General features: G+C 72.3%; 107 protein-coding genes and 1 pseudogene (2 of these 108 running past the window's edge). 61 read left to right on the top strand and 47 right to left on the bottom strand.

From position 1 onward, the window contains the following. Both IFY26_RS08105 and IFY26_RS08100 read right to left on the bottom strand, forming a co-directional pair. Positions 1-322, bottom strand: partial view of a fumarylacetoacetate hydrolase family protein gene (locus tag IFY26_RS08105; protein ID WP_232548486.1) — the 5' portion only. Its footprint begins 437 nt before the window's first position; the window shows 322 of its 759 coding nt (coding positions 1-322); its start codon is at positions 320-322; its stop codon lies beyond the left edge, outside the window. Positions 323-362: 40 nt separating this feature from the next. Further along, positions 363-1,460, bottom strand: coding sequence for an MFS transporter (locus IFY26_RS08100; RefSeq protein WP_232548485.1), 1,098 nt, complete (start codon positions 1,458-1,460; stop codon positions 363-365). Between the two features lie 171 nt (positions 1,461-1,631). Here IFY26_RS08100 and IFY26_RS08095 point away from each other — a divergent pair, with 171 nt between their 5' ends. After that, the gene (locus tag IFY26_RS08095; RefSeq protein WP_232548484.1) at positions 1,632-2,558 is read left to right on the top strand and encodes an NAD(P)-dependent oxidoreductase; all 927 of its coding nucleotides are present in this window, start codon (positions 1,632-1,634) and stop codon (positions 2,556-2,558) included. A gap of 63 nt (positions 2,559-2,621) precedes the next feature. Here the strand turns inward: IFY26_RS08095 and IFY26_RS08090 are convergent, their stop codons facing one another. Further along, complete coding sequence (locus tag IFY26_RS08090; RefSeq protein ID WP_232548483.1) at positions 2,622-3,302, bottom strand: GNAT family N-acetyltransferase; 681 nt, start codon at positions 3,300-3,302, stop codon at positions 2,622-2,624. Positions 3,303-3,569: 267 nt separating this feature from the next. Between IFY26_RS08090 and IFY26_RS08085 the strand changes: the two genes are divergently transcribed. Beyond that, the gene (locus IFY26_RS08085; protein ID WP_232548482.1) at positions 3,570-3,983 is read left to right on the top strand and encodes an OsmC family protein; all 414 of its coding nucleotides are present in this window, start codon (positions 3,570-3,572) and stop codon (positions 3,981-3,983) included. Between the two features lie 31 nt (positions 3,984-4,014). Here the strand turns inward: IFY26_RS08085 and IFY26_RS08080 are convergent, their stop codons facing one another. The 5 genes from IFY26_RS08080 to dapA are packed head-to-tail and all read right to left on the bottom strand — an operon-like array spanning position 4,015 to position 8,424. Beyond that, positions 4,015-5,166, bottom strand: coding sequence for an Mrp/NBP35 family ATP-binding protein (locus IFY26_RS08080; protein ID WP_232548481.1), 1,152 nt, complete (start codon positions 5,164-5,166; stop codon positions 4,015-4,017). A 51-nt stretch (positions 5,167-5,217) separates the two neighbouring features. Beyond that, positions 5,218-5,760, bottom strand: a complete 543-nt coding sequence (locus IFY26_RS08075; RefSeq protein ID WP_232548480.1) for a DUF1003 domain-containing protein — start codon at positions 5,758-5,760, stop codon at positions 5,218-5,220. After that, positions 5,744-7,009, bottom strand: a complete 1,266-nt coding sequence (locus IFY26_RS08070) for a magnesium transporter MgtE N-terminal domain-containing protein (RefSeq protein WP_332836166.1) — start codon at positions 7,007-7,009, stop codon at positions 5,744-5,746. The genes IFY26_RS08075 and IFY26_RS08070 overlap by 17 nt, the downstream gene beginning before the upstream one ends. A 17-nt stretch (positions 7,010-7,026) precedes the next feature. Continuing rightward, complete coding sequence (locus IFY26_RS08065; protein ID WP_232548479.1) at positions 7,027-7,527, bottom strand: sec-independent translocase; 501 nt, start codon at positions 7,525-7,527, stop codon at positions 7,027-7,029. 18 nt (positions 7,528-7,545) lie between these two features. After that, a complete protein-coding gene (dapA, locus tag IFY26_RS08060) occupies positions 7,546-8,424 on the bottom strand; it encodes a 4-hydroxy-tetrahydrodipicolinate synthase (protein WP_232548478.1) in 879 nt (292 codons plus the stop codon). 38 nt (positions 8,425-8,462) lie between these two features. Here dapA and IFY26_RS08055 point away from each other — a divergent pair, with 38 nt between their 5' ends. From IFY26_RS08055 to IFY26_RS08045, 3 genes are all read left to right on the top strand, one after another. Then, entirely contained in the window at positions 8,463-9,119 is a 657-nt protein-coding gene (locus IFY26_RS08055) for an O-methyltransferase (protein WP_232548477.1), read from the top strand. A gap of 180 nt (positions 9,120-9,299) precedes the next feature. Next, complete coding sequence (locus IFY26_RS08050) at positions 9,300-9,872, top strand: type IV toxin-antitoxin system AbiEi family antitoxin domain-containing protein (RefSeq protein WP_232548476.1); 573 nt, start codon at positions 9,300-9,302, stop codon at positions 9,870-9,872. Next, positions 9,869-10,768: a nucleotidyl transferase AbiEii/AbiGii toxin family protein gene (locus tag IFY26_RS08045; RefSeq protein WP_232548475.1), complete on the top strand. Its 900-nt coding sequence runs from the start codon at positions 9,869-9,871 to the stop codon at positions 10,766-10,768. The genes IFY26_RS08050 and IFY26_RS08045 overlap by 4 nt, the downstream gene beginning before the upstream one ends. A 315-nt stretch (positions 10,769-11,083) precedes the next feature. Here the strand turns inward: IFY26_RS08045 and glgC are convergent, their stop codons facing one another. Next, positions 11,084-12,307 carry a glucose-1-phosphate adenylyltransferase gene (glgC, locus tag IFY26_RS08040; protein ID WP_232548474.1) on the bottom strand — a complete coding sequence of 408 codons (1,224 nt, stop codon included), beginning with the start codon at positions 12,305-12,307 and terminating at the stop codon, positions 11,084-11,086. Between the two features lie 115 nt (positions 12,308-12,422). Here glgC and glgA point away from each other — a divergent pair, with 115 nt between their 5' ends. After that, positions 12,423-13,619 carry a glycogen synthase gene (glgA, locus tag IFY26_RS08035; protein WP_232548473.1) on the top strand — a complete coding sequence of 399 codons (1,197 nt, stop codon included), beginning with the start codon at positions 12,423-12,425 and terminating at the stop codon, positions 13,617-13,619. Between the two features lie 114 nt (positions 13,620-13,733). On the opposite strand, the gene IFY26_RS08030 is transcribed toward glgA, so the two are convergent. The 4 genes from IFY26_RS08030 to dapE are packed head-to-tail and all read right to left on the bottom strand — an operon-like array spanning position 13,734 to position 16,123. After that, positions 13,734-13,901 carry a DUF3117 domain-containing protein gene (locus tag IFY26_RS08030; RefSeq protein WP_232548472.1) on the bottom strand — a complete coding sequence of 56 codons (168 nt, stop codon included), beginning with the start codon at positions 13,899-13,901 and terminating at the stop codon, positions 13,734-13,736. Next, positions 13,889-14,263, bottom strand: coding sequence for a DivIVA domain-containing protein (locus IFY26_RS08025; RefSeq protein ID WP_232548471.1), 375 nt, complete (start codon positions 14,261-14,263; stop codon positions 13,889-13,891). The genes IFY26_RS08030 and IFY26_RS08025 overlap by 13 nt, the downstream gene beginning before the upstream one ends. Continuing rightward, positions 14,263-15,045 carry an LOG family protein gene (locus tag IFY26_RS08020; protein ID WP_232548470.1) on the bottom strand — a complete coding sequence of 261 codons (783 nt, stop codon included), beginning with the start codon at positions 15,043-15,045 and terminating at the stop codon, positions 14,263-14,265. Before IFY26_RS08020 ends, IFY26_RS08025 begins: the two co-directional genes overlap by 1 nt. A 22-nt stretch (positions 15,046-15,067) precedes the next feature. Further along, complete coding sequence (gene dapE, locus IFY26_RS08015; RefSeq protein ID WP_232548469.1) at positions 15,068-16,123, bottom strand: succinyl-diaminopimelate desuccinylase; 1,056 nt, start codon at positions 16,121-16,123, stop codon at positions 15,068-15,070. 106 nt (positions 16,124-16,229) lie between these two features. Between dapE and IFY26_RS08010 the strand changes: the two genes are divergently transcribed. The 5 genes from IFY26_RS08010 to tal all read left to right on the top strand — a co-directional run bounded on the left by IFY26_RS08010 (position 16,230) and on the right by tal (position 22,940). Then, complete coding sequence (locus IFY26_RS08010; protein ID WP_232548468.1) at positions 16,230-17,444, top strand: hypothetical protein; 1,215 nt, start codon at positions 16,230-16,232, stop codon at positions 17,442-17,444. A 22-nt stretch (positions 17,445-17,466) separates the two neighbouring features. Beyond that, positions 17,467-18,405: a 2,3,4,5-tetrahydropyridine-2,6-dicarboxylate N-succinyltransferase gene (gene dapD, locus IFY26_RS08005; protein ID WP_232548467.1), complete on the top strand. Its 939-nt coding sequence runs from the start codon at positions 17,467-17,469 to the stop codon at positions 18,403-18,405. Positions 18,406-18,410: 5 nt separating this feature from the next. Next, on the top strand, positions 18,411-19,283 hold the full coding sequence (locus tag IFY26_RS08000) for a hypothetical protein (protein WP_232548466.1): 873 nt from the start codon (positions 18,411-18,413) through the stop codon (positions 19,281-19,283). 171 nt (positions 19,284-19,454) lie between these two features. Continuing rightward, a complete protein-coding gene (tkt, locus tag IFY26_RS07995) occupies positions 19,455-21,728 on the top strand; it encodes a transketolase (protein WP_232548640.1) in 2,274 nt (757 codons plus the stop codon). Between the two features lie 18 nt (positions 21,729-21,746). Next, positions 21,747-22,940, top strand: a complete 1,194-nt coding sequence (tal, locus tag IFY26_RS07990; protein WP_232548465.1) for a transaldolase — start codon at positions 21,747-21,749, stop codon at positions 22,938-22,940. A gap of 42 nt (positions 22,941-22,982) precedes the next feature. Here the strand turns inward: tal and IFY26_RS07985 are convergent, their stop codons facing one another. The 3 genes from IFY26_RS07985 to fdxA form a co-directional block, all read right to left on the bottom strand. Continuing rightward, the gene (locus tag IFY26_RS07985; RefSeq protein WP_232548464.1) at positions 22,983-23,345 is read right to left on the bottom strand and encodes a hypothetical protein; all 363 of its coding nucleotides are present in this window, start codon (positions 23,343-23,345) and stop codon (positions 22,983-22,985) included. Between the two features lie 300 nt (positions 23,346-23,645). Further along, positions 23,646-24,746: a succinyldiaminopimelate transaminase gene (gene dapC / locus IFY26_RS07980; RefSeq protein WP_416046568.1), complete on the bottom strand. Its 1,101-nt coding sequence runs from the start codon at positions 24,744-24,746 to the stop codon at positions 23,646-23,648. A 14-nt stretch (positions 24,747-24,760) separates the two neighbouring features. Next, positions 24,761-25,081 (bottom strand): ferredoxin, encoded by a 321-nt coding sequence (gene fdxA, locus IFY26_RS07975; protein ID WP_232548462.1) that lies wholly within the window; start codon positions 25,079-25,081, stop codon positions 24,761-24,763. Positions 25,082-25,225: 144 nt separating this feature from the next. On the opposite strand from fdxA, the gene IFY26_RS07970 reads away from it, so the two are divergent. Beyond that, a complete protein-coding gene (locus IFY26_RS07970) occupies positions 25,226-25,738 on the top strand; it encodes a hypothetical protein (RefSeq protein WP_232548461.1) in 513 nt (170 codons plus the stop codon). A 709-nt stretch (positions 25,739-26,447) separates the two neighbouring features. On the opposite strand, the gene IFY26_RS07965 is transcribed toward IFY26_RS07970, so the two are convergent. Further along, the gene (locus IFY26_RS07965; RefSeq protein WP_232548460.1) at positions 26,448-28,208 is read right to left on the bottom strand and encodes a VanW family protein; all 1,761 of its coding nucleotides are present in this window, start codon (positions 28,206-28,208) and stop codon (positions 26,448-26,450) included. 178 nt (positions 28,209-28,386) lie between these two features. Here IFY26_RS07965 and IFY26_RS07960 point away from each other — a divergent pair, with 178 nt between their 5' ends. Further along, positions 28,387-29,367 carry an NAD-dependent epimerase/dehydratase family protein gene (locus IFY26_RS07960; protein WP_232548459.1) on the top strand — a complete coding sequence of 327 codons (981 nt, stop codon included), beginning with the start codon at positions 28,387-28,389 and terminating at the stop codon, positions 29,365-29,367. Between the two features lie 105 nt (positions 29,368-29,472). Here IFY26_RS07960 and tkt (IFY26_RS07955) read toward each other — a convergent pair whose 3' ends face one another. From tkt (IFY26_RS07955) to IFY26_RS07940, 4 genes are all read right to left on the bottom strand, one after another. Continuing rightward, positions 29,473-31,545, bottom strand: coding sequence for a transketolase (tkt, locus tag IFY26_RS07955; protein WP_232548458.1), 2,073 nt, complete (start codon positions 31,543-31,545; stop codon positions 29,473-29,475). Positions 31,546-31,644: 99 nt separating this feature from the next. Further along, the gene (locus tag IFY26_RS07950; protein ID WP_232548457.1) at positions 31,645-32,973 is read right to left on the bottom strand and encodes an MFS transporter; all 1,329 of its coding nucleotides are present in this window, start codon (positions 32,971-32,973) and stop codon (positions 31,645-31,647) included. 113 nt (positions 32,974-33,086) lie between these two features. Further along, positions 33,087-35,735, bottom strand: a complete 2,649-nt coding sequence (pulA, locus tag IFY26_RS07945) for a pullulanase-type alpha-1,6-glucosidase (protein WP_232548456.1) — start codon at positions 35,733-35,735, stop codon at positions 33,087-33,089. A gap of 74 nt (positions 35,736-35,809) precedes the next feature. Next, complete coding sequence (locus IFY26_RS07940) at positions 35,810-37,597, bottom strand: ABC transporter ATP-binding protein (RefSeq protein WP_232548455.1); 1,788 nt, start codon at positions 37,595-37,597, stop codon at positions 35,810-35,812. Positions 37,598-37,744: 147 nt separating this feature from the next. Between IFY26_RS07940 and IFY26_RS07935 the strand changes: the two genes are divergently transcribed. The 8 genes from IFY26_RS07935 (at position 37,745) to IFY26_RS07900 (ending at position 48,024) form a co-directional block, all read left to right on the top strand. After that, positions 37,745-38,767, top strand: coding sequence for a metal ABC transporter substrate-binding protein (locus IFY26_RS07935; protein ID WP_232548454.1), 1,023 nt, complete (start codon positions 37,745-37,747; stop codon positions 38,765-38,767). 11 nt (positions 38,768-38,778) lie between these two features. Next, on the top strand, positions 38,779-39,639 hold the full coding sequence (locus IFY26_RS07930; protein ID WP_232548453.1) for a metal ABC transporter permease: 861 nt from the start codon (positions 38,779-38,781) through the stop codon (positions 39,637-39,639). Beyond that, on the top strand, positions 39,636-40,442 hold the full coding sequence (locus IFY26_RS07925; protein ID WP_232548452.1) for a metal ABC transporter ATP-binding protein: 807 nt from the start codon (positions 39,636-39,638) through the stop codon (positions 40,440-40,442). The genes IFY26_RS07930 and IFY26_RS07925 overlap by 4 nt, the downstream gene beginning before the upstream one ends. Positions 40,443-40,703: 261 nt before the next feature. Then, complete coding sequence (locus tag IFY26_RS07920) at positions 40,704-41,888, top strand: sensor histidine kinase (RefSeq protein WP_232548451.1); 1,185 nt, start codon at positions 40,704-40,706, stop codon at positions 41,886-41,888. Beyond that, positions 41,885-42,565, top strand: coding sequence for a response regulator (locus IFY26_RS07915; protein WP_232548450.1), 681 nt, complete (start codon positions 41,885-41,887; stop codon positions 42,563-42,565). The genes IFY26_RS07920 and IFY26_RS07915 overlap by 4 nt, the downstream gene beginning before the upstream one ends. Positions 42,566-42,619: 54 nt before the next feature. After that, a complete protein-coding gene (locus IFY26_RS07910) occupies positions 42,620-43,507 on the top strand; it encodes a ribonuclease HI family protein (RefSeq protein WP_232548449.1) in 888 nt (295 codons plus the stop codon). 184 nt (positions 43,508-43,691) lie between these two features. Next, on the top strand, positions 43,692-44,963 hold the full coding sequence (locus IFY26_RS07905; protein WP_232548448.1) for a citrate synthase: 1,272 nt from the start codon (positions 43,692-43,694) through the stop codon (positions 44,961-44,963). 850 nt (positions 44,964-45,813) lie between these two features. Then, a complete protein-coding gene (locus IFY26_RS07900; protein ID WP_232548447.1) occupies positions 45,814-48,024 on the top strand; it encodes an NADP-dependent isocitrate dehydrogenase in 2,211 nt (736 codons plus the stop codon). 144 nt (positions 48,025-48,168) lie between these two features. Here the strand turns inward: IFY26_RS07900 and IFY26_RS07895 are convergent, their stop codons facing one another. Together IFY26_RS07895 and IFY26_RS07890 are read right to left on the bottom strand one after the other, a co-directional pair. Further along, a complete protein-coding gene (locus IFY26_RS07895; RefSeq protein ID WP_232548446.1) occupies positions 48,169-49,167 on the bottom strand; it encodes a hypothetical protein in 999 nt (332 codons plus the stop codon). Between the two features lie 208 nt (positions 49,168-49,375). Further along, entirely contained in the window at positions 49,376-50,557 is a 1,182-nt protein-coding gene (locus IFY26_RS07890) for a M20 metallopeptidase family protein (protein WP_232548445.1), read from the bottom strand. A 197-nt stretch (positions 50,558-50,754) separates the two neighbouring features. Here IFY26_RS07890 and IFY26_RS07885 point away from each other — a divergent pair, with 197 nt between their 5' ends. The 19 genes from IFY26_RS07885 to IFY26_RS18155 all read left to right on the top strand — a co-directional run bounded on the left by IFY26_RS07885 (position 50,755) and on the right by IFY26_RS18155 (position 70,481). Further along, entirely contained in the window at positions 50,755-51,822 is a 1,068-nt protein-coding gene (locus IFY26_RS07885) for an ABC transporter permease (RefSeq protein ID WP_232548444.1), read from the top strand. Beyond that, on the top strand, positions 51,819-52,811 hold the full coding sequence (locus IFY26_RS07880; RefSeq protein WP_232548443.1) for an ABC transporter permease: 993 nt from the start codon (positions 51,819-51,821) through the stop codon (positions 52,809-52,811). Before IFY26_RS07885 ends, IFY26_RS07880 begins: the two co-directional genes overlap by 4 nt. A gap of 50 nt (positions 52,812-52,861) precedes the next feature. Continuing rightward, the gene (locus IFY26_RS07875) at positions 52,862-54,565 is read left to right on the top strand and encodes an ABC transporter substrate-binding protein (protein ID WP_232548442.1); all 1,704 of its coding nucleotides are present in this window, start codon (positions 52,862-52,864) and stop codon (positions 54,563-54,565) included. A gap of 11 nt (positions 54,566-54,576) precedes the next feature. After that, positions 54,577-56,376 (top strand): dipeptide ABC transporter ATP-binding protein, encoded by a 1,800-nt coding sequence (locus IFY26_RS07870; RefSeq protein WP_232548441.1) that lies wholly within the window; start codon positions 54,577-54,579, stop codon positions 56,374-56,376. Between the two features lie 12 nt (positions 56,377-56,388). Then, positions 56,389-57,072 carry a trimeric intracellular cation channel family protein gene (locus IFY26_RS18160; RefSeq protein WP_232548440.1) on the top strand — a complete coding sequence of 228 codons (684 nt, stop codon included), beginning with the start codon at positions 56,389-56,391 and terminating at the stop codon, positions 57,070-57,072. Beyond that, positions 57,069-57,530 (top strand): hypothetical protein, encoded by a 462-nt coding sequence (locus IFY26_RS07860; protein WP_232548439.1) that lies wholly within the window; start codon positions 57,069-57,071, stop codon positions 57,528-57,530. The genes IFY26_RS18160 and IFY26_RS07860 overlap by 4 nt, the downstream gene beginning before the upstream one ends. 223 nt (positions 57,531-57,753) lie before the next feature. Beyond that, complete coding sequence (locus IFY26_RS07855; protein WP_332836173.1) at positions 57,754-58,656, top strand: patatin-like phospholipase family protein; 903 nt, start codon at positions 57,754-57,756, stop codon at positions 58,654-58,656. Between the two features lie 84 nt (positions 58,657-58,740). Continuing rightward, positions 58,741-60,141 (top strand): class II fumarate hydratase, encoded by a 1,401-nt coding sequence (gene fumC, locus IFY26_RS07850; protein ID WP_232548438.1) that lies wholly within the window; start codon positions 58,741-58,743, stop codon positions 60,139-60,141. A 16-nt stretch (positions 60,142-60,157) separates the two neighbouring features. After that, positions 60,158-61,594 carry an alanine/glycine:cation symporter family protein gene (locus IFY26_RS07845; RefSeq protein ID WP_232548437.1) on the top strand — a complete coding sequence of 479 codons (1,437 nt, stop codon included), beginning with the start codon at positions 60,158-60,160 and terminating at the stop codon, positions 61,592-61,594. Between the two features lie 35 nt (positions 61,595-61,629). Then, positions 61,630-62,799, top strand: a complete 1,170-nt coding sequence (locus tag IFY26_RS07840; RefSeq protein ID WP_232548436.1) for an amidohydrolase — start codon at positions 61,630-61,632, stop codon at positions 62,797-62,799. A gap of 77 nt (positions 62,800-62,876) precedes the next feature. After that, positions 62,877-63,896: an S-layer homology domain-containing protein gene (locus IFY26_RS07835; protein WP_232548435.1), complete on the top strand. Its 1,020-nt coding sequence runs from the start codon at positions 62,877-62,879 to the stop codon at positions 63,894-63,896. Positions 63,897-63,931: 35 nt separating this feature from the next. Then, a complete protein-coding gene (locus IFY26_RS07830) occupies positions 63,932-65,125 on the top strand; it encodes an S-layer homology domain-containing protein (protein WP_232548434.1) in 1,194 nt (397 codons plus the stop codon). A 45-nt stretch (positions 65,126-65,170) separates the two neighbouring features. Then, positions 65,171-65,992, top strand: a complete 822-nt coding sequence (locus IFY26_RS07825) for an ABC transporter ATP-binding protein (protein ID WP_232548433.1) — start codon at positions 65,171-65,173, stop codon at positions 65,990-65,992. Continuing rightward, positions 65,989-66,666, top strand: a complete 678-nt coding sequence (locus tag IFY26_RS07820) for an ABC transporter permease (protein WP_232548432.1) — start codon at positions 65,989-65,991, stop codon at positions 66,664-66,666. Before IFY26_RS07825 ends, IFY26_RS07820 begins: the two co-directional genes overlap by 4 nt. Further along, complete coding sequence (locus IFY26_RS07815; RefSeq protein ID WP_232548431.1) at positions 66,663-67,331, top strand: ABC transporter permease; 669 nt, start codon at positions 66,663-66,665, stop codon at positions 67,329-67,331. Before IFY26_RS07820 ends, IFY26_RS07815 begins: the two co-directional genes overlap by 4 nt. A gap of 22 nt (positions 67,332-67,353) precedes the next feature. Beyond that, positions 67,354-68,283 (top strand): ABC transporter substrate-binding protein, encoded by a 930-nt coding sequence (locus IFY26_RS07810; protein WP_232548430.1) that lies wholly within the window; start codon positions 67,354-67,356, stop codon positions 68,281-68,283. Next, the gene (locus IFY26_RS07805) at positions 68,280-68,633 is read left to right on the top strand and encodes a winged helix-turn-helix transcriptional regulator (protein WP_232548429.1); all 354 of its coding nucleotides are present in this window, start codon (positions 68,280-68,282) and stop codon (positions 68,631-68,633) included. Before IFY26_RS07810 ends, IFY26_RS07805 begins: the two co-directional genes overlap by 4 nt. Beyond that, positions 68,630-69,481, top strand: a complete 852-nt coding sequence (locus tag IFY26_RS07800) for an SDR family oxidoreductase (protein ID WP_232548428.1) — start codon at positions 68,630-68,632, stop codon at positions 69,479-69,481. The genes IFY26_RS07805 and IFY26_RS07800 overlap by 4 nt, the downstream gene beginning before the upstream one ends. 40 nt (positions 69,482-69,521) lie before the next feature. Continuing rightward, positions 69,522-70,481: an NADPH:quinone reductase gene (locus IFY26_RS18155; protein ID WP_232548427.1), complete on the top strand. Its 960-nt coding sequence runs from the start codon at positions 69,522-69,524 to the stop codon at positions 70,479-70,481. A gap of 111 nt (positions 70,482-70,592) precedes the next feature. On the opposite strand, the gene IFY26_RS07790 is transcribed toward IFY26_RS18155, so the two are convergent. After that, positions 70,593-71,858, bottom strand: a complete 1,266-nt coding sequence (locus tag IFY26_RS07790; RefSeq protein ID WP_232548426.1) for a cytochrome P450 — start codon at positions 71,856-71,858, stop codon at positions 70,593-70,595. A gap of 78 nt (positions 71,859-71,936) precedes the next feature. Continuing rightward, entirely contained in the window at positions 71,937-72,932 is a 996-nt protein-coding gene (locus tag IFY26_RS07785; protein ID WP_232548425.1) for a class I SAM-dependent methyltransferase, read from the bottom strand. 96 nt (positions 72,933-73,028) lie between these two features. Here IFY26_RS07785 and IFY26_RS07780 point away from each other — a divergent pair, with 96 nt between their 5' ends. Together IFY26_RS07780 and IFY26_RS07775 are read left to right on the top strand one after the other, a co-directional pair. After that, on the top strand, positions 73,029-73,247 hold the full coding sequence (locus tag IFY26_RS07780; protein ID WP_232548424.1) for a hypothetical protein: 219 nt from the start codon (positions 73,029-73,031) through the stop codon (positions 73,245-73,247). 123 nt (positions 73,248-73,370) lie between these two features. Further along, the gene (locus tag IFY26_RS07775) at positions 73,371-73,793 is read left to right on the top strand and encodes a GNAT family N-acetyltransferase (protein ID WP_232548423.1); all 423 of its coding nucleotides are present in this window, start codon (positions 73,371-73,373) and stop codon (positions 73,791-73,793) included. A 70-nt stretch (positions 73,794-73,863) separates the two neighbouring features. Here IFY26_RS07775 and IFY26_RS07770 read toward each other — a convergent pair whose 3' ends face one another. The 4 genes from IFY26_RS07770 to IFY26_RS17795 form a co-directional block, all read right to left on the bottom strand. Next, the gene (locus IFY26_RS07770; RefSeq protein WP_232548422.1) at positions 73,864-75,264 is read right to left on the bottom strand and encodes an FtsX-like permease family protein; all 1,401 of its coding nucleotides are present in this window, start codon (positions 75,262-75,264) and stop codon (positions 73,864-73,866) included. A 20-nt stretch (positions 75,265-75,284) separates the two neighbouring features. Continuing rightward, on the bottom strand, positions 75,285-76,361 hold the full coding sequence (locus IFY26_RS07765; protein ID WP_232548421.1) for an ABC transporter permease family protein: 1,077 nt from the start codon (positions 76,359-76,361) through the stop codon (positions 75,285-75,287). Positions 76,362-76,364: 3 nt separating this feature from the next. Beyond that, positions 76,365-76,694, bottom strand: a complete 330-nt coding sequence (locus tag IFY26_RS07760) for a hypothetical protein (protein WP_232548420.1) — start codon at positions 76,692-76,694, stop codon at positions 76,365-76,367. A gap of 344 nt (positions 76,695-77,038) precedes the next feature. Then, positions 77,039-77,164, bottom strand: a complete 126-nt coding sequence (locus tag IFY26_RS17795) for a hypothetical protein (RefSeq protein WP_269779241.1) — start codon at positions 77,162-77,164, stop codon at positions 77,039-77,041. Between the two features lie 393 nt (positions 77,165-77,557). Between IFY26_RS17795 and IFY26_RS07755 the strand changes: the two genes are divergently transcribed. Then, positions 77,558-78,103, top strand: a complete 546-nt coding sequence (locus IFY26_RS07755) for a GNAT family N-acetyltransferase (RefSeq protein ID WP_232548419.1) — start codon at positions 77,558-77,560, stop codon at positions 78,101-78,103. 4 nt (positions 78,104-78,107) lie between these two features. Here the strand turns inward: IFY26_RS07755 and IFY26_RS07750 are convergent, their stop codons facing one another. The 6 genes from IFY26_RS07750 to ychF form a co-directional block, all read right to left on the bottom strand. Then, positions 78,108-78,620, bottom strand: a complete 513-nt coding sequence (locus IFY26_RS07750; protein WP_232548418.1) for a P-loop nucleotide/nucleoside kinase family protein — start codon at positions 78,618-78,620, stop codon at positions 78,108-78,110. Then, complete coding sequence (locus IFY26_RS07745; protein ID WP_232548417.1) at positions 78,617-78,928, bottom strand: HigA family addiction module antitoxin; 312 nt, start codon at positions 78,926-78,928, stop codon at positions 78,617-78,619. The genes IFY26_RS07750 and IFY26_RS07745 overlap by 4 nt, the downstream gene beginning before the upstream one ends. Positions 78,929-79,047: 119 nt before the next feature. Next, on the bottom strand, positions 79,048-79,836 hold the full coding sequence (locus IFY26_RS07740) for an SDR family oxidoreductase (protein WP_232548416.1): 789 nt from the start codon (positions 79,834-79,836) through the stop codon (positions 79,048-79,050). A gap of 14 nt (positions 79,837-79,850) precedes the next feature. After that, complete coding sequence (locus IFY26_RS07735; protein WP_416046561.1) at positions 79,851-80,150, bottom strand: HigA family addiction module antitoxin; 300 nt, start codon at positions 80,148-80,150, stop codon at positions 79,851-79,853. Positions 80,151-80,158: 8 nt separating this feature from the next. After that, positions 80,159-80,440, bottom strand: coding sequence for a type II toxin-antitoxin system RelE/ParE family toxin (locus IFY26_RS07730; RefSeq protein WP_232548415.1), 282 nt, complete (start codon positions 80,438-80,440; stop codon positions 80,159-80,161). 40 nt (positions 80,441-80,480) lie between these two features. Continuing rightward, positions 80,481-81,554 (bottom strand): redox-regulated ATPase YchF, encoded by a 1,074-nt coding sequence (gene ychF, locus IFY26_RS07725; protein WP_232548414.1) that lies wholly within the window; start codon positions 81,552-81,554, stop codon positions 80,481-80,483. A gap of 142 nt (positions 81,555-81,696) precedes the next feature. On the opposite strand from ychF, the gene IFY26_RS07720 reads away from it, so the two are divergent. After that, positions 81,697-82,077 carry a DUF6394 family protein gene (locus tag IFY26_RS07720; protein WP_232548413.1) on the top strand — a complete coding sequence of 127 codons (381 nt, stop codon included), beginning with the start codon at positions 81,697-81,699 and terminating at the stop codon, positions 82,075-82,077. Positions 82,078-82,080: 3 nt separating this feature from the next. Next, the gene (locus tag IFY26_RS07715) at positions 82,081-83,829 is read left to right on the top strand and encodes an NAD-binding protein (protein ID WP_232548412.1); all 1,749 of its coding nucleotides are present in this window, start codon (positions 82,081-82,083) and stop codon (positions 83,827-83,829) included. A 16-nt stretch (positions 83,830-83,845) separates the two neighbouring features. On the opposite strand, the gene zupT is transcribed toward IFY26_RS07715, so the two are convergent. Both zupT and IFY26_RS07705 read right to left on the bottom strand, forming a co-directional pair. Beyond that, the gene (gene zupT / locus IFY26_RS07710; RefSeq protein WP_232548411.1) at positions 83,846-84,646 is read right to left on the bottom strand and encodes a zinc transporter ZupT; all 801 of its coding nucleotides are present in this window, start codon (positions 84,644-84,646) and stop codon (positions 83,846-83,848) included. Positions 84,647-84,679: 33 nt separating this feature from the next. Then, positions 84,680-85,945, bottom strand: coding sequence for a M18 family aminopeptidase (locus tag IFY26_RS07705; RefSeq protein WP_232548410.1), 1,266 nt, complete (start codon positions 85,943-85,945; stop codon positions 84,680-84,682). A 33-nt stretch (positions 85,946-85,978) separates the two neighbouring features. On the opposite strand from IFY26_RS07705, the gene IFY26_RS07700 reads away from it, so the two are divergent. From IFY26_RS07700 to IFY26_RS07670, 7 genes are all read left to right on the top strand, one after another. Continuing rightward, the gene (locus IFY26_RS07700) at positions 85,979-86,401 is read left to right on the top strand and encodes a GNAT family acetyltransferase (RefSeq protein ID WP_232548409.1); all 423 of its coding nucleotides are present in this window, start codon (positions 85,979-85,981) and stop codon (positions 86,399-86,401) included. A gap of 83 nt (positions 86,402-86,484) precedes the next feature. Next, the gene (locus tag IFY26_RS07695) at positions 86,485-88,089 is read left to right on the top strand and encodes a DNA recombination protein RmuC (protein ID WP_232548408.1); all 1,605 of its coding nucleotides are present in this window, start codon (positions 86,485-86,487) and stop codon (positions 88,087-88,089) included. Positions 88,090-88,198: 109 nt separating this feature from the next. After that, positions 88,199-89,479, top strand: coding sequence for a threonine ammonia-lyase IlvA (gene ilvA, locus IFY26_RS07690; RefSeq protein WP_232548407.1), 1,281 nt, complete (start codon positions 88,199-88,201; stop codon positions 89,477-89,479). 76 nt (positions 89,480-89,555) lie between these two features. Then, complete coding sequence (locus IFY26_RS07685; protein ID WP_232548406.1) at positions 89,556-90,173, top strand: hypothetical protein; 618 nt, start codon at positions 89,556-89,558, stop codon at positions 90,171-90,173. A 9-nt stretch (positions 90,174-90,182) separates the two neighbouring features. After that, positions 90,183-90,782 (top strand): hypothetical protein, encoded by a 600-nt coding sequence (locus tag IFY26_RS07680; RefSeq protein WP_232548405.1) that lies wholly within the window; start codon positions 90,183-90,185, stop codon positions 90,780-90,782. A gap of 73 nt (positions 90,783-90,855) precedes the next feature. Further along, complete coding sequence (locus IFY26_RS18150) at positions 90,856-92,421, top strand: OmpA family protein (RefSeq protein WP_232548404.1); 1,566 nt, start codon at positions 90,856-90,858, stop codon at positions 92,419-92,421. 152 nt (positions 92,422-92,573) lie between these two features. Next, positions 92,574-95,336 (top strand): alpha-L-rhamnosidase, encoded by a 2,763-nt coding sequence (locus tag IFY26_RS07670; protein WP_232548403.1) that lies wholly within the window; start codon positions 92,574-92,576, stop codon positions 95,334-95,336. Positions 95,337-95,615: 279 nt separating this feature from the next. On the opposite strand, the gene hemQ is transcribed toward IFY26_RS07670, so the two are convergent. The 3 genes from hemQ to IFY26_RS07655 are packed head-to-tail and all read right to left on the bottom strand — an operon-like array spanning position 95,616 to position 98,820. Continuing rightward, positions 95,616-96,386, bottom strand: coding sequence for a hydrogen peroxide-dependent heme synthase (gene hemQ / locus IFY26_RS07665; RefSeq protein WP_232548402.1), 771 nt, complete (start codon positions 96,384-96,386; stop codon positions 95,616-95,618). Further along, the gene (locus tag IFY26_RS07660) at positions 96,383-97,438 is read right to left on the bottom strand and encodes a ferrochelatase (RefSeq protein ID WP_232548401.1); all 1,056 of its coding nucleotides are present in this window, start codon (positions 97,436-97,438) and stop codon (positions 96,383-96,385) included. The genes hemQ and IFY26_RS07660 overlap by 4 nt, the downstream gene beginning before the upstream one ends. Next, on the bottom strand, positions 97,438-98,820 hold the full coding sequence (locus IFY26_RS07655; protein ID WP_232548400.1) for a glutamyl-tRNA reductase: 1,383 nt from the start codon (positions 98,818-98,820) through the stop codon (positions 97,438-97,440). Before IFY26_RS07655 ends, IFY26_RS07660 begins: the two co-directional genes overlap by 1 nt. Positions 98,821-98,908: 88 nt before the next feature. Here IFY26_RS07655 and hemE point away from each other — a divergent pair, with 88 nt between their 5' ends. From hemE to hemL, 7 genes and pseudogenes are all read left to right on the top strand, one after another. After that, entirely contained in the window at positions 98,909-99,955 is a 1,047-nt protein-coding gene (gene hemE / locus IFY26_RS07650; RefSeq protein ID WP_232548399.1) for a uroporphyrinogen decarboxylase, read from the top strand. Beyond that, complete coding sequence (locus IFY26_RS07645) at positions 99,952-101,481, top strand: protoporphyrinogen/coproporphyrinogen oxidase (RefSeq protein ID WP_232548398.1); 1,530 nt, start codon at positions 99,952-99,954, stop codon at positions 101,479-101,481. Before hemE ends, IFY26_RS07645 begins: the two co-directional genes overlap by 4 nt. Further along, positions 101,481-102,404, top strand: a pseudogene (hemC, locus tag IFY26_RS07640) (hydroxymethylbilane synthase); the annotation flags it as partial. The gene IFY26_RS07645 and the pseudogene hemC, both read left to right, overlap by 1 nt. A 48-nt stretch (positions 102,405-102,452) precedes the next feature. Next, on the top strand, positions 102,453-103,157 hold the full coding sequence (locus IFY26_RS07635) for a uroporphyrinogen-III synthase (RefSeq protein WP_232548637.1): 705 nt from the start codon (positions 102,453-102,455) through the stop codon (positions 103,155-103,157). After that, positions 103,154-104,170, top strand: coding sequence for a porphobilinogen synthase (hemB, locus tag IFY26_RS07630; protein WP_232548397.1), 1,017 nt, complete (start codon positions 103,154-103,156; stop codon positions 104,168-104,170). Before IFY26_RS07635 ends, hemB begins: the two co-directional genes overlap by 4 nt. 36 nt (positions 104,171-104,206) lie before the next feature. Continuing rightward, the gene (gene putP, locus IFY26_RS07625; protein WP_232548396.1) at positions 104,207-105,679 is read left to right on the top strand and encodes a sodium/proline symporter PutP; all 1,473 of its coding nucleotides are present in this window, start codon (positions 104,207-104,209) and stop codon (positions 105,677-105,679) included. A 78-nt stretch (positions 105,680-105,757) separates the two neighbouring features. Then, positions 105,758-107,086 (top strand): glutamate-1-semialdehyde 2,1-aminomutase, encoded by a 1,329-nt coding sequence (gene hemL / locus IFY26_RS07620; protein ID WP_232548395.1) that lies wholly within the window; start codon positions 105,758-105,760, stop codon positions 107,084-107,086. Positions 107,087-107,094: 8 nt separating this feature from the next. Here the strand turns inward: hemL and IFY26_RS07615 are convergent, their stop codons facing one another. The 6 genes from IFY26_RS07615 to IFY26_RS07590 form a co-directional block, all read right to left on the bottom strand. Further along, positions 107,095-107,697, bottom strand: a complete 603-nt coding sequence (locus tag IFY26_RS07615; protein WP_232548394.1) for a hypothetical protein — start codon at positions 107,695-107,697, stop codon at positions 107,095-107,097. After that, positions 107,694-109,013: a DUF58 domain-containing protein gene (locus IFY26_RS07610; protein WP_232548393.1), complete on the bottom strand. Its 1,320-nt coding sequence runs from the start codon at positions 109,011-109,013 to the stop codon at positions 107,694-107,696. The genes IFY26_RS07615 and IFY26_RS07610 overlap by 4 nt, the downstream gene beginning before the upstream one ends. Continuing rightward, on the bottom strand, positions 109,010-109,969 hold the full coding sequence (locus IFY26_RS07605) for an AAA family ATPase (protein ID WP_232548636.1): 960 nt from the start codon (positions 109,967-109,969) through the stop codon (positions 109,010-109,012). Before IFY26_RS07605 ends, IFY26_RS07610 begins: the two co-directional genes overlap by 4 nt. Positions 109,970-110,076: 107 nt before the next feature. Continuing rightward, the gene (locus IFY26_RS07600) at positions 110,077-110,583 is read right to left on the bottom strand and encodes a hypothetical protein (protein WP_232548392.1); all 507 of its coding nucleotides are present in this window, start codon (positions 110,581-110,583) and stop codon (positions 110,077-110,079) included. Further along, on the bottom strand, positions 110,580-111,314 hold the full coding sequence (locus IFY26_RS07595) for a DUF4129 domain-containing protein (RefSeq protein WP_232548391.1): 735 nt from the start codon (positions 111,312-111,314) through the stop codon (positions 110,580-110,582). Before IFY26_RS07595 ends, IFY26_RS07600 begins: the two co-directional genes overlap by 4 nt. 143 nt (positions 111,315-111,457) lie before the next feature. Then, on the bottom strand, positions 111,458-111,625 hold the full coding sequence (locus IFY26_RS07590; protein WP_232548390.1) for a hypothetical protein: 168 nt from the start codon (positions 111,623-111,625) through the stop codon (positions 111,458-111,460). 114 nt (positions 111,626-111,739) lie between these two features. Between IFY26_RS07590 and IFY26_RS07585 the strand changes: the two genes are divergently transcribed. Further along, on the top strand, positions 111,740-113,365 hold the full coding sequence (locus IFY26_RS07585; RefSeq protein WP_232548389.1) for an FAD-dependent oxidoreductase: 1,626 nt from the start codon (positions 111,740-111,742) through the stop codon (positions 113,363-113,365). 31 nt (positions 113,366-113,396) lie between these two features. Here IFY26_RS07585 and IFY26_RS07580 read toward each other — a convergent pair whose 3' ends face one another. Then, a complete protein-coding gene (locus tag IFY26_RS07580; RefSeq protein WP_463366320.1) occupies positions 113,397-113,657 on the bottom strand; it encodes a metal-sensitive transcriptional regulator in 261 nt (86 codons plus the stop codon). Between the two features lie 201 nt (positions 113,658-113,858). On the opposite strand from IFY26_RS07580, the gene IFY26_RS07575 reads away from it, so the two are divergent. Further along, on the top strand, positions 113,859-114,873 hold the 5' portion of the coding sequence (locus IFY26_RS07575; protein ID WP_232548388.1) for a hypothetical protein. The gene runs 986 nt beyond the window's last position; only the first 1,015 of its 2,001 coding nucleotides appear in the window; the start codon lies at positions 113,859-113,861; its stop codon lies off the right edge, out of view.

The raw sequence follows: 114,873 nt of genomic DNA, 5'->3' as shown, positions 1-114,873 counted from the left end.
GCGCCAGCTCGCACTCCCCCACCACCGCGCCGCGACGCGGGTCGAGCATGACGGGATCCTGGGCGCCGACGACGGTGCGGGCCGACTTGAGGAAGGCCTGCGGGGGCAGGGCGCGGTCGTCCGGGCCCGAGTTGTGCAGCATGCCGAGCACCACCCGCGGCTCGACGGGAGCGAGCAGGGGCGTCTGGTCAACCGGCCAGCTCGGGGCACCGGGGGCCGGGGCGGCGTCCGGGGCGAAGGGATCCGCGAGCGCGACCCACTCCCCACCGCGCGCCGCGACGGACCGCGGCCCCGCCACGGTGGCGATGCGGGCGATCCTCACGAGCCCGCCTCCGCACCGTGCGTCGACCCACCCGCGGCGGTCATCGCTGCAGCTCCAGGCCGGCGAAGCGGTCCTCGCCGTGGTGGGCGTCCTCGATCTTGGTGACGTCGCGGTGCACGGTCTCGGGGGTGAGGAAGGTGCAGGCGAACGTGATCGCGCTCAGCACGGCGACGTAGAGCCCGACGGGCCACCAGGCGTTGTTGGTGATGCTCAGCAGCCAGGCGCCGACGAACGGGCCGAGCCCGCCGGCGATGGACGCCGCGGCCACGGCGATCGGGCCATAGGAGCGCTCGACGCCCATGAGCACCATGAACGAGATCGCGAGGTTGCTGTAGATGTAGGAGCCACCGTTCTCGGCCATGCGCAGGCCGATGCCGAGGGCCACGTTGCGGCCCGACGAGCGGAACAGCTCGCGCATCGGGTGGTCGGCCACCTGCTCGCTCTTCTCGAGCTCGATGTAGGCCGGCGTCTCGCGCAGGCGGGAGCGGATGTAGACCGCGACGATGATGAGCAGGAACGAGACGAGGAACGGCACGCGCCACAGCCAGCCGAGGAGCAACTCCTCCGGCGCGAGGGTGATGAGCCAGAACACCACGGACGCCAGCAGGGTGCCCAGCATGATGCCCACGAACGGCAGCGCGGAGAAGAAGCCCCGGCGCTTGCGCGGCGAGTACTCGGCCATCAACACGGTCGCGCCCGCCTGCTCGGCGCCGGCGCCGAGGCCCTGGGCGAGGCGCAGCACGATCAGCAGCACGGGTGCCACCCAGCCGGCGTCGCCGAGCTGCGCCGCGGTCGGCAGCGCGCCGATCAGGGTGGACGCCCCGCCCATCAGCGCGATCGTCACCATGAGCACCCACTTGCGCCCGATCTTGTCGCCGAGCACGCCGAAGAACAGTCCACCCAGCGGCCGGGCGAGGAAGCCGACGGCCAAGGTGGCGTAGGACGCGATCAGGCCGGCGTTGGTGCCCAACGCCGGAAAGAAGAGCTGGCCGAAGATGAGGGCGGCCGCCAGGCCGTAGAGGGCGAAGTCGTAGTACTCCAGCGCCGATCCGATCGAGGACGCGAGCGTCGCGCGGCGCAGGTTGTCGGCGTATTCCCGGTCGGACATGCCTCCCGGCCGGGCGGTGGTCTCGCTCATGTGAACTCCTGTGTCCGGCGGACGCGTCCGTGCGCCCGTCATCTGCGATGGTAGACACGTTTGTGAACGCTGGTCAATAGGTTGAACGGTGTGGTCGCGGCAACCCGTCGGCCGGTGCCGTTCGCGCTAGGGTCGAGCCACCCCCGCGCCCGCCCGACGAAGGAGAGCACCATGGCCGCCACAGGATTCATCGGACTCGGCGTGATGGGGCGCCCCATGGCCCGCCACGTGATGGCGTCCGGACGCCCCGTCGTGCTGCACACCCGAACGCGCTCGAGGGTCGCCGACCTGGAGACGGCCGGAGCCGGCTGGGCGGATACCCCGGCCGAGCTCGCCCGGCGCTGCTCGGTGATCGTGTTCGTGCCGCCCACGATCGCCGACATCCGGGCGGTGACGTTCGGCGCCGACGGCGTGCTGGCCGGTGCCCTCTCCCCGGCGCCCGGGGGTGACGCCCCCGCGGACGCCGCGGGCCCACCGCTGCTGCTCGTCGTGAGCTCCACGTGCGGTGCAGCGGAGGTGAGAACGTTCGGCGAAGAGGTCCGGGCCGCGTCGCGAGGGCGCGTCACCGTGGTCGATGCCCCGGTGAGCGGCGGAGCCGAGGGCGCGGAGGCGGGGACGCTGTCGGTGATGGTGGGTGGCGCGGACGCCGACGCCGCCCGGGCCGTCGAGGTGCTGGGCGCGACCGGTCGCGCCGTCCACCTGGGACCGCTCGGCGCCGGCCAGGTCGCCAAGGCCTGCAACCAGCTCATCGTGGCCGCGACCGTCGTCGCCAACGCCGAGGCGGCGGTGGTCGCCGAGCGGGCGGGGCTCGACGTGGCCGCCCTGTTCGACCTGCTGGGCGGGGGGTACGCCGGCAGCCGGGTCATGGAGGTCAAGGCCCGCCGGTTCGCCGAGCACGACCACTCCCCCTCCGGGGCGGCGAAGTTCATGGTGAAGGATCTCCGTGCCTTCGCCGAGGTCGCCGCCGACACCGGCACGACCACCACGCTCACCGAACCGTTGCGGGACGCCTTCGGCGGGCTCACCGACGCGGGTCTGGGCGATGCCGACACCGCCGTGGTGCAGCACTGGATCGAGCTCGCCTCCGACCGCGCCTGACCCTGGCTCGCCTGACCCCGACCGCCCGACCGCCCCACCCGCGACGCGGGCCCCGCGGGCCGCTCAGGCCAGGGGCACCAGCAGGTTCGACCCGTACCGCTCCAGCCCGAGCGACACCGCGAGCGCCGTGGCCGCGGCGCTGCTACGCGCGACGCGCATCACCGCGAACCCCGATTGGTCCACCCCGTCGGCCAACGCGGCGGACGCCACCCGCGCGCCCAGACCGTGGCCGCGGTGCCCGGGCAGCACGAGGACGCCCACATCGGCCCGCCAGCCCCACAGGGGTGCGAGCGTGGCGGCGGCGACGAGCTGCCCGTCGGCCTCGACGCCGAAGCCGAGAGCTGCGGGGCGGTCGAACCCGGCCTCAGCCCACTCCTCCGGGCGGACGCCCTCGCGCAGGCCGGCCAGTCGGTCGGGGCTGACCGGCGCCGCGTCCGCCGTGAGCGTGGTGGTGTGGTCGGCCCAGAAGTGATCAGCGGGCCCCCGCACGGGGGCGGACGCCAGCGGCGTCCAGAAGGCGGCGTCACCGAGCTCGGCGGGGCGGTGGCCGCGCACGTGGGCGGCGACGGCGTCCACGTGGGCGAGCGGGATGTCGACCCATGCCTGCCCGCCTAGCACCACCACCAGCGCCGCGTCGTCGTGACGCCCGCTCACGGTGAGCGTGATCGGGGTCAACCCCGGCACCGGCGCCCCGAGCCGCATCGCCCAGTGGCCGGCGATCCTGCTGCGGGTCGCGTCCAACACAGGGAGCACCCTAGAGGGTTCGCGCGCGTCGCGTCCCAACGCTCAACCCCGGCTCCACCTGGCGCACCCCGACGTCACCTGGCGCACCCCGGCGTCACTTGGCGCACCCTGGTGTCACGTGGCGCAGTGGAGCTCACGTGGAGGGCCTTGCAGGGGCCGCCAGGTGAGCTCCACTGCGCCACGTGGGCTGAGGGTGCGCCACGTGGGCTGAGAGTGCGCCACGTGGCGGGGCCGGGGAGACCGGGGGCGTCACGGCATCATGGGGTCATGGAGCCGAAGCCACCGACCACCGTCCACCTGAGCCGCCGCGGCCCGTCGTCCTACGAGGCGACCAACGCCCGCGGCGTCCGCCTGCCGATCGGCGGGGAGGACGGGTTCTCCCCGGTCGAGCTGCTGCTGGCCGCCGTCGCGGGGTGCTCGGCGGTGGATGTCGATGTGATGACCTCGCGGCGCGCCGAGCCGGAGTCCTTCGCGGTGACCGCGTCGGGCCGCAAGGTGCGCGAGGGCGGCAACCACCTCGAGGACGTCGAGGTGGTCTTCCGCCTCCGCTTCCCCGAGGGCGACGCCGGCGACCAGGCCCGGGCGCGGATCGCGCCGGCGGTCCGGGCGTCCGCGGAGCGCGACTGCACCGTCTCCCGGACGGTCGAGCTGCCCACGCCCGTCACGTTCACGATCGACTGACGCCCCCGGCGGGGCCGTCGAGGACGCCGCGTCAGCTCACGTGCAGGCTCAGCTTGCGGCCGGCCAAGCCGCGGCGCCGGGACGCCAGGTGCTCGGCGAGGTCGTCGAGGGCACGGGCGGCGGGGCGGTCGGCGTCCGTGGCCACCAGCGGCACCCCGGCGTCGCCGGACGCGCTCACCGCGGCGTCGATCGGCACCTGGGCGAGCAGCTTGATCGGGTAACCCAGGCGCAGGCTGAGCGCCTCGGCGACGCGCTCGCCGCCGCCGGAGCCGAACAGGTCAACGCGGTGGGACTCCCCACAGTGGGGGCACTCGGCGGCCAGGTAGGCCATGTTCTCCACGACGCCGATCACCTTCTGGTCGACCATCGACGCCATCGTGCCGGCCCGCTCGGCCACCTCGGCGGCGGCCTGCTGCGGCGTGGTGACCACCAGCACCTCCGCGTTCGGCAGCTTGGCCCCGAGCGACATCGCCACGTCGCCGGTGCCTGGCGGGAGGTCCACCAGCAGGTAGTCGAGGTCGCCCCAGTACACGTCGGCGAGGAACTGCTGCAGCGCCCGGTCGAGAATCGGCCCGCGCCAGGCGATCACCTGGTCACGGCTCTGCTTCAGCATGCCGATGCTGATGACCTTCAGGCCCTCCACCGGCACGGGCAGGATCATGTCGTCGATGCCGGTCACCTCGGCGTCCGCGATGCCCAGCATGGGCGGGATCGAGTGGCCGTAGATGTCGGCGTCCAGCACGCCGACCGACTTCCCGCGCGCCTCCAGCGCCTTGGCGAGGTTGACCGTCACGGACGACTTGCCCACGCCCCCCTTGCCGGACGCGACGAGGATCACCTGGGTCAGGTTGTCGTCCGCCGCGAACGGGATGATGCGTTCCCGGACGCCGCCGCGCAGCTTGGTCTTCAGCTCGGCGCGCTGCTCGTCCGACATCACGCCGAACTCGAGGTCCAGCCCGGTGAGACCCTCGACGCCCTGCAGCGCCGCGTGCACATCGTGCTCGATGGTGCCCTTCATGGGGCAGCCCGAGATCGTCAGCAACACCTTCACCGACGCGAGACCGGCCTCGTCCACCTCGACCTTCTCGACCATGTCGAGCTCGGTGATCGGCTTGTGGATCTCGGGGTCGTTGACGTGGGAGAGAACCTCCCAGACGGCATCGGTCAGGCTGGCGGCAGACATGCGCTCCACTCTACCGAGCCCACACCGGACGCCCGACCGCGCGGCCCGTGGTCAGCGGCGCCGCTCGGCCCGCTCCTCGGTGTCGCCGTCGCCCCGCTCGAGCTCCTCGAGCAGGTCGCGCAGCTCGGAGCGCAGGAAGTCCCGCGTCGGCATCTCGTTGATCCGCATGCGGAGCGCGGCGATTTCGCGGGCGAGGAAGTCCATGTCGGCCCGGCCCTGGGCGGCAACCTGCCGGTCGTGCTCGATGGTGACCCGGTCGCGTCCCTCCTGCCGGTTCTGGGCCAGCAGGATCAGCGGTGCCGCGTAGGACGCCTGCAGCGACAGCATGAGCGTCAGGAAGATGTAGGGAAAGGGATCCCCGAAGACGCCGGGCGCGATGTTGTTGATGACGATCCACGCGATGATGAACACCGTCATCCAGAAGAGGAAGTTTGCGGTGCCCATGAACCGGGCGAAGCTCTCGGCGAAGGCGCCGAAGGCGTCCTCGGGCAGCCGCACCCGGGGCAGCCACGTGGTGCGGCGTCCGGGGGTGTTGAGCCGTTCGGGCGTCGTCGGTCGATCGGGGAGGCTGGGTCGCTCAGACGAGGGGGCCACCGGTCACTCCTTCCGCGAGCTGGATCCCCCGCCAGTCGTCCGGGAGGATGTGGTCGAGCACGTCGTCGACCGTGACCGCGCCGAGGAGCCGATTGTCCTCGTCCACAACCGGCGCGCACACGAGGTCGTAGGTCGCGAAGTAGCGGCTGACCAGGGCGACGTCGGCGTCCGGGCGCAGGGGCGCGATGCCCGAGTCGACCAGGGACGCGGCCAGCAGCGACGGCGGTTCCCGCAACAGCTTCTGGATGTGGACGGCGCCCACGTAGCGCCCCGTCGGCGTGTCGAGCGGCGGGCGGCAGATGAACGCGAGGGCCGCCAGGGCCGGCGTGATCTCCTCGTTGCGGAGCAGCGCCAGGCAGTCCGCCACGGTGGCGTCGGGGCCGACCACCACCGGCTCGGGCGTCATCAGACCACCGGCGGTCGCGGGTGAGTAGTTCAGCAGGGCACGGACGTCCTCGGCCTCCTCGGGCTCCATGCGCTCCAAGATGGTCTCGGCCAGGTCGGGTGCCAGCTCGGCGATGAGATCGGCGGCGTCGTCCGGATCCATCTCCTCCAGGATGTCGGCGGCCCGCTCGGTGTCGAGCGTCCGGATCACCTCCACCTGCTCGGCCTCCGGCAACTCCTCCAGCGCGCCCGCGAGCATCTCGTCGTCCAGGGCCTCCACGACCTCGGCCCGCCGCGCGGGGCTCATCTCGTGCAGCTCGCGCGCCACGTCGGCCGGCTTCATCTCGGCCAGCTCGGCCAGCACCTGGTCTGTCCCCCGGGCGGTCTCGACGAAGAAGTCGGGCACCTCGTTCCAGTCCACGACCACGACGTGGCCGCGCGAGAACGGCGACCGGCTCGTGTTCTCCCGCAGCGCCACCTCCGTGACCTCCCACGCGCGCGTCCGCGTCCGCTCGATCGCGACATCGAAGATGGACGCCGCCGGCGCGCCGGGGCGGGTGACCGACTTGTCGAACAGGTCGGTGAACACCAGCGCCTCGGCGTCGCGCCGCTGGAACGCGACGGTGTTCACCACGCCCGAGATGATGATCTGCTGCGCGTCCACGGTGTGCACCCGCTCGATGGGCAGGAACACCCGGCGCAGGCGCAGCAGCTCGACGACCATGCCCTTCACCCGCGGCGGGCGGGCGTTCGTCCGGTTCTGGACGACGATGTCTCGGACCTTGCCCACCTGGTCGCCACTGGCGTCCAGCACGGGCAGGCCCTTGATGCGCGACACGAAGATCGACGTCGGGGATCCACTCACGCCCCGAAGGGTATCGCTCAGGTCGCCTCGGGATCGAAGGCGACCGCGCGGGGGGACGCGATGGCCGGGTCGCCGCCGCCGTGGTCGTCCGGGTCGTCGAGCACGGCCGCCGTCGCGCCCCCACCGGTGGACGCCCCCGCCGAGGCCGTGCCCGCCTTGGCCGCACTGGCCGAGCGGCCCGATTTCCGGGACGACCCGGTGGCCTCGTTCGCGGTGTCCTTGAGGAGCGTGCCGGCCTCCAGGGCGTCCTCGCGGATGGCCCGCAGATCCTCGATCTCATCCCCCGACAACAGGTGCCGCTGCACGAAGGTGCGCGGGTTCAGGTCGGTGATGTCGATGTGGTCCCACTCCGGCCCGAGTTCCTTGCGGATCTGCCCCCGGGCGTCGTTGCCGACCGCCCGCAGGTAGGCGATGATCCGGGCCGCCTTGCGCGCGAGGTCCGGCAGTTTCTCGGGGCCAAACACGATGATCGCCAGCATGACGAGCAGCGCGATCTCGCCGATGTTGAAATCAAACATGCGCCGTGGCCCCCGCGCTCAGAGCCCGGCGGACTCGAGCAGCTGGATGAACGTCCTCGCCTGCTGGGGGGTCGCCGGCTTCAGCGGACGCCGCAGCACCGCCTGCTGGAACCCCCGCGCCCCGAGCGCGGCCTTGACGAGCATGCAGCCCTGGGTCGCAAACACCCCGGTGTAGACGGGCAGCAGGCGCCGGTACAGCTCGAGGGCCTCCTCGCCGGCCCCGTCGGCCAGCAGATCCATCCACTCCTTGGTGAGTGCGCCGGTGAAATGGGTCGAGGTGCCCACCACGCCCGTGGCCCCGATGCTGAGCAGGGGCAGCGTCAGCGCGTCGTCGCCCGCGTAGTAGGCGAGGTCGGTCGCCGCCATGACGCGCGCGGAGCTGACGAGGTCACCCTTCGCGTCCTTCACCGCGACGATGCGCGGGTGGCGCGCCAGGTCGACCAGCGTGTTCTCGGTGATCGGGATTCCGGTCCGGCCCGGAATGTCGTAGAGCATCACCGGCAGCTCGGTGGCGTCGGCGACGATCATGAAGTGCTCCAGCACGGCGTCCACCGGCGGCTTGCTGTAGTAGGGGGTGACGACGAGGACGCCGTCCGCCTCGGCCTCGGCGGCGTCCCGGCAGCGCGCGACGGTGGCCGCGGTCTCGTTCGTGCCGACGCCGGCGATGATCGTGGCGCGGTCCCCCACCTCTGCCTTGACGGCCTTCAGCAGCGCCAGCTTCTCGGCGTCGCCGGTCGTCGGGGACTCCCCCGTCGTCCCGTTGATCACCAGGCCGTCGTTGTGCTGCTCGTCCACCAGGTACGCCGCCAGCCGCCGCGCCTCGTCCAGATCGAGCGATCCGTCGGGCGCGAAGGGCGTGACCATTGCGGTCACGAGCCGTCCGAAGGGTTGGGCCATGGCGCCAGTCTAGGGGCAACGTGTCCTAGGCTGTGACCGTGAACGCTGCCGCCAACACCACCTCCGCGACCGGCCAGGTCGCCTCCCTCGTCTACGCGGACGCCTTCGGCGCCGAGCCCGAGCACACCGCTGCGGCGCGGGACGCCGCCCGCTCGCTCGGCATCGCCGCCGCCACCCCCGGCACCGCCGCCCTCCTGGCACTGCTGGCCCGCATGGTCGGTGCCCGCGCCGCCGTCGAGATCGGCACCGGCGCCGGGGTGTCGGGGCTGGCGCTGCTGGCCGGCATGGAGCCGGACGGCATCCTCACCAGCATCGACCTCGAGCCCGAGCACCAGGCCGCCGCCCGCAAGGCGATCGCGAGCGCGGGCGTCCCCAACCGCCGGGCGCGCCTCATCGCCGGGGCAGGCCTGGCCGTGCTGCCCAAGTTGAGCGACGGCGCCTACGACTTCGTCTTCGTCGACGGCGACCCGCTGGAATACGTCGAGTACGTCGAGCAAGCGGCCCGCCTGTTGCGCAGCGGTGGCCTGCTGGTCGTCAACCACGCACTCGCCGGCGGCACCGTCGCCGACTCCGGCAACGAGGACGATGAGACCGTGATCATCCGCGAGGCCTTGGCCGCCACGCAGACCATGGAGGAGTTCACTCCCGTGCTGCTGCCCGTGGGTGACGGGCTTCTGGTGGCCCTGCGCACCTGAGCCGCAGTCGAAGCGGGAGAGCTGAGCCTGAACCAGTCGAAAGCAGCTTGGCCCGCGGCGTTCGAAGCAGCTGATCGATCGACTCTATCTTGGACGAGCCACGCCTCGCCCAACAGAAACCATCATAGATACGCTTGACCTGTAGCGGATTTCGCTGGACGAAAGGTTGGTGATGGACCCATGGCGCTGCCTGATCTGCTCAGCTACGACGACCTGGCGGGCCTGGGCCTCACTCGGTACCGCCTTGATCGACTTGTCGAGGCCGACGAATTCGAGCGCATTTCCCCTGGCCTGTTCCTTCGGTCGGGACTCGCAGACGACACGACCTCGGCGTGGATTGCGATCGCTGCGAGGAAGCCCGATGCGACGTTGTGCCTTCTCACGGCACTTTCACTGCACCAGCTGACCGATGAAATTCCCACCCGTAGCGACCTTGCCATCCCGCGCGGCACACAGCCTGTCACCGTGCGTCACGCACCCGTCGCCTGGCACCGCTTCGATGCCAGCACGTTCAGCATTGGTCGCGGAGAGCACGAGCTTCCAGGCGGTCAATCCATCGGTCTGTACCGCGCCGAGCGCACGCTGATCGACTTGTTCCGGCTACGACACACCTGGGGTAGCGACCTCGCCCTCGGTGCGCTCAAGCAGTGGCTGCGCGGGCGCGGCAACAGCCCCCATGTCCTGCTGACGATGGCCGAGGACTTTCCGCAGGCACGCCCAGCGATCCAGCATGCCTTAGAGGTTCTGCTGTGAGCCCGCAGCCGCGTCACGGCACGCCAGACGGCGACGCCACCATCGCCATTCGTACTCTCGCTCGGCAAACGCGTGCGGACGTGCAAGAGTTGCTGACGCTGTACGCACTTGAAGGCCTGCTGGCGCGGATCGCGCGCTCCCCGCACCGCGAGGACTTCGTCTTGAAGGGCGGCATGCTGCTCGCCGCGTTCGCCGCGCGCCGCCCCACGAAAGAATTTGATCTACAAGCAACCAGACTGACCGGTGACCCAGAGGAGGTCGCCCAGAGGGTCCGCGCCATCGCTGCGCTGGACACCGCCGACGGGCTTGTCTTCGATCCCAAGAGCCTCGACGCGACGACGATCCGTGACGAGGACGAGTATGCCGGGGTTCGAGTGAGGCTGGCGGCGACTCTCGGAACCGCGCGGCTGACGATCGGGATCGACGTGAACTTCGGAGACCCGATCTGGCCGGCGCCGCGCCTCATCGATCTTCAGCGCGTTGTGCCTCTTGACCTACCACCCGTGACGTTGTTGGGGTACCCGCTGACGATGGTGCTGGCCGAGAAGATCGTCACTGCTCTCGATCGCGGCGTGGCCAACACCCGCTGGCGAGACTTTGCTGATGTCTACACCCTTGCGCGACTGCATCCAGTCGACGCACCCGAACTTCGCGCATCGATCGAAATGGTGTCCGAGTATCGCATGGTCGCACTTGCACCACTGTTGCCGGCGCTCGCGCCGATGAGCGAACGAGCGCAGCAGAAGTACCGGGCGTGGCGCACACGGTCCCACCGGGACGGAGACCTACCCGCAATGTTTGCCGATGTTCTCTCCGCGGTCGCGCACTTCGCAGATCCGGTGTTAGGCGCCCCCGCAATGGGGCGATGGAATCCGCTCCTCCAGATCTGGCAGTGAGCGGCCAAACCTTGGATCAACCACCAGGCGGACCATCCACCCGCCTGCCTTGCCGACATCAGGGCCACTGTCCCAAGTGCGGAGGGTCCTCGCATCGATGCCGACCCCCGTATGCCCGTGCCGGGCGCTACGAGCGTGGAGGTGTTGGCGTGTCACTGACTGGGCGTGCGCAGCCCCAGTATGAAACCGGCCACGGCTAGGCACAGACCCTTTGCTGAAGTCCTCGGACTCTCCTCAAGATCACGCACCTTCACGCTCCTAAAGCAAGCCGTCTCCAAGGTGGGACGGCCTGCTTCGGGCGAATCCTCAGCCGCCTCAGATCGTGGCGCGTCCGTTCTTCGGCACGGTCACGATGCCGTTGTCGGAGATGTGGAAGCCCCGGGCGAGATCGTGCTCGCGGTTGACGCCGACCTCGGCGCCGTCCTCCACGATGACGTTCTTGTCGAGGATCGCGCGGCGGACGACGGCGTTGCGGCCGATGCGCGCCCCCGAGAAGATGATCGACTCCTCCACCTTGGCCCACTTGTCCACGTGCACGTTCGGCGAGAGCACCGACCGGTCCACGTCGCCGCCGGAGATGATCGAGCCCGCGGAGACGATCGAATCCTCCGCCGTGCCGCGCAGCGTGAACTTCGCTCCGGGAGCCTGGGGCTGCTGGGTGAAGATGGGCCAGTCGCGGTTGTAGAGGTTGAAGTCGGGGTCGACGCTCACCAGGTCCATGTGGGCCGCGTGGTAGGCGTCGATGGTGCCGACGTCGCGCCAGTAGTTGCGGTCGCGCTCCGTGGAGCCCGGCACGTTGTTGTGGGTGAAGTCGTAGACCTGCGCCTGGCCCTTGTTCACGAAGAACGGCACGATGTTGCCGCCCATGTCGTGCTTGCTCGAGGCGTCGTCCGCGTCGGCCTGCAGGCACTCCACGAACGCCTTGCGCGTGAAGATGTAGTTGCCCATCGACGCGTACGACTCCTCGGGGCTGTCGGGCAGCCCCGGCGGGTCGGCCGGCTTCTCGAGGAACTGCGCGATCTTGTTGGACGCCTCGGCGTCGATGATGCCGAAGGCGGACGCCTCGTGCCGTGGCACCCGGATGCCGGCCACGGTGCACTCCAGCCCGGAATCGATGTGGGCGTCGAGCATCTTCGCGACGTCCATCCGGTAGATGTTGTCGGCACCGAAGACGACCACGTAATCGGGGTCCTCGTCGTTGATGAGATTCATCGACTGGAAGATCGCGTCGGCAGACCCCATGAACCACTGCTTGCCGGTGCGCTGCTGCGCGGGCACGGAGGTGACGAAGCTGCCGAGCAGGGTCGACATCCGCCACGTCTGCGCGATGTGTCGGTCCAGCGAGTGCGACTTGTACTGGGTGAGGACGGCGATCTTCGTCAGTGAGGAGTTCGCCAGGTTGGAGAGGACGAAGTCGATGAGGCGGTAGGTGCCCCCGAAGGGCACCCCCGGCTTGGCCCGGTCAGCAGTGAGGGGCATCAGACGCTTGCCCTCGCCACCGGCCAGGACAATCGACAGGACGTTCGGTCGATTGGGCATGGCACCAAACTAGTTGCTGGACGCCCGCGGCGCACCCCTATTCGACGAACGTCTCCACCTGTGGAGGGTCGCGAGTTTCGGACGCGGCGCCACGCCGGGTGTGCGACGATCAGGCATGCGCGTATCCATCCTGACCCGCGAGTACCCCCCGCACATCTACGGGGGCGCCGGCGTCCACGTCGGTCAGCTCGTCCCCCAGCTGGCGAAGTTCACCGATTCCGTCGACGTCCAGTGCATGGGCGAGCCGCGCGAGGGCGCGACGGCTCACTCCGAGGCCTACCCCGAAGGGGCCAACGCGGCCCTGCGCACCGTGGCCGCCGACGTGTCGATGGCCGCTGCGATTCCCGAGGTCGATGTCGTCCACGCCCACACCTGGTACGCCCAGTTCGCCGGAATCCTGGCCAGCGAGTTCCAGGACATCCCGCTCGTCGTCACCGCCCACTCCCTCGAGCCCGACCGGCCATGGAAGGTCGAGCAGCTCGGCGGCGGGTACCGCGTCAGCTCGTGGGTCGAGAAGACCGCCTATGAGAACGCGGACGCCGTCATCGCCGTCTCGGCGGCCATGATCAAGAACATCCAGGACGCCTACCCCTTCGTGGAGACCGAGCGGATCCACGTCGTCAAGAACGGGATCGACCCCGAGGAGTTCAAGCCCGACCCCGACGACGCCGTGCTGGCCGAGCTCGGCGTCCCCCGCGACGGGCCGCTCGTCGTGTTCGTCGGACGCATCACGCGCCAGAAGGGGTTGGTGCACCTCGTGCGTGCAGCCCAGGAGTTCGACGAGAACGTCACCCTGCTGCTGCTGGCGGGCGCCCCGGACACCCCGGAGATCGCCGCCGAGTTCCAGGAGGCGTTCGGGGAGCTGAACCAGCGGCGTCCGGGCCGGGTCTTCTGGGTGCAGGAGATGCTGCCGCGCGAGAAGGTCCGCCAGGTGCTGACCGCTGCCGACCTGTTCGCCTGCCCGTCGGTCTACGAGCCGCTCGGCATCGTCAACCTCGAGGCCATGGCGTGCGAGACCGCCGTGGTGGCCTCGGCGGTCGGCGGCATCCCCGAGGTCGTGGTCGACGGCGAGACCGGCCTGCTGGTGCCCTACGACCCGGCCAGGGCGGGCGATGCGGAGTTCGTCGCGGGCTTCGAGTCCGACTTCGCCGCGCGCATCAACGAGCTCGCTCGCGACCCCGACCGGGCCCACGCGATGGGCAAGGCCGGTCGCCAGCGCTGCATCGACGAATTCTCATGGGAGAAGATCGCCCAGGAGACCGTCGAGGTCTACCGCGCTGCCGCCGAGCACCGCAAAGCCCGCCGGGGCTGAGCGCACCGCCCGCGAGAACGGCCCCCGGAGCGCGCTCCGGGGGCCGTTCGTCGTGATGCGGGTTGGGGTGTCGGTGTGGGATGTCGGTGTGGGGGTGCCGAGGGAGGGAGGGCGTCAGCCCACGACCGCCTTGAGCGCCTCGAGCAGCTCGGCCGCCTCGGTCGCATTCATCTCGATCACCAGCCTGCCGCCACCGTCGGCCGGGATGCGCATCGCGATCACGCGGGACTCCTTCGCGACCTCGATCGGACCCTCACCCGTGCGGGGCTTCATTGCTGCCATGGTTCTCCCTCTCCTGATTGCTGCGAGAACTCGTCTGCCGCCATTATCGCAGACCCGTCCGCCTGGGGGGTGACCTCGACGGGTGCGCCCCCGGCGTCGACGGGGCGGAAATACGACTCCGTCGTGGCCGAGAGCTGCCGCTCCAGCCGCGCCAGCAGCTCATCCACCTGGGCCATCGAGTAGCCCCGGACGTCGACCCGAAACTGCACGGCCCGCAGCTCCTCGGCCCCCAGCGGGCCGTCCGGCAGGTCAAGCACGGGGGCGTCGTGCTCGGGGCCGGGCAACGCGCCGAGGCCACCGGACGCCACCACGGCCCCCGCCCCCAGCACGACGACGGCCAAGACCCAGAGAATCCACTCCATCAGGCGTCGCCGTCCGGCTCCTCGGTGAGCCGGTGCGCCAGGGCGGCCTGCTCGCGCCGGTGCGCGGCGATGATGGCGACGGCCTCGTCGACGTCGTCGGTGAGGTGGAGCATGTCGCGATCGGGGGCGCTGATGTACCCGTCGTCGCGCAGCGAGTTCTCCACCCAGCTGAGCAGGCCCGACCAGTGGTCACGGCCGAACAGCACGAGCGGGAAGGAGGTCACCTTCTGCGTCTGCACCAAGGTGAGGGCCTCGAACAGCTCGTCGAGCGTGCCGTAACCGCCCGGCATGACCACGAAACCCTGCGCGTACTTCAGGAACATCACCTTGCGCACGAAGAAATAGCGGAAGTTGATGCCGAGGGTCACGTACTTGTTCAGCTTGTCCTCGAACGGCAGCTCGATGCCGAGCCCCACCGAGACGCCGCCGGCCTCGGCGGCCCCCTTGTTCGCGGCCTCCATCAGGCCGGGGCCGCCGCCGGTGATGGTCGCGAAACCCGCCTCGGCGAGCGCCTGACCCAGCCGGACGCCCTCGGCGTACAGCGGGTGGCTGCGCGGCGTCCGCGCCGAGCCGAACACGCTGACGGCCGGCCCCAGCTCGGCGAGCGTGCCGAACCCCTCGACGAACTCGGCCTGGATGCGCATGACCCGCCACGGGTCGGCGTGCACCCAGTCGGTGTCCCCGCGCCCCTGGAGGAGCCGCTGGTCGGTCGTGGTCTGCTGAACTTGGTCGGCACGCCGGAGGACCGGCCCCTGCCGCGTCCCCTTCCGCTTCTTCGTCACGGACGCCAGCCTAACGGCCCGCTCAGCGAAGCCAGCGGAGCAGGGCGTCCTGGCAGGTGTGGAGGTCGGCGACGGGGCAGAACTCGTCGTCGGCGTGCGCCTTGCCCGGGTCGGCCGGGCCGTAGTTGACGGCGGGGATGCCGAGGGCGGCGAAGCGCGCCACGTCCGTCCAGCCGTACTTGGCGCGCGGCTCGCCGCCGACCGCGGCCACGAAGTCCCGGGCCGCGGGTAGGTCGAGCCCCGGTCGGGCCGCGGCGGCGGCGTCCGTGACCACCAGGTCGTACCCGGCGAAGACCTCGCGGCAGTGGGCCTCGGCCTCGGCGATGCTCCGGTCGGGCGCGAACCGGAAGTTCACGGTGACGGTGCAGCGGTCGGGGATCACGTTGCCGGCGATGCCGCCGGCGATCGAGACGGCGTTGAGGCCTTCGCGGTACTCCAAGCCGTCGACGACGACGCGGCGGGGCTCGTAGGCGGCCAGGGTGGCGAGGACGCCGGCGGCGTCGTGGATGGCGTTGTGCCCCAACCAGCTGCGGGCGGAGTGGGCGGCGGTGCCGGTGCAGGTGAGGTCGCAGCGCAGCGTGCCTTGGCAACCACCCTCGACGCGGGCTCCGGTCGGCTCCATGAGCAGGGCGAAATCACCCTCGATCAGGTGGGGGGCGTTGCGGGCCAGGCGGCCCAGGCCGTTGCGGGCGGCCTCGACCTCCTCGTTGTCGTAGAAGATCCAGGTGACGTCGTGCCGCGGGGCGCTGAGCTGCACCGCCGCCGCCAGCGCGACGGCGACGCCGCCCTTCATGTCGCACGTGCCGCGGCCGTACACCCGGTCGCCCTCCTGCCGCGAGGGCAGGTTGCCCGCGACGGGCACGGTGTCGAGGTGACCGGCGATCACGACGCGGGTGGCCCGGCCAAGCTGCGTGCGGGCGACCACGGCGTCGCCGTCGCGCTCCACCTCCAGGTGCGCACAGGCGCGCAGGGCCTGCTCGACGGCGTCCGCGAGCGCCGCCTCGTTGCCGCTGACGGACTCGATGTCGACCAGCGATCGCAGGAGGTCGACCAGGTCACCGGTGGGGTCCAGGAGCATGTCGGCAGCGTAGCCCGGCGGAGCGGTTGCCACCGGGTTCTGGGCGGCCCCACGGGTGGGCGTGGCATCATGACTGGTGGTGCCCACACCCGAGGAGGACACATTCATGGCAGGCGACCAGCGGCCCGAGGACATCCAGCCGGACGGCCCCGTGGACGGCACGGACCCGTCCACCGAGTCGATCCCGGGTGATTTCACCGACTCCGGATGGGCCGATGCGGCACCCACCGAGGCGTTGCCGGTCGATGAGGCGTACGTCGCGGATGCGCGCGACGGGCAGCCGGACGAGGTCCACCCCGTGGCCGCCGACCCTGCGCTCACCCCCGCCGCGGCGACGGGCGGCGCCAGTGCCGCGACCGCGGTGGCGGCGCCGGCGTCCGGACGGGGCCGCCGCACGGCCTGGATCATCGGCATCCTGGTGTTGCTCGCCGCGCTGATCGCCGCCGGGTGGTGGTGGTGGGACAGCACGCAGCGCGCGCAGCGCGAGGAGGCGATCCGCACCACGGCCCAGACCTATCTGGATTCCCTCGCCGCCGCCGACGCCGAGGGCGCCCTGGCCACGCTGGCCGAGCAGCCCGCGAACACCACGCTGCTGACCGACGAGGTGCTGCAGGCATCGGTGGAGGCCTCGCCCCTCAGCGCCATCGCCGTGGGCGAGGTGACCTCCGAGGGGCAGAACGCGACAGCCGACGTGACCTACCGGATCGGTGAGGAGGACGTGGCCCTCACCCTGCCCATGACCGGTGACGGGGCGCGCACCTGGCACCTCACCGACGGCCTGGGCGAGCTGACGCTGGCGTCCACCGACCACCTCACGGTGAACGGGGCGGAGCTGACGGAGGCGACCAACCCGGTCTTCCCGGGCACCTACACCGCTGCGGCGACCAACCAGTACCTGGTGCTGAACGGCGCGACGAGCGCCTTCATCCCCAGCCCGCAGGCGGACGCGGCGACGATCACGCCGGAGTTCGCCCTCAGCGATCCCGGCCGCGAGTCGATCCTCGCCGCCGTCCGGACGCGCCTGGACGAGTGCGTCGCGTCGACCGAGACGCTGCCGGGCAACTGCCCCTTCGGGCTGGCTGCCGACGGCGCCGAGGTGTCGAACGTGCGCTTCCAGCTCAACAACGACCCGTGGGCCGAGTTCGCGCCGGCCCTCGACCTGGCGGCCATGACGGCGTCCGGCGCGATCCACCTGGACATCACCGGGTTCGCCACGGTGACCGCCGCCGGCCTCACCGGTGACGTCGACCAGAACTTCGCCGTCGACCGCGCCTGGAGCGTGAACCTCACCGAGGATCCGCTGGTCGTCACCTGGTCCTGACCCCCCGACCCGACAGGAAGCCATGACTGACTCCGCCACGCCCACCCGCCACGCCTGGGGCTGGGGGCTCGCGACCACCATCGGTGCGGACGCCGTCCTGGACGTGTGGTACCCCTCCCCCGCGCTGGGTACCCCCGACGGGCCCGAGGCGCCGCGCGCGCTCATGGCGGCCCGCACCACGGACGAGGACCGCGGCGTGAGCACCGAGGTGGTGCTCACCGAGATCGACCTCGACGCCGCGCCGGCGTCCGTGGCGGACGCCTACCTCCGGCTCCACCTGCTGTCGGCCCGGGTGTGCGCCCCCCGCACGCTCAACCTCGACGGTCTGTTCGGCGTGCTGCCGAACGTGGTGTGGACGTCAGCCGGCCCCTGTGCGGTGGAGGGCTTCGAAGAGACGCGCCTCGCGCTGCGCGCCAAGGGCCCGGTCACGGTGTACGGGGTGGACAAGTTCCCCCGCATGGTCGACTACGTCGTGCCGGCCGGGGTGCGGGTGGCGGACGCCGACCGCGTCCGCCTGGGCGCCCACCTCGCCTCCGGCACCACCGTCATGCACGAGGGGTTCGTGAACTTCAACGCCGGCACGCTGGGGGCGTCCATGGTCGAGGGCCGGATCTCGGCCGGGGTGGTCGTGGGCAACGGATCCGACATCGGCGGGGGGGCGTCCATCATGGGCACCCTGTCGGGGGGTGGCACCCAGCAGATCTCGATCGGCGAGCGCTGCCTGCTCGGCGCGAACGCCGGCCTGGGCATCTCGTTGGGCGACGACTGCGTCGTCGAGGCCGGGCTGTACGTGACGGCCGGCACCAAGGTGACCCTGCCGGACGGCGCCGTGGTCAAGGCCGTGGAGCTCTCGGGCGGTTCCGGGCTGCTGTTCTTCCGCGACTCGGTCTCCGGCGCCGTCCGGGTCAAGGACCGCCAGGGCACCGGCATCGAGCTCAACGCCGCCCTGCACGCCAACTGAGGCGCATGCGCGCGCTCCGCACCCTGCTCATCACGGTCATCCTGCTTGGACTGGCCGCGGTGGCGGCCGGCATCGCGGTGGTGCTGTGGTACAGCTACCAGCGCCAGCCGCTGCCCCTGAGCGACCAGTGCATCGCCCTGGTGGCGGACGCCGACGTGGCCCTCACCACCGAGCAGGCGCACAACGCGTCGATCATCGCCGGGGTGTCCACCCGGCACGCGCTGGAGCCGCGGGCCGCGACGATCGCGCTCGCGACGGCGTACCAGGAATCCGGGCTGCGCAATCTGGACCACGGTGACCGGGACTCCCTTGGCCTGTTCCAGCAGCGGCCCTCCCAGGGGTGGGGCACCCCGGAGCAGGTGCAGGACCCGTACTGGGCCTCGGACCGCTTCTACGACGCGCTCGTGACCATCCCCGGCTGGGAAACGGGCGACGTCAACGACGTCGCCCAGGCCGTGCAGCGCTCGGGCTTCCCCGAGGCGTACCGCCAGCACGTCGAGAACGCCCGGCGCATCGCGAGCTCGCTGACCGGCCAGACCCCGGCGTCGTTCTCGTGCCGGGTGGCGAACCCGCCCGCCGGCGACCCGGCCGGGCTCGCGGCGTTCCTGGAGCGGACGCTGCCCGCGGACGTGGTGGTGCGCGACGCCGGTGACCGCGTGGTCGTGGAGGCCCCCACGAACCGGGCTGCGTGGTCCGCGGCGCAGATCGCGGTGGCCCAGCGCGCCAACCACGGCCTGACTCGCGTGGAGCTCGGGGGCCGCACGTGGACGGCCGACCCGCGCGGCTTCGCGTGGTGGGCCGGAGAGGGCGCCGGCGGCACCACGGTCACGGTGCACTTCGACGATCTCGGCTCCCCCACGCCGACGCCCGGCGGCTGAGGCCCGCCTGCGGGTGTGGGCAACGATCGACCCGGTGGGGGCCCGACGGGATAGGGTCGCCGTGTACCGCCCGGTCGCCAGGCTGCCCGGGCACCGCTGTGACCGAACCCCCGCACCGTCAGGAGCACCGTGAGCGATTCCACCAAGTACACCTCCGGCCGGGACGACAGCCTGTCCCGCCCCGTCGCCGACCAGGTCGGCTGGACCGACGCGGACGTCCGCGCCGTCGACACCGTGCGCGTCCTGGCTGCCGACGCGGTCGAGAAGGTGGGCAACGGCCATCCGGGCACCGCGATGAGCCTGGCCCCGCTGGCCTACCTGCTCTACCAGAACGTCATGCGCCACGACCCGTCCGACCCCCACTGGTTGGGTCGCGACCGGTTCGTGCTCTCGGCCGGCCATTCGAGCCTGACCCAGTACATCCAGCTCTACCTCTCCGGCTACGGGCTGGAGCTGTCCGACCTGGAGGCGCTGCGCACCTGGGGCAGCGCGACGCCCGGCCACCCCGAAGTCCACCACACCACCGGCGTGGAGATCACGACCGGCCCGCTCGGCTCCGGCCTGGCCAGCTCGGTCGGCATGGCCATGGCCCAGCGCCGTCAGCGCGGGTTGCTCGACCCGGACGCCGCCCCCGGCGAATCGCCCTTCGACCACCAGATCTGGGTCATCGCCTCCGACGGCGACATGATGGAGGGGGTGAGCAGCGAGGCCTGCTCGCTCGCCGGCCACCAGGAGCTGAGCAACCTCACGGTCGTCTACGACCAGAACTTCATCTCGATCGAGGACGACACCGACATCTCCTTCAGCGAGGACGTCGCGAAGCGCTACGAGGCCTACGGCTGGCACGTCGAGACGGTCGACTGGCGCGGCAGCGCGGGCGCCAGTGGCGAGGCCGTCGAGGACCGATCGGATGTGGAGCGGCGCGCCGGCGACTACGTGGAGGACGTGGACGCCCTCCACGCGGCGTTGCAGGCCTCCCGCGAGCGCACCGACAAGCCCACCCTGGTCATCCTCCGCACGATCATCGCCTGGCCCGCCCCGGACGCCCGGGACACGGGCGAGGCGCACGGCTCCGCGCTCGGTGCCGACGAGGTGGCGGCCACCAAGAAGCTGCTCGGCTTCGACCCCGAGGTGACCTTCCCCGAGGAGGAGGGCGTGCTCGCCCACGCCCGGAAGGTCGTCGAGCGGGGGCGCGATGCCCATGCCGCCTGGCAGGAGAGCTACGAGGCCTGGCGCGAGGCCAACCCGGAGGCGACCCGCCTGCTGGACCGACTCCTCGCCAAGGAGCTGCCCTCGGACGAGGACCTCCAGAAAGCCGTGCCGGTGTTCGATGCCGACGCCAAGGGCATGGCGACCCGCAAGGCCTCGGGCGAGGTGCTCACCGCTCTCGCACCGGTGATGCCCGAGCTGTGGGGCGGCTCGGCCGATCTCGCGGGCTCCAACAACACGACGATGAAGGGTGCTCCCAGCTTCGTCCCCGCCGCCAAGGCGACCGCCAAGTTCCCCGGGGACGCCTACGGCCGCACGATGCACTTCGGCATTCGCGAGCACGCCATGGGGATGATCCTGAACGGCATCGCGCTGGAGGGCCTGACGCGCCCGTACGGCGGCACCTTCCTGGTGTTCAGCGACTACATGCGCCCCGCCGTACGGCTCGCCTCCATCCAGCAGCTGGCGGTCGTCTACGTGTGGACGCACGACAGCATAGGCCTGGGCGAGGACGGCCCGACCCACCAGCCCATCGAGCACCTGGCCGCGCTGCGGGCCATCCCCGGCCTCGACGTGGTGCGTCCCGCGGACGCCAACGAGACCGCGGTCGCCTGGCGGACCATCCTCCAGACGGTGGACCACCCGTCCGCGCTGGCGCTCACCCGGCAGAACGTCCCCACCTTCGAGCGGGGGGACGGAGGTCTGGCATCCGCCGAGGGCGTCGCCCGGGGCGGTTACGTGCTGGCCGAGGCCGAGGGCGGTGAGCCGCAGGTGATCCTGATCGCCACCGGCTCGGAGGTGCAGCTCGCGGTGCAGGCCCGAGAGGCGCTGCAGGCCGACGGCGTCCCCACCCGCGTGGTGTCCCTGCCCTGCCGTGAGTGGTTTGAGGAGCAGGACGAGAGCTACCGCGACCAGGTGCTGCCGAAGGACGTCCGGGCCCGCGTGTCGGTCGAGGCGGGCATTGCGCAGGGCTGGCGCGAGCTGGTCGGCGACGCCGGCCGGATCGTGAGCATCGAGCACTTCGGCGCCTCCGCCGACTACGAAACCCTCTACCGCGAGTTCGGGATCACCGCGGAGGCGGTCGAGGCCGCGGCCCGGGAGTCGTTGGCCGCGGTGCGGGGGGAGGCCCCGGCCCACCCGGGCGGCTCCACCCCGAAGGAACCGAGGGACGACGAGAGCACGCTGGGCGACGCCCACGAGGGCGGCACCCGGTCCACCGATGAGACACAGAAGTGACCACGAAAGGGATCGATCATGACGAACAGTGACGGCAAGCCCACCCCGGAGCCCACCCAGGGCGCGACCGCTGATCGCGAACAGGCCCGGACCACCCTGCACGAGTTGGCCGACGCCGGCGTCTCGGTGTGGCTGGACGACCTGAACCGCCCCATGCTCGCCGACGGCGACCTGGACGGTTACATCGACCGCGGCGTGCTCGGCGTCACCACCAACCCCACCATCTTCGCCACGGCGCTCTCCGAGGGAGAGGCCTACAGCGGGCAGGTCGCCGAGCTGGCCGGCCGGGGCGCCGACGTCGACGAGGCGGTGTTCGCCATCACGACCCGGGACGTGGCGGACGCCTGCGACGCCTTCCTGCCGACCTACGAGCGGACCGCCGGGCAGGACGGCCGCGTCTCCATCGAGGTCGACCCCCGGTTGGCCAGGGACACCGACGGCACGGTCGCGATGGCGAAGCGGCTGTGGGCCCAGATCGACCGGCCCAACCTGCTCATCAAGATTCCGGCGACGGTCGAGGGGCTGCCTGCGATCACCCAGGTGTTGGCTGCGGGGATCAGCGTGAATGTCACCCTGATCTTCAGCCTCGACCGCTACCGCGGGGTCATGGACGCCTACCTCGCCGGCCTGGAACAGGCCCGCGACAAGGGCGCCGACCTCACCACGATCCGTTCCGTGGCCAGCTTCTTCGTCTCGCGCGTGGACGCCGAGATCGACGGGCGGCTGGAGGCGATCGGCTCCGAGGAGGCGCTCGCGCTGCGCGGCAAGGCCGGTCTGGCGAATGCCCGGCTCGCCTACCGGGCCTTCGAGGAAGTCTGCGCCACGGACCGCTGGGATGCGCTGGCCGACGACGGGGCGCACGTGCAGCGCCCGCTGTGGGCCTCGACCGGGGTCAAGAACCCCGAGTACCCCGACACCCTCTACGTCACCGAGCTGGTCGCCGCCCACACCGTCAACACCATGCCCGGCACGACGCTGGAGGCGACGGTGGACCACGGTGAGCTGACGGGTGACACGATCACCGGCTCCTACGCCGAGGCCCAGCAGGTCCTCGACGACCTGGAGCGGGTCGGCGTCTCCTACGACCAGGTCGTCGAGCAGCTCGAGACCGAGGGTCTCGACAAGTTCGAGAAGTCGTGGCAGGAGCTGCTCGACAGCGTCGAGGGCGAGCTGGGCAAGGCCTCCGATCAGGGCGCCGAGGGCCGCTCCTGAGGTCGCCGGCGGGTCGCCGTCCGGCCCGGCGGCTGAGTCGCCTCAGACGAGCGCGGGGCGGTCGCTCTCGAGGGCGCTGAACCGCAACGACCGTAGGACCAGCACCGCCAAGCCGGGGAGGAACCACACCATCCAGGCTCCCCTGCTGCTGGCGAGTACGGCCGGCCAGTCCGTGGCCGTCAGCGCGATGCCGACACTGACGCCGAGGCCCAGGAGCGCCGCCGCCCGTGCGGCGCGCGAGCGGCTCGCGAAGGCGGCCCACACCGTGAGGGCGGCGACGACGACGAACACCCGGGACTGCCAGGCGGCAGCAGCCCCGATGTCAGCGGTCCACCCCCACCAGAGGAGTCCGACGAGGAGGACAGCCACGGCGGCCCGCATCCAGGAGACTTCACGTCCGATCATGTTCACCCACACCTCGCAAGATATTGGCAGTCCCGCCGCGTGCAGCATCTGTTCACTGCCATGTTGCCCAGATCTCTGCATTGCTGGCAGCCCGGATCAAATTCCTAGAACTGGCGTCACTCGCCTCCACGTCCACGACGTGTGCGTGGACTCTAGGCCCCGGAAGCACTCCGGAGCGAGCTTGAAGGGAGAATTCGTCCCTTAGGGCGAGCCATCGGTACCGTTCGGGTTGCATTCTCGTACTTTGGTATGAGGAGTACACAGCCGGTCGTGGCACAGGTGGCAGACCCGCCACGCCGCTCAGTCCTGCCTCAGCCGCTCCACCGCAGCGTCGCTCCGCTCGTCGGACGCCGTGAGCGCCACGCGGACGTGGCGGCGTCCGGCCTCGCCGTAGAAGTCACCGGGCGCGACGAGGATGCCGCGCTCGGCCAGCCAGTCGACGGTGGCGCGGCAGTCCTCGCCGCGCGTCGCCCACAGGTAGAGCGAGCCCTCGGAGTGGTCGATGCGGAAACCGGCGGCCTCCAGCGCGGGGCGCAGCAGCGCGCGTCGGCGGCGATACCGCTCGCGCTGCTCGGCCACGTGCGCGTCGTCGCCGAGCAACGCCACCATCGCGGCCTGCACGGGCCCGGGCACCATGAGCCCGGAGTGCTTGCGGACGCCAAGCAGCTCGGTGAGGATGACTGCGCAGCCGGCCAGGAACCCGGCCCGATAGCCGGCGACGTTGGAGCGCTTGGACAGCGAGAAGGCCGCGATGAGGCCGTCGAGCGATCCGCCATTCACGGCCGGGTCGAGCACGCTGACGGGCTCGGCGTCCCACGCGAACTCGCCGTAGCACTCGTCGGACGCGAGCACTGACCCGGCCGCACGGGCGGCGTCCACCCAGGCCGCGACTTGTTGAGCGGTCAGGATGGCGCCGTGCGGGTTGGCCGGGGAGTTGATCCAGATGAGCCTGGGCTGCGCGGCCGCCGCCTCCGCCGGGTCGTCGGTGGCGAGCACCTCCGCCCCGGCGATGCGGGCGCCGACCTCGTACGTCGGGTAGGCGGTGGTGGGGATGACGACGACGTCACCGGCGCCCAGGCCGAGCTGGAGCGGCAGGTGCGCCACCAGCTCCTTGGTGCCCACGACGGGCAGCACATTCGCGTCCTCGAGGGGCACGCTGTTCCAGCGCTGCTCGGCGTACGCGCGGATCGCCTGCCGCAGCGCCGGCGTCCCCCACACCGTCGGGTAGCCCGCCCAAGCCGGGGCCGCGTCGGTGAGCGCCTGCGTCGCGAGGGCGGGAACGGGGTCGACGGGCGTCCCGACGCTGAGATCAATCAGGCCGCCCGCATGGGAACGGGCGCGCTCACGCGCGCCCGCAATGGTGTCCCACGGGAAGTCGGGCAGGCGGGCCGAGAGGGGCACGCTCACGCCCGGGGTCACTCGCCCTGGGGCGGCAGCGCCTCGACGAGCGCGTGGTCGGCGTCGATCTTGCCCATCTTGGCGGCACCACCCGGGCTGCCGATGGTGTCGAAGAACTTGACGTTGGCGTCGTAGAACTGGGCCTGGTCCGCCGGCACGTCGTCTTCGTAGTAGATGGCCTCGACGGGGCAGACGGGCTCGCACGCACCGCAGTCGACGCACTCGTCGGGCTGGATGTACAGCATGCGGTTACCCTCGTAGATGCAGTCGACGGGGCACTCCTCGACGCAGGCGAGGTCCTTGACGTCGACGCACGGCTGGGTGATCACGTAGGTCATGTATCCGCTCCTGTAGTTCGGGCTCGCTGGGGCGTGCCCGCTCATCGTACCCCGCACGAAAGGCCCCTTGTGAACGACACCGCTCCCGATCTCATCGTCACCCTCACGCCACCCCTGCGGGTGGGGGAAAGGGTGAGCCTTCTGGTGGCTGACGAGGCAGGCAAGCGGGAGGTGATGGGGTTCGTGACCAGGTTGACCGAGGCGGCCGTCGCCGTCGTCGACCGACGTGGCACCGAGCATGCCGTGGCCCGTTCGGACGTTGGCGCCGCCCGCCGCGTCGCCGTGGCGCTGGGGCGCAACCCGGTGGCCACGCCCCGTTCGCTGCTGGACGACCTGGCCGCGCGGGCCGGCGTGGCGGGGGTGCCGTGGGTGGCGCGAATCAGCGCGTTGCTGGCGGATCGGACGCCGCCGGCTGCGGTGCCGGCGTGGGGGGCTGCCGCGGACTTCGACGGGGTGGCGGCGCGGTTCGAGGGCGAGTGGGTGACGCTCGGCGGCGGCTCACCGGCGATCTGGGTGGACGCCGCCTGGTGGGCCACCCGCATGGGGGCCCGCTCGATCCAGGTGCGGACGTCCGACCCCGCCGTCGCAGCGGCGTTGGCGTCGTCCGGTTTCACCGAGCTCGGGCAGGCTGACTCCCAGGGGCCCTCGGGCGGCTGAGGTCTCCCGGACGGTGGGTCGCAGGTGCTGCGGTCCTGGTGGCGCAGGGCCCGTCCTGGTAGACCGTGCGCACTCGTGGCGCCACAGCTCGCCCCGTGGCCCGGGGCGGCCCGGGCTCCGGGGACGGCGCGACACGCACACTCCGGCCTCAAACTCCGCCTCTACCCCTGCCCCCGTGGTCTCCCCTGCCGTCCCGAGCGCCTCCCTGCCCCTCCGGACGCCTCCCTGCCGTTCGCGCACTCCCCTAGCGTTGCAACGCTAGGGAGGAGGGCTTCGGGCGGGGCGGCGCGCCCACCGGCAGGGAGGCGCCGTCAACGACAGGGCGGCGCGCCCACCGGCAGGGAGGCGCCGTCAACGACAGGGCGGCGCGTCCACCGGCAGGGAGGCGCCGTCAACGACAGGGTGGCGCGTCCACCGGCAGGGAGGCGCCGTCAACGACAGGGAGCAGCCGCGTCCCCGCCCGTCCGACCGCGTTCACGTGGCGCACTCCGACCGCGTTCATGCGGCGCATTCCGACCCCACGTGGCGCACTCCGCCCCCACGTGGCGCACCAAGAGCACACGTGACAGTGACGCGCGCCACGTCACCCCAGGTGCGCCACGTGACGCACACGTGGACGCCGCCGACCCCGACCCGGGGCCACCGCAGCCCGCCGCGCCCCACGGTCGGCGCGCCCCAGCTCAGCGACCCACCGTCGGCGCGCCCCAGCTCAGCGCTCGATGCGGTCCGCCCGGGCGTCGGGGTTGGTGCAGACGACGGGCGTCAGCGTGTTGTAGGTCCACTCGAAGGGTTCGGTGCGCACCACCGCACCGTTCTGCCGGAACACCCGGTCGAACCGCACGGTGAATCCCCGCATGCCGCTCTGCGGGCTGCACACGGCGGCGTCGCTGCGAATCGTCTCGCCCGGGCTGCGGAAGTTGCTCTGCACCGGGTCGGTGGCCGTCACGTCGTACACCTTGGTCGACCAGATGCGCACCGTGACGGTGCCCTGCCCCCCCACCTCGGGATTGTTCGTGAACGCCTGGATCAGCACGCCGTAGTCCGTGTCGTTGCGGAACTTCATCTCCACGCTGTTCCAGTCCAGCGTCGCCTCGCGGCCCATGGGGTAGCGGCTGAAGTACAGCGAATGCGGCTTGTGCACCACGTCCTCCAGGCCCGCGAAGAAGATCGCGTTGAACAGCGTGGTCGTCGTCTGGGAGATGCCGCCGCCCATGCGCTCCACGACGCGCCCGCCGTCGATGGCGCCGCCGGCCTTCCACCCGTTGGCCAGGGTCCGCTCCCCCAGCGCCGCGTTCATGCTGAACGTCTCCCCCGGCAGCAGCAGCGTGTTGTTGATCAGCCCGGCCGACTTGCCGATGTTGTTCACCCGGTAAGCCGTGGCGGGGAAGCGTGTGGTGAATTCGCCGGTGATCTCGCGGACGCCGAGCGCCTCGGCCTCGGCAGTGGTCAGGTCGGGCTCCACCTCGGCGATCGTCACGCTGCCGGTCCGCTCGTCGGTGCGCGTCATCGCCTCGCCGACGGCGCGGGCGAGGTCCTCCTTCGCCACGCCCAGCCCGTTCTCGCCAGGCACGACGACGGGGGTCCCGTCGCGCAGCTCGATCGTGGCGTCCTTGGCCTGCTGCAACCCCAACCCCTCCATGGCCGAATCCGCCTGGCCCAGCAGCGTCTCGGCGTTCAGCTCGGGGGCCAGCGCGCCGTCCGCCGGCACGAAGCTCAGCGACGCGCCGATCATCTCGGGCGTCACCTGGAACCCCCGATCCCCGGTCTGGATCGTCACGGGCCCGCTCAGCGCCGGCACCGCCACGGTGTCGCGCGCCTGTTCGGCCTCGGCGGTGGTGATCTCCGGCTCGGTCTCGGCCACGACGGCGTCCACCCGGGTCGCGTCCAGGTAGGCGTCCGCCACCGCGTCCGCCGTGGCCGCCACATCCAGCGCCCGGCCGTTCGAGCCCTCCTGCACCACGGGCGCGTTCGCCTCGATCACGAGCCCGGCGTTCACCGGATCGGCGTTCGTCAACTGCGCCAGCTCGGACGCGACCGCCTCCAGCGTCGGCTCGTCCCGCGCCACCACGGCGTCGACGCTCCGCCCACCAGTGAGGCTGTTCCAGATATCGACGGGATTGAAGCTCTTCTCCACGTCGGCCTCGGCCACCGAGGCGGCGTAGTCGACGGACAGGCCGAACTCGGCCGGCGTCCGCGTCAGCTCCTGCTCCCCGGACGCCAGCGTCATCGGCTCCTCCGCCCGCGCGGTGAGCTCTTCGCTGAGGCGCGCCTCGGCCTCCGGCGCGGCGAGGCGGCCGACCTCCACCCCCTCGATGGTCGTGTTCGGCGGCAGCGTCTCCCCGGACAGGGCGTAGCCCACACCGTAGGCACCCCCGAGCAGCAGCAGCGTCCCACCGGCAAGGGCGGCGTACAGGGGGCCGCGGCGTCGCCTGCGGGCCGGCTCGGTCACGTCGGTGGAATCGGCGGTCATGGTGCTCCCAATCGTCCGGTGTCGTCGACCCATCGTAAGCGGGGTGCGCCCGGCCCATCGAATTCACGGCGAGGCAACAGCCGGGCCGGGGGCCGCACAAGTCGACAGCCCCGGGCCCCAGCCCCCTACGCTGGGCCGGGCGCCGCGACAGGGCGGGGCCGGAATGGGGAGATCACTCGTGCGCGCACTGGTGCTGGGGGGCACAGGATTCCTCGGGGCCGCGCTGTGCCGGCGGCTCGTCGCGGACGGCCACACGGTCACCTCGGTGTCGCGGACGCCCCCCCGCCCCGACGTCCTCCCCCCCGAGGTCACCGTCCGCCTGGCCGACGCCGCGCACCTCGACGACGCCGGCCTGCGCGAACTCGTCGGCGGTCAGGACTGGGTGGTGTACGGCATTGGCCCCGACGACCGCGGCTCCATGGGCCCCGACGCCGCGGCCTTCCTCACCCACGAACTCGTCGAGCCCACCGAACGGATGGCCCGCGCCTGCCGCGACGCCGGCGTCCGCTGCCTGCTGCTGCTGGGCTCCTACTTCGCCTCGGGCGGACGCGCCGACCCCGCCTTCCGTGCCCGCCACCCCTACGTGCACGCCCGCCTCACCCAGCATGAGCGCGCCGTGGCCGCCGGCGGGGACGACCTGACGGTGTGCACCTTGGAGATTCCCTACGTGTTCGGCGTCCAGCCCGGCACGCGGGCGGTGTGGCGCGGCGCCTATGACGCCATCGCGCGCGTCCCCGTCCTCCCCCGCGTGGACGGCGGGACGTCCGCGGCCACGCTCGACTCGGTGGTGGACGCCGCCGCCGCCCTTCTCGAACAGGGCCGCCACGGGGGCTCCTACCCCGTCACCGACGGCGAGCTCCACTGGAACCGCTGGATGGAGCTCGCCCGCGAGGAACTCGGCCTGCCCGTTCGGTTCGTGCCGTGGCCCCGCGTGCTGACGGACGCCGTCGGCGCCGGCCTGTTGCTCGGCCAGCGCCTGCGGCGCCACCAGGCCGGGTTGCAGGCCTCCCGCCTGGGCAGCGACGTGGTGCACACCCACCGGATCGTCGACGGCGCGGCCACCCGCGCCGAGTTCGACCTGCCGAACCGTTCGGGCGACCTGGAGAACCAGATCCGCGCCACCGTCCGCGCCGTCCGCGACGCCAACGACCCCCACTGACGCCCTCCCCGAACCACCACACGAGCCCCCGGCGCGCACGCCGGGGGCTCGGTGGGTCTTGCGCGACGGCCACCGCACACGGCGGCCGTCACCAAGCTATCGCTCTCAGTCGGTCACCAACTCCTTGGCCTTCGCGGCCACGGCGTCGGCCGTCACGCCGTACTTCTCGAACACGACCTTGCCGGAGGCGGACGCGCCGAACTGGTTGATGCCCACGGCCTCCGTGTTCGCGCCGAGGAGGTCCTTCCACCCCACCGTGACGCCGGCCTCGACGACGACCTTCGGCACGTCGGTGGGCAGCACCTCGGCCTGGTAGGCGTCGTCCTGGTCGTGGAACCACTCCACGCACGGCAGGGACACGACGCGCGCCGGGACGCCGTCGGCCTCCAGCTTCTCGGCGGCGGCGAGGGCCACCTCGAGCTCCGAACCGGTGCCGACGAGCACGACCTTCGGCGCGGCCGAGGCCTCCTTGAGCACGTAGCCACCCTTCGCGGTGTTGCTGGCGGCGGCGAAGCCGGTGCCCTCACTCCGATCGAGGGTCGCCATGTCCTGGCGCGACAGGATCAGCGCGACCGGGCGGTCCGTGATCCGCAGGATCTGCGCCCACGCCTGGGCCGTCTCGTTGGCGTCACCGGGGCGCACCACGTCGAGGCCCGGCATCAGCCGCAGGCTCATGATCTGCTCCACCGGCTGGTGGGTCGGGCCGTCCTCGCCGACGCCGACCGAGTCGTGCGTCCACACGAAGATGCTGGGCGCGTTCGACAGGGCCGCGAGGCGCGGCGTCGTGCGCATGTAGTCGGAGAACACGAGGAACGTGCCGCCGTAGGCCCGGGTCAGGCCGTCCATGGCGATCGCGTTGATGATGTTGCCCATGGCGTGCTCGCGGATGCCGAAGTGCAGCGTCCGGCCCCCGACGGCACCGGGGAAGTCGTGGCTGCTGCGCTCCTGCGGCAGGAACGACTTCACCCCCGACATCGTCGTGTTGTTCGAGCCCGCGAGGTCGGCGGAGCCGCCCCACAGCTCGGGCACGGCCTCGGCCAGCGCCGACAGCGTCTTGCCGGACGCCGACCGCGTCGCCATCTTCCCCGGCTCGAACACGGGCAGCGCCTCGTCGAGCCCGGCGGGCGCCTCGTGGCGCAGCAGCCGGTCGAGCAGCTCCGCCTTGTCGGCGTGCGCGGAGCGCCACTCCTCGTAGCGGGGCTCCCACTCCTTCTTGGCCTCGGCGGCGCGCTGGCGCGCGTTCTCGCGCGTCCGGGCCACGAGGTCGGCGTCGATCGCGAACGGCTCGGGCTGGAAGCCCAGCTTCTCCTTCAAACCGGCGACCTCGTCGGCACCCAGCTTGCTGCCGTGGACGCTGTGGTCGCCGGCCTTGGTGGGCAGCGGCCAGCCGATGATCGTGGTGACCTTGATGAACGACGGCCGGTCGGTGACCTGCTTCGCGGCCTCGATCGCGGCGTACAGCTCCTCGACCTTCTCCTCGTACGTGGTGAAGTCGTTGGTGAAGTCCACGTGCTGGGTGTGCCAGCCGTAGGCGTCGTAGCGGGCCTGCACGTCCTCGGAGAACGCGATCTTGGTGTCGCCCTCGATGGAGATGCGGTTGTCGTCGTAGAACAGGATCAGGTTGCCCAGGTTCTGCGTGGCCGCCAGCGAGGACGCCTCGCTGCTGACGCCCTCCTGCATGCAGCCGTCACCGGCGATGCAGTACACGTAGTGGTCGAACACCGAGGTGCCGGGCTCGGCGTCGGCGTCGAACAGCTCGCGGTTGCGCCGCGCGCTCATTGCGAAGCCGACGGCGTTCGCGACGCCGGCGCCCAGCGGGCCGGTGGTGCACTCGACGCCGTCGGTGTGGCCGAACTCGGGGTGGCCCGGGGTCTTGCTGCCCCACTGGCGCAGGCCCTTCAGGTCGTCGAGCTCGAGGCCGTAGCCGGCGAGGTAGAGCTGGGTGTACTGCAGGATCGAGGCGTGGCCCGCCGAGAGCACGAACCGGTCGCGGCCCAGCCAACGTGGATCGGCCGGGTCACCCGCCATCACCTTCTGGTAGAGCAGGTACGCGATCGGTGCGAGGGAGATCGCGGTGCCCGGGTGACCGTTCCCGACGTTCTCGACGGCGTCCGCCGCCAGCACGCGCGCGGTGTCGACGGCCGTCGCGTCCGAATCGGTCCAGGTGAGAGAAGCCATGGTGCCCTTCCTTGGGAGAGTGAGCTCTGCACCCCCAAGGCTAGGTCATCGACCCTGCCGCCCGCCCGCAGTGTCGCGCTGTTGCCCCCTGCCCCCCGCTCAGGCGTCGGCCAACGTCCGGCCGCGTTGCTCCGGCAGGCCCAGCGCGGCCACCGCCCCCAGCGCGAACGCCGCGCCGAACACCCCGAAGAGCAGCCCCATGCCCCCGGCCCCCATCAGGGGCGGCACGATCAACGGGGCGAGGATGGACGCGATGCGCCCGAACGCCGCCGCCGCGCCGGTGCCGGCGCCACGGATCGACGTCGGGTACAGCTCGGGCCCGACGGCGTACAGCGCGCCCCAGGCACCGAGGTTGAAGAACGACAGCAGGCAGCCGGAGACGAGGATCATGGTCTCGGTCGCGGCGAATCCGAACAGCGCGGCGGCCATGGCGGATCCTGCGAGGAACACCGCGAGGGTGAGGCGGCGTCCCCACACCTCGATCAGCCACGCGGCGGCCGCGTACCCGGGCAGCTGCGCGAGCGTGATGATGAGGGTGAACTGGAAGCTGCGCACCAGCGTGAAGCCCTGCTCGTGCAGCAGGCTCGGGATCCAGATGAACGCGCCGTAGTAGGACAGGTTGATGCAGAACCACACGGTCCACAGCGCCAGGGTGCGGCGGCGCAGGCCGGGCGCCCAGATCGAGACCGTGCCCTCCTTCGTGGCGGGGGCAAGGTCGGGGCTCGGCATGCTCTTCACGCCCGCGGACTCCTCGAAGGTGCGCACGGACGCCTCCGCCTCGGCGAAGCGCCCCTTGCTCTCGAGGAACCGCACCGACTCGGGCAGGCCCCAGCGCACCACGAGGGCGTAGGCGGCCGGGACGAGGCCGATGGCCAGCGCCCAGCGCCATCCGTCGGGGCTGGTGGGGATGAGGAAGTAGCCGATGAGCGCGGCGAGGATCCAACCGACCGCCCAGAACGCCTCCAGCGCCACAACCACACGGCCGCGAATCCTCGTGGGCGCGTACTCGCTGACGAGAGTGGACGCCACGGGCAGTTCGCCGCCCAACCCCAGCCCGACGAGGAACCGCAGCGCCAACAGCATCGCCACGGAGGTGGACAGCGCCGCCGCGCCCGTGGCCAGGCCGTAGACCAGCAGCGTCAGCGCGAACACCTGCCGCCGGCCGATGCGGTCGGCGAGCAAGCCGCCGAGTGAGGCGCCGAGCGCCATGCCGACGAAGCCGATCGATCCAATCCAGCTGAGCGTGGTGGAGCTCAGCTGCCAGTGCGCGGCCAGGGCGGCCATGACGAACGAGATCATGCCCACGTCCATGGCGTCCAGAGCCCAGCCGATGCCCGAGCCGAACAGCAGCTTGCCGTGCGCGCGGCTGAACGGCAGCCGGTCGAGACGTTCGGAGCGCGTCAACGTCGTGGTGGGTTCAGCGGCCATGTCGGGCCTCCTGGTGTGCGGACCCCGCCATCGGGATCGGTCGGCGCCACATTAATGGTCGCCCAGGCAAGAAAACCAGACCCCGCGCGCCGGGCGTGACCCTGACCCGCCCCTCACCGGGGGTGCACGAACACCGCGCAGGTCCATGCCGGCAGTGCCAGGACGCCGTCGTCGCAGCGCGCCCGGCGCACCACGGCGTCCGCCCCTGCCTCGTGGGCCGGGTGCAGGGCCCAGCCGCCGGCCCGCATCGCCGGCACCTCCTGGTGCACGGGCCAGGCGTTGGCGTTCACCGCGACGGCGATCGCGTCCCACCGCGCGTCGACGCCGGTGCCGCGGCGGTCGTCCAGCAGCATGACGACGACCCCGGAGGTCTGCGCCCACGTCCCCGAGACCGGGAAGGACACCTTGGCGTCGATCTGCGCGGCGGTGCGCAAGCGGAACAACGACGAGGAGGCGCGGATGCGCAGCAGGTCGCAGGCCGCCTCGTGGGCGGCGAGCATGGCGGCCGCGTCCGGCTTGAGCGCGGGGTCGGCCAGCAGCGGGCGCATGAACCGCCAGTGGGCGGCGTTGTCGGACGCGGGCGGCAGCCCAGCGCCGAAGCCGTTGTTGGCCAGCGCGAAGTCGAGGTGGTTGAACCAGTCGCCGGAGTCGAAGCTGTTGCGGTCCAGCGACTTGCTGCGCAGGAAGTCCGACCCCGCGTGCCACATCACCGGGCTCTGCCCGAGCGTGGCCAGCGCCAGGCACACCGTGTTGACGCGGACGCGCTGGGCCATCGGCACGTCGGGGGGCAGCTTCATGGTGATCGCGTCGAACAGCGTCTCGTTGTCATGGGCGTCCACGTAGCTGATCACCTCGTCCGGCTCGTCGGCGTAGCCGGCGGGCTGGCCGCGATAGGCGAGCTGGTCGCCGCGGACGACCTCCCCCGTCTCCTGCGAACGGAACCGGAACGCCCGCAGGGTGCCCGCCAGCCCGAGCTGGACGAGATCGGCGTCGCGCAGCAGTTGCTGCCCGCGGACGCCGGCGTCGCCGTTGACGGCCGCCCCGTTGGGTGCCGTGACCAGCCCGGTGCCGAAGCCCTGCACGCGGGGGTCGTCGTCGAAGGGCGCGCCGCCCCGCACCGCGTCGCGCAGCCGGTCGGAGAACGTGCCGATGCCGGTGCCGCCGAGCTGGCCCTGGGTGGCCTGGACGAACCGGGCGTTGTCGGCCACCTCGCCGAAGTTCCAGCCCTCGCCGTAGAGGGTGACGGCGCGGCCGTCCACGCCGTCGGCGTCGGGGGTGAGGGCGTCCAACGCAGCCCGGACGCGCTCCATCGTGGCTCGGCTGTGGTGGCCCATCAGGTCGAAGCGAAACCCGTCGACCCGGTACGCCCGCACCCAGTGCACGACCGACTCCACCATGAGCTTCTCCGCTATCGCGTGCTCGGTGGCGACGCCGGGGCAGCACGTGGAGTGTGACACCTCGCCATCACGATCGTGGCGGTGGTAGTAGCCGGGCACGAGGCGTCCGAGCACCGAGGTGGCGCCCTGCCCGGACCCGTCGGTGTGGTTGTACACCTGGTCGAGCACCACGCGCAGCCCCAGGCCGTGCAGGGCCCCGATCATGGCGCGCACCTCCCGCGTGCGCCCCGCCCCGTCGACGGCGCCCGCCGTGGCCAGCGAGCCCTCCGGCACCTGGTAGTGCCACGGGTCGTAGCCCCAGTTGAATGAGCGCCGCGGCGTCCGCACCACGCCCTGGGGTCCCTCGGAGTCCGGGGCCGCGCTGCGAAGCGCGGACGGGTCGGGGTGGACCTGCCGGGCGGCGTCCTCCTCCACCGAGGCGTAGTCGAAGATCGGCAGGAGCTGCACGGTGTTGAGCCCGGCCGCGGCGAGGCGCGCGAGATGGCGGCGGCCGTGACCGTCTTCGGTGAACGCGGCGTAGGTGCCGCGCAGCTCCGGCGCGATGAGTTCGTCGCTGCGGCTGAAGTCGCGCACGTGCAGCTCGTAGGCCACCTGGTCGACGGCGTGGCCCAGCAGGGGCGACGGCGTGTCCTCCCATACGGGCGGGCGCAGGGCCGGGTCGTCCAGATCGGCGATCACGGAGCGCGTCGAGTTCACCGTGAGCGCCACCGAGTAGGGGTCGGTCACGCGGTTCTCCACGACGCGGCCGAACGTGGGCGCGAACACGGTGACGGCGTACTGGTAGCGGGCCTCCGCCCAGTCGGGTGCACCCGTGATGCTCCACGTGCCGTCGGACGCCGGCGCCATGGCCAGGCGTCGGGGCGCGTCGGTCGAGGCCGCGCCGGAGGGCCAGAGCAGGACGTCGACCTGCCGGGCCGTCGGCGCCCACACGCGGAGGGAGGGGACGCCGGCGTCCCAGCGCAGGCCAAGGCGCGCGTGGACGGCCTCGGGGTACAGCCGGTCGAGCACCGGCCCGTTCTGGACGCCGGACGCCTCGACCAGCGTCCCGGACGCGTCGTGCGCGGCCACCACGACCTGCCCGCGAAGTGTCTCGGCGGCGTCCACGCCCGGGGGCAGCCACAACGCGACGGCCCGGGCCAGGTGCGGGTGCTGGGCGACGATGTCGTCGGGCAACGCCGGCTCCACCGCGAGGGGAAACGTCTGCCACGCGACCGGCTCGGCCGCGCGCGGGTCGATGCCGCCCTCGGGCGCGGCGTGGAGCGCCCAGTCAAGGGCGGACGCCGCGTGCTCGCCGAGCGCGCAGGGTGGCCAGGCGAGCAGGTCGGGGGTGAGCCAGATGCCGCGCGCCAGGGTCAACTCGAGCATGGCCCGCATGGTACGACGCCCGACCCGGCCGGGGTCGGTGCACCGCCGCGGCTCGGCGTGACCCGATCGCTTCCTCAGGACGCCAAGGCGGCGTAGCGACCACCGGCGGCGAGGAGTTGCTCGTGGGTGCCCCGCTCCACGATGCGGCCGGCCTCGACGACGATGATCGCGTCGGCGCTGCGCACCGTGCTGAGCCGGTGGGCGATGGTCACCGTCGTCCGCCCGCGGGCCAGCTGGTCGAGCGCCGCCTGGAACTCGCGCTCGGTCTCGGTGTCGAGCGCGCTGGTCGCCTCGTCCAGCACGAGAACCCGCGGGTCGACGAGCACCGTCCGCGCCACCGCCAGCCGCTGGCGCTCGCCCCCGGAGAAGCGGTGCCCGCGGGCGCCGACCACGGTGTCCAACCCGTCCGGCAGGCGGCGGACGACCTCGTCCACCTGGGCCACGCGGAGGGCATCCCACAGGTCGGCGTCCGTGGCGTCGGGCCGGGCCTGGGTGAGATTGTCGCGGATGGACGCGTGCGCCAGGTATGTCTCCTGGCTGACGACGCCGACGTGCCGGGCGAGATCGGCCGGGGCGAGGTCACGCAGGTCGACGCCGTCGACGCGGATCGTGCCCGCGGTCGGGTCCGCGAGCCGCACCAGCAGGGAGGCCAGCGTCGACTTGCCCGACCCGGTCTCCCCCACCACGGCCAGCGACGTGCCGGGCGTGAGCTCGAGGTCGACGTCCACGAGGGCGTCGACGTCGGCGTCCGGGTAGCGGTAGGACACGGCCTCGAACGAGACCGCACCCGCGGCGTCCGGCGGGAGGGGCACCGGGTGCAGGGGCGCCGGCACGTCGACGGTGAGGTCGAGGTAGCCGAAGATGCGGGAGAGCAGGGCCATGGAGGCGATCCACTGGGCGCCCATGCTCAGCAGCCCCAGCAGCGGCCGGAAGATCTGCGACTGCAGGGCGGCGAATGCCACGACGGTGCCGATGGTGAGTTCGCCCATCACGGCGGGGAAGCCGGCGGCGAGGTAGATCAGCGCCGGGATGACGGCGAAGACGATCTGCATGGTCGCCATCCGCCACTTGCCGGCCAGCTGGCTGCGGACCTCGAGATCGGCCAGGCTGGTCGAGGTGGCCTCGAAGGACGCCTGCCGCGCCGGCTCGGCGCCGAGGGTCTTGGTGAGCAGGGCGCCGCTGACGCTGAGCGCCTCCTCCACCTGCCCGTGCAGGTCGGCCATGACGCGTTGCCGCTCGGCGGTGATGTCGCGGCGCAGCAGGGCCACCCGGCGCGTCAACCACACCGCCGGCGGCACGACCACGAGCGAGATCAGGCTGAGCCGCCAGTCGAGGATCACCATGGCCACGGCGGTGCCGATCGCGGTGGTGACGTTGGACGCCACCGACGTGGCGGTGTTCGTCACCACGGACTGCAGCCCGGCCACATCGTTGATGAGGCGGGACTGGATGTCGCCGCCGCGCGTCCGCTTGAAGAACGCCATTGACTGGCGCTGGATGTGGGCGAACACCGACGTCCGCAGCTCGTTCATCACGCGCTGCCCCATGGTGGTCGCGAGCCACGTCTGGACGACGCCGAGCACCCCGGTGAGCACCGCCACGGCCACCATGCCCGCCACCGCCCACCCGAGCAGCTCGAGGTTGGCGTGGGGCAGGGCGTCGTCGATGATCGCGCGCAGCAGGAACGGCTGGGCGAGACCGACCAGCGAGGACGCGACCACCGCGACGCCCACCACGCCCAACGCGCCCGCGTGCGGGGCGAACAGCGCCCGGACGCGGCGCATCTCCACCGGCGACTCGGCCAGTTGCGCCCGATCGCGCGGGTCGATGCGGGACGGGCCCATCATCATGCCCTCGGACACGATCCCCCCTTCCCGCGACTGCCCTCGATTCCGTGGCGAGGCTACTCTGCCGGGCCGCATGGCCGATGCCGTGGGCCCGCGCGCAGCCGGTGGCAACCGGTGCCCACAGTTTGAAAACGATTCTCAGTAACTCCTACAGTGGACGCCATGACCGCCACCGCTCTCCGCTCCGCTGCGCTCGTCGGCGCGCTCGGCCTGGCCCTCGCGGGCTGCACGTCCCCCGCTGGCTCGACCAGCGCAGCGGGGGTGTCCGACGCGACCGCCGCGGCGTCCGACCCCGTGGCCATCGCGACGACGACCCAGCTCGGCTCCGTGCTGTCCGACATCACGCAGTGCGCCGGCACGACGTCGGCCACCCTCATGGGGCCCGGGGACGACCCGCACGCGTTCGCGGTGAGCTCGGCGCAGGTGGCGCAGATGGTGCGCGCGCAGCTCGTCGTGGCCAATGGGCTCGGCCTGGAACAGGGCCTGGAGTCGGCACTCGCGAACGCGGCGTCCGACGGCGGCACCGTCTACGAGGTCGCCCCCGACCTCGACCCGCTGACGTATGAGGAGATCGAGGCGTCCCAGGCCGACGCCCACGCCGGCCACGCGCACGCGGAGGAGGCGGCGTCCGAGGATCACGACGGTCACGACCACGGCGCCGAGGACCCGCACGTCCACATGGACGTGGCCCGCATGGCGCTGGCGGCCGAGAAGATCGGCGAGCGGCTGGCGTCCGCGACCGGGGACGACCAGTACACCTCCTGCGGGGCCGAGGTGGCGGCGTCCCTGCGTGAGACCGACGCGGAGGTCCGGGAGATCCTGGCCGCCGTGCCGGAGGAGAACCGCATCCTCATCACCGACCACGAGGCGTACAACTACTTCGCCGCGGCCTACGACTTCGACGTCGCGGGCGTCGTGATTCCCGGCGGCAGCACGGACGCCGAGCCCAGCTCGGCGGATCTGGCCGAACTTGTCGCGGTGATCGAGGAGGACGACGTGCAGGCCATCTTCTCCAACAACACCGTCAACCCGGCGCTCGTCGAGGCGCTGGCCCGCGAGGCGGGGACGCAGGTGCAGGTCGTCCAGCTGTACGAGGGCTCGGTCGGCGCACCGGGCACGGACGCCGCGACCTACGCCGGCATGATGCTCGCAAACGCCCACCTCATCGCCGACGCACTCGCGTAGTCTGCACCGCTGTGGACTGGTGGACCGCTGTGGACTGGTGGATCGAGCCGTTCCTGCTGGGGTTCCAGCAGCGGGCGCTCATCGGGGGGCTCGTGGCCGCCGTGATGTGCGCGGTGGTGGGAGTGTGGCTGGTGCTGCGCGGCATGAGCTTCTTCGGCGACGCCTTCGTGCACGGCGTGCTGCCCGGCATCGCGGCGGCGGTGATCTTCGGGTTCAACCCGTATCTCGGCGCGGCGGTGGCGGCGCTGTTCATGGTGGGGGGCATCGAGCTCATCCACCGTCAGACAGCGCTGAAGGAGGACACGGCGATCGGCCTGCTGTTCGTCGGCATGATGGCGCTGGGCGTGACGATCATCTCCCGCTCGAACGCCTACACCGGCAGCCTCACGTCGATCCTGTTCGGGGACATCTTCGGGGTCACCGACGAACTCATCACCACCATGGTGGTGATGGGGGCGGTGGTGATCGCCGCGGCCGTGGTGCTGTTTCGCCCGTTGTTGGCGCTGAGTTTCTCCGCGACCAAGGCGCAGAGCCTGGGCATGCGCCCGCGGTTCGCGCACGCCGCGCTGCTCGTCCTCATCGCCACCGCCGTGATCGCCAGCTTCCAGGCGGTCGGCACCCTGTTGGTGTTCGGGCTGCTCGTCGGGCCGCCGGCTGCGGCGTCCCTGCTGAGCCGCACCGTGCCGCGCATGTTCGTGTGGTCGGTGGCGCTGGGTGCGCTGTCGGTGTGGCTGGGGCTGACGCTCAGCTACCACCTGCAAACCGCCGGCGCCGCCACCATCGCGCTGGTCGCCGTGGCGTTGTTCTTCGCGTTGTTGGCGCTCACCCGGGGCGTCTCCGCCGTCCGTCGCCGACGGGTGGTGGCGGCATGACCGAGCTGCTCGCCGAGGCCGTCGACCTCCGCCTGGGGTACGGCAACCAGGTGGCCGTGGCGGCGTCCCGTTTCACCATTCCGCACCGGGCGGTCACCGCGATCATCGGGCCCAACGGCTCGGGCAAGTCGACCGTGCTGAATGCGGTGGGCGGCGTGTTGGAGCCGCTGGCCGGGCGCCTGACCGTGCTGGGCGGCTCGCCGCGCGTGCGACCGCCGAAGGTGAGCTACGTGATGCAGTCGCTGGCGTTCCCGGCCGGCACGCCGATCACGGTGCGCGAGGCCGTGGGCATGGGGCTGTACCCGAAGCTGGGCTGGTTCGGACGCCCCTCGGCCGACGACCGCGCCCGCGTCGAGCGCGCGATGGAACGCCTGGGTGTCACCGATCTGGCCGACCGTCACCTCGACGAACTCTCGGGCGGGCAGCGGCAGCGGGTCTACGTCGCCCAGGGCATGACGCAGGACCATGAAGCCCTCCTGCTGGACGAGCCGCTGACCGGCCTCGACATCACCTCGGCCCGGGTGATCGACCAGATCATCCACACCGAGCGCGAGCGCGGCCACGCCGTCGTCCTCACCACCCACGACCTGGACGAGGCCCGCGCGGCCGACTGGGTGGTGCTGATGGCGGGGCGCTGCGTCGCCGCCGGGCCGCCGGCCGAGGTGCTAACACGAGAACACTTGGCGGACGCCTACGGCCTCGGCTCCCTGCACGCCCACGCCGCTGAGCCCGAGGTGCTGGACGACCCGCACAAGCCAGGCGTCCCCGGGCACGACCACTCCCGCCACCAACACCCCCACTGAGCGGCCGGCGCTGGACGCTGCTGGCGCTGCTGGCGGCGCTGCCTCCTTGGCATTTGGACCCGAGGAAATGGCGCCATGGCGCCATTTCCTCGGGTCCAAATGCCGGTGGGGGTGCCTCCGCCGGGTGCCCCGCCGGGTGCCTCTGCCCGGTGCGTCCGCCGGGTGCCACTGCGGGGTGCCGGGCGGGGGCCCGGAGGTGGAGACGGTTCCCGGCCGGGGGTGGACGTCTCGGACGGGGGGCCGCCGTAGGCTGGCCGGGTGATGAACGCCGCGCCCACGTCCTGGTGGAACAGCCGCCCGTTCACCGCCGACCTCATCGCCGCCGCCGTCCTCGCCGTGCCCGTGCTGGGCTTCAGCACCGCGATGTACGGCCCGTTCCTGGGGTTGCTGCACACCGTCGTGTGCATCGGCCCGCTCGCGTGGCGCCGCACCCACACCGACCTCGCCGCCCTCGCCCTGACGGTGCCCCACCTCCTCCAGCTCTGGCTGGTGCAGGTGCCGGCGCCGGGCAACGTGGCCGTCCCGTTCATGATCTTCGCCGTCGCCGCCCACGGGAGGCCCCGCGCCCGGCCCTGGTGGTTGGCGACGTCCGTCCTCGCCGCGCTGGCCGCGGCCGGGGACTGGGCGGCCGGCTCAGTCGAGACGACCATTCTGATCGCCGGGTTGCTGCTGTCCCTCGTCGCCGCCTGCTGGGCCCTCGGGGCGCTGACCCGCAGCCTCGGTGAGTCCCGGGTGTCGGCGGCCGAGCGGGCCCGGGCCGTCGAGCAACAGCAGGTGCAGCAGGTGCAGCTCACCGCGTCCGAGGAGCGCCAGCGCATCGCCCGCGAGATGCACGACGTGGTGGCGCACAGCCTGGCCGTCATCGTCGTGCAGGCCGACGGCGGCGCCTACGCCGCGGGCATGGACGGCGACCCCGCCGTCCGGTTGGCCACCGCCGAGAAGGCCCTGCAGACGATCCGCGCCACGGCCCACGACGCGCTTGGGGAGACGCGGCGTCTGGTGGGCGTCCTGCGCAGCGACTCCGGCACCGAACGCGAGCCGGCCGCCGGCCTCGGCGAGGTGTTCGACCTTGTGACCCACCTCGCGGACGCCGGCCGCAGCGTCCGCATGGAGGTCACCGGCGACCCGCTGCTGCGCTCCCGCCTCGGCCCAGGGCTGGAGCTCGCGGCGTACCGCATCATCCAAGAGGCCCTCACCAACGCCGTCAAGCACGCCGGGCCGGACGCCCGCGTGCTGGTGAGCATCGACCACGCGCCCGCCGTGCTCACCGTGCAGGTGCGCGACGATGGCAACGGTTCCACCACCCACGACGGCCTCGGCCACGGCCTCATCGGCATGCGCGAGCGCGTCGCCGCGTTCGGCGGCACCCTCGAGGCCGGCAACCACCCGCACGGCGGCTTCGTCGTGATCGCCCGATTCCCGACCCCATCAGGAAGGACACCATGACCGCTCCCCTGCGCCTCGTGCTCGCCGACGACCAGGAACTCGTCCGGCTGGGCTTTCGCATGGTTCTCGACGCCCAAGAAGACATGACCGTCGTCGCCGAGGTCGGCAACGGCCGCGACGCCGTGGCCCGCGCCACCACCGGGGGCGGCTGCGACGTCGTCCTCATGGACATTCGCATGCCCGTCATGGACGGCGTCGAGGCCACGCGCCGCATCGTCGACTCGGGCTCCTCGGCGAAGGTGCTGGTGCTCACCACCTTCGACCTCGACGAGTACGTGTACGCCGCGCTGCACGCGGGGGCGTCCGGGTTCCTGCTGAAGGACGCCGGCCCGGCCGAGTTGCTCGCCGGCATCCGCGCCGTGCACGGCGGCGAGGCCGTCGTGGCGCCCACGGCGACGCGCCGCCTGTTGGAGCGGTTGGTGCCGATGCTGCCGATCACGGGTGAGGCCGCCTCGCGGGCCCGGGAGCGACTCGACGTGCTCACCGAGCGTGAGCTCGAGGTGCTCACCGCGATCGCCCAGGGCCACACCAACACCGAGATCGCGCAGCAGCTCTGGCTGGCGGAGGCGACGGTGAAGACCCACGTCGGCCACCTGCTCGCCAAGCTCAACGCGCGCGACCGCGTCCAGTTGGTGGTGCTCGCCTACGACGCGGGGCTGGTCCGGCCGAACCCGTGACGTCAGGCGTCCCGATGCGTGGGGGACGCTTGCAGGCCGGGCAGAATGGACGCCGTGATCATCGCTGCCGCCGACGGTTCGTCGCTGTCCAATCCAGGCCCCGCGGGGTGGGCATGGTTCGTCGACGGTGACCGGTGGCGCGCCGGGGGCTGGAAGCACGGCACCAACAACATGGGTGAGCTGATGGCCGTCCTCGACCTGCTCGAGCAGACCGCCGGTGCCGGCGACGACCTGCTCGTCTACTGCGACTCCCAGTACGTCATCAACGCCGTGACGAAATGGATGCCGGGCTGGAAGCGCAAGGGCTGGAAGAAGGCCGACGGCAAGCCGGTGTTGAACGTCGAGCTGCTGCAGGGCATCGACCGGGCCATCGCCGGCCGCCGCGTGACGTTCGAGTGGGTCAAAGGTCACGCCGGTCATGAGCTCAACGAAGCGGCGGACGCCCGCGCCCGCGCCGCCGCGACCGCCTATCAGCGGGGCGCCCCCGTGGACGAGGGTCCGGGGTTCGCGGCGGACGTCATCACCTCCGGCTCCCTCGACGTGACGCCGGGCGCCCGGGCCGAACCCGACCTGCTGGACGCCCTCGCCGAGGGTGGCGACGACGCCGACGAGCATCCCGTCGTCGGTGTGACCCGGGCTTTGCTGTCGGACGCCCTGCGCTCCGACCGCGACGGGTTCGCGTCCCACCTGCACCCCCACTTCGTGCTGCACGACGAGCGCGGACGCGCTGCGGGCAAGGGCCGGCTGCTGGCCACGCTGGGGCCGCTGCCCGAGCCCGTGCGCGTCGAGGTGGAGGGCGTCGACGTCCTGGCGCCGTGGATCGTCCAGGTGCGCTGGCGGGCGCGCTCGGCGTCCGCCGTGACCCTGCGCAGCTCGCTGTGGGTGAAGCACGACGGGTCCTGGCGGCTGCGGTTCGAACAGGCGACGCCGGCGGTGCGCTGAGCGCGACACCCGGCCGCGGGCTGCTGGCGTGGATTTCCCCCGCGGATTCCGGTCACAGGGTCGCCCACCGCGTGAGGGCGCGGAACAGGGCCCCGATTCGGGGCACAGCATTCGCAGCCCCGGGCCACCCCGACGCGGTGTGGACAGGCGCCCACGGCGTCCGATTGGCGCCTAGGGTGCTGGCATGTCGGACTCCCTCACCATCACCGCCGGCTCGAACAGCGCGGAGCTGCCGATCACCGAAGGCAGCATTCGCGCCACCGACCTGCGCGCCATCCCCACCCACGACGGACCGCTCACCTCCTTCGACCCCGGATTCGTGAACACGGCCGCCTGCCATTCCTCGATCACCTACATCGACGGCGACGCGGGCATTCTCGAATACCGCGGCTACCCGATCGAACAGCTCGCGCAGCACTCGACCCACCTCGAGGTGGCATACCTGCTGCTCAAGGGCGAACTCCCCACCGCCGACCAACTGGCGGAATGGGACAAGCTGGTCAACACCCACCGCTTCGTGCACGAGAACGTCGCGAGCTTCATTCGCGCCTATCGCCACGACGCCCACCCGATGGCCAAACTGATGGCCGCGGTGGCGTCCATGCAGACGTTCTACCCCAGCTCGCGACGCCTCGACGACCCGGGGGCGCGCGACATGAACATCGTGCGGCTGATCGCGAAGATCCCGACGATGGCCGCCTGGTCGTACCGCCATTCGATCGGACGGCACTTCGTCTACCCCAACGACGAGCTGGGCTATGTCGACAACTTCCTGGCGATGCTGTTCCAGAGCCAGCAGCGGGTGTATCGGCCCGACCCGCGGGTGTCGCGGGCCATGGAAACGCTGTTCATTCTGCACGCCGACCACGAACAGAACTGCTCGACGAACGCGGTGCGTTCGGTGGCGTCCGCGGGCAACGACGTCTACACCTCATCGGGCGCCGGCATCGGGGCGCTCTTCGGCCCGTTGCACGGCGGGGCCAACGAGGCGGTGTTGAAGATGCTGCGCGAGATCGGCTCGAAGGACAACGTGGGCGATTTCATCGATGCCGTGAAGAACGGACGCGCCCGGCTCATGGGATTCGGGCATCGCGTCTACAAGAACTACGACCCGCGCGCCAAGGTGATCAAGAAGTCGACCGAGGAGGTGTTCGAGGTCACCGGCGTGAATCCGCTGCTGGAGATCGCGCTCGAACTGGAGAAGATCGCGCTGGAGGACGAGTACTTCGTCAAGCGGCGCCTCTACCCCAACGTCGACTTCTACTCGGGGCTGATCTACGAGGCGCTGCGCTTCCCGCCCGAGATGTTCACGGTGCTCTTCGCCGTGCCGCGGACGGCGGGTTGGTGCGCCCAGTGGCTGGAGGGCGTCACCGACCCGGAGCAGAAGATCATGCGGCCCAAGCAGATCTACACGGGGCACCGCGAGCGGTCGTTCGTTCCGATGGACGAGCGCTGAGGGCGGTTGTCCACAGGCCCCCGCGGGGACGTGTGGACAGCGTGGAACTCCCCTATGGAATTCACCGACTCCCCTGTGGACGACACGCCCACACCTTGCGCGTGCTTGACCGGAGGACTAGAAAGGGATCCACGCGCTCCTCCGGGAGAGCAAGGATGGGTGTTCCTGTCGTCCGTCGGCGGTCTGCAGACGGCCACCTCGTTGGGTGACGTGGGCGAGGGGACTTCCTGGACGCCTGTCCGGCTGGAATCGTCACGCTTCTCCGGCCGCTGCCCATGGGCCTCCGTCGACGACCGCGTCGGCGGGGGCCCCGCTGCGTTCTGGTAGGGGTGGGCGGGTGGCGCCCGGAACCTGGTCCGGTTTCGATCGGTCGCCCCAGCACCGTTCTCGGTGTTGCCGGTGCTGGTATTGCCCAGCACGGCGTCACGTGGCGCAGTTCAACGGCACGGGGCGCACTTCAACCCCACGTGGCGCAGCGCCGCTCACGTGGCGGGCCGCGCACGGGCCGCGACGTGAGGTCGACTGCGCCAGGTCGTTTCGGGGTGCGCCAGGTGAGGGCAGAGTGCACCAAGTGCACGGCATGGCGCCTCGTCCGACAACGAGCGGCCCAGCGCATCGACGAGCCGTGCTTGCGCATGGGTTCTCGACACGGACGCCCCGGTCGCGTCGACACGGCGTGCTTGCGCATGGGTTGTCGACGCGGACGCCCCGGCCGGCGTCCACCACCGCGGCAACCACCCGGACGGACGCCGCCCCAGCCCTCGGGACCGGCCGCATCCGGCACGCGGCGGCGTCCGATTCGCATAGGCTGGCACCGACCCTGCCCGGCAGCGAGAGGACCCTGATCCGCATGGCCACGATCATCTACACCTGGACCGACGAGGCACCGTTCCTCGCGACGCATTCATTCCTGCCGGTGGTCCAGGCGTTCGCGAGCCAGGCGGGCGTCGAGGTCGAGACGCGTGACATCTCGCTGGCCGGGCGCATCCTCGCCGCGTTCGCGGATCGGCTCCCGGCCGAGCAGCAGGTCGCCGACGACCTCGCCGAGCTGGGTGAGCTGGCCAAGACGCCGGAAGCCAACATCATCAAGCTGCCGAACATCTCGGCGTCGGTGCCCCAGTTGAAGGCCGCCATCGCGGAGCTGCAGGCGCTCGGGTACGACCTGCCCGACTACGACGCCGCCTCCGACGACGAGCGCGCCCGCTATGACGCCGTCAAAGGCTCGGCGGTGAACCCCGTGCTCCGCGAAGGCAACTCCGACCGTCGCGCCCCGCTGGCCGTGAAGAACTACGCCCGCTCCCACCCACACTCGATGGGGGCCTGGTCGTCCGACTCGAAGACCGAGGTGGCCACCATGGGCGCCGACGACTTCCGCGCCGGCGAGCTCTCGGTGATCATGCCCGAGGCCGACACGCTGCGCATCCAGCACGTGGGCTCTGACGGAGCGGTCACCGTCCTCAAGGAGAAGCTGCCCGTGCTGGAGGGCGAGGTCGTGGACGCCACCGTCCTGCGCGCGGCGGCCCTCGACCGCTTCCTCGCCGAGCAGATCGAGCGGGCCCGCGAGCTGGGCGTCCTGTTCAGCGTCCACCTGAAGGCCACGATGATGAAGGTCTCCGACCCGATCATCTTCGGCCACGTCGTGCGCGCCTTCCTGCCGAAGACGTTTGCGCAGTACGGCGACGCGCTGGCGTCCGCCGGGTTGAGCCCCAACAACGGCCTCGGCGCGATTCTCGCCGGGCTGGACGCCCTTGAGGACGGCGCCGCGATCCGCAGCCTGATCGAGGCCGAGCTCGACGAGGGCCCCAAGCTCGCCATGGTGAATTCCGACAAGGGCATCACGAACCTCCACGTCCCCTCCGACGTGATCGTGGACGCCTCGATGCCGGCCATGATCCGCACCTCGGGCCACATGTGGGGCCCCGACGGCGAGGAGGCGGACACCCTCGCCGTCATCCCCGATTCGAGCTACGCCGGGGTGTACCAGGCCGTCATCGACGACTGCAAGGCGAACGGTGCTTACGACCCGACCACGATGGGCTCGGTGCCGAACGTCGGCCTCATGGCGCAGAAGGCCGAGGAGTACGGCAGCCACGACAAGACGTTCGAGATCGAGACGTCGGGCAAGGTGCAGGTGGTGGACGCCGCCGGCAACGTCCTCATGGAGCACGACGTGGCCCCCGGTGACATCTGGCGCGCGTGCCAAACCAAGGACGCCCCCATCCGCGACTGGGTGAAGCTCGCCGTGACCCGGGCCCGCGTGTCGGGGACGCCCGCGATCTTCTGGCTCGACCCGGAGCGCGCGCACGACCGCAACCTGATCACGCTGGTCGAGCGCTACCTGGGCGAGCACGACACCGAGGGCCTGGACATCTCGATCATGAGCCCCGTGGAGGCGACGCAGGCGTCCATCGAGCGCATCCGTCGGGGTGAGGACACGATCTCGGTGACCGGCAACGTGCTGCGCGACTACAACACCGACCTGTTCCCCATCCTCGAGCTGGGGACGTCGGCGAAGATGCTCTCGGTCGTGCCGCTCATGAACGGCGGCGGGCTGTTCGAGACCGGTGCCGGTGGCTCGGCGCCCAAGCACGTGCAGCAGCTGGAGGCGGAGAACTACCTGCGTTGGGACTCCCTGGGTGAATTCCTTGCGCTGGCGGAGAGCCTCGAACACCTGGCCCGGACGTCCGACAACCCGCGCGCGTCCGTGCTGGCCAAGGCGCTGGACGCCGCCACCGGCACCCTGCTCAACGAGGGCCGGTCGCCGGCGCGCAAGGTCGGCCAGATCGACAACCGCGGTTCCCACGCGTGGCTCGCCACGTACTGGGCGCGCGAGCTCGCCGAGCAGGACGCCGATCCGGAGCTGGCCGAGATCTTCGGCGTCGTCGCCGCGGAGTTGGAGGGCAAGGCGGAGCTGATCAGCGAGGAGCTGATCGGCGTCCAGGGTTCCCCGGCCGACCTGGGCGGCTACTACCGCCCGGATGCCGACAAGACGACCGCCGTGATGCGCCCGTCCCAGGCGTTCAACGACGTGATCGCGCGGCTGTCCTCCCCCGGCGTCTGACCACCCACCCCCCGGCGGGTGGGGTTGGGAGTGCGCCCTCGTTCATTTGGCATTTGGACCCGAGGAAATGGCGCCATGGCGCCATTTCCTCGGGTCCAAATGCTCTTGCGTCGGCGATGGGCGACGCTGGAGGGGGTGGGGGCGTCAGCTGGCGCGCTTGCGGGACGCGGCGAGTGCGGCCGCGACCTGGTCCATGAAGGCGTCCGGATCCGTCCGCAGCCCCAACACGGGAATCTGCAGGCGCACCACCCCTGGCTCGCGGATGGCGAGGCCGTTGAACCGCAACGCGTCGGCGACACCTGCAGTCCCCTCGAAGTGGCCGGCACCCTGAATCTCGACGTGGACGCCCTCGGGCTCGAAGAGCGCGTCCAGGTAGACCCGGCCGTTGTCGCTGACCCGCACTGCCTGGCGCGTGGGTTCGGGGAGCCTGCGGCGCCGGCACCTCGCCGCGAAGTCGAGTTCGTTCAGGGAGTGGGCACCGTCACACACATCACGGATCACCCCATCGAGCACCGGGCGCCGCGCCGAGTAGATCACCGAGTGCCAGTGGGCGAGCAGGGTCGCGGGCATGACCAGGCGCTGCTGCACCGTCATCGCGATGAGGGTGGCCGCCGCCTTGTCGGTAGCAGCCCACTGGGCCGCCCGGATCACCGCCACGTGGGGCTTGGTGTGACGCAGGCCGGCCCCGGCGACGGCACCGAGGTCGCGCAGCTGGCGGTGCTGCACCCCGGGAATGCTGCGCGGCGCGGTGTTGTGCGGCACGCTCACGTGAATCACCGGCTCGATCCAGCCACGAAGGCCGGCGGCGAGCAGAGCCGTCGGCCCGTCCAGCACCGCCCGCGGCCCCGACTCCCACAGAGCCCTCCACCAGGTGGCTGCCTCGGTGAGTTCCCGGCCGGTGAGGCCGAGCGTGTGGCGTCCGAGGCGCTGGAACGCGCCCCGCTCGACCTCAGAACGGATCTGTCCCGTGGTCATGCCGTCGTCCAGCAGCATGGCCCGGGTGAGGACACCGCCGTGGGTGGCCGCCAACTCGAGGGCCGCGGCCAGGCGGCGGGCGTGTTCCACCCGCGAGACGACAGCGCGTTGCGCGCGGGTGGTTCCGGAAACCATGCGCAGGTCGATGCGCTCCGAGGCTTGTGTCATGGAGAAGAGCGTGCGCCACGCCCAAGCTCGGATCAGCAGTTATCCACAGCTCAGGTGTTGTCCGTTTGGGTCGAGGTGTTGGCAGGGTGGACGCGCAGCGGCAACGAGGCGGCATTTGGACCCGAAGAAATGGCGCCATGGCGCCATTTTCTCGGGTCCAAATGCCCATCCAGGAGCGACCCCACCACCCCCAGACGCGAGCAGGGACTCAGCGCTCGAGGCGGCGCCAGGCCAACTCGGCCAGGAGGGCCGCCTGGTCGGCCAGGACGCCGTCGTCGAACACCACCAACGGCGAGTGGTTCCAGGGCGCGGTCGTCCAGTCCGTCTCCGGCGGCGTGCAGCCCAGGAACACAAAGGCCCCCGGCACCTGCTCCAGCACGTAGCTGAAGTCCTCCGACCCCATCAGCGGGTCGGCCATCAGCTCGAACCGCTCGGCGCCGAAGCGCTCCGTCACGACGTCACCCACGAAGGCTGCCTCGTCGGTGTCGTTCATCGTCACCGGGTAGTCGACGCGGAAGTCCACCGAGGCCGTGCACCCGTGTGCGGCGGCGATGCCCTCGGCGAGCCGGCGCGTCTCCTCGGTGAGCGTGTCGATGGACGCCTGCGACAGCGTCCGCACCGTCGCGCCCAGCGACGCCGACGGGGGGATCACGTTGCGCGCCTCCCCGGCCGACAGCTGCGTCACCGTCAGCACGACGGGGTCGAACACCGAGAACCGCCGCGTCACCATCGCCTGCAGCGCCGTCCCGATCTCCAGCAGGGCCGGCACCGGGTCGAGCGACGTCTGCGGCTGGGAGCCGTGCCCGCCGCGTCCGTGCACCGTGATGTCGAGCTCGTTCGCGCCCGCCATCAGCGGCCCCGTCCGCGTCGAGAACCGCCCGTACTCCCCCGTGGCCACGTGGACGCCGTACGCCGCGACCACGCGCTCGCCCGCGGCGTCCAGCACCCCTTCCTCGATCATGACGCGGGCACCGCCGGAGCCCTCCTCGCCCGGCTGGAACATGAACACGACCGTGCCCGGCAGCTCCTCGCGCCGCGCGGCCAGCAGCCGCGCCGCCCCGACCAAGCCGGCCACGTGCAGGTCGTGCCCGCACGCGTGCATGCGGCCGTTGGTTGACGCGTAGTCGACGTCGGCCTGCTCGGCCACCGGCAGGCCGTCCAGGTCGCCGCGCAGCAACACCGCCGGGCCCGGACGCCCCCCGCGCAGCACCGCCGTCACCGACGTGCAGCCCGTCCCGGTCGTGATCTCCAGGTCGAGCCCCTCCAGCGCGGCGAGGATCGCGGCCTGGGTGTCGGGGCACTCGAGCCCGAGCTCGGGGATTCGGTGCAGGTCGCGACGCAGCGCGACGAGGTCGTCGGAGAGGTCAGCGGCGGCGGCGGTGAAGTCCATGACCCCCACCCTAGACAGCCGCCACATGGTGAAACGTCGCCGGCGGCGGAATGAACCGTGGCACCGTGGCGTTGGCACACACGTGAAGCGACCTGAACGCGGGGTTCCGCACCGGGAGGGACGTCGAAGGGCGCGGGTCTGTCCGTGCGCGCCGAGCGCGTGACACGTCCCAGCCCCGCCGTCGAAAGCGAACCCCCTTGCCCCCCACCGAACCGCCCCGCTCCGACCGGGCACAGCCAGAGCTGACCGGCCACGCCGGCGAGCCGTCCGGGGCCCCCAGCACGCACCCCACCACCCCCGAGACCGGCGAGTTGCCCGTTCGCAGCGCCTCGAGTGACGGCGCCCCCGGCGACAGCAGGTCCGCGCGGCGTCCGCTGCCAGGAACCCGGGTCTGGACGCGCCTGCGCACCGACCGCGCCGCCCTCGTCGGCCTCGCCCTCATCGCCCTGACGCTGCTCGCCGTCGTCTTCGCCGACCTCATCACCGGCGCCCTCGGCGTCGACACCGAGACCTACCACACCGACCTGCTCGACCCCTACGGCGTCCCCGCCGGGCCGCTCGGCGGCGTCAGCCTGCAGCACCCGTTCGGCGTCGAACCGCAGACCGGACGCGACCTGTTCGCCACCGTCGTCCACGGCGCCCGGATCTCGATCGTCATCGGCCTGGGCGCGACGCTGCTGAGCGTCGCCATCGGCGTCGCGATCGGCATCCTCGCCGGCTACGTGGGCGGGGTGGCGGACGTGCTGGCGTCCCGCTTCATCGACGTCATGCTCGGCTTCCCCAGCCTGATCTTCATGATCGCGATCAGCGCGATCGTGCCGTTCGATTTCAACCGCGTGCTCCTGATGGTGCTCATCCTGGGCGTGTTCGGGTGGCCGTCGATCGCCCGGGTGGTGCGCGCCGAGACGATGTCGCTGCGCGCGCGTCCCTTCGTCCGGGCCTCGCGGAGCCTGGGGGCGTCCAACGCGCACATCATCGGGCGGCACATCCTGCCCAACCTGTGGGCGACGATCATCGTGTTCAGCACCATCTCGATCCCGGGCAAGATCGGCGCCGAGGCGGCCCTGAGCTTCCTGGGCGTCGGCGTCCGCCCGCCCACGGCGTCCTGGGGCCGGACGATTTCGAACGCGGTCAACTGGATCGCCACCGACCCCTGGTACCTGCTGTTCCCCGGCGCCGCGCTGTTCCTCGTCACGTACGCCTTCAACGTGTTCGGCGACGGCCTGCGTGACGCCCTCGACCCGACGACGCAGGTGGGCTCATGAACCGCCGCACGCTGGCCCGCATCGGCGTCCTCGCGACCCAGACCTTGCTCGTCCTCGTCATCATCGTGGCGCTCACGTTCATGGTGTTCTCCGCGTGGCCGGCCGACCCGGCGCTGCTCGCCTGCGGACGCCCCTGCACGCCCGACCGCCTCGAGTCGGCCCGCGTCTTCCTCGGCTACGACCAGCCCTGGTACACCCAGGTGTGGAACTACCTCACCGGCATCGTCGCGGGCCGCACGTTCGGCGAGGGGGCCGGCGCGATCCACTGCGACGCGCCGTGCCTCGGCTACTCCTTCCGCCTCGGGGCGCCCGTGACGTCGCTCATCGCCTCCCGCGCCCCCGTCACCGCCTCCCTGGCCATCGGCGCCGCCGTGCTGTGGCTGCTGGGGGGCGTGCTCGCCGGCATGGTCTCGGCGCTGCGGCGCGGCACGTTCGCCGACCGCGGCATCATGGCGCTCACCGTCGTCGGCGTCTCGGCGCCGAGCTACCTGTTGGGCCTGCTCGGCATCCTCGTGTTCGGGTTCACCCTCGACATGGTGCCCGTGGCCAACTACGTGCCGTTCTCCACCTCGCCGATCGACTGGGCCTGGCATCTCGTGCTGCCCTGGACGGTGCTGGCGTTCATCAACGCGGCCGTCTACGCCCGCCTCGTGCGCGGCCACATGCTGGAGAATCTGGGTCTCGACTACGTTCGCATGGCCCGCTCGCTCGGCCTGACCGAGCGGACGGTCATCAGCCGTCAGGTGCTGCCCAACGTGCTGACCCCGGTGATCCCGCTCGTCGCACTCGACCTCGGCGCGCTGCTCGGCGGCGCGGTGATCACCGAGCGCGTGTTCTCGATGCCCGGCGTCGGCTCGCTGCTCATGGACGCCGTGGGCCAGACCGACCTGCCCGTCATCGTCGGCGTCACCGTGTTCGCCGCGGCCATCGTCATCCTCGCCAACCTCGTCGCCGACATCCTCGCCACCGTGCTGGATCCACGGATCTAGCCCCAGAACCAGGCCGGACGCCCCGGTCGCCAACCACAGAAAGGGACACCATGCTCCCCCGTTCCCCCCATCCGCGACGCCGCCGGTTGCGCGCCGCCGCGGCCGCCCTCGCCGCCGGCGCCATGCTGGCCCTGAGCGCGTGCGGTGCCAACGACCCGTCCCGCAACACCGGCGCGGTCGGCACCGACACCGGCACGCAGGCGCCCGCAGCCGCCGGTGAGCTGCAGGTGCTCTCCAGCAGCAACGAGCTGAACCTCGACCCGGCCAAGTCGCAGTCCATGGCCGTCACGTCGCTGGCCCTGGTGCACCGGCGCCTCACCACGTGGCGCGTCGAGCCGGGCCAGGAGGTCGAGGTTGTCCCCGATCTCGCGACCGACACCGGCACCGTCTCCGACGACGGCCTCACCTGGACCTACACGCTGCGCGACGGGCTGTTCTTCGAGGACGGCACGCCCATCACGGCCGCCGACATCAAGTACGGCCTCGAGCGCACCTACGCCCCGGCGCTCTCCGGTGGCCTGACCTACCACCGCGCCCTCCTGGCCGGCGGCGAGGGCTACACCGGCCCGTACGAGGGTCAGCACCTCGACTCCATCGAGGTCGTCGACGACTCCACGATCGCCTTCCACCTCAACCAGCCGGCCGGCGACTGGCCCTGGATCGCGTCCACGCCGGCCTTCTCGCCGGTGCCGGAGGCGCAGGACGACCCCGAGAGCTACGCGCGCGAGCCCGTGGCGTCCGGGCCGTACCGCGTGGCCAGCGCGAACGTGGGCGTCGAGGTGCGCCTGGAGCGCAACGAGTACTGGTCGAGCGACATCGACCAGATGCGGACGGCCGAGCCCGACACCATCGTGTGGCAGCTGGGCCAGGACACGCAGACCACCACGCAGCGTCTGCTCAACGATCAGCCGGCCAACGCGATCTCGGCTTCGTTGGTGCCGGCGTCCACGCTGGCGCAGCTCGCCAGCGACCCCGCGAGCCAGGATCGGATCGTCACGTCCGACCCCGGCCCGCTGCAGTACCTGTCGATCAACACCGAGCGGGTCGCCGACGTCCGCGTGCGCCAGGCCATCAACTACGCCGTCAACAAGGCGGCCGTGCTGATCGCCATGGGCGGCGAGCGCGGTGGAGCGATCGCGACAACGTACATCTCCCCCGGCATCCCCGGACGCGAGGAGTACGCCCTCTACGGCACCGAGCCCGAGGGGGATGTGGCGGCCGCGCAGGCCCTGCTCGACGAGGCGGGCGTCAGCAGCCTCGACCTCGTGCTGCTGACCCGCAACGACTCCGACTCCGTCGCCCGCTCCGAGGCCATCGCCCAGGGGCTGTCCCGCGTCGGCATCAACGTCACCATCGACGCCGTGGAGTCGGCCACGTTCAGCGAGCGCGCCACCCAGGGCGACGGGTCGAGCTACGACCTGGCGCTCGGCTCGTGGAACCCTGACTACCCGTCGCCCAACGCGAACCTGCGCCCGCTGTACCACTCCGCCGAGATCGGCCAGGGCGGGTACAACACCTCCCGCTACGCCAACCCTGAGGTGGACGCCGCCATCGACGCGGCGGCCGCGGAGGAGGATCCGGAGGTCGCCGGCCCGATGTGGGCGGCGGTGGACCGCATGATCGCCGAGGACGCCCCCAGCGTGCCGCTGGCGTTCGCCCGCAACTCCTTCATCGGGGGCAGCGCGGTGGGCAACTACTACGTCGAGCCGTTCCCCGCCTACCCGAACTACCTCGTCCTGTCGGTCGAGGGCTGAGGGAGCCGACCGTGACCACCGCACCCGGGGCGTACGCCCCCACCCCCACCCGTCCCGTGCTCACCGCCACCGGTGTCACCGTCACGTTCCCCGGCGTCCGCGCCGCGGACGCGGTGTCGCTGACGGCGGTGCCCGGCCGCGTCGTCGCCCTGCTCGGCGAGTCCGGTTCGGGCAAGTCGGTGACGGCGATGGGGCTCGTGGGGCTGGCCCCGGGTGCGGCCACGGTCAGCGGATCGGCCGAACTGGCCGACGGCACCGAACTCATCGGGGCGCCCCGGCCGGTGTTGGACGCGGTGCGCGGCGCCCGCGTCGCCGCGGTGTTCCAGGAGCCCATGCGGGCGCTGAACCCGCTGCTCACCATCGGCGCCCAGTTCCGGCTGGCGCTGGCGGCACACCGGCGGATGTCCGCGGCCGCCGCCCGTGACCGGGCCGTCACGTTGCTCGGTCAGGTCGGCCTCGGGGCGGACGCCGGGGCTGTTGCGGACGCTGCGGGCGCTGCGGACGCCGCGGACGCCGCGGGTGCCGGGGGCGGCGCCACGTCCGGCACCGCCGAGCGCGTGCTGGCGTCCTATCCGCACGAACTGTCCGGCGGGCAGGTGCAGCGGGTCTGCATCGCGCTGGCGCTGGCCAACGAGCCCGAGGTGTTGCTCGCGGACGAGCCCACCACGGCCCTGGACGTCACCGTGCAGGCCCAGATCCTCGACCTGCTGCGCGATCTGGCCCGCGCCGGCATGGCCGTCATCCTCATCACCCACGACATGGGCGTCGTCGCCGACATCGCCGACGACGTCGTCATCATGCGCGAGGGCGTCATCGTCGAGCGGGGCGCCGTCGGGGACATCTTCGCGCACCCCGAGCACCCCTACACCCGCATGCTCCTGGACGCCGTCCCCCGGCTCGGTGCCGGGTTGGTGGACCACGCCGTCGACGCCGCCGCCGTTGCCGATGCCGAGCCAGTCGCGACCCGGCCCCCCACCGGGCCCGCCGAGCCCGCCGCGTCCGCCCCGGTCGTCGCCCTCACCGACCTGACGGTCACCTACACCCGCCGCGGCCGCCGGCCGTTCCATGCGCTCGACCACGTGGACCTGCGCATCGACGCGGGCGAGGTCGTCGGGCTCGTGGGCGAATCCGGGTCGGGCAAGTCGACGCTGGCGAACGTCGTGACGTCGCTGCAGCCGCCCACGAGCGGGGAGGTGCGCATCCTCGGCCAACGCCTGGACGGCCTGGCGCCGGCCGAACGGCGCCGCATCCAGGCACGCACGGGCATCGTGTTCCAGGATCCGGCGGGCTCGCTCAACCCGCGCGCCACCATCGGCGCGTCGATCGCCGAGCCGCTGGTGCTGCACGCCGACCTCGGCGCCGCGGCCCGGGCCGAACGCGTGGCCGAGCTGCTGCGCCTGGTGGAGCTCGATCCCGCACTCGCAGGCCGGTTCCCGCACGAGATGTCGGGCGGGCAGCGCCAGCGCGTGGCGATCGCCCGCGCCATCGCGCTCGATCCGGCGCTGGTGGTCGCCGACGAGCCCACGTCTGCCCTCGACGTGTCGGTGCAGGCGGCCGTGTTGGAGATGTTCCTCGCCCTGCAGCGGCGGCTCGGGTTCGCCTGCCTGTTCATCAGCCACGACCTGGCGGTGGTCGAGGAGGTGTCGACGCGCGTATACGTGCTGCACGCCGGACGCGTGGTGGAGGCCGGGCCGACGTCGCGCGTCCTGCTGGACCCCCAGGATCCCTACACGCGCGACCTCATCGCCGCCGTCCCCGTGCCCGACCCCGCGCGCCAGGCCGAGCGCCGCGCCGCACGCCACGCCGGCTGAGGGGCGCGGCGGGTGGGGTGGGATCCGGGGGACGTCTTCCGGTTCGTGGACGTGCTCGGTGTGGTGGCGAACGGCCTGCTCGGCGGGGCGGTCGCACGCTCGCGCCGTTTCGACCTGTTCGGGTTCGCGACGCTCGCCATCATCTCGGCGCTGGGCGGGGGCATGCTGCGCGACGTGTTGTTGGACGCCGGCCAGCCCGTCGCGCTCACCGACCCCGCCTACCTCTCGGGCGCGCTGGTGGCCGCGGCGCTGGCGTACGTCCTGCACTTGGACGGCCCGGTGAGCCGCCGTCTGCTCGTCGTCGCCGACCTGCTGGCGTTGGGCTGCTGGTCGGCCACCGGGACGCTCAAGGCGACGGGCACCGGGCTGGGCGTAGTTCCCTCGGTGCTGCTCGGCGTCATCACCGCCGTCGGCGGCGGCATGGTGCGCGATGTGGTGGTCGGCCAGACGCCGCGCGTGTTCGGCGGCAACACGCTGTATGCGACGCTCGCGATCGGGGGCAGCGCCGTGGCGTTCGGCGCGGCGGGCCTGGGCCAGCCGGATCTCGGCATGGGGGCGTCCATCGGGCTGTGCCTGCTGCTCGGGTTGGCCGCACGCCGGCTGGGGTGGATGCTGCCCGAGCCGCTCGACGTCACCCTGCGCTTCCCCCGCGTGACGGTGCGCCGCTTCGGCCGGCGGCGTCGGAGCCGGTCATGAAGGTCCTGGTGGTGGACGCCGCAAACGTCGTCGGTTCGGTGCCGGACGGCTGGTGGCGCGATCGGGCCGGGGCCGCGCGCCGGCTCGTCGAGGCGCTGGCGTCCCGGGCGACCGGTGGGGATCCCGTCCTTGCGGGTCACGATCGGGTCGAGGTCGTGCTGGAGGGCCGGGCCCGGGCCGGGGTGCCCGAGAGCGACCTGCTGCGGCATCCGCCTGCGGCCCCCGCCCTGGACGCGCCCGCCACGGACGCCCCCGCCCTGGACGCGCCTCCACCGGAGGCCCCCGTCATCACGGTCGTCCACGCGCCAAGCTCGGGCGACGACGCGATCGTCGACCGGTGCGCGGCGTGGGCGTCCGGGCCCGGCAACGCGATCACCCTGGCCACGGCCGACCGGGGGCTCATCGAGCGGGTGCGGCCGTACGGCGTCACCATCGTCGGCCCCCGCGCCGTCCGCTGACGCTTGCGCTGCGGCGGCGTCCCTGCGCTTGCGGCGGCTCCCCCTTCCTTGCGCATTTGGACCCGAGGAAATGGCGCCATGGCGCCATTTCCTCGGGTCCAAATGCCGGTCGCGGGGGGCTGCATCCCGGCGCCCAGCGGCGACGGCTAGGGTGGATCGGGTGAGTTCCCCCGCACCGCACGACCCCCACACGGCCACCCCCGGGCGTCCCACACCCCAGCGCATCACCCCGACGCAGGCGAACGTGGAGAAGGTGGCCCTCATCTTCGAGGGTGGGGCGATGCGGGCCAGCTACACCGCGGCGGTCGTGGTGAAACTCATCGAACAGGGCATCGTGTTCCCGTTCGTGGCCGGCATCTCTGCGGGCGCGACGAACACGCTGAACTACCTGAGCTCCGACCCGTGGCGAGCGCGGGCGTCCTTCATCGACCTGGCGGCCGACCCCAACTTCGGCAACTGGCGCACGTTCGTGCAGGGCAAGGGGCTGTTCCACGCCGAGTACATCTACCGGCAGACCTCCGGCCCGGACGGGCTCCTGCCGTTCAACATGGACGCCTTCGCCTCCCACCCCGCCGACCTCGCCATCCAGGCACTGCGCTGCTCCGATGGCGCGACAATCACCTGGGGGCGTCCGGATCTGCGGACGCTCGACGAGATCCTGCCCCGCGTGCAGGCGTCCTCCACCATGCCCGTCGTGATGCCTCCTGTGGAGATCGAGGGTGACTTCTACGTCGACGGCGCGCTCGGCACGAGCGGGGGCATCGCGCTGGACGCCGCCCGGGCCGCCGGGTACACGAAATTCTTCATTGTGCTCACCCAGGAGCGTGGCTACACCAAGGGTCCCCTGCCCGCCCCGTGGTTCTACCGCCGCCACTTCCGCCGCTGGCCGGCGGTCGCGGACGCGTTGGTCACGCGCCACCTGCGCTACAACGCCACGCGCGAGGAGGTCTTCGCGCTGGAGGACTCCGGGGACGCGTTCGTCTTCGTGCCCGACCACATGCCCGTCAGCAACGGCGAGCGCGACCTCGCGAAACTCACCCAGGCGCACGCCCTCGGGCTGGAGCAGGCCGAGCGCGAGGTGCCGGCCTGGCGGGAGTTCCTCGGCCTTGGCCCAGAGACGGCCTGACCGGACGCGGCGGCCACCGGGGGACATCACCCGGATGCCCCCCACGCGCCCCGCGGCCGGGCCGTGCTCGGTACGGTGGGATCCATGAGCACCCGCACCGAGAACGACAGCATGGGCACCATTGAGGTGCCCTCCGACGCCTACTGGGGCGCGCAGACGCAGCGCTCGATCGAGAACTTCGACATCGGCCGTGACACGTTTGTCTGGGGCCGCGCGATGGTGCGCGCGCTGGGCGTGCTGAAGAAGGCCGCCGCGCAGGCGAACGGCGAGCTGGGTGAGCTGCCGGGTGACGTGGCCGATCTCATCGTCCGCGCCGCCGACGAGGTCATCGCCGGTGGGCTCGACGACCAGTTCCCGCTCGTGGTGTTCCAGACCGGCTCGGGCACGCAGTCGAACATGAACTCCAACGAGGTCATCTCCAACAAGGCCATCGAGCTGGCCGGCGGCGAGCGCGGGTCCAAGAAGCCGGTGCACCCGAACGACCACGTGAACCGCGGCCAGTCCAGCAACGACACGTTCCCCACCGCCATGCACATCGCGGTCGTCAGCGAGCTCAACGGACGCCTCTACGCGCCGGTCGAGCGGCTCCGCGATGTGCTCGCCGCCAAGGGTGAGGAATTCTCTGACGTCGTGATGGTGGGCCGCACCCACCTGCAGGACGCCACACCGGTCACGCTCGGCCAGGTGTTCGGCGGCTGGGTCGCCCAGCTCGACTTCGCCCTCGCGGGCATCCGCCACGCTGACAGCCGCGCCCGCGAGCTGGCCATCGGCGGCACCGCCGTCGGCACCGGCCTCAACGCCCACCCCGACTTCGGACGCCTCACCGCGACCAAGATCTCCGAGGAGACCGGCCTGGAGTTCGCGCAGGCGCCCAACCTGTTCGCGGCGCTCAGCGCCCACGACTCACTCGTCGAGGTCAGCTCCTCGCTGCGCGTGCTCGCGGCGGCGCTGATGAAGATCGCCAACGACGTCCGCTGGTACGCATCGGGCCCGCGCAACGGCATCGGCGAACTGCGCATCCCCGAGAACGAGCCGGGCAGCTCGATCATGCCGGGCAAGGTGAACCCCACCCAGTCCGAGGCCGTCACGATGGTCGTCGCGCGCGTGTTCGGCAACGACGCCACGGTCGGCTTCGCGGGCACGCAGGGCAACTTCCAGCTCAACGTGTTCAAGCCGGTCATGGCCCACGCGGTGCTGGAGTCGATCCGGCTGCTGGCGGACGCGTCGGCGTCCTTCACCGACCACTGCGCCGCCGGCATCGAGCCCAACCACGAGCGCATCGAGGCCAACCTGGGCTCGAACCTGATGCTCGTCACTGCCCTGAACCGCCACATCGGCTACGACGCGGCGGCCGCCATCGCGAAGGACGCCAACAAGACCGGTTCCACGCTGCGGGAGGCGGCGCTGCGTTCCGGCAAGCTCACCGCGGAGGAGTTCGACGCCTGGGTCGTGCCGATGGACATGACGCACCCGTCCGCCGGCTGAGGCCTACCCTGCCGGGGTGGACGCCTTCTTCGCCGAACTGGACCGGATCAACGGGCAGGTCTACCTGTACGGGCTCGTCGGGCTGCTCGTCGCGGTCGGCCTCTGGCTCACGATCGCGACCCGGGGCGTCCAGGTGCGCCACTTCGGCGCGATGGTGCGCTCGCTCACGCGCTCCCGAGCCGGGGCGCAGGGCGGCATCTCGTCGTTCCAGGCGTTCGCGATCGGCATGGCCACCCGCATCGGCATCGGCAACATCACCGGGGTCGCGCTCGCGCTGATCCTCGGCGGCCCGGGCGCGATCTTCTGGATGTGGGTGGTGGCGGCCGTGGGCATGGCCACCGGGTTCGCCGAGGCCACCCTGGCGCAGGTCTTCAAGGTGCGTGCCCCGGACGGCACGTTCCGGGGCGGGCCCGCGTTCTACGTCAGCGTCGGATTGCGTTCGCGCGGGTGGGGCGTCCTGTTCGCGGTGCTGCTCATCTTCGCGATGGTGGTGGCGATGCCCATGGTGCAGTCGAACACCATCGCGGTGGCGCTCGAGGCGGCTCAGGGCGTCCCCACCGGGGTCACGGGCGTCGTGGTCGCCGCGCTCACGGCGCTGGTGGTGTTCGGTGGGGTGCGCGGGGTGGCGCGTGCCGCCGAGCTGATCACGCCCCTCATGGCGCTCGCCTACGTGGCGATCGCGCTGGCCGTGATCGTGGCGAACCTCACCCACGTCCCGGCGTTCCTCGGGGACATCCTCGCCGGCGCGTTCGGCCTCCGCGAGGGGCTGGCCGGGCTCGGCGGGGGCGTCATGGCGGCCCTGCTGAACGGTGCCCAGCGCGGCCTGTTCAGCAACGAGGCCGGCATGGGCACCGCGCCCAACGGCGCCGCCACGGCCACCGTGGCGCACCCGGTGCAGCAGGGTTTCGTGCAGAGCCTCGGCGTCTTCATCGACTCGATGGTGATCTGCACCGCGACGGCGTTCATCATCTTGTCGACCGACGCCAGCGGCTACGTGCCGGGCGTGACGCCGCGCGAGGAGGCGGCCTCGCTCACCACGAACGCCGTGGTGGGCCAACTCGGCGCGTGGGCGAGCTGGCCGATGCTGGTCATGATCTTCTTCTTCGGGTTCAGCTCCATCCTGGGCGCGTACGCCTACGCGCAGGTCAACCTCGACTTCCTCGGCGGGCCCCGGTGGTCGCGCTTCGTCCTGGCGGCGGTGACGGTGGCGACGACCGGCATCGGCGCGGTGCAGGCGCTCCCCCACGTCTGGATCCTCATGGACTCCGCGATGGCGCTCATCACGGTCGTCAACCTCGCCGGACTGGTCGCGCTCACGGGGTGGGTGCGGGCGGCGCTGGCCGATCACGAAGAGAGGGTGCGTCGGGGCGACGGCGCACCCCCGGACGCCTTCTCCTCCGCCGTGCTGCCCGATCCGGACGCCGCCCCGGCCTGGCGTGGGGCAGCGGCCTGAGTGGATTGTCACAGGCACGGGCTAGGGTCGTCGCCATGAACGTCGCGATCACCTCAGCCCATGTCGTCCCCGTGGTCGGGGAGCCCTTCGACGGCACGGTCGTCCTCACCGACGGCCGCATCGCCGCCCTTGGCGAAAAGGTGAAGGTGCCGCGCGGCCACGAGGTGGTGGACGCCGCGGGCGCGTGGCTGCTGCCCGGGTTCGTGGACGCCCACGTGCATCTCGGCGTCCACGAGGAGGGCGAGGGCTGGGCGGGGCAGGACACGAACGAGATGACCAACCCGGTGATGGCCGCGGCCCGCGCCCTCGACGCGATCAACCCGTTCGACAAGGGCTTCGACGACGCGGTGTCGGGCGGCGTCACGTCGGTCAACGTCAACCCCGGGTCGGGCAACCCGATCGGTGGCCTGACGGTCGCGATCAAGACGTGGGGCCGCGTGGTGGACGAGATGGTGATGCGTTCGCCGTCCGGGCTCAAGGCCGCGCTGGGCGAGAACCCGAAGCGGGTCTACGGCGAACAGAAGAAGACGCCCTCCACACGGCTGGGCACCGCCCTGACGATTCGTACCGCGTTCACCGAGGCGCGCAACCACGGCGCCAAGAGCGACGCCGAGCCGCACCTCGTGCACGACGCGCTGCTGCGCGTGCTGAACCGCGAGATCCCGTGGCGGCAGCACTGCCACCGGGCCGACGACATCGCCACGGCGCTGCGCATGGCCGAGGAGTTCGGCTACGACCTGGTGCTCGACCACGGCACCGAGAGCTGGAAGATCGCCGATCTCGTCGCGGCCCGCGGCGTCCCCGTGCTCTATGGCCCGCTGATCGTCTCGCGCTCGAAGGTCGAGGTGCGTGACCGGACGACGGCCGCCCCGGGCATCCTGACCCGCGCCGGCGTCGACGTGTCGATCATCACCGACCACCCGGTGGTGCCGATCGACCACCTCGTCACCCAGGCGATCCTGGCCGTTCGTGACGGCCTCGACCCGGTCGACGCGCTGCGCACGATCACGGTGAACCCCGCGACGGTGATGGGCGTGGCCGACCGGGTCGGTTCGGTGGAGAAGGGCAAGGACGCCGACGTGGTGCTGTGGTCCGGTGACCCGCTCGATCTGCGGAACCGGGTGCTGCGCACCTGGGTCGAGGGCCGGGAGGTCTACCGCTACGACGCCGCCACGGGCACTCCGTGGTGGGCCACCCGTTCCTGACCCCGCCCGGCGCCCGGGGTGCACCGCCCGCGGCGGTGGGTCACACTGGGGCCACGCGAAACAACCAGGAGGTTTCCATGCACCCGTTGCGCCGGCTCGGCGCCGCACTGGCATCCGCTGCGCTGCTGGCCGTGGTGGCCGCCCCCGCTCCGGCGCGCGCGGTCACCGGCCCCTACCTCGACATCCTGGCCGGTGAGGCGGGCGACACGTCGTTCGTGGACGTGGGCAATGCCGGTGACGCCCCGCTGACCGACTGCACCGTCACGATCGTCGACGACTGGAATCGGACCTACGCGACGTTGGCGACCGGCGTCACCCTGGGCGTCAACGAGTACCGACGGTTCGAGCGGCAGGCCGTGCCCCGGGGGTACTACATCGGCATGGCGCGGTGCGCCGAGGACCTCTACGGCGTGCCGTTCTGGACGCGGACGCCGGAATTCTTCGACGTGCCGGCGAGGCTGGCGTTCCACTCCGAGATCATGTGGCTGGCGTCCGAGGGCATCTCGACGGGGTGGCCCGACGGCACGTTCCGGCCCGGGGAGCCGATCAACCGTGACGCCATGGCCGCCTTCCTCTACCGTCTGGCCGGCGAGCCGACCGTGTCGTTGCCCGCCGCATCCCCGTTCTCGGACGTGGCGCCGGACGCCCCCTTCTACAAGGAGGTGTGCTGGCTGGCGTCCACCGGCATCAGCACCGGATTCCCCGATGGCACGTTCGGGCCGAAGGTGTCGGTCTCGCGGGAGGCCATGGCCGCGTTCCTGTTCCGGTTCTTCTACGACCAGCAGTTCCCGGGGCGGTTCGCGCCCCACCGGACGCCGACCGTCGCCCCCTTCGTGGACGTGCCCCTCGCCAGCCCCTTCGCCCGCGAGATCGCCTGGCTCAAACAGTACGAGATCACCACGGGCTACGGGGACGGCACGTTCCGTCCCCACGACGTCGTGGCGCGCGACGCCATGGCCGCCTTCCTGTTCCGCGAGCACCTGGTCATCGTGTCCAACGCCGACACCGCCGAGCCCGACGCTCCAGCCGGGCCGGCCGGGCCGGCCCGTGTCGCGCTCGACCTGGCCGAGCGGCCGGCCCGCGCGGGTCGGGACTGACCACCGCCGCCGTTGCCCCACCCAGAGGAGACCCCGTGACCGTGACATCCCGCGCGAGCGCCGCCCTGCTCGGGGTTCTCGTTCTGCTCGGCACCTGGCTGGGTGGGCCACCCACCGCGCGCGCCGCCTATTCCGCCCTCGCCGTGTACGCCGATGAACCGGCCCTCGGCACCGTCGAGCTGGGAGTGGTGAACGAGGGCACGGCGCCGCTGACCGGCTGCGAGATCTGGCTGTTCGACGACTGGAACACGCCGTGGCTGCGGTTGGCCACCGGCCTCACCCTGGCCCCCGCGGACTCCTTCGAGACGACGCTCCTCTTCCAGGAGAAGGCCTTCGTGCTGGTGCAGGCCACCTGCGACCAAGCCAGCCACCAAGCGGCGTTCACCGCGCTCACGCCGGCGTTCCCCGACGTCCCCGCCCAGGACATGTTTCACACCGAGGTGATGTGGCTCGCCGCCAACGACATCACCACCGGCTACCCCGACGGCACCTTCCGCCCCGGTGCGTCGGTGAACCGCGATGCCATGGCCGCCTTCCTCCACCGGATGGCCGGGCGACCCGTCCCGCCAGCGCCCGGCACCGCGCCGTTCGCCGACGTGGCTCCCTCCGACCAGTTCGCCGCGGAGATCGGCTGGCTCGCCGCCACCGGCATCACCACCGGCTACCCCGACGGTACCTTCCGCCCGGTCACGCCGGTGAACCGGGACGCGATGGCCGCCTTCGTGTACCGGTTCTTCCACGACCACTGGTTCGCCGGCACCGTGGCGGCCCCCACGCCGCCCACCACACCGGTGTTCGTCGACGTGGCCACCGACAACCCGTTCCACGCCGAGATCGCCTGGCTCGCGAGCTCGGGCATCGCGACGGGCTGGGAGGACGGCACGTTCCGGCCCCTCACCCCGATCGCCCGCGATGCGATGGCCGCCTTCCTCTTCCGGCTGCACTGGCTGATCGTGGCGAACACCCCGGACGACACGGTCTCGCCGCTCGGCGCGCCCGCTGACCTGGCGACCACGCGCCTGGCGACCACCGGCACCGCGGACGGCCCGGGTGCGGTGCCCGCCGACGTGGTGGCCGCCGACGTGGTGGTCGCCGACGTGGTGGTCGCGGCCGGGATGGAGCTGCCGGTCATGGAAGACGCCGCCGCGGTCCGGCTGGCACCCTCGCGCGCGGAGGCCTCCGCACCAGCCCCGTCCCACGGAACGGCCGCGGGGCAGACTGCGCCTTGACCACTGTGGTAACTTCCGGTTACCACCTTCAGGAGAGGCTGTCTCGTGATCGAGTTCACCTGCGTCACCAAGCAGTACCCGGACGGGACGGTCGCCGTCGACGACTTCTCTGGCCAGTTCCCACCCCACCAGACCACCGTGCTCCTCGGCTCCTCGGGCTGCGGCAAGACCACCATCCTGCGCATGGTCAACCGCATGGTCGAGGCATCCTCGGGCACCATCACCATCGACGGCGAGAACATCGCCCAGCGTGACGTGGTGCCCCTGCGCCGCAGCATCGGCTACGTGATGCAGAACGCCGGCCTGCTGCCGCACCGCCGCGTCATCGACAACATCGCCACCGTGCCGCTGCTCAACGGGACGCCCAAGGCGGAGGCCCACGCCCGCGCCGAAGAGCTCATGGACCTGGTCGGGCTCGATCGGAGCATGGCTCGGCGCTACCCCAACCAGCTCTCCGGCGGCCAGCAGCAACGCGTCGGCGTGGCGCGCGGGCTGGCGGCCGACCCCAACATCTTGTTGATGGACGAGCCCTTCGGCGCCGTCGACCCCCTCGTCCGCCGCGACCTCCAGGCCGAGCTCCGCCGCATCCAGTCCGAGCTCGGCAAGACCATCGTGTTCGTGACGCACGACGTCGAGGAGGCCTTCACGCTGGGCGACCAGATCATCATCCTCGCCAATGGCGGCCAGGTGGCCCAGCGCGGCACGTCGGAGGAGATTCTGGCGCACCCGGCGAACGACTTCGTGGCCGGATTCATCGGCCTGGCCCAGGGTGAGCGGACCCTGCACCGCTCCCCCGACGGCGGTGGCGTCCTCGTCGACGGCCACGGCCGCGCGGTGGGCGTCCTGGCCGAGGAGCCCGCACCATGAGGTGGATCGGCGACAACCTCGACGTGATCGGTGGCCATCTCGTCAGCCACCTGCTGCTCGCGGTGCCTCCCATCGTCGCGAGCTTCCTGCTGGCCCTGCCCGTCGGCTGGCTGGCCGGGCGCGTCCGCTGGCTGCGCGCGCCCCTGCTCTCGGCGGCCGGCCTGCTCTACGCCATCCCCTCGCTGCCGCTGTTCGTCGTGCTGCCGCTGGTGATCGGCACCGGCGTCCGGGATGCGACCAACATCATCGTCGCCCTCACCCTGTACGGTCTGGCGCTGATGGTGCCCGCCACGGCGGACGCCCTCCGCTCGGTCGACCCGCGGGTCGTCGATGCGGCCGACGCCCTGGGGTACGGCGGCGTCCGCCGCTTCCTCACCGTGGAGCTGCCCGTCGCCGGCCCGACCCTGCTGGCCGGGTTGCGGGTGGTGGCGGTGAGCACGATCTCCCTGGTCACGGTGGGCGCCGTACTCGGCGTCCCGAGCCTCGGCATGCTGTTCACCGACGGCTTCCAGCGCAACATCATGCCCTCCATCCTGGCCGGCATCGTGCTCACGATCGCGTTGGCGTTGGTCGTCGACGCCCTCCTCGTGGCCCTCGGCCGGTTGGTGCTGCCGTGGACGCGGCCGGCAGCGGCGGCCGTCGTCGCGCCGACGCAGGCGGAGGTGGCGCCGTGAACTACCTTCTCGACGCGTTCGCCTGGATCGCCGACCCCGCCCACCAGGCTGGCCCGAACGGCATCTGGGCCCGCCTGGGTGAGCACCTGGGCTACTCGGTGGTCGGCGTCCTGCTGGCCTGCCTCGTCGCGGTGCCGGCCGGCCTGTGGGTCGGCCACACCGGACGCGGCCGCGGCCTTGCCGTGGGGCTCGCGAGCGCGGCCCGCGCCCTCCCGACCCTCGGCCTGGTGACGCTGCTCGGCCTGCTGCTCGGCATCGGACTCGTCGGCCCCATGATCGCGTTCGTCGCGTTGGCCCTGCCCTCGATCCTGGCCGGCACCTACGCCGGCGTCGAGGCGGCCGACCGGGTGGCCGTCGACGGCGCCCGCGCCGCCGGCATGACGGAGTGGCAGGTGCTGACCCGTGTCGAGCTGCCGCTCGGCATGCCGCTGCTGATCGGCGGCATTCGCTCCGCGTTCCTCCAGGTCGTCGCCACCGCGACGCTCGCCGCCTACGTGGGCGCCGGTGGGCTCGGCCGCTTCCTCTTCCTGGGGCTCCGCACCCAGGACTACCCGCAGATGCTCGCCGCCTCGTTGCTGGTCGTGGGGCTCGCCCTCGTGGCCGACATCGCGTTCGGCCTCCTCCAAAGGTTCGCCACCCCGGCGGGCCTGCGCACCACCCGCTGACCCCACCCGAAAGGAAATCCCCATGTCCGTGTTCTCCCGCCGCACCCTCACCGCGGTCGCCGCCGTGGCTGGCCTCGGTGTCCTGGCCGCCTGCGGCACCAGCGACCCGATGGGCACCTCCCCCGCCACGACCGACCCGGGCGCCGCGACCGGCGACACGACCCTGGTGGTCGGCTCGCAGGCGTACTACAGCAACGAGATCATCGCCGAGATCTACGCCCAGGCGCTCGAGGGCGCCGGCTACACCGTGGAGCGCGAGTACCAGATCGGCCAGCGTGAGGTGTACCTGCCCGAGCTCGAGGCCGGCGATCTCGATGTGATGCCCGAGTACGGCGGCAACCTGCTGCAGTACTACAACTCCGATGCCGAGGTGACCGACACCGCGTCCATCGTCGAGGCCCTGGGCCAGGAGCTGCCGGACGGGCTGCGGGTGCTGACGCCGGCCGAGGCGTCCGACCAGGACTCCTACACGGTGACGCGCGCCTTCGCCGACGAGCACAACCTCACCGCGATCGGCGACCTCGCCGGCATCAATGGGCTGACCATCGCCGCCAACAGCGAGTTCGCGACGCGCCCCTACGGCCCCGACGGCGTGCAGCAGGCCTACGGTGTCACGATCGCCCTCACGCCGGTGGAGGACTCGGGCGGCCCGCTCACGCTGCGCGCGCTGCTCGACGGAACCACCCAGGTGGCGGACCTCTACACCGCCGACCCGGCCATCGCCGACAACGACCTCGTGGTGCTCGACGACCCGGAGAGCCTGATCCTGCCCCAGAACGTGCTGCCCCTGGTCTCGGAGCGGGTGGACGCGGAGGCCGAGGCCGTGCTCGACGACGTCAACGCCCAGCTGAGCGCCAGCGACCTGCAGGAGCTCAATGCGCAGAGCGTGAACGAGCAGCGTCGCTCCGCCGACATCGCCTCGGAGTGGTTGGCGGCCAAGGGCCTGGCGTGACCCCGGCGTACGACCCGTTCAACCGGCTGTGCCCGTCGCGGTCCGTCCTCGACACGGTGGCCGACCGCTGGGCCGTGCTCGTGCTCGTCGCCCTCGGCGACGGCCGGGCGCGGTTCAGCGCGTTGCGTGAACGCGTCGACGGCATCAGCCCGAAGATGCTGACCGCGACCCTGCGCCATCTCGAGACCGATGGTCTGGTGTCCCGGAGGCCCGGTACCGGCGGGATCCGGCAGGTGTACTACGAACTCACCGACGTGGGGGCGTCCGCCGTCCCGGCCGCCGCCGCTCTCGTCGCGTGGGCCCGCGCCCACGCAGCAGACGTGCAAGCCGCTCGACAGGAGATCTCATGACCGTTCCCATTGCCGTCACCGGCGCCACCGGCCAGCTCGGCGGCGCCGTCGCCCGCCGGTTGTCCGCCGCCGGCGTCCCCCTGCGGCTGGTCGTGCGGACGCCCGCGCGAGCGCCGCACCTGCCGGGCGCGGACGTCGCGCAGGCCACCTTTGGGGACGCCGACGCGGTGCGTGACTCCCTCACCGGCGTCGACGTGGTGCTCATGGTGTCGGCCGGGGAGTCGGCCACCCGGTTGGAGGAGCACCGCACGTTCGTGCGGGCCGCGGCCGAGGCCGGGGTGAAGCACGTGGTGTACACCTCGTTCGCGGCCGCCGCGCCCGACGCGGTGTTCACCCTGGGACGCGACCACTTCCACACCGAGGCGGCCATCCGCGACGCCGGATTGGGTTTCACGTTCCTGCGCGACAACTTCTATGCCGACGCGCTGCCCGCCTTCGCCGACGCCGACGGCGTCGTCCGCGGCCCCGCCAGTGAGGGCCGGTGCGCCTTCGTCGTCCGAGCCGACGTGGCCGAGGTGGCGGCGACGGTGCTGCGCTCCGCCGCCGATCACGCCGGCGCCACGTACACCTTGACCGGGCCGGAGTCGCTGACGTTCGCGGACGCGCTGGCCGAGCTGGGCGCGGCGACCGGGCGACCCTACCGGTTCGAGAACGAGACGGTCGAGGACGCCCACGCCTCCCGCCGCGCGCAGTGGCCGGGTGAACCCGACTGGCAGTACGACGCCTGGGTGTCGACCTACACCGCCGTCGCCTCCGGGGCGCTCGCCGAGGTCACCGGCGACGTCCCCGCGCTGCTCGGGCGTCCCGCGAAGTCCGTGGCGGAGTTCGCCCGAACCCTGGCGTCCTGACCCACCCGCCCCCCGAGAAACCGACCCCGAGGAGAACGTCGTGCGCGCAGCCTGGTACACCCGCGGCGGACCCGCCGCCGACGTGCTCGTCGTCGGCGAGCAGCCGGAGCCGATCCCCGGCCCGGGTGAGGTCCGCGTCCGCCTCGCCCATTCCGGCATCAACCCGGGTGACACCAAGAAGCGGGGCGACTGGCAGGGCAGCGGGCTTCCGTTCCCCCTCGTCATCCCGCACTCCGACGGCTCGGGCGTGGTGGACGCCGTCGGCGAGGGCGTCCCTGCTGACCGGGTGGGGCGCCGCGTGTGGGTGTGGGGCGCCCAGTCCTACCGCGCGTTCGGGACGGCGGCAGAATTCGTGTGCGTGCCGACCGACCACGCGGTGGACCTCCCCGACGCCGCGCCGCTCGAGGTGGGAGCCTGCCTGGGCATCCCCGGCATCACGGCCCACCGGTGCGTGTTCGCCGACGGTTCCGTGCGCGGGGCGACGGTGCTCGTGCACGGCGTCCTCGGCGGCGTCGGACGGCTGGCGGCGCTGCTGGCGCGCCGCGACGGGGCCCGGGTGATCGGCAGTGTGCGCTCGGACGCCGACGTGGACGCCGCCGCGGGCGTCGCCGATGAGGTCGTGGTGCTGGGCGACGGGGTGGTTGACGCGGTGCGAGAGCTGGCTCCCGACGGCGTCGACCGGATCGTGGAGGTGGCGTTCAGCGACAACGTCGGCCTGGCGGTGGACGTGATCGCCCCCGGCGGCACCATCGCCGCCTACGCGACGCGCGATGCCGAGCCGCGGTTGCCGTTCTGGCCGCTGCTGTTCGCGAACGTGACCATCCGGCTGCTGGGCAGCGACGACTTCAGCGCCGAGGCCCGCGCGGAGGCGGCACGCGACCTGTCGGCCCTGGCCGTGGGGCTGGACGTGCCCCGCGTCACGTTCCCGCTGGAGCGGATCGCCGAGGCCCACGATCGCGTGGACGCCGGCTCACGGGCCCGGGTGCTCCTGTCCCTCTGAGCCCCCTGGAGGCTGGGGCTGGGGGCCGACCCCTGGATGGGCATTTGGACCCGAGGAAATGGCGCCATGGCGCCATTTCCCCGGGTCCAAATGCCGAGGGGGGTGCCGGAGTCAGGCGCGGACGGGGAGCGTCGCGCGACCGTTGATCACGACGCCGTCGCCGAGCGTCTCCGCCGCAGCGCGGCGCAGGTTCGGGGCCCGGCGGGCGAGGGCGGCGAGCGCGAGGCGTCCCTCCATCTCCGCCAGCGGACGCCCCACACAGTGGTGGATGCCGGTCGAGAAGGCCAGGTGGTCGCGCAGGTTGGGGCGGTCCAGGTCGAACTCCCCTGGCCGCTCGAACACCTCGGGGTCGCGGTTGGCTGCGGCGAGGAGGATGACGAGCCCCTGCCCCTGGGCGAAGTCGACGCCGTCGACGGTGAGGTCGCGCGTCGGCGTCCGCCCCGTCAACTGCACCGGCGGGTCGAACCGGAGCGTCTCGTCGACCGCCCGCTCGGCGAGATCGGGGTCGTCGGCGAGCCGCTTCCACAGGTCGGGGCGGTCCATGAGCGCGGAGACGCCGTTGCCGAGCAGGTTCACCGTGGTCTCGAACCCCGCCAGGAGCAGCAGCTGCGCGAGGGCGATCAGCTCGGCGTGGGTGAGCTGGTCGCCGTCCTCGGCCTGCACCAACTGGCTGATCACGTCCGTGCCCGGCTCGCGGCGGCGCAGCGCGATGAGGCGCTCGAACAGCGCCGCCAGTTCGACCTTGGCCTCCGTGATCTCGCGCTGGTGACGCAGGGACGCCACCCCGTCGAGCGCCCGGCCGATCGCGTCGCCGTACCGGTTGAGGGAGTCGACCTCGGCGTCGGGAATGCCGAGCAGCGCGGTGATCATGATGACGGGCAGCGGCTTGGCGAACGCGGCCATCAGGTCGACCGGGCCCTGGGCCAGCTGGCCGGCCAGGTCGTCGGCGAGGGCGTCCACGGCGGCACTGATCCGATCCTCCTGCTCGCGCATCCGCCGCGCGGTGAACGCGGGGGCGACGAGGGCACGCAGCCGCGTGTGGTCGGGCGGGTCGAGCTCGAGCAGGGAGAGGTCGAGGATCTGCTCCGCCGGGTTCTGCTGGCCCACGCGGACGCTGACGTCGCGGCTGCGGAGCAGGCCGTCCGCGAGCGGGTGACTGACCACCGACGCCATGCCGGCCGAACTACGGACGACGGGGCCCTCGGCGCGCAACCTTTCGTAGAGCCGGTAGCGCTGGCGGCGCCCGGCGGGGGTGAACAGGGCCATGAGCGGGTCGCGGCGCCCCCAGGCGTGCCAGGCGGTGTACCCGCGCGCGAGGGCGAGCCGGCCGACGAGCGCGGCTCGGTTGCGCAGGGGGACCTCGGTGGAATTGCTCATGGGCTCTCCTTCACGGCTCACGCCCACCGTAGTCGGAGGACGCCGCAGTGACCTGGCTGCGCTCGGTGGGCGGCCCCGTCAGGGGTGCCGGGCCAGGACGGCGTTGAACGCGTCGGCCAGGCCGAAGGCGTCCACCATGTCCACCGGTTGGGCCATCCGGGTGAACGTGGCCTGCACCTCGTCGGGCGTCACCGGCCGCTCGAGGTCGAGCAGGGCGTCCACCTCGGGGCTGTACTCGTCGCGGGGAGCGCCGCCCTCGATGAGTCCCCACGGGTCGAGGTCGGCGAACAGCTCGGCGGCGTCCCTGCGGCGGCGCAGCCTGCGCACGGAGTCGGCGTCGCCAGCATCGGAGGTCTTGCGGGCGACGAAGACGAATTCTGCGCCCGGGCGGTCCGGGGCGTCACGGACTTCGTCGACCACGAACCCGACCTCCTCCAGCGAGCGGGTCAGCTCGGCGCGGGTGCGGAAGACGAGGGTGGAGGTCGATTCCACGCGGACGCCGTCGCGGTGGAAGACCGTCGGTGAGCTGAACGTCACCGTGCGGTCGCCGACCCCGGTCACCTCGATCCACTCCTCGACGCGGCCCTCACCGGGCACGTCGACGACCTGGCGGGTGCGCTCGGGCGTCCACCGTTCCCAGGCGCGGACGTCCGGGTCGCGGGACTCGAACACGAGGCGTCCACCGGGCACCAGGGCCGCGCGGACGGCGGTGAGAGCGTCGCGCCAGGCGCCGTCACCCACGAACACCTGGGCGACGTTGGCGGTCATGAACGCCAGGTCGACCTGCACGGGCAGGGCGTCCAGCGCCGTGCCGTGCACCCAGGTCACGGCGTCGGCGTGCGGCTTGGTGCGGGCGACGTCGAGGCTGGCGCCGGCCGGGTCGACGGCCCTCACCCGGACGCCGCGCGCCGCCAGCAGCGTCGCGAGCGTTCCCGTCCCGCAACCGATGTCGAGGACGCTGGCCGCGCCGAACTCCTCGACCATCGCCGCGTAGACGTCGAGGTCGCTGCGGTCGGGGTCGAGGGCGTCGTACACCGCGGCCACGCGCGGGTGGTCGAAGATCGCATCCGGCATGATCGGACCCTAACTCACCTGCGCCGATCGCCGACATGACGGCCGGGAGCGACCTACGATGCGACCACCGCAGTGACGCGACCCCAGGAGGCAATCGTGACCGACCATCCCCACCAGGCGGGATCCCCCGACGACCTGAACCGCGACGCCGAGTTCGCGCAGCGCACCCCCGACGCGGCACGGGTGGACGCCGACCCCGACCCCACGGAGACGGTGGTCGATTCCTACGCCGACACGATCAACGAGTCGGGTGACTGGCTGGAGAGTCAAACGGACCCGACCGGTGGCGTCGACGCCGCCGGCCGGGCCGGCTGACCCCGGTCACCTCGCTCCCCCCAGTCCGCGACGCTCCCGTCGCGTGGCACGGCTCTTCTCCCCCGGGCACCTCGGACGGCGCGGTTGCGCGGCCGGAGGCGGGGGCTGGGCTAGCGTCGCACCGTGAACACCCCCACGCTGACCACCCACGAGATCCCAGGCCGTGACGAACTGGTGAAGCTCTACCGCAGCGTCGGGTGGGAGGCGTACACCCGTGATCCCGACCGGCTCCACGCGGCCGTGGGACGGTCGCTGCGGGTGGTGTGCGCCCGCGTCGGCGACGACCTCGTCGGCCTGGCCCGGGTGGTGGGGGACGGCGTGACGATCGTGTACCTCCAGGACATTCTGGTCGCACCCGACCACCAGCGCGGTGGCGTCGGCACCGCCCTGCTCGCCGCCGTCCTCGAGCCGTTCGCCGATGTCCGCCAGCAGGTGCTGATCACCGACGACGACCCCGGCCAACGGGCGTTCTACGAGGCCCGCGGCTTCACCGAGATTCGCGACGTGCCGGACGCCTCCCTGCGCGCCTTCCTGCGCTTCACCTGAGCGCGCCGTGCCCGCGCGAGTCAAGGCGATGTGGTGCGGCGCCCGGCGAGAACCATGCGCCGCCGAAGCATCACTCCCCCACCAACCGCGCCACCACGCGGGGTTCGGGCAGCCGTTGCGCGGGCAGGGTCGGCAGCACCGTCGTGAGCGCGGTCCCGACGATGCCGCCGCCCACCAGCAGGGCCACCAACCAGGGCTGCACCACCAGGACGAAGGTCGCACCCGCGGCCGTGATCGCGAACCACGTGTAGATCAGGCTCGGCACGGTCACGATCAGCGAGAGCAACGCCGCGTTGACGGTGATGATGACGGCCTCCCAGACGGGGATCCATGAGCGTTGCGCGGGGGTGCCGCCGACGATGCCGAGCAGCGCGAGCTCGGCGTCCCGCTGCCGGCCCATCATGACGAGCGAGCCGATCCCCGAGGAGAAGGCGATGGCCAGCGGAAGGCCGAACAGAGCAGCCAGGTCAGCGATCGCCGGCGTGCTCAGCTCGGCAAACCCGCCACCGCTCGCGACCATGGACGCGAGTGAGGAATCCAGCACGGCCGTGACGCCGATGCCGATGGCGAGCGCGAACATGACCGGGATCACGGACTTGTACAGCCGATCGGCCCGGGCGGAGACGGTGGAACGGGCCAGCACCCGGGCAGGGGCCCGTGAGGGCACCAGCGCCGTCCAGGCACGGGTCAGCGGGGCCACCACCACCGGCGCGGCCACCGCCAGCCCGGCGGTGAGCACGAACACCAGGGTGGTGGCGGCCATGATCAGGTGCCCCACGACCGACACGCTGCCCTGGGCCGAGATGACGACGACGGCGCCGATCGCGCCGGTCACGCCCAGACCGATCACGACGAGGGCAACCCAGCCGCCCGCGGTGAGCCGGGCGTCACGCATCGGGGCCATCGCCTGCCGGAGCGCTTCGATCGGCGGGATGCTGCTGGCGCACGACGCCTGCCGGGCACCGGCGAGCACGGCGACGCCCGCGCACAGCACGTTAACGGCCAGCACCGGCCCCCAGTGCGGGCCGGGCTCCGTCGGCAGGGCCAGGCCCTCGTTGCGGGCCGCCCAGGCATCCAACGCCATCCACGGGCGGGCGAGGGCGAAGGCGAGGAGGTCACCGACCAGCGCGGAGGCGAGAGAGACGGCCACGAGCTGGCTCACGAGCGTGGAGCGCACCTGGCTCGGCGTGGCGCCGACGAGCGCGAGACGGGCCAGCGCCCCGCGCCGGGCGTTGACGACCAGCGAGGTGGCCGAGGCCAGCACGGGCAGTGACACGAGCAGGATGAGGAACCCGGTGGTGACGAGTTGGGTGCCGGCATAGATCGCGACGCCCGCATCCCCGGAAACGAATCCGGTCGAGGCCATGAGGACGATGAGCGCGAGGGCGGCATTGACGGTCACGAACGTGACCGAGACGCCCGCCCAGGCGGACCACGAGTTCCGCAGTTCGCCAAGATGCACGCGATGCATGATGAATTCCTTTCGTGGCGTCACGCGGCCACAAGTCGCATGATGACCCTGGGCTCGGGCGACCGCTGGGAGCGCAGGGTGGGCAGTACGGTCGCCGCGATCGTGACGACGAGGCAGATCGCAACCGCCACCGCACCGACCACGACCGGGACGTTGAGGCGGTAGGTGAGGCCGGCGGCCGTGAGGGACCAGGCCTGGAAGGCGTAGGCGGGCACGACCATGCCAAGCGAGAGAAGCGCAGCGCTGCCGGTGATGATGACCGCCTCCAGCAGCGGGATGAGGGTGCGTTGCGCGGGGGTGGCCCCCACAACGCCGGCCAGCGCGAGATCGGCCGACCGTTGGCTCCCCATCATTGTCAGGGCTCCGACCCCGCCTGCCAGCGCGATGGACAGCGGAGCGCCGAACATCATGACGAGCGACTCCCAGCTCGAGCCCTCGAGCCGGACATCGGCCATCGACGCGGCCAACGTGTCCACCATGGACGCGCCCAACCCCACCGACGCGACCGCGATGCCGATCGTGAACATCACCGGAACGACCGACTTGTACAGCCGTTCGACCCGCGCGGCGACGGTGGCCCGGGCAAGCAGCCAGACCGGCGCGCGGGACGGCACCCACCGCGTCCAGGCCGACGTCAGGGGCTGGATGACCCATGGAGCCACCACCGCCAGGAGCGCACCCCAGATGACGATCTGGAAGAAGCCCAGGATCAGCAGGTTGCTGACGGTCTCCTTGTACCGGTGGGCGACCTGCAGCGGCACGGAGGCGAACAGACCGGCAACCAGCAGTGCGAGCAGCACCAACCGAATCCAGCCCCCAGTCGTCAGCCGCCCCGAACGGGTCGGCGCCAGGGACTGGCGGAGTGCCTCCACGGGAGGGATCTCACTGGCCAGGCGGGCCTGCTTGCCGCCGCCGATCACCGCGACCAAGACGCAGAGCAGACTCCCCGCGATGAGCGGGAGCAGCGAATAGAGGGGGTCGATCGAGACGTGGAGGGGTTCGGCGCGCGCCGAGTAGTCCACCAGGCGCAGCATGGGCGCGACCAGGGCGAGGCCCACGGCGTCCCCCACGACGGCGCTCACCAGGGACACGGCCACCAGCTAGGTGACGGTTCCGCGCACCTGGGCGGGCGTGGCACCCGACAAGGCCAGCCTGGCCAGCGCGCCCCGACGGGAGTCGACCACCAAGCTGGTGGCACCGGCGACGATCGGCACGGCGACGAAACGGATGACCAGGGCGTTGAGCCCCTGCACGATCGTGTAGGCCGTCGCGGCCATCAGCGGCAGTTCTCCGGCCGCAAGCCGAACCGAGCCCGAGTACAAAATCGTGAGGGTCATGGCGAGGGCCGCATTGACGGCGACGAACGCGATGGACACCCCGGCCCACGCGGCCGACGCGTCCCGCAACTCGGCGAGATGGATTCGGTGCACGGCTCAACCCTCCCTGCGGGCGCCCAAGCCGTGGACTGCGGCCAGGGCGGGGTGGCGGGTCATCACCGTCACGCTGGGCGCCGAGACGTGACCGATGGCCGCCAGCTCGAGGGGCGCATCCGAGCCAGATCGGCGCGTGAGAGAAGCTTCTGGAGCTGACTCACCATGACGTGTCCTTCCCGGGGGTGTTCGTTGCCGTTCGACAGTCCAGCAACGCGGACCCCCGAAGTCACGGGTCCGACGCCAACGCTGACCGGAAGTGAACAGGGGCTCCTCGCGCACATCGCCCCGCCCGAGAAGTCGGGCGGGGCGAACGGCTCAACGGCGAGGCAGGTCTGGGCCATTCAGACGCGCCAAGGGCACAGCACCAAGCTGAGGTTCGAGGTGCAGTAGAAGAAGGAGCACATCGAGCGCTTCTCCTCCTCGGGGGTGGCGACGCCATCCTCCTGCAGGTCCAAGATGTCGGCCATGCCGATTCACCTCCTCTCAGTTGTCTGATTGCACCATCACGAATTTCCCGTTGTCCATGAGCGACTGTTCGGGACGACGGCCACGGTGACCGCCGCGATGATGGGGCGCCCACGGAAGAGGGAGCTCTGCATCACCTGAGAACCATCGAATCCCTTGCCCAGGGGTGGGGCAACGAATTCTGCGGTTGCCTGGCCGAAGGGGGCGCAGGCCTTGGCCGGTCGGCCACGGTGCAGGGTCACCCCTGTCATGGGCACCACCAACGCGATGCCAGGTGTGGCTCCGACGTGCTGGCCCGTGCGCACCTGCGGAACCGGATCGGTGCGTGGCCGCTCGGAACTAGGCGTGGCCGCTCCGAACAGCGCGGCGTGCCCTGGGCCTATAACCTGACCGACGTGAGTCCGGGCTACCCTCTGCGCACCGAACGTCTCATCCTGCGGCCCCTGCGCGAGGACGACATCGACGTGATCCTGGCCTACCGCAACGATCCAGAGGTGTCGGCGCTGCAGGACTGGGAGCTGCCGGTGACACGGGAACGGGTGGAACGCCTTGTCGTGGCCCAGTCCACCTGGACCGACATCGTCCCCGGCGAGCCGCGTCAGATCGGGATCGAGCACGAGGGCGAACTCGTCGGAGACCTCTACGTGGGGCTCGACGAGCACGGCGGCGTCGCGGAGATCGGCTTCACGCTCCGAACCGAGCACCAAGGCCGTGGCTACGCCTTCGAGGCGGCGTCCGCCGTGGTCACCGACCTCATCGAACGCCTCGGATGCCACCGGCTCGTGGGCCAACTGTCACCGCAGAACGTGCGGTCGGCCAAGCTGTTGGAGCGGCTGGGCATGCACGTCGAATCCCTGGCACCAAGGTCGTACTGGTGCCGCGGGGCATGGGATGACAACCTCGTCTATGCGATGAGCGATGCCCAGTGGCGCGCCCGCTGACGACTCAAGATTGCTCGCGCGTCACGGCTTCGAGGGCGTGGAGCCACGCTGCCTCCGTATCCGTCATGTCGACCAGGACCCGCCGGCCGTCCCGGACCTCGTCCCAGGGCACGTACTCGCGCGCCAGCACATCCGCCCAGGTGGGGAGATCCTGGCCGGGCAGGTCGGGCTGGCGGGTCTCGACGCGACGCCGATGCTCCTCAGCGTCCGGGACCTGGCACTCGAAGACCATCAGCCCCACCTGGAGCTCGGCGGACAAGCCCGTCCAGATCCTGCGGGTGGTCGGCAACGGGTTGACCAGGTCGACGACCACCGGCAGCCCCAGCGCCAGATTCGATGCCGCCAGCTCGCGAACGATCTCGTACCCAAGCGGTCCGACGTCGATCCCGGCCCGAGCCAGCGGGGTCTCCACGACATCCACCCTCAGGTAGACGGCGCGCAGCTCCCGGACGAGCCTCCTGGCCAGCGTCGTCTTGCCGGTCCCAGGAAGCCCGGAGACCACAACGAGGCGGCTCATGCTGTCCGCAGCGGCTGAAGGCCGCCGATCTGATCGCGGAGAGCGTGCCGCTCCAGCCGCAGCTCGTCATGGCTCTGGAGATTCATCCATAACTCCGCGGTCGTGCTGACGGCACGCAGACGAACTGCGGTGTCAGCCGTGATGCCGCGCTTGCCGTGGACAATCTTCATGATCCGCCGCGGCGGAACGCCCATGGCAACCGCAAGCTTGTTCTCGGTCATCCCGAATCCCTCGATGAAGTCCTCCAAAAGGATCTCGCCCGGATGAATCGGGTCCATCAGGTCAGTGGTGGTCGACGAGCTCGACATCGTGGGGACCTCACTCTCTCCAGACGAAACAGATCCGCCACTAATCGTTGACGCCGAAGCTGTGCTGATAGTGGCGGTCACCATTGCGCTGCTCAAGTTCACCAGGAGCACTCCGGGTGTCATGATGAGGGTGGCCGCCAGCGTGCGAACCCACCCTCGGTGTTGAGAACCTGGCCCGTCATCCACTGCCCCTCGTCACTGACCAGCCACTCGATCAAGCGGGCCGGATCGTCCGGCGCTCCCATCCGCCCGAAGGGAAACATCGGAGCCACGTGGGCCATCATCTCCGGGGTCATGTAGCCGGTGTCGACCGGGCCAGGGTTGATGGTGTTGACCGTGATGCCAACGTCAGCCAGCTGGTCGGCAAGCGTCATCGTCACCCCCGCCAACGCCGCTTTGGACGCCGCGTAGGCCACCTCTCCGGGCATGGGCCCGAGCCCCTGGCCGGACGTCATCAATACCACTCGACCTCCGGGACGACCGTCATGCTGGGCAGCGAACGACTGGACCAGCAAGATCGACGACCGGGCGTTGACCGCCCAGTGCGCGTCCAGCATCTCAGCTGTGAGGTCGCCGATGACCCCATCGCCACCAGACCGGGCGTGGTTGCAGACGAGCACATCGACGTGACCGAACTCGCCCACGGCCTGCCCCACCACCGCTTCGGGCGCCCCGTCCTCCGCCAGGTCCACACCCATATCGACGACGCGCTGACCAGGGTCGACGCACTGCGCACGGAGCTCCTCCATGAGGACCTCCAGATCATCCCCACCCCATGGCTGGTCCTCGTCATGGGGCCGATGATGCGTCACGAAGAGCTCAAACCCTCGTGCGGCAAGCCTGGACGCAATGGCGAACCCGATCCCCTGCCTGCGACTCACCCCCGTGACGAGCGCCACCCGCCCCATGAGCGGCGGGGCACTCATGCCAACTGGAGCGGCTCGATGCGGTCGAGCGAGTCGCCGAGCATGTCCATTTCGACCTCCAGGTCGTAGCGCGCCTGCAGATTGATCCAGAACTGAGCACTCATGCCGAAGTAGCGACCCAGGCGAAGCGCAGTGTCTGCCGTGATCCGGCGCTTGCCGTGCACGATCTCGTTGATCCGGCGCGGCGGCACTCCGACAGCAACAGCCAGCTTGTGCTGGGTGATGCCGAACCCGTCCAGGAAGTCCTCCTGGAGGATCTCGCCAGGGTGAATCGGAGGGTAGAGCTTCTCAGTCATGGTGCGCCTCAGTGGTAGTCCTCGATGATGACGTGCTCAGGTCCGGCATCGGTCCAGACGAAACAGATCCGCCACTGGTCGTTGATGCGGATGCTGTGCTGTCCCGATCGATCGCCTGTCAGAGCCTCCAACCGGTTCCCCGGTGGTACGCGGAGAGCATTGAGATCGGTCGCCGCGTCCAGGTGATGGAGTTTTCGGTTGGCAACCCTGTGGATCCGGGGATCGAGCTTGGGGGCCCGTTCACGTAACCAGACTCGCTCGGTGTCGCGGTCACCGAAGGATCTGATCACGCGCCCAAGTTAGCAACCTTAACGCGTTGCGTCAATAACGTCACACGTTAAACCTAAACTCCACCACGTCGCCGTCCGCCATCACGTAGTCCTTGCCCTCCAACCGGACGCGTCCCGCCGCCTTGGCCGCCGACTCCGAACCGAACTCCACGAGATCGTCGAAGCTCACGACCTGGGCCTTGATGAAACCCTTCTGGAAGTCGGTGTGGATCACGCCGGCCGCCTCGGGCGCCGTCGCGCCCTTGCGGATCGTCCACGCCCGCGACTCCTTCGGCCCCGCCGTGAGATAGCTCTGCAGGCCCAACGTGTCGTAGCCCACACGCGCCAGCTTGTCGAGGCCCGGTTCGTCCACGCCGGCCTCGGCGAGAAACTCCGCAGCCTCCTCGGGCTCCATCTCCACCAGCTCGGACTCGAACTTCGCGTCCAGGAAGATCGCCTCGGCGGGGGCCACGACGGACGCCATGCGCTTCAGCAGCGCGGCGTCGGCCAGCTGGTCGGCGTCACAGTTGAAGACGTAGATGAACGGCTTGGCCGTCAGCAGGAACAGCTCGCGCAGCGGCTCGGGGTCGAGGTCGGCCGCGTAGATGCCGGTCCCGTCCGACAGCGTCGCGTACGCCTCCTTCCACGCCGCGAGCTTCGGCTGCGCCTCCTTCTTGATGCGCGCCTCCTTCTCCAGGCGCGGGATGGCGCGCTCGAGCGTCTGCAGGTCGGCCAGCACCAGCTCGGTCGTGATCGTCTCGATGTCGGATGCCGGGTTCACGGCGCCGTCCACGTGCGTCACGTCGTCGTCGCTGAACGCGCGCGTGACCTGGCAGATGGCGTCCGCCTCACGGATGTTCGCCAGGAACGCGTTGCCCATGCCCTCGCCCTGCGAGGCGCCCTTCACGATGCCCGCGATGTCGACGAAGCTCACCGTCGCCGGCACGATCCGCTCCGATGAGTACAGCTCGGCGAGCGTCGCCAGCCGCGGCTCGGGCACCCCCACCACCCCGACGTTCGGTTCGATGGTCGCGAACGGGTAGTTCGCCGCCAGAACGGTGTTGCGGGTCAGGGCGTTGAAGAGGGTCGACTTGCCCGCGTTCGGGAGGCCGACGATACCGATGGTGAGTGCCACGGGAGTCCACTCTACGGGCCCGGACGCCGCCGCTCACCTCGGCCCTCCCCCACCACCACCCGCCACGGTGATCGAAAACGTCACCGCGGCGTCCTAGAGTGACTGCTGACACGCAGGATCGGCCACCGAGGAGATGGGGCCCATGAACTTCGAGAAGGTCGTCTTCGGCTTCTTCATCACGCTCGCGGCCACGCTGAACTTCGGCTTCTTCATTGGCGAGATGGACCGGCCCGACCTGCACAGCGTCTGGGGCCTGGCCGCGGCGCTGGCCGTCAGCGTCATCGCGACGATCCTCAAGTTCGGCGACCGCACCCAGCTCGGCGCCGTCCACCTCGCGACGAGCCTGGTGGCCGACCTGCAGCTCCTCGTCGCGGCCCTCATCTGGACGTGGGCCGTCTACATCGGCCCCGGCATGGGCGGTCAGGCGATGAGCCAGGTGGTGTCGTTCTCCGGCGGTGCGCTGCTGGCCAACCTGATCTCGGTCGTGCTCCTGCTCGGTGAGATCTTCACGATGCGCCGCTGACCCATGCGCGCCACCACGGGGCAGTCTCGGCTGCCCATGACCAACGTCTTCTACCTGGTCCTGCGCCGGATGCGGGTTCCGTTGATCATCGTCACGATCGTCTACACCGTGTGCACGTCGGTGCTGGCCCTCGTCCCGGGGGTGGACGCCGACGGCCAGCCAACCCCGGGGATGGGGCTGTTCCACGCCTTCTACGTCATCAGTTACACCGGCACCACGATCGGGTTCGGCGAGATCCCCGTGCCGTACTCCGGTGCCCAACGGCTGTGGCTCACGGTCAGCATCTATGCCACGGTGATCGGCTGGTCGTTCTCCATCGTCAACCTGCTGGCCCTGCTGCAGGACCCGGGCTTGCAGAACGCCGTGCGCTCGGCGCGCTTCAACAACCACATTCGCGGGATGCGGGAGCCGTTCTACATCGTCGCCGGTTGCGGCGAGACCGGCGCGATGGTCTGCCACGGCCTCGACCGGGTGGGCCTGCGGTTCGTCATCATCGAGCCCGACCCGGTGCGGTTCGAGGAACTCCGGTTGGAACAGTTTTCCTTCGACCCCCCGATGGCCCGTTCGGACGCCTCCCAGGCCGACAGCCTCATCGCCGCCGGGTTGCTGAAACCGAACTGCCGGGGCGTCATGGCGCTGGCCCCCGCGGACGAGACGAACCTGGACATCGCGGTGAACGTCGGCATGCTCCGACGCGGTCTGCCGACGCTGGCCCGCATCCAGGAGACCGACATGGACACCGCCCACGGCGTCTTCCTCAACGACATCGTGGTGAACCCCTTCGAGCGGTTCGCCGAACACCTGGTCTCGGCGATCATCGCCCCGGAGCGCTACCTGGCCCGGGAGATTCTCACCGGCCTGCCCGGGATGCCGCTCCCCGAGGCGCACCACCCCCCGGCCGGCCACTGGGTGATGTGCGGGTATGGACGCTTCGGCCACGCCATCACCGAGGCGCTGCGCGCGTTCGGTCTCACGGTCAGCGTCATCGACCACTCCCACTACGACGGCGGGCAGCAGGTGGACATCAAGGGGCGCGGCACCGAGCCCGGCGTTCTCGCCGCGGCCGGCATCGAGCACGCCAACGGCATCGTGGCCGGTCACCGCGACGACCGCCGCAACCTCGCCATCGCCGCCCACGCCCGCGAGCTCAACCCCGACATCTTCATCGTGACCCGGCAGAACCAACGCTCCTCGGCGCCGTTGTTCGAGGCCTTCGAGGGCGACCTGGCCATGGAGCCGTCCAAGCTGGTGGCCCGCGAGTTCCTGGCCGTCATCACCACGCCCCTGCTCGCCCGCTACCTGGCCTACCTGCGCAACCAGGACGAGCCGGTGTGTTCGCAGCTGGTGACGAAGCTATCGACGCTGCGGCCGGGGTACGTCCCCGAGACGTGGAGCCTGGTGATGGACGAGCCGACCGCGCCCGCCGTCGTCCGCCAGATTCGCGAGGGGGTGGAGGTGACCGTCGGGCACCTGATGGCCGACCCGCGTCACGAGTCCGAGCCGCTGTGGCTCAAGCCGCTCGTGCACGCGCGCGACGACAAGACGATGATCAACCCCGGCAAGGGGCTTCGGCTGGCCGAGGGGGACGAGGTGCTGTTCGTGGGCTCGGCGGAGGCGCGGCGGCGTCAGGAGTTCACCTTGGTGAACGACACCATGTTGACCTTCGTGATCACCGGGGAGGACCGCTCCAGCGGCGGCCTCCTCTGGCGCTGGATGACGCAGCGCCGCGCCCACTCCGCGGCGCGCTCCTGACCCACCCTGCCGGGTGTCAGAGGGTGAACAGCACGATGCTGGCCACCACCACGGCCATGCCGGCGAGCATGCCGTAGACGGTCTGGTGCTTGTCGGTCTGGTAGCGCCACGCGCCGGGCAGCAGCTCGTCGAGCGCGAGGAACACCATCATGCCGGCGACCAGCCCGTAGACGACGCCGAAGAACACCGGGGGCACGACCCAGGCCAACAAGGACGCCGCCAGCAGCGCCCCCAGCGGCTCGGTCAGCCCGGACGCCGTCGCCCACCAGAACGCCTGCGTGCGGGACCCGGTGGCGGCGTACACCGGCGCGGCCACCGCGATGCCCTCGGGCACGTTGTGGATCGCGATGGCCACGGCCAGCGGCAGGCCCACGCCCGGGTCGGCGTACGTGGCGACGAACGTCGCCATCCCCTCGGGCAGGTTGTGCAGCGCCAGCACACCGGCCACCAGCAGCCCCGAGCGCAACAGCCGCCCGGTGCGCAGCTGGTCGCCCGTGCTCGACACGTCGCCGCCGGCCGTCTCGTTGGGGTTGAGCTGCACGGGCAGCAGCCGGTCCACGGCCAGGACGAGCCCGATGCCGGTGAAGAAGGACGCCCACAGCAACAGGTGGGCGGCGCTCTCACCGAACGACGCCTGCAACGCTGTGAGCCCGAGCGGGATCGCCTGCACGAAGCTCACGATGAGCATGGCGCCGGCGGCAAACGCCAGCATCACCGCCAGCCAGGAGCGGCGCAGGGTGCGGCGTCCGAGCGCGAGGGCGCCGCCGATTGACGTGGCCAGCCCCGCCAGCAGCGCGACGGCGAGCGCGAGAACCACGCTCAGCACCCCGCCGGGCCGACGGCGGGCACCTCAGGCGCCCGCGTAGTACGCGGTGAGGGCCGCGGCGAGCCAGCCCGGGTCGCGGACGCCGGCGAGCTCGCGCGTGGAGTGCATGCTCAGCAGCGGGATGCCGACATCGCACATGAGGACGCCCAACCGCTCGGCCGTCATGGGGCCGATGGTCGAGCCGCACGGCACGGCGTTGTTGGAGACGAAGTCCTGGGTCGGGACGCCGGCCGCGTCACACGCGCGGCGCCACAGGGCCGAGCTGGCGGCGTCCGAGGTGTAGCGGAGGTTGGCGTTGTGCTTCAGCAGCGGGCCGGCGTTGAGCAGTGGCCGGTGGTCGGGGTCGTGCAGGTGCGGGTAGTTGGGGTGGACGGCGTGGCCGGCGTCCGCCGAGATGCACGAGCTGCGGGCCAACAGGCGGAACCAGCCGTCGTCGTCGAGCCCGAGCGCGCCGGCGAGCCGGCGGAGCACCTGCTCCAGCAGCGGCCCGGCGGCACCTGAACGGGAGGACGAGCCGACCTCCTCATGGTCGAAGCAGGCGAGCACGGTGATGTCGTCGCCCTCGTCGGCCGCCAGCAGCGCGGTGAGACCGGCGTGCACCGAGGACAAGTTGTCGAGCCGAGCGGAGGCGAAGAACTCCTCGGTGGGGCCGAACACGGCGGGGGCCTCGGTGGGGTGGCAGATGAGGTCGTGGCCAGCGACGTCGTCGGCCTCCAGCCCGGCCTCGGCGTCGATGAGCTCGAGCAGGTCGAGGTCGGGGCGTCCGACCGAGAAGACGGGCCGCAGGTGGGCCTGCCGGTCGAGGCTCAGCTTCTCGTGGACCGAGCGATCGAGGTGGGGCGCGACCTGCGGCACCCGCAGCCACGCGGGGGTGGCGACGAGGCGCTGCTCGCCGGTGGTGGTGATCAGGCGGCCGGCGACGCCGAGCTCCCGATCGAGCCACTGGTTGGGCAGCGGGCCGCCGTAGACCTCGACGGCCGCCTGCTGCCAGCCCAGGCCGAAGGACGTGGGTGCGGGCTTGAGCTTGAGCGCCGGGGAGTCGGTGTGGGCGCCGACGATGCGGACGCCGGCGCGGGCGGCGTCCACCCCGCTCGGCACGTGCCAGGCGACGATCGCACCGTCGCGGACGACGTAGCCACCGCGGGGTTCGTCGGTGAAGGCGTCCTCCTCGGCCTGGGCGGTGAAGCCGGCGGCGTCCAGGCGGCGGGCCACCTCGGCGGCGGCGTGGTAGGAGGACGGGGAGGCCACCACGAAGGCGGCGAGGTCGTCGATGTGCGCGCGGGCGTCCATGCGCCCATCCTGCCGCAGTCCTAAGCTCGCGCCATGGATGTCGTGACCCTCACCCCCGCGGACGCCGACGCCACGGTCGCGCTCTGGGGGGCCTGCAACCTGACCCGCCCCTGGAACGACGCGCACGCGGACTATGCCCGTGCCCTCGCCGGCCCCTCGTCGACGGTGTTGGGCGTACGCGACGGGGAGGCGCTCGTGGGGACCGTCATGGTCGGCGGGGACGGCCACCGCGGCTGGGTCTACTACCTCGCCGCCGACCCCGGGCGCCGGGGTGAGGGCATCGGTCGGGCGCTGATGGCGGCGGCCGAGGGCTGGCTGGTGGCCCACGACCTGCCGAAGGTGCAGTTCATGGTGCGCACCGCGAACACCGAGGTGCTGACCTTCTACGCCCGGCTCGGGTACGAGGAGCAGGATGTCGTCGTCCTCGGCCGGCGTCTGGACGCCCCTGCGCACTGATCTGCCGGCGATCTGCCGCCCCGTTCGGGCGACGTCGGCGGGGGCGTCGGAAAATTGTCAGAGGGGCCTGCGAGGATCGAAACATGGAGAACGTAGGCATCCTTCTCGTGGCCCTGCTGGTCGGCGTGGCGCTCGGTGGGCTGGGCGCCTGGCTGGTGCTGCGCCGCTCCGCCGCGGTCGAGGTGGTCGAGGACGCGGCGGCCGCCGACCGGCTGCGCGCGGCCGAAGCGTCCGCGCGGGCCGAGGCAGAGCGCGCTCGCGCCGAGCACGCCGGCGCCGAGCTGCGCGTCCGCGAGGCGCAGGCGGACGCCGAGCGCGCGCGCCGGGGCATCGCGGAGGAGCGGACGGCGGCGGCCGAGGCGCGCTCCGAGGCAGCGGCGGCATTGGCCCAAGTAGCGTCCCTCGAGGCACGCCGGACGTCCGCGGTGGCCGAGCGCGACACCGCGCTGGCCCGCGCCGCCGAGATCGCGGCCGACCGTGACGCGCTGGTCAAGGAGTTCAAGGTGCTCTCGGGCCAGGCGCTCGACGAGCAGGGCCGCAAGGTGGACGCCAGCGCCGAGGCGCGGCTGCGCCAGACCGAGATGCTCATGGCCCCGATCAAGGAGAGTCTGGCGAAGTTCGACGCCCGGTTGGGCGAGGTGGAGCAGGCCCGCGTGACGATGGCGACCGAGCTGGCCCAGCAGGTGCGCGCCGTGCAGTTCACCGGCGAGCAGCTGCGCAAGGAGACCCACGCGTTGTCGACCGCGCTGCGCAAGCCGCACGTCCGCGGCGCCTGGGGCGAGCTGCAGCTCAAGCGGGTGGCCGAGGTGGCTGGCATGGTCGAGTACTGCGACTTCGTGCAGCAGTCGACGACGACGACGTCGGAGGACCGGGTGATCCGCCCCGACCTCAAGGTGACCCTCGCCGAGGGCAAGTTCGTGTACGTGGACGCCAAGGTGCCGCTCTCGGCATTCCTGGACGCGCAGGAGACCGAGGACGAGCGCGACCGCGAGCACCACTTGGCGCAGTTTGCGCGCAACGTGCGCAGCCACGTGGACGCCCTGGGTGGCAAGAACTACTGGAAGGCCGATCCGGGCACGCCGGAGTTCGTCGTCATGTTCGTGCCCAACGAGGCGTTGGGGTTCGAGGCGATGCGGCTGATCCCCGATCTGCAGGAGTACGCCAGCGCGCGCAACATCGTGGTGGCGACGCCGTCCACCCTGATCGCCCTGCTGCGGGCCGTCGCCTACGGCTGGAAGCAGGCGAAGCTGGCGGAGTCTGCGGCGGAGGTGTCGCAGCTGGGCCGCGAGCTGTACGACCGGCTGGGCACGATGGGCGGCAACGTCGATCGGCTGGGCCGTGCGTTGGGCTCGGCGGTGAAGGCGTACAACGCCACCGTCGGTTCCCTGGAGACCCGGGTGCTCGTCACGGCCCGGCGCTTCCGCGACCTCAACGTGACCGATGCGGAGCTCGCGCCGCTGGGCACCGTGGAGGAGCCGCTGCGCCAGGTGGCCGCCCCCGAGCTGGTGGCGGACGCCGCGGGCGTCCCGACCTTGGTGGGCCGCGTGGTCGCTGACGACGCGCCGGCGGACGCGTCCGCCCCGAGGCTGCCGGAGCAGGACGAACTGCTGCGCCCGGAGCCCGGCCTCGAGGAGGTCGTCGACGCCACGCACCCGCTCCCCGCCCGCCCGGCGCGCAAGCGGGCCTGAGCGGAGTCGCGCTGGCACCCGGGTGATCCCGCACCCGGCCCCGTCCCTGGCGCGGGCACAACGGGCGAGCGCTGGTGCGGGGTGGGCCGGGGCGCGGCACAATGGCGAGGTGACGTCCCCGCGAACTCTGCCGCCCACCGACCAGCGCCCGCTGGTGTCGGCGGTCGACATTGACGACGCGGCCCGCCGGTTGGCGGGTGTCATCTCCGAGACCCCGCTGCAGTACGACGAGCGGCTCTCGACGCTGACCGGCGCCCAGGTCTGGCTCAAGCGGGAGGACCTGCAGCCCGTCCGCAGCTACAAGATCCGTGGCGCCTACAACTTCATCGCCCAGCTCGACGCCGCCGAGCGCGAGGCCGGCGTCATCGCGGCGTCCGCGGGCAACCACGGCCAGGGCGTCGCCATGGCGTGCGCAGCCCTTGGCATCCGGGGCCGCATCTTCGTGCCCTCCACCACACCGCGGCAGAAGCGGGCCCGGATGCGCCATTTCGGTGGCGCGTTCGTCGAGTTGGTGGTGGCCGGTGACACCTACGACGAGGCGTTCTCGCTCGCCACCGCGGAGGCCGAGTCCTCGGGGGCCACGAAGGTGCCGGCCTTCGACCATCCGCGCACGATCGCAGGCCAGGGCACCGTGGCACGCGAGTTCGTCGACCAGCTCGAGCGGGAACCCGACGCGGTGTACCTGCCGGTGGGCGGGGGCGGGCTGCTCGCCGGTTCGGCGACCTGGCTGGCCCAGCACAGCCCGCACACCCGCGTCGTGGGCGTCGAGCCGGTCGGGGCGGCCTGCCTGGCGGCGGCGCTGGACGCCGGGCGTCCGACCACCCTGCCGTCCATCGACACGTTCGTCGACGGAGCAGCCGTGCGCCGCGCGGGAGACGTCACGTTCCAGATCGCGCGCGAGCTCGGCCCGCAGATGATGACCGTGCCGGAGGGCGCGATCTGCACCGAGATGCTGGAGCTCTACCAGACCGAGGGCATCATCGCCGAGCCCGCCGGCGCGATGGCCACCACGGCCCTGCAGCGCGTGCGGCCCCGCCCCGACGAGGTGGTGGTCGCGGTCGTGTCCGGCGGCAACAACGACGTCTCGCGCTACGCCGAGATCGTGGAGCGCTCGCTCATCCACGAAGGCCGCAAGCACTACTTCCTGGTGAACTTCCCCCAGGAGCCCGGTGCCCTGCGGCGCTTCCTCGACGAGGTGCTCGGCCCCGAGGACGACATCACGCACTTCGAGTACGTGAAGAAGTCGAACCGGGAGGTCGGGCCCGCGTTGGTCGGCGTCGAGCTCGGCGATCCGGCGACCTACGACGCGCTGCGCGCCCGCATGGACGCCAGCCCCATGCGCGTGGAGGTTGTCTCCCCCGACAGCCCGTTCTACCGCCTCCTCATCTGATCGGCCGCGCTGCGCCGTGGGCTTGGACACGTCCGGGGCCATGATGAAACCCATGCGGTTCTATGCACGCCCCTCAATGAAGCTCGTTCGCCAGATCGTGTTCGACGCCTTCGTGCTGGTCTGGACGATCGGGTGGTGGTTCGCCGGCCGCGTCACCGATGGCGTGGTCCGTTCGGTCGCCGAGCCGGCCCGGCAGACGGTCGCGGTGGGCGGGGGCGTCCGCTCCCAGTTGGATGAGATCGCCAGGCAGGCCGACGGGCTGCCGGTGGTGGGCGACGGACTGAGCCAGCCGTTCACCGGCCTGTCGGGCACCGTGGCCGGGCTGATGGCGTCCGCCCAGGAGCAGGTCAACGCGATCGAGACCACCGCCACCGTCGCCGGCTGGCTGACGTTCCTCGTGCCGGTCGTGCTCCTGATGCTGTTCTGGCTCCCCCGCCGTCTCGCGTTCTCGCGGCGGGCGAGCGAGGTGCTGGGTCTCGTCGAGACCGTCGACGGCACCGACCTGCTGGCCCTGCGCGCGCTGGCGACGCTCCCGATCGCCGAGCTGCGCACCGTGGCGGCCGACCCCATGGCCGCCTGGCGGTCGGGGAATTCCGAGGTGGCGGAGCAGCTGGCCGAGCTGCAGCTCGTCCACGCCGGCGTCCGCCGGCCACGGCGCCGGCGCAGGTCGGCCGGGCGTCCGCTGGCTCGCTAGCCTTGTCGGGTGAGTCCGCGCCGCTACCACCGCCCCGCCTTCCGCGACCCCGCCGTCCTGGAGGAGATGGGCGAGGGCTCGGACCCCATCGGTGAGCTGCACGCCGCGCACGAGACGGCGGCCGTGCTGGTGCGCGCCGGACGCGCCGCGGACGACCCGGCTGTCACCGCTCGGCTCGTCGCGATCGTCGACGACGTGGGTCTCCCGACGGTGGCCGACCTGTGGGCGCAGCGTCCCGCCCGCAGCCTGCCCGGTGCGCTCTACCGGTTGTACGTGCTGCGCGAGTGGGTCCGCGCCGACTCGGACGGCGCCGCGCGGGAGTACGCGGCCGGCGTCCGGTTCACCGAACCCAATCACGCCGTCGCGGGGGTGGACCCGACGGGCCCCGACGAGGTGCGGCGTGTGGCCGACGAGATCCTGCGTGGCGCGTTCACCGGTGATTTCGCGATCGCGCTGGAGCGTGCCGCGGCGCTCTGCCACGTCGTCGCGGCCGGACGCGCCGATCTCGCCTCAGGGCACGACACGGTGGAGCGCGCCGCCCGGTTGCAGGACATGGCGCGCGACCTGCGCGCCTGCGCGCACCTGTGGCGCGCCGACGACCTCGCCTGATCGGCACCGACCCATCGGAGCACCCGGAGAGACTGCCTATGCTGGCCACGAACCCCCAGGAAGGACCCCCGTCGTGAAGCGTCTCGCCTCCTCGCTCGTGGCCCTGGCAGCCCTGGCCGCCTGCACCACGGGCCCCACTCCCACCGACCCAGCCACGTCCACGCCCGCACCGAGTGCCACCGCACCCGCCACACCCACGGCCGTGGACGCGTCCTCGGCCACCGAACTGGTGCGTCAGGGGGCCGAACCGCTGACCACCGTGCTCGCCAGCATCCCGCTGCAGGGCGAGGGCAGCCTGACCGGGGCCACCCTGGACATCCTGGAGGTGCGCGTCACGGACGCCTCGACGGTGGTGACCTTCGCCCTCACCCATCCCGACTTCCAGGCGGACTTCGACGACCGACTCCGCAGCACCAACGAGTGGGCACCCGCCCTGCGAGCCGGTGACGGCGTCTACTGGCCCGCGAAGACGGTGATGTACAACAACGTCGCGAATCTCCACGACCGGATGGCCCTGGTCGGCCAGCCCTACACCCTGCTGGCCGCGCCACGGGGCATGTTCGCCCTGTTCGCCCCGCTGCCGGCCAGCGTCACCGAGGTTGAAGTCCTCAGCCCGCTGTCGGACGACACCGTCTCCGTGCCCGTGGTGCGCGGCCCGGCTACCGCCCCGGAGGGCACGGCCGACATCCCCGCCCTCGGCCAGGTGACGTACGCCGACCCCAACGACGCCGACAACCCCGTCCCCGTCACGGTGACCGTGCACGGGGTCCGCCGGGTCGAGGACGCCACCGTCCTCTACTACTCCGCCGTCCTGCCCGAGGGCTCCGAACCCCAGAACCTCGCCACCTTCGGCGGGGGCAGCACCGTCCTCGCGTACGCGGTGGGCGGCCGGCAGAGTTGGCCGCTCACCATGGGGGTGGTCGACCATGCCAACCACCAGGCCCACACGGTGGCCTTCGACGCGTACCGGGCTCAGGTGTGTTCTCCCGGCGACGTGACCGTCGACGGCGAGGTGGCTCGCACGTGCTGGGCAGCCATGCCCGGCCTGCCCGAGAACGTCACCCGGGTGGACGTCATCATTGGTGGCCAGCAGGCCATCCAGGACGTCCCTGTCGAGGACGGCCCCTTGACCCCGACCATCCCGAACGCCGACGACCCGTTCCCCGTCCTCGGCGGCCCTTGGCCCGAGATCCCGGCGGAAGCGCTGGCCGTGGCCGCCCGCCCGGACCAGGCCGAGAAGGCCGTCTTGCCCCTCGTCGACGTCGTCACCGAGGATGCGATCACCACCAGCGGGCAACAGCTCGACCTCGACACCACCGTCCTGTTCGCCTACAACGAGGCGACGCTCACACCCGAGGCCAACGCGGTGCTCACCCAGGTGGCCGAGCAGATCCAGGGCTTCGACAACCCGGGCCAACTCACCCTCACCGGCCACACCGACGCGGACGGCTCCAGCTCCGACAACCTGGACCTGTCGCGCCGCCGCGCCCAGGCCGTCGCGGACGCCCTCGCCCCGCTCTTGGGCGACGGCTACACCTTCGCCGTGGACGGCAAGGGCGAAGCCGATCCCATCGCCCCGAACACGACCGAAACCGGCAAGGCCCTCAACCGCCGTGTCACGATCCTTCCGCCGAGCTGACACGAGGGCGGACGCGGAATCCGCGTGACCGCCGAGCTCTCGGCAGCGGCAGGACGCGGGGGCTCCTGCACTGCTGACTTTCGTTGTGAAGCGTTTCAGACACCGCTAGGCTCATCCTCGACGCCACCGTGTCTGCGACGAGGGAGATGCACATGCCGAAGGTCACCGTTCCCGAAGGCCGCCCGGGTCTCGCCCCGGGAGCCCACCTGGTGGAACCCGCCCCGTTCCCCACCGCGGCGGACCTCCCCGATCCGCGCGGGCCGCTCGGTACGCCGACGCGACTGCGCTTCGAGCACCTGCCCCCCGGCGACGCCCTCGGCATCGCCACCGCCACGCCGCGGCTGTCCTTCGATGTGCCGAGCGCCCCGGCCGGGTGGCAGCTGGCGTCGGTGACCGTCGAGGTGACCTGCGGCCCGATCGGCGGGGAGGCGTCCACCACCACCCACACCCTGCCGAACGCCGCCACCCTCCACCTGCCGTGGCCCGACGAGCCCCTGGCCCTGCGCGAGGCCGCCACGGTCCGCGTCCGGGTCAGCGGGACCAGCGACGAGGGCGAGGTGACGAGCCCGTGGTCGGATCCGATCAGCGTCGAGACCGGCATCTTGGCCGCCGAGGACTGGCAGGCCCTGCCCGTCGGCCCGAGCTGGCCCGAGAACCCGGACGCCGACCGCCGGCCCAGTCGCGTCCGCCACGCCTTCGATCTGCCCGGCGACATCACCGCCGCCCGGCTCCGCGTCTCCGCGCACGGACTCATCCGCCCCTGGCTGAACGGCGAGCGGGTGGATGACGACGAGCTGGTGCCGGGCTGGACGGTCTACGGCGAGCGCCTCCTGCACCGCAGTTACGACGTCACCGACCTGCTCGCTGCCGGCGCGAACGTCCTCGCTGCCGAGCTGGCCGACGGCTGGTATCGCGGCCACATCGGCTTCGACGGCGGCTACCGCAACCTCTACGGTGCCGACCAGGCGGCGATCCTGCAGCTCGAGGTCGTCCACGGCGACGGCTCGCTCACGGTGGTCGCGACCGACGACGCCTGGCAGGTCGGCGGCGGGCCCATTCTGTTCACCGGCCTCTACGAGGGCGAGACCTACGACGCCCGCCTCGCCGACGACGACCCCACCGCCTGGGCCCGCCCGGGCGAACCCTGTGGCACCTGGCTGCCCGTCGCCGTCCACCCCTCGGATGCCGCGCGGCTCGAGGCACCCCTCGACGCCCCCGTGCAGACGCAGGGCGAGCTGACCCCGGTCGCAATCTGGCTGTCCCCGGCACCCGAACGGTTCCTGCCACCCGGCATCGAGGCCGACGACCCCGACGTCTGGCTCGTCGACTTCGGCCAGAACATCGCCGGACGCCTGCGCTTCGTCCTCCCCGACGGCACTCCGGCGGGCACGACGATCCGCATCCGGCACGCCGAGGTGCTCGAGAACGGCCGGCTCGGCGTCCGCCCCCTGCGCGGCGCGGCGGCGACCGACACCTACACCACCCGCGGCGACGCCGGGGAGGAGTGGGAGCCGGCGTTCACGATCCACGGCTTCCGCTACGCCGAGATCACCGGGTGGCCGGGCGAGCCCGAGCCGGATGCGCTGCGCGCCGTCGTGCTGCACACCACGATGGAGCGGCTCGGCGGGTTCGCGTCCTCCGAACCGCTGGTCGACCGGTTGCACGAGAACTCCCGCTGGTCGATGACCGGCAACTTCGTGGCGCTGCCCACGGACTGCCCCCAGCGCGACGAGCGTCTCGGTTGGACGGGTGACGTCGCCGCCTTCGCGCCGACCGCCGCGTTCCACTACGACGCCACCGGCCTGCTGGCCAGTTGGCTCGTCGACCTGTGGCTCGAACAGCAGGCCCACGGCACGGTGACCTGGTACGTCCCGGTCATTCCCGGCGGGTTCTGGACGCCGCCGCGTCCGGCCGCCGTGTGGGGCGACGCCGCGACGATCACGCCCTGGACGCTGTACGAGACCACCGGCGACCGGCGGCTGCTGGAGGACCAGTGGGAGTCGGCGCGGCAGTGGGTCGACCTGGTCGACTCCTTGGCCGGGGAGGGCCACGTCTGGGATTCGGGAATGCAGCTCGGCGACTGGCTCGACCCCTCCGCGCCGCCGGAGAACCCCATGCAGGCCATGACCGATCCGTACCTCGTCGCCACGGCCTACTTCGCGCAGTCGGCCCGCATCGTGGCGCGGTGGGCCGCCGCGCTGGGCAAGGAGGCCGAGGCGTCGCGCTACGGCGAGCTGGCGGACGCCATCGCCGCGGCCTTCCGCGACGCGTACCTGCAGCCCGACGGCCGGCTGAGCTCGGACAGCCAGACGGCCTACGCGTTGGCCATCGTGTGCGACGTGCTGGGCGAGGACGATCGCGTCCGCGCCGGGGAGCACTTGGCGCGGAAGGTCGCGGAGTCCGAGGGCCGGGTGGCGACCGGGTTCGCCGGGACGCCGGTCGTGTGCGCGGCGTTGACGGCCACCGGGCAGGACGCCGCCGCCTCGGCCCTGCTGCTGGAGACGGGCTGCCCGTCGTGGCTGTACGCCGTGACGATGGGCGCCACGACGACGTGGGAGCGGTGGGACTCGATGCTGCCCGACGGGTCGATCAACCCCGGTGAGATGACGTCGTTCAACCACTACGCGCTGGGCGCCGTGGCGGCCTGGCTGCAGCGCGACGTCGCCGGCCTGGCGCCGGCGGCACCCGGCTACGCGGAGATCCTCGTCGCGCCGCACCCTGTGGGGCTGACCCACGCGGAGGCCGTCCACGTGACGCCGTACGGCCCGGCGGCGTCGTCGTGGTCGGTGAGCGACGGCGTCCTGACCCTGGACGTGGTCGTGCCCGTGGGTGCGACGGCCCGGGTGGTGCTGGGCGGCGAGGAGACCGTGGTCGCGCACGGCCGGCACACCTTCACCGCCCCCTCCCCCGCCTGACCCGTCCTGCCCTGCCCTCGGGGGGGTGGGGGGCGCGCTGGTGATCGGCATTTGGACCCGAGGGAATGGCGCCATGGCGCCATTCCCTCGGGTCCAAATGCCCCAACGTGGGCTTGGGATCGCGGGGATCAGCCCGTATCCTCGTCACGGCGTCGGGCTGCGGTAGCCCCGGGCTCCAACATTCGCCGCTACGAGCGGCCACGCGCCGTGAGGCGCTCCCGGCCCGACGCCCTCACCTCGTCATCGTCCACCCCGGATTCCCGGGGTGGACGACAGACATCAGCGACGCGGCTGGCGTCCGATCCACTCGGCCAGCTCGACGCGCGGGCCCGTGAAGAACGGTGTCTCCTCGCGCACGTGCAGCCGCGCCTCGACGGCGCGCTGGGCGCGCATCGCGTCGGTGAGGCGGTGCAGCTCGTCGGCCTCGAAGGCCAGCAGCCACTCGTAGTCGCCCAAGGCGAAGGCGGAGGTGGTTGAGCCCAGCACGTCGGGAAAGTCTTTGGCCGCCATGCCGTGCGTGCGCAGCATGTGCGAGCGCTTGGACGATTCCAGGTAGTACCACTCGTAGGAGCGCACGAACGGGTAGACCGTCAGCCACGGCCGCGGGGCGATCCCCGAGAAGCAGGCCGGGGTGTGGGAGTTGTTGAACTCAGCCGGGCGGTGGACGCCGACGTTGCTCCACACCGGCTCCAGCAGCACACCGAGCTCGGAGCGCCGCAGCGCGTGATACCCCGCCTGCAGCGCGGCCGGGTCCTCCGACAGCGTCCACACCAGCAGGTCGGCGTCCGCCCGGAACCCGCCGATGTCGTACCAGCCGCGCACGGTCACGCCGGCGTCGGCCAGGGCCGCGGCGGCCCCGTCGGCCAGCGCGGCGTTGTCGGCGTCCGCCGAGAGCGGAGCCGGCAGCGCGAACACCGAGTACATCAGGTAGTGGGTGGCGGCGTTGACGTCCTCGGGCGCCACGTACACGTCGCGCGGGTCGCCGGTGAACGGTGCCCCGGGCGTCTTGCCGTGCGGGCCGGCGCCGTGGCCGGAAGTGGGCTGGGTCATGAGACTCCTTCGTTGTCGAGAACGGTCGGCGCTCCGGCGCCCGGACGCCCCGAGCCGCAGCAGGACGCCCCACACGTCGGCATCCCGGCGATCGTGCCGCGCTCACCGGCGACGACGGCGTCTGCCAGGAGCGCGACGAACCCCGGGTCCACGCCCACGGTGGCGGCGCGGACGTACCCCAGGCCGAGGCCCTCGGCGGTCTCGCGGGCCTCGGTGTCGAGGTCGAACACGACCTCCATGTGGTCGTTGATGAAACCGATGGGCGCGGTGACGACGCGCTCGACGCCGTCGGCGGCCAGCTCCTCGAGCCGGTCGTTCACGTCGGGCTCCAGCCACGGGATGTGCGGGGCGCCAGAACGGGAGCAGAACACCAGCTCCCACGGCACCTCCACCCCGAGCTCGGCGGACGCCTCCCGCGCGACCGCCTCGGCCACCCGCAGGTGCTGGGCGTGGTAGGTGCCCTCCTCACCACCGGGGCCGGACGCGGCATCCATGGCGGTCGGGATCGAGTGGGTCACGAAGAGCACGGCAGGCAGGTCCTCGGCGCCCCCGAGTTCGCGCACCGCCGCCACCAATGCCCGGGCGTTGGCGCCCACGAAGCCGTCGGTCTCGGCGTAGGGGCCGATCTTGGTGAAGGTGAACCCCTCGGCCTCCTCGCCGAGCTCGGCCAGCGCCCCCGCCAGGTCCTCGCGGTACTGGCGGCAGCCGGAGTAGCTGGAGTAGGCGGCGGTGATGACCACCCGCACGTCGCGCAGACCGGACGCGGCCAGCTCGCGCAGCGTGTCGGCGAGGTAGGGCGTCCAGTTGCGGTTGCCGATGACGACCGGCACGTCGAGCCCGCGCTCGCGCAGGGCCTCGCCCAGGGCGTCCATCAGCTCCGCGTTGCGCTCGTTGATCGGCGACACCCCCCCGAAGCGCTGGTAGTGGCCCGACACCTCGACCAGCCGCTCGTCGGGGATGCCTCGCCCCCGCGTCGCGTTCCGCATGAAGGGCAGCACGTCCTCGGGACCTCTCGGCCCGCCGTAGGACACCACCAGCACTGCATCGACCATCACATCGCCTCTCGTCGGGGCGCCTCCTCGACGCCGCCCAGATCATCCACCCGCAGCCCGGTGACCGGGCAGCTGTCCTCGTCCAACGTGTCGGGCGCCACCATCCGCGCCGACTCCTGCGCCGGGCCGTCCAACTCCAGGTTGCCCAGCACGGGACGCGTCGGGGCCTCCAGGCCCCACAGCTCGCTCAGCGCCCAGAGGTACTCCTCCGAGCGGCCCTCGACGGCCGCCTTGCGCGCTCGGACGCTCGGCACGTGCACGAGCCGCGCCGCGAGCCGCCGCAGGGCGTGGGCCGCCTCCTCCCGGGTCAGCTCCCGGCCCAGCGGCAGCCGATCGACCTCGTCGTGCACCATGTCGTGCACGGTGTCGCGCAGTGCGATGACCGCGGGGTCCATCTCCCGACCCCGCAGCCGTGCCAGCGCCTCGCCGACGCCGGTGCGCACCAACTCCCGGGCGCGGATCACGTCGCGATGGGCGGCGTCCGGCACGTGGCGCGAGATCGTCTCCAGATCGAGCAGCAGCGCCCCGGGCAGATCGGCGCAGGCGAGCTCCACGTCGCGGCCCACGGCGAGATCCACCAGCACCAGCTCGCGATGGTCGCGCGCGGCGACCGCCTCGCGCACGTCCTCGGCCAGCACGGCGGGGACGCCCGAGCCCCGGCAGGCGACCACGACGTCGGCGTCCACCATCGCCCCGCTCAACGGATCGGCCACGGCGCGCACCCCGGAATGCGAGCGCGCGAAGGCCTCGGCCCGGCCGCTGTGGCTGAACACCGCGATGTCGCGGCAGCCGCGCTCGGCCAGGTCGGCCACGACGGCGCCGGCGTAGGCGCCGGTGCCCACGATGAGCACGCGGGACGCCTGCCAGGCGCGCGGCACCAGGTCGAGCGCCACGCTCACCACGGAGCGGCCGCGCGTCGCGAGCCGGGTGCGCTGCGTGACGAGCCGCGCCGTGCGCAGCGCCTGCTCCACCACCGAGACGAGCAGACCGGACGCCGTGCGCGCGGTCCGCGCCTCCAGAAGGGCGCGGCGCACCTGGGCGGCGACCTCCCGGTCCCCCACCACCATCGAGTCGAGCCCGGCGGTGACGTGGAAGAGGTGGTCGATGGCGTCGGCGTCCGCCAGCTCCAGCAGCGCGACGTCGGCGGGGGCGTCCGGGCCCGAGGTCAGGTCGCGACGCACCGCCTCGGCCACGGCAGCCAGCGGCAGGTCGGACTGCAGGTAGACCTCCACGCGGTTGCACGTGGAGAGCACGAGCGCGCCGGCGATGCCGGGGGTCGCCTCGACGAGGCGCCGCCCGAGACCGGGGACGCCCTGGGCGATGGCCTCGACCGCGCCGAGCCCATGGTCGGCGTGGTGGACGGCAACGAGTTGGATTCCCACGACACTGCCATTGAACCATCCCCGGCCGACAGGTTCGAATGCGTCCGCACCCCCGGCACCCGTCCGCCGCGCGGCATAGGGTGGCAGCGTGCCCCATGCCGACCCGACGACCCCGCCCCTCCTCCGTGCCTTGTCAGGCCACCGTGGCGGCCCGCTGCCCGTGTGGTTCATGCGGCAGGCCGGCCGCTCCCTGCCCGAGTACCGGGAGGTCCGCAAGGGCACCGGCATGTTGCAGTCCTGCCTCATGCCCGAGCTCGCGGCCGAGATCACGTTGCAGCCCGTGCGCCGCCACCGCGTCGACGCCGCGATCTTCTTCTCCGACATCATGGTGCCGCTCAAGCTGGCCGGGGTCGACGTCGAGATCGTGCCCGACGTGGGGCCCGTGATCGCCGAACCGGTGCGCACGGCGTCCGACGTGACGGCCCTCGTCGCGCACGAGCCGGGTGACACCGCCGCGATCACGCAAGCCATCGGCATCATCACCGCCGAGCTGGCCACCACGCCGTCGGGCGACGCGGGGTGGACGCCGCTGATCGGCTTCGCCGGCGCGCCGTTCACCCTGGCGGCCTATCTCGTCGAGGGACGCCCCAGCCGCGACCACCTCGCCGCGCGCGCCATGATGCACGCCGATCCGCAGTCCTGGGGCCGCCTCATGGCCTGGTGCGCGGAGATCTCGGGGCACTTCCTGCGCGCCCAGACCGACGCGGGCGCCTCGGCCGTGCAGCTCTTCGACTCGTGGGCCGGCTCCCTGACGCGCGCCGACTACGTCGCCCACGTCGCCCCCCACAGCCGCGCCGCGCTCGCCGCGGTCCAGGGCGTCGTGCCCCGCATCCACTTCGGCACCGGCACCGGCCACCTGTTGGAGGAGCTCGCCGTGGGGGCGGACGCCGTCGGCATCGACTACCGGACCCCGCTGGACGAGGCCGCCGCCCGCCTGCCCGGAACGCCGCTGCAGGGCAACATCGACCCCGCCCTGCTGGCCGCCGGCGAGGACGCGCTGGACGCCCACCTCACCGACGTCGTCGAACGCGGCCGCGCCGCCCCCGGGCACGTGCTCAACCTCGGGCACGGCGTCCCCCCGAGCACCGACCCCGGGGTGCTCACCCGACTCGTCGAGAGGATCCACGCGCTGTGAGCAGCCACGCAGAAGCCATCGTCATCGGCGGCGGCATGAGCGGCCTGGCCGCCGCCCACCGCTTCACCCAGCTCGGCGTCCGCCCGCTGCTGCTGGAGGCCCGCGGCCAGTGCGGCGGCCTGGTGTTCGGCGCGCCAATCGGCGGCGTCCGCGTCGACCTGGGAGCGGAGTCCTTCGCCCGCCGCAGCAAGGCCACCGCGGAGCTCGCCGAGGAGCTGGGGCTCGAGGTCGTCACCCCCGACGGTGAGTCCTGGATCTGGGCCCACGACGGGTCGACCGACGGCATTGGGGACGGCGAGCAGCCCGGGCACGCGTTCCGCATCCCGCACGGCGTGCTGGGCATCCCGACCGACCTGGACGACCCGCAGGTCGCCGACGCCCTGTCCGAGGAGGGTCTGGCGCGGGCGAGGGAGGATCTCACCCTCGGCCCGGACGCCGGCGCGGACGCCGCCGACCTCGCCACCCTCGTCACCACCCGCCTCGGCGCCGAGGTGCTGGACCGGCTGGTCGATCCCGTCGCCGGCGGCGTCCACTCGGTGCACCCGAGCCAGCTCGCGGTCGACATCGTCGCGCCGGGCCTGCGCGAGGCGCTCGCCGAGGAGGGTTCGTTGGTGGGCGCCGCCGCCGCGCTGCGCGCCAAGGCACCCGAGGGTTCGGTGGTGGCGTCGGTCTCGGGCGGGCTGTTCCGGCTCGCCGAGGCGCTGGTCTCGGCCATCGATGCCGGGGGCGGCACGGTTCGTACTCGCCGCCTGGTGACGGGGATCGCCCGGGACGGCTCCGGGTGGCTGGTCACGCACCACGAGGCCGGCCGCGCGCCGAACCCGGCCGACCCGCCCGTGCCGATCGGCGAACCCGAGCAGGACTGGGCACCCAAGCTCGTCATCGCCCTCGACGGGCGCGCCGCGCTCGACCTGCTGCGCTCGCTGCCCGAGCTGAACATCGGCGACTGGGAGCTCCCCCGCGGCGCCGACCTGACCCAGGTGTGCGTCGCGGTGACCCGCCCCGAGCTGGACGCCGCACCGCGCGGCTCCGGCCTGCTGGTCACGCCGGTGCACGAGGGCGACACCCCCCGCGTGACGTGCAAGGCGCTGACCCACTACTCGGTCAAGTGGCCCACGACGGTCGCGGGCACCGGCCGGCACGTGCTGCGCGTCTCCTACGGCCGCGCGGGCACCCCGACACCGGAGCCCACGCTCGCCGACGCCCTCGCCGACGCCTCGGTGCTGCTCGGCGTCGATCTCGCCGAGACCGACGTGGCCGGCCACGCCGTCATCCACTACCCCAACTCCCTGCCGCCGCACACCCCCGAGCACCGCGACCGCGTGGCCGAGCTGACCCAGGCCGCCGCCGAGCTGGAGGGCTTCGAGATCACCGGCGCCTGGTACGCCGGCACTGGCCTGGCAGCCGTGGTGCCGCACGGCCGCGCCGTGGCAGAGAAACTGTCAGTGGGGGCGTCCACCCTTGGGTCGCATGACGACGATGACGACGGCACCGAGTCCGGCGCGAAGGGCGGGTCCGGGCAGTGATGCTGCGCCTCGGCACGCGAGGCTCGGAGCTGGCGCGCACCCAGTCGGGCCACGTGGCGGACGCCCTGCGCGCGCTGGGCCACGAGGTGGAGCTGGTGACGATCCGCTCCGAGGGGGACGTGACCACCGCGTCCCTGGTCGACGCCGGCGGGCTGGGCGTGTTCGCCGCCGCGCTGCGCCGAGCCCTGCTGGCCGGCGACGTGGACTTGGCGGTGCACTCATTGAAGGACCTGCCGACCGCCGCCGTGCCCGGCCTCACGCTGGCCGCGATCGCGCGGCGCGCCGATCCGGCGGACGTGCTGTGCGCCCGCGACGGCCACACGCTGGCGTCGCTGCCGGCCGGCGCGAAGGTGGGCACCGGCTCGCCGCGCCGCGCCGCCCAGCTGCGGGCGCGGAGACCCGACCTCGTGGTCGTGGAGATCCGCGGCAACGTGGGCACCCGGCTGGCGCGCGCGTTCGGCTCCGACACCACCGAGCCCGACCTGGCCGCCGTCGTGCTGGCCCGCGCCGGGCTGGAACGCCTGGGGCTGCTGGACGCCGCCTTCGAAACCCTCGACCTGCTGCCCGCACCCGGCCAGGGGGCGCTCGGCATGGAGTGTCGCGCCGCCGACACCGCCACCGTCGCGGCGCTGGCTGCGCTGGACGACGAGGCCACCCGCGCGGCCGTCACCGCCGAGCGGGCCGTGCTCGCCGCGTTGGAGGCCGGTTGCGCGGCCCCGGTGGGGGCGTTCGCCACGCTGGCCGACGGCGTGCTCAGCCTGGCGGCCACGGTGCTGGCCACCGATGGCGCCACCGCCGCGCGCACGTCCGTGGCGGAGCCGTGGCCCACCGACGCCGACGCGCTGGGCCGCCGTGCCGCGCGGCGGCTGCTCGGCGACGGGGCGGCCGCGGTCACCCCGCTCGGAGCCGCGCGCCCCAGCCGGCTGGAGGAGTTCCACCGCACCCAGCTGTGGGCCCCCGGTGCCCACCCGGTGCTCGTGGGCCGCCGCATCCTCGTGCCGCGCCCCGACGGGCCGCTCGCCGAGGCCCTGCGCGCCACCGGCGCCGAGGTGGACGCCGTGCCGCTCACCGAGCAGGCGCCGCTGCCCTTCGACCTCCCCGGCGCCCCTGACCCCGTGGACTGGCTGGTGCTCACCTCGGCCACCGGCGTCACGGCCCTCGTCGCGGCCGGGCACGCCCTGAACGATTTGGCGCGGCGCACCGCCGCCGTCGGCCAGGCGACCGCCGCGGCCATCGAGGCGGCCGGTGGGAGGGTCGATCTGGTGGCCGACGGGGATGCCGCCGCGCTCGTCGGCGCCCTGCCCGAGGGCCCGGGAACGGTGCTGACCCCCGGCTCGCAGCTCGCCGCGCCCACGCTGGCCGACGGACTGTCCGCCCGCGGTTGGCGCGTCCACCGGGTCGCGACCTACACCACCCGCCCGCTCCCGGCCGCCCCCGCCGAGCTCGTCGAGGCCTGGCCCACCTACGACGCCGTGGTGCTCACCGCCGGCTCGGTGGCCCGCGCCGTGGCCGACCTGCTTGGCGAGCCGAGCGGTCACACCCGCGTCGTGACGCTCGGCGCCCCCAGCGCCGCCGCCGCCCGCGCCGCCGGCCTGCCCGTACACGCCACCGCCGCCAGCCCCGACGCCGACGGCGTCCTCGCCGCCCTCGTCGACGCCCTCCAGGAGCCCGCATGACACTGCATCACGAATCACGGACGCCAGAACCCAGCACGCCGGCACCCAGTATCCGCCCGCGCCGGCTGCGCACCACGCCCGCGATGCGCGCCCTCGTCCGCGAGACCCGGCTCGCCCGCAGCCAGCTGGTGCTCCCCGTCTTCGTCCGCGACGGCCAGGACGCCCCGCGGCCCATCAGCTCGCTGCCCGGCGTCGTCCAGCACACGCTGGACTCGCTGTGCGCCGAGGCCGAGCGTGCAGCGTCCGCCGGTCTGGGCGGCATGATGCTGTTCGGCGTGCCGCGCGAGGAGGACAAGGACGCCGCCGGCTCGGCCGGCGCCCGGCCGGACGGGATCCTCAACCGCGGCCTGGCCGCCGTGCGGGACGCGGTGGGCGACGACCTGGTGGTGATGGCCGACACCTGCCTGGACGAGTTCACCGACCACGGCCACTGCGGGCTGCTCACCGAGGACGGCCGGGTCGACAACGACGCCACGCTCGAGGCCTACGTCGCGCTGGCCGTGAGCCAGGCGGACGCCGGCGCCCACGTCGTCGGCCCGTCCGGGATGATGGACGGCCAGGTGCGGGCGATCCGCGAAGGACTGGACGCGGCGGGCCACGCGGAGGTCGCGATCCTCGCCTATGCCGCGAAGTACGCGTCGGCGTTCTACGGCCCGTTCCGCGAAGCCGTCGGCTCGTCCCTGCAGGGTGACCGGCGCACCTACCAGCAGGATCCGGCGAACCGGCGCGAGGGTCTGCGCGAAGCGCTGCTCGACCTCGCCGAGGGTGCCGACCTCGTCATGGTGAAACCCGCCGGCTCCTACCTCGACGTGCTCGCCGACGTGGCGGCGGCGTCCGACGTGCCGGTGGCCGCGTACCAGGTCTCGGGCGAGTACGCGATGATCTGCGCGGCCGCCGAGCGTGGCTGGATCGACCGGGACGCCGCGCTCGCCGAGTCGCTCACGTGCATCGTCCGCGCCGGTGCCGATCTCGTCCTGTCATACGCCGCCCTGGAGGTGCCCGCGGTGCGTTAGCCTCCCGGGCATCGCTTCTCGCCCCGGGAGGACCCCATGGGAACGGACCTCATCTGGCAAGTCGTCTCCATGCTGATCTACCTGATCGCGATGGTGACCATCGGGTTCGTGGCCCAGGCCCGCACGAAGGACCTCGGTGACTTCATGCTCGGCGGCCGCGGGTTGGGCCCGTTCGTCGCCGCACTGTCGGCCGGGGCGTCCGACATGTCGGGCTGGCTGCTCATGGGGCTGCCGGGAGCGCTCTACCTCTCCGGGCTCGTCGAGTTGTGGATCGCGGTTGGCCTGACCGTCGGCGCCTGGCTCAACTGGAAATTCGTCGCGCCCCGGTTGCGCGCCTACACGCAGCTCGCGGCCGACTCGATCACGCTGCCGTCCTACCTCGGTGCCCGGTTGCGCGACCCGTACGCCATCCGCCTGGTGGCCGGGGCGATCATCCTCGTGTTCTTCACGCTGTACGTGTCGTCCGGCATGGTCGCCGGCGGGACGTTCTTCGAGTCGTCGTTCGGGCTGCCCTACCTTGCCGGCATGCTGCTCGTCGCCGGGGTCACAGTGCTGTACACGCTGGTGGGCGGCTTCTTGGCCGTGTCGTGGACCGACGTCGTCCAGGGCTGCATGATGGTCACCGCCCTCGTGCTGCTGCCGATCGTGGGCGTGATCCACGTGGGCGGCCCGGGCGCGATGCTCGACGCCATCAACGCCGTCGACCCGAGCCTGCTCAGCTTCACCAGCGGGGCCACCGTGGTGGGCGTGGTGTCGTCGCTGTCGTGGGGGCTGGGCTATTTCGGGCAGCCGCACATTCTCGTGCGGTTCATGGCCCTGACGGACGCCGCCGAGGCCACGGCCGGACGGCGCATCGGCATCACGTGGATGGTGCTGAGCTGCCTCGGTGCCGCCGCGACCGCGCTGGTCGGCATCGCCGTCTACACCCACGACACCGGCCAGCTCGCCAACCCCGAGGCGGTCTTCATCACTTTGGGCCAGCTGCTGTTCCACCCGCTGCTGGCCGGGTTCCTGCTGGCGGCGATCCTGGCCGCGATCATGTCCACCATCTCCTCGCAGCTGTTGGTCACCAGCTCCGCCCTCGTGGAGGACATCTTCCGCGCCTTCGCCGGCCGCGAGATCAGCGCCCGGGGTGGGCTGTGGCTCGGCCGCGCGGGCGTCCTGCTGGTGTCCGTCGTGGCCGCGCTCCTGGCGCTCAACCCCTCGGGCACGATTCTTGATCTGGTGGCGTTCGCCTGGGCCGGCTTCGGTGCCGGGTTCGGCCCGACGATCCTGCTCTCCCTGTTCTGGCGCCGACTCACGAGCGTGGGCGCGCTCGCCGGGATGATCGTCGGCGCCCTCGTCGTGTTCTGGTGGGGATCGGTCGACGGCGGCCTGTTCGATCTCTACGAGATCCTGCCCGGGTTCCTCGCCAACCTGCTGGTCGCCGTCGGGGTGTCGCGGCTCACCGGCGCCCCGTCCGGCGTGGACGCCGAGTTCGAGGAGGTCGCCGCCCTCGCGCGCCACTGAGGTGGGTCGCCGACGCCGGCGAAGACTGTCCGAGGGGCGCGGTACGGTGGGGAAACCGCCACCGGAAGGAGCCCACTCGTGACCGACATGGCCGAGGTCTATGCCCGCGCCTGCGCCGTGATTCCGGGCGGGGTGAGTTCGCCCGTACGGGCCTTCGGGTCGGTGGGCGGCACGCCGGTGTTCCTCGCGTCGGCGTCCGGGCCGCACGTGGTGGACGTCTTCGGCCGCACGTACGTCGACCTGGTGTGCTCGTGGGGGCCCGCGCTGCTCGGGCACGCCCACCCCGAGGTGGTGGCCGCGGTGACGGACGCCGCCGCGCGCGGCCTGTCCTTCGGCGCGCCGACGACGGCGGAGGTGGAGCTGGCCGAGCTCATCCGCGGCCGCGTGCCCTCCGCCGAGAAGGTGCGGTTCACCTCGACCGGCACCGAGGCGACGATGACGGCGATCCGCGTGGCGCGCGGGGCGACCGGGCGCGACGTGATCGTGAAGTTCGCCGGCTGTTACCACGGCCACTCCGACGCCCTGCTCGCCGCAGCCGGCTCCGGCGTCGCGACGGCGGGCCTGCCCGGCTCGGCGGGCGTGACGCGGGCGGCGGCGTCCGACACGCTGGTGCTGCCCTACAACGACGTCGCCGCGCTGGAGGCGGCGTTCGCCGAGCGGGGCGACGACATCGCGTGTGTGATCACCGAGGCGGCGCCGGCCAACATGGGCGTGGTGCCGCCGGCGCCGGGCTTCAACGCCGCGATCCGGGCCCTGACCAGCGCCCACGGCGCGCTGATGATCTCTGATGAGGTGCTGACCGGGTTCCGCGTGGGCCCGGCGGGCTGGTGGGGTCTGGAATCCGACGAGGCCGCCGGTTGGACGCCCGATCTCGTGACCTTCGGCAAGGTCGTCGGCGGCGGCATGCCGCTGGCGGCGCTCGGCGGGCCCGCGGCGCTGATGGACCTCTTGGCCCCGCTGGGCCCCGTGTACCAGGCGGGCACCTTGAGCGGCAATCCGCTGGCGACCGCGGCCGGCATCGCCACGCTGCGGCTGGCCGACGACGCCGTGTACGCCCACGTGGACCGGGTGTCGGCCGAGCTGCAGGACGAGGTCGCCGCGGCCCTGGACGCCGCGGGCGTCGCCCACCGCGTGCAGCGCGCCGGCAACCTGTTCAGCGTGTTCTTCGGCGAGCACGCCGCCGGCGAGGGCGTCGCCAACTACGCGGCCGCGCAGCGCCAGGAGGCCTTCCGGTACACCGCGTTCTTCCACGCGATGCTGGACGCCGGCGTCGCCCTGCCGCCGAGCGTCTACGAAGCCTGGTTCCTGAGCTCCGCGCACGACGACGCGGCCATGGGCCGGATCGCCGCCGCGCTGCCCGCGGCGGCCCGCGCGGCGGCGTCCGCGGTGGCGCCGACGCCTGCCTGAGCGGGGGCTCAGCGCCGGCCGGAGCGAGCCAGCGCGACGGCTCCCGCCAGCACGGCGGCGGCCACCAGCGCGACCCACCACCAGCCGCGCGGCACGGCACCGCCGAGCAGCCCGGCGGCCACGACCAGCCCGGACGCGAGGGCCACGACCGCCAGGTATCCGGCCGCACGCGCCGCGACCACCCCGGCGGCGCGGCGTCCGATGCCGACGTGGACGGGCGCGGACGCCATCGCCGCGGCGCTGAGGTGTGCCAGGCCGAGCAGCGCCGCTGCGCCCACCCACAGCGGCCACGGCGTGGCTGCGCCGGCCGCCACCCACCACAGGGCCAGGGCCGCCAGCTCCCAGGCGGCCAGTTCCTCCAGCCCCAGCGCGACGACGCCGATCGCCAGGGCCGCGACCACGAGCGCCGCCAGCCAGGCCGGCCCGCCCGGCGCCTGCGGCCACGCCCACCACGCCACCCCGGCGACGGCGAGCAGGTGCAGCGCGCGCACGGTGAACCCCCACGGGCTCACCCGCTGCCCGGCCCACGCCGCCCAGCCCCCCACGAACCCCAGCGCGTCCCCGACACCCGGCACCCGCGCGACCCGCCGCGTCCGCTCGCCCCGGGTCATCCCCGGGCCCCCGCCCGCGGTGCCGATCGCGCCTGGGCCATGGCCAGCAGCACCCCGCCCAGCGAGGCCGGCCCGCGCCATGGCACGACCGGGACGCCGATGCGGTTGAGCCCGGTGATCGTGGCCGTCCGGCCGAGGCGGCGCAGCTGCCAGGCCTCCGCGGCCCAGGATTCATCGGCCGAGCGTCGCGGCAGCCCGGCCTTGGTGCCCAGCCGCTCGGGGAAGGTGTCGATGCACACCACCTCGGCGCCGCCGCGGGTGAGCCGGACCAGCTCGGTGATCGCGCGCTCGTGCAGCAGCGGTGAGCAGAAGAACACCAGGGTGCCCGGCACCAGCGATTCGACGCGGCGGTCGGGCGTCCGGGCGCGGCCGCCGCGCTCCATCCGGCCGAGCGCCTCGAGGATCGAGCGGGCCTGCCGCGGGCCCGACCCCGCGGGCAACGCCGGGATGCGGCGGGCCAGGTCGTGGACCCGCACCCGGTCCCCCAGCCCGAGGTAGTGCTGGCTGATGGCGGCAACCGCCCGGGCCATGAGGTCGAGGCTCGTGGCCTCCTCGCGCTCCACACCGGGCAGGTCGGTGCCGGTGTCGGTGACGATCAGCACATGGGTGTCGCGATCGGTGAGCGTGGCGTTGACGTGCAGCCCGCCCTTGCGCGAGGTGACCCGCCAGTTGATGCGTCGCAGCCGATCGCCGGGCCGGAACTCCCGCACGTGGCTCAGTGCGCTGCCGTCCCCTGGTGCCGCGGACGTGTGCTGCCCCGTCACGCCGATCGGCCGCGCCACGCCGCTGCCGCCAACCAGGTCGAGCGCCGCCGGGCGCACGAGCAGCCCCGTCTCCTCGGTGACGAGGGTCGCCCGCCAGGCCCACGCGGCGTCCGACAGCACGACCGTCGCGCCGGGCAGCCGGTGGCGGCCCCAGCGGTCGGGGGTCAGGCGCAACGTGACGTCGTCCGTTTTGGCGTCCAGCACCGCCGAGCGGGCGGCCCAGTCGCCCGGAACGTCCCCCCAGGCCGCCACGACCTGCGGCGCCGGTGCGTTCAGGCGGACGCCGATCCGCGCGGCCCGGCCCTCGGCCAGCGCCTGCTGGCGGGCCCGGACGCGCGCCGTCGGGGTGGTGCCCGGCCGCGTCAGCAGCGCCCAGGCACCGTGCACGACGAACGGCGTGGCGAGCACAGCGAGGTCGAGGCGGCCGAGGACGGCGGCGGCCACCACCAGCGCCACGCCCAGCGCGGCCGACCGGACGAGCGCGGCCGTGGGGGCCCACCGGCCCGCCGCGTCGGCCCGCTCGCCCACGCCCGCCGCGCTGCTCACGGTCACGCCGGTTCGAGGTCGTCGGCGTCGGGCACGGGCACCTGGGCGACCACCTGGTCGACGATCGTCGCAGGCCCGACGTCCTCCAGCCACAGCTCGGGCTTGACGACGATGCGGTGGACGAGGGCCGGCCGCGCCAAGGCCTTGACGTCCTCGGGCACCACGAAGTCGCGTCCCCGGATCAGCGCGAGCGCGCGCCCGGCGGTCAGCAGGGCGAGCGAGCCGCGGGGCGAGGCGCCCACCAGCACGCTCGGGTGGTGCCGCGTCGCGCCGGCCAGGGCGACGACGTAGCGTCCGACCGATTCGGCGACGTGGACGCGCTCCACGGCCTCCTGCACGGCGAGCAGGCCGTCGGCGTCCAGCACGCGGGCGACCTGTTGCTCCTCCCGCCCCCGCCCGATGCGGCGGCTGAGCACCTCCCACTCCTCGTCGGCGCTCGGGTAGCCGAACGACACGCGCAGCAGGAAGCGGTCGAGCTGCGCCTCGGGCAGCGGGTAGGTGCCCTCGTGCTCGATCGGGTTGGCGGTGGCGAGCACGTGGAACGGACGCGGCAGCGGGAAGGTCGTGCCCTCGACCGTGACCTGCCGCTCCTGCATCGCCTCGAGCAGGGCCGCCTGCGTCTTCGGCGGCGTCCGGTTGATCTCATCGGCCAGAAGCAGCCCTGCGAACAGCGGCCCCGCGCGGAAGGAGAACTCCGCGCGGGCTTGGTCGTAGACGAAGCTGCCCGTCACGTCGGAGGGCAGCAGGTCGGGCGTGAACTGGGCGCGGCGGAACTCCAGCCCGAGCGCCTGGGCCAGCGAGCGGGCGGCGAGGGTCTTGCCGAGCCCGGGGAGATCCTCCAGCAGCACGTGCCCGCCGGCGAGCACGCCCGCGAGCACCACCGTGAGGTGCTCGCGCTTGCCGACCACGGCGCGGTCGACCTCGTCCAGCACCCGGGACGCCGCCGCCGCGGCCGCGGCCAGCCGGTCGGGATGGAGGCGTTCGTGCGGGCGGCCGGGCGTGGGCCCTGGCGTGGGTCCGGGTGCGGTGGCGGCCCGGGCGGGGTCGGTGGACGGGCGTTCGGGTTGGGTCACAGGTCCTCCAGTTCGGCGAGCAGGGAGCGCAGGACGCGCCGGTTGAGTGGGGGCGGCACGGCGTCCGGATCATCGCGCGTGGCCAGGTGGGCGCGCAGCTGCGGCGAGAGGTGGTCGGGAGCGGACGCCCACACGTCGGTGGGGTCGACGCCCGGCATCGCGGCGAGCTTGGCCGCGGTGATCTCGGCCAGGGCGTCCGCCAGGTACCGCGTCGAGAAAGCGCGGCCGGGCCGCGCGCCGGCGAGTCGGAAGGCCCAGGCGTCCGCGGCGGCGTCCGCCTTGGCGTTCAGGGTGCCGGGCGGACGGGGCGGCGCGGGCCAGGCGACCGGGGCCGCGGCCGGCCGGCCGATGAGCCACCCCACCACGGCCACCCCGACGCCGAGGGCCACCCACCCCGCCGGCTGGAACGCCAACCCCAGGACGGACGCGAGCAGCAACACCCCCGCCACGACGGCCCCGACCTTGGCCAGGACGCCGAGCAGGCCGCGCAGCGCCGGCGTCACGGGCGGGCTCCGTCGTGGGGGGCGCCGGCGGCGAACGCGGCGAGCAGGCTCTCCAGGCAGTCGACGGCCCGGTCGCGGGCCGCGTCGCCGAGGGGGCGTCCGGAGAACATCGCCGCCCGGTAGAGGTCGGCGAGGCGGTGCAGATCGGCCGGATCGGCCGGGGTGTGGCGGAGCACGTCCACGGTGAATTCCTCCGCCGTGTCGGCCGGGCCGCGCGGCACGCCGGACGCCGCCGCCACCTCCTCCAGCCGGCGCCAGCAGGCGACGATGGCGTCACCCACGGCCAGGCCGCTGCGGAGGCGGGCGAGGGACGCGGCGAGCGTCTCGGCGGCGTCGGCGGTGATCTCGTCGGCGGACACCTCGACGCCCTCCTCGGTGCGCGTCTCGTCCCCACCGCGGCCGACCCCCGGCGCGCGCCACCGCACGCGGAGCAGCCAGCGGACGAGCACGGCGAGCACGAGGAGCCCCAGCAGCGCCCCCACGGTCATCAGGACCCAGCCGAACACCTGGGTGGCGGTCTCGTTGGGTTCGATCTCGGGAAACATCGTCTGCGTCGGGGCGGGCTCGGGCGAGGCGGTGGGCACGACCATGGGCGAGGGAGGTGTCGTCGGCCGTGGAGTGTCCTGCAGCAGCGGGCCGAGCGGGCTCGTCGCCGCCCAGGCCATCACGAGCAGCAGGGCGACCGTGCCGAGCGCCACGCCCACGACCCTCCCCCGCTGCGCCCGCTCCATGCCCGGAGTCTAAACGGTGCCCCTACCACCGTCCGGGTTGGCACCGACTTGGCATTTGGACCCGAGGAAATGGCGCCATGGCGCGATTTCCTCGGGTCCAAATGCCCGCCAGGGGGGAGGCGTCGCCCCGGCGCGCCCGGGGGTCAGCGCCCAGTCAGGCGGGCGAACAACCCCTTCCTCGCGGCGGGGTCGTCGGCGTGGCCGCCGCACCATTCACCCGCGGGCACCGAGGCCCGCACGGCGTCGACGTGCTGCCCGCATCCGGCCCAGGTGGTCTTGCCGCAGCGCTTGCAGGGGACGGGTCGGCACATGGAAGTTCCTCTCGTATCGATCGTCGCGTTCGGACGTCGGGTTCCGGTCGGGCCCATCCGCGCAATGGGGTGAGCCGTCACCGACCAGTATACCCCCAGGGGTATAGTGGCGTCATGCGTGCCATCATCATCGGAGGCGTCGCCGGCGGCATGAGCGCGGCGACCCGGCTCCGGCGCCTCAACGAATCCGCCGAGATCATCGTGCTCGAGCGCAGCGGCTACGTGTCCTTCGCCAACTGCGGCCTCCCCTACCACGTGGGCGGCGTCATCGAAGAGCGTTCGGCCCTGCTCCTCCAAACGCCTGCGTCCCTGGCCGACCGATTCCGGCTGGACGTGCGGCTCAACACCGAGGCCATCGAGATCGATCGCGGGCGGCGCGTCGTGGTGGCCCGCGACGCCCGCGGCACCGAGGAACTCCCCTACGACAAGGTCATCCTCTCACCGGGGGCGCGCCCGCTGCGTCCCCCGATCCCCGGGATCGAGCGTGCCCTCAGCCTGCGCGGCGTGGAGGATCTGGACGCCATCGTCGCGGCCGCGGCGGGCTCCCGGACGGCCGTCGTGATCGGCGGGGGCTTCATCGGCGTCGAGATGGCCGAGAACCTGGTGCACCGCGGCCTGCGTGTCGCCCTCGTCGAGGCCTTACCCCAGGTGATGGCGCCGCTGGACCCCGAGATGGCAGCCCCCGTGCACGACGCCCTGCGCGAGCACGGGGTGACGCTGCACCTGAGCGACCATGTCACCGCCATCGGCGCCGACACCGTCACCACGGCGTCCGGCGCCACCCTCCCGGCCGACCTGGTGATCGCCGCCCTCGGCGTCCGCCCCGAGACCCGTCTGGCCACGGACGCCGGCCTCACCCTGGGGCCGCGGGGCGGCATCGCGGTCGACGCGCGGCACCGCACCGACGACCCCGACATCTACGCGGTCGGGGACGCCGCGGAGAAGGTCGGCGCCCTCGACGGGGAACCCATCCTGGTGCCGCTGGCCAACACCGCCAACCTCGCCGGGCGGCGCGTGGCCGACGACATCGCAGGGCCGCCCGGCACCGCCCGTCGCGTGCTGGGCACGGCGATCGTGGGCGTGTTCGGGCTCCAGGTCGCCAGCACAGGCGTCAACGAGAAACGTCTCCGCGACGCTGGGCGACGCCACCGCGTCATCCACACCCATCCGTCCTCGCACGCGGGCTACTACCCCGGTGCGGAGTCGCTGGCGCTGAAGCTGCTCGTCGATCCCGAGTCCGACGCCATCCTCGGCGCCCAGGGGGTGGGACGTGCGGGCGTCGACAAGCGCATCGACGTGATCGCCACGGCGATGGCCGGCGGCATCACAGCGTCCGGGCTCGCCGAGCTCGAGCTCGCCTACGCACCCCAGTTCGGCTCGGCAAAGGACCCGGTCAACCTGCTCGGCCACGTCGCGGACAACCTGCGCTCGGGTGTGGCGCGCTCGCTCCAGTGGCACGAGTTGGACGCCGCCGTGGCCGCCGGCGCAACCGTCGTTGACGTGCGCACGCCGACGGAGTTCGCGGCGGGCGCCATCCCCGGCGCGCTGCCGATCCCCATGGATGAGCTCCGCGACCGCCTCGGCGAACTCCCCGATGGGCCGCTCGTGGTGCACTGCGCCGTGGGTGTGCGTGGGCACACCGCGGCCCGCATCCTCACCCAGCACGGCCGCGACGCGGTGAACCTCGACGGCGGGTACGTCACGTGGCGTGCGGGGACCCAGGAGGTGGGCGCTGCCTGACCCCGTCAGGCGAGCCGTTGCCCAAGGTGGTTCAGGCGAGGGAGAGGAACATCTTCTCCAGCTTGTCTGCATCCACCTGGGAGTGCTCGGGATCGGCGAGGCACTGCCGCAACCCGCGGGAGATGGTCGTGAATCCTGCGCGGTCAACCGCCTTGGCGGCGGCGGCGAGCTGCGTCACGATGTCCTCACATTCGCGACCGCCCTCGATCATCGCGATGATGCCGCCGAGTTGGCCCTGGGCACGGCGCAGCCGGGCCACGACGTCTTTCATCTGGTCCGGATCAAGTTGCACAATGACCTCCCTCGTCGCCCCCACGATACCCCCGTAGGTATCGGTGGGGGGCGCGCCTCCCCACCCTCAGCTGGCATTTGGACCCGAGGAAATGGCGCCATGGCGCCATTTCCTCGGGTCCAAATGCCCCGTCCCCACGGCCCGCGCGAGGGGGCAGCGGTCGCTCGGTAGAATCGTGGCTCCCGTTCGAAGGACAGCCCCATGGCCCAGGCCGCTCCCGACCAGTACGCCCGCCGCGTGAAGGAGCTCAGCTCCCAGATCCGCAAGATGCGCGGCTGGATCGCGTCCGACCCCAGCCAGGCCGAGCCGCTCGTGGATGCTCTCAACGAGGTGACCGCGCTCCGCCTGCTCATCCACGCCTGGTTGCCGTCGTTCGCCGACGCCCAGGACGCCCTCAGCCGAGCCGGACAGCTGGTCGCCTTCCACGGCTCTGTCGGGCCCTTCACCCCCGTGGACGACGCCGCACGCTTCTTCACTGCCACCACCCACGTGGCGGTGGCCCAGGCCGGGGGCGGCCAGCCCGCCGGCGCGGCCCAGACCGTCGCGGCGTTGCGTGCGTGGCTCACCCTGCTCCCCCACCTCGATCTGCCCCCGGCGCTCGCGCCCCGCACCGCCGTCTGGTTCCTCATGGCGTCCGCCCAGGGGGCCCTGGCGGCCGGCGACGTCGGCGCCGCGAACGCAGCCGCGGACGCCGCCCGCGCCCGGGCCGTCGAGGGCGGCCTGGCCGGGTCGGACGAGGCGTTGCTCCTCGTGGACGTCCATCTACTCGTCTCGGATCTCCGCTGGGTCGCGGGGCTGGAGCAGGACGCCGTCGCCGCCGCTCGCGATGCGGTGACCGCCGCCCGGGATGCCGCCGCGCCGGTGATCACCGCAACCCACCGGGTGGGTGAGGCGCGGGCCACGCGCGTCCTCGAACCGCTCGCGGACGCGACGAACGCCCTCGCCGACCGGCTCGCCGCCACCGGTGACCGCGACGCCGCCCTCGCCGAGCGCGGCCGACTGGTGTGCGAGCTGCGCTCCGCATCCGCGCGCCTCGGCGACCCCGCGCGGGCCGCCCTGGCTCTGACCCTGGCTGATCTCGGCCGCGACCTGCGCCTCGCCGAACGCTCCGAGAAGGCCCTGGACGCCGTCGGCGAGGCCGCGTCGCTGGCCGGGGACCTCGCCGCCGCTGAGGCGACACCCGGCGCGCGGTTCGACGTGCAGGCCCTCACCGTCA

The sequence above is a fragment of the Propioniciclava soli genome (assembly GCF_014858005.1).
Classification (GTDB): Bacteria; Actinomycetota; Actinomycetes; order Propionibacteriales; family Propionibacteriaceae; genus Propioniciclava; species Propioniciclava soli.
Note: the sequence above shows the minus strand (reverse complement) of the source record. Positions and strands in the feature narration are given on the sequence as shown.

Coding starts and splice junctions, on each gene's coding strand:
- IFY26_RS08065 (WP_232548479.1), bottom strand. CDS start 7,527: ATGTTTGATTTCAACATCGGCGAGATCGCGCTGCTCGTCATGCTGGCG.
- IFY26_RS07595 (WP_232548391.1), bottom strand. CDS start 111,314: ATGGAGCGGGCGCAGCGGGGGAGGGTCGTGGGCGTGGCGCTCGGCACG.
- IFY26_RS07840 (WP_232548436.1), top strand. CDS start 61,630: ATGAACGTCGCGATCACCTCAGCCCATGTCGTCCCCGTGGTCGGGGAG.
- putP (WP_232548396.1), top strand. CDS start 104,207: ATGGGAACGGACCTCATCTGGCAAGTCGTCTCCATGCTGATCTACCTG.
- hemQ (WP_232548402.1), bottom strand. CDS start 96,386: ATGACCCAGCCCACTTCCGGCCACGGCGCCGGCCCGCACGGCAAGACG.
- IFY26_RS08050 (WP_232548476.1), top strand. CDS start 9,300: ATGGCGCTGCCTGATCTGCTCAGCTACGACGACCTGGCGGGCCTGGGC.
- IFY26_RS07660 (WP_232548401.1), bottom strand. CDS start 97,438: ATGGTCGATGCAGTGCTGGTGGTGTCCTACGGCGGGCCGAGAGGTCCC.
- IFY26_RS07905 (WP_232548448.1), top strand. CDS start 43,692: ATGTCGGACTCCCTCACCATCACCGCCGGCTCGAACAGCGCGGAGCTG.
- IFY26_RS07875 (WP_232548442.1), top strand. CDS start 52,862: ATGCTCCCCCGTTCCCCCCATCCGCGACGCCGCCGGTTGCGCGCCGCC.
- IFY26_RS07895 (WP_232548446.1), bottom strand. CDS start 49,167: ATGACACAAGCCTCGGAGCGCATCGACCTGCGCATGGTTTCCGGAACC.
- IFY26_RS07735 (WP_416046561.1), bottom strand. CDS start 80,150: ATGACTGAGAAGCTCTACCCTCCGATTCACCCTGGCGAGATCCTCCAG.
- IFY26_RS07700 (WP_232548409.1), top strand. CDS start 85,979: ATGGATGTCGTGACCCTCACCCCCGCGGACGCCGACGCCACGGTCGCG.
- IFY26_RS07695 (WP_232548408.1), top strand. CDS start 86,485: ATGGAGAACGTAGGCATCCTTCTCGTGGCCCTGCTGGTCGGCGTGGCG.
- IFY26_RS07950 (WP_232548457.1), bottom strand. CDS start 32,973: ATGGCCGCTGAACCCACCACGACGTTGACGCGCTCCGAACGTCTCGAC.
- IFY26_RS08095 (WP_232548484.1), top strand. CDS start 1,632: ATGGCCGCCACAGGATTCATCGGACTCGGCGTGATGGGGCGCCCCATG.
- IFY26_RS17795 (WP_269779241.1), bottom strand. CDS start 77,164: ATGGCCGACATCTTGGACCTGCAGGAGGATGGCGTCGCCACCCCCGAG.
- IFY26_RS07790 (WP_232548426.1), bottom strand. CDS start 71,858: ATGAGCAATTCCACCGAGGTCCCCCTGCGCAACCGAGCCGCGCTCGTC.
- IFY26_RS08010 (WP_232548468.1), top strand. CDS start 16,230: ATGGCAGGCGACCAGCGGCCCGAGGACATCCAGCCGGACGGCCCCGTG.
- IFY26_RS07615 (WP_232548394.1), bottom strand. CDS start 107,697: ATGACCCGGGGCGAGCGGACGCGGCGGGTCGCGCGGGTGCCGGGTGTC.
- IFY26_RS07920 (WP_232548451.1), top strand. CDS start 40,704: ATGAACGCCGCGCCCACGTCCTGGTGGAACAGCCGCCCGTTCACCGCC.
- IFY26_RS07935 (WP_232548454.1), top strand. CDS start 37,745: ATGACCGCCACCGCTCTCCGCTCCGCTGCGCTCGTCGGCGCGCTCGGC.
- glgC (WP_232548474.1), bottom strand. CDS start 12,307: ATGCCCAATCGACCGAACGTCCTGTCGATTGTCCTGGCCGGTGGCGAG.
- pulA (WP_232548456.1), bottom strand. CDS start 35,735: ATGCTCGAGTTGACCCTGGCGCGCGGCATCTGGCTCACCCCCGACCTG.
- fumC (WP_232548438.1), top strand. CDS start 58,741: ATGAGCACCCGCACCGAGAACGACAGCATGGGCACCATTGAGGTGCCC.
- IFY26_RS07810 (WP_232548430.1), top strand. CDS start 67,354: ATGTCCGTGTTCTCCCGCCGCACCCTCACCGCGGTCGCCGCCGTGGCT.
- IFY26_RS07915 (WP_232548450.1), top strand. CDS start 41,885: ATGACCGCTCCCCTGCGCCTCGTGCTCGCCGACGACCAGGAACTCGTC.
- IFY26_RS07860 (WP_232548439.1), top strand. CDS start 57,069: ATGAAGGTCCTGGTGGTGGACGCCGCAAACGTCGTCGGTTCGGTGCCG.
- IFY26_RS07835 (WP_232548435.1), top strand. CDS start 62,877: ATGCACCCGTTGCGCCGGCTCGGCGCCGCACTGGCATCCGCTGCGCTG.
- IFY26_RS07770 (WP_232548422.1), bottom strand. CDS start 75,264: ATGCATCGCGTGCATCTTGGCGAACTGCGGAACTCGTGGTCCGCCTGG.
- IFY26_RS07585 (WP_232548389.1), top strand. CDS start 111,740: ATGCGTGCCATCATCATCGGAGGCGTCGCCGGCGGCATGAGCGCGGCG.
- IFY26_RS07715 (WP_232548412.1), top strand. CDS start 82,081: ATGCGCGCCACCACGGGGCAGTCTCGGCTGCCCATGACCAACGTCTTC.
- IFY26_RS07925 (WP_232548452.1), top strand. CDS start 39,636: ATGACCGAGCTGCTCGCCGAGGCCGTCGACCTCCGCCTGGGGTACGGC.
- tkt (WP_232548458.1), bottom strand. CDS start 31,545: ATGGCTTCTCTCACCTGGACCGATTCGGACGCGACGGCCGTCGACACC.
- IFY26_RS08025 (WP_232548471.1), bottom strand. CDS start 14,263: ATGGAGTGGATTCTCTGGGTCTTGGCCGTCGTCGTGCTGGGGGCGGGG.
- IFY26_RS07985 (WP_232548464.1), bottom strand. CDS start 23,345: ATGATCGGACGTGAAGTCTCCTGGATGCGGGCCGCCGTGGCTGTCCTC.
- IFY26_RS07820 (WP_232548432.1), top strand. CDS start 65,989: ATGAGGTGGATCGGCGACAACCTCGACGTGATCGGTGGCCATCTCGTC.
- hemB (WP_232548397.1), top strand. CDS start 103,154: ATGACACTGCATCACGAATCACGGACGCCAGAACCCAGCACGCCGGCA.
- IFY26_RS07785 (WP_232548425.1), bottom strand. CDS start 72,932: ATGCCGGATGCGATCTTCGACCACCCGCGCGTGGCCGCGGTGTACGAC.
- IFY26_RS07900 (WP_232548447.1), top strand. CDS start 45,814: ATGGCCACGATCATCTACACCTGGACCGACGAGGCACCGTTCCTCGCG.
- glgA (WP_232548473.1), top strand. CDS start 12,423: ATGCGCGTATCCATCCTGACCCGCGAGTACCCCCCGCACATCTACGGG.
- IFY26_RS07590 (WP_232548390.1), bottom strand. CDS start 111,625: ATGTGCCGACCCGTCCCCTGCAAGCGCTGCGGCAAGACCACCTGGGCC.
- dapA (WP_232548478.1), bottom strand. CDS start 8,424: ATGGCCCAACCCTTCGGACGGCTCGTGACCGCAATGGTCACGCCCTTC.
- IFY26_RS07670 (WP_232548403.1), top strand. CDS start 92,574: ATGCCGAAGGTCACCGTTCCCGAAGGCCGCCCGGGTCTCGCCCCGGGA.
- fdxA (WP_232548462.1), bottom strand. CDS start 25,081: ATGACCTACGTGATCACCCAGCCGTGCGTCGACGTCAAGGACCTCGCC.
- IFY26_RS07740 (WP_232548416.1), bottom strand. CDS start 79,836: ATGGGGCGGGTGGCGCTCGTCACGGGGGTGAGTCGCAGGCAGGGGATC.
- IFY26_RS08085 (WP_232548482.1), top strand. CDS start 3,570: ATGGAGCCGAAGCCACCGACCACCGTCCACCTGAGCCGCCGCGGCCCG.
- IFY26_RS08080 (WP_232548481.1), bottom strand. CDS start 5,166: ATGTCTGCCGCCAGCCTGACCGATGCCGTCTGGGAGGTTCTCTCCCAC.
- IFY26_RS07750 (WP_232548418.1), bottom strand. CDS start 78,620: ATGAGCCGCCTCGTTGTGGTCTCCGGGCTTCCTGGGACCGGCAAGACG.
- IFY26_RS07705 (WP_232548410.1), bottom strand. CDS start 85,945: ATGGACGCCCGCGCGCACATCGACGACCTCGCCGCCTTCGTGGTGGCC.
- IFY26_RS07965 (WP_232548460.1), bottom strand. CDS start 28,208: ATGACCGCCGATTCCACCGACGTGACCGAGCCGGCCCGCAGGCGACGC.
- IFY26_RS08100 (WP_232548485.1), bottom strand. CDS start 1,460: ATGAGCGAGACCACCGCCCGGCCGGGAGGCATGTCCGACCGGGAATAC.
- IFY26_RS07745 (WP_232548417.1), bottom strand. CDS start 78,928: ATGTCGAGCTCGTCGACCACCACTGACCTGATGGACCCGATTCATCCG.
- dapD (WP_232548467.1), top strand. CDS start 17,467: ATGACTGACTCCGCCACGCCCACCCGCCACGCCTGGGGCTGGGGGCTC.
- IFY26_RS08000 (WP_232548466.1), top strand. CDS start 18,411: ATGCGCGCGCTCCGCACCCTGCTCATCACGGTCATCCTGCTTGGACTG.
- dapE (WP_232548469.1), bottom strand. CDS start 16,123: ATGCTCCTGGACCCCACCGGTGACCTGGTCGACCTCCTGCGATCGCTG.
- IFY26_RS07890 (WP_232548445.1), bottom strand. CDS start 50,557: ATGGACTTCACCGCCGCCGCCGCTGACCTCTCCGACGACCTCGTCGCG.
- IFY26_RS07880 (WP_232548443.1), top strand. CDS start 51,819: ATGAACCGCCGCACGCTGGCCCGCATCGGCGTCCTCGCGACCCAGACC.
- IFY26_RS07800 (WP_232548428.1), top strand. CDS start 68,630: ATGACCGTTCCCATTGCCGTCACCGGCGCCACCGGCCAGCTCGGCGGC.
- IFY26_RS07720 (WP_232548413.1), top strand. CDS start 81,697: ATGAACTTCGAGAAGGTCGTCTTCGGCTTCTTCATCACGCTCGCGGCC.
- tal (WP_232548465.1), top strand. CDS start 21,747: ATGACGAACAGTGACGGCAAGCCCACCCCGGAGCCCACCCAGGGCGCG.
- IFY26_RS07685 (WP_232548406.1), top strand. CDS start 89,556: ATGAAGCTCGTTCGCCAGATCGTGTTCGACGCCTTCGTGCTGGTCTGG.
- IFY26_RS08030 (WP_232548472.1), bottom strand. CDS start 13,901: ATGGCAGCAATGAAGCCCCGCACGGGTGAGGGTCCGATCGAGGTCGCG.